Origin of the sequence: Zavarzinia marina, assembly GCF_021568905.1 — a bacterium.
In the GTDB taxonomy this organism is placed as follows: Bacteria; Pseudomonadota; Alphaproteobacteria; order Zavarziniales; family Zavarziniaceae; genus Zavarzinia; species Zavarzinia marina.
The window spans coordinates 56,813-165,079 of record NZ_JAKGSB010000006.1; the positions used below are offsets into that span (position 1 = coordinate 56,813).

Below are 108,267 nucleotides of genomic sequence, written 5' to 3' on the forward strand. Positions count from 1 at the left end.
CTTGAAGAAGGGAATGGCGAGGGCGGTCGAATGCTCCGGCGTGGTGATGGCCACGATCCAGATCACCGCACCGGCCGCGAGCGCGATTTCGAGCACCAGCTTCAGCTTGCCCGGCACGCCTTTCGGGTTGGTCTTGGTCACCTTCAGATAGTCGTCGGCGAAGCCGATCAGCCCGAAGCCGAGCGTGACCACGAGCACCGCCCAGACATAGCCCGACGACAGGTCGGCCCAGAGCAGGACGGAAATGGTGAGGGCGATCAGGATCAGGAAACCGCCCATGGTGGGGGTGCCGGCCTTGGTCAGGTGGCTCTGGGGACCGTCGCTGCGGATCGGCTGTCCCTTCTTCTGCTTGGTCTTCAGCCAGGCGATCAGACGCGGCCCCAGGATGAAGGCGACGAAGAGCGCGGTCAGGGTCGCCCCGCCGGTCCGGAAAGTGAGGTACCGGAAGAGGTTGAAGACCGCGAATTCATCGGCCAGAGGGGCCAGAAGATTGAACAGCATGACGCTTCCCGAAAGCCGTCCGCGCCTCAGTCACGCGAATCAGCAGAATCAAGCCCTAGTAGTGTATCGAGGATCGAGACCATATAACTGCCCAAAGATCCCTTCACCATCACAACATCTCCTTGACGAACGGCTTCGCGCACGATCGGTGCGAGGGCCTTCGAGTCGGATTTGTGACGGCCCTGGATTCGGGACGGCAGCGCCTCGTGGAGGGCGCGCATATGGGGCCCGCAGGTGAAGACCAGATCGACCCCGGCGGCGGCCAGATCGGGGGCCAGGCCGGCGTGCAGATCGTCCGCCCCGGGCCCCAGTTCGCGCATGTCGCCGAGGACGGCGATGCGCCGCCCGCGCGGCCCGGTTTCCGACAGGGCGAGATTGGCGAAGGCGGCCCGCATGGAGGCGGGGCTGGCGTTGTAGCTCTCGTCGATCACCAGCAGGCTGCCGCCGCCCTTAAGGGTGATGGTCAGGCGCCGGCCGCGCCCGGCGGGCGGCGTCAAGTCAGCGAGGGCGAGAGCGGCGCGCGAGATGTCCGCGCCCGAAACCTCGACCGCCGCCATCACCGCCAGCGAATTCATCGCCCAATGGCGCCCGGGCGAGCCGATCTTGTAGGTCTGGCGGCGATTGCCGATCTGGGCGTCGACGATGGTCATGTCCGGCTTCAGCACGACGTCGAGCAGGCGGACGTGGCAGCCGGCGTCGGTGCCGAAACCGGCGACCAGCAGGCCCTTGTCGCGGGCCGCCGCCGAAAGGCGCTCGAAATGGGCATTGTCGCGGTTCAGGATGGCGGCGCCGCCGGCCGGCACGCCGGCGAAGATCTCCGCCTTGGCATCCGCAATGGCTTCGACCGAGGGAAAGAATTCCATATGCGCCGGCTCGACCGTGGTCACGATCGCGACATGGGGCCGGGCGAGGCCCGACAGCGGCGTCAGTTCGCCGGCATGATTCATGCCCATCTCGAAGACGCCGTAGCGCGTTTCGGCCGGCATCCGCGCCAGGCTGAGGGGCACGCCGACGTGATTGTTGAAGCTGCCGACCGAGGCATGGGTCGGCCCGGCGGCGGAGAGTGCCACCTTCAGCGCTTCCTTGGTCCCGGTCTTGCCGACGCTGCCGGTAACCGCGATCACGACCGCGTCGGCCCGCGCCCGCGCCGCGCGCGCCAGATCCTCCAGCCCCGCCATGGTCTCCGGCACGACCACCAGGGGCGCATCCGCGTCGACGCCTTCGGGCACGCGGGCGACCAGCGCCCCCGAGGCCCCCGCCGCCAGCGCGCCGATAACATAGTCGTGACCGTCCGCCTGCGTGCCCGGCAGCGCGACGAAGAGGTCGCCTGCCGCGATCTTGCGGCTGTCGAAGACGACGTTGGTCACGGCGAAATCGGCACGCGCGGTCCCGCCGGTGGCAGCGGCGATCTCATGCGAAGTCCAGAGCGGGTGCAGGGTCATGCCGCCCCTCCCCGCAGGATCTTGAGGGCGCCGCGCACGACGGCGCGATCGTCGAAGGGCCTGGTCTCGCCCTTCACGATCTGGCCCTGTTCGTGCCCCTTGCCCGCGACGACGACGACGTCGCCCGCCGAGAGGTCCGAAAGGGCGGCGGCGATGGCGGCGGCCCGGTCGCCGATCTCGATCCCGCCCGGACAGGCGGCCAGGATCTGGGCGCGGATCAGGCGCGGATCCTCGCCGCGCGGATTGTCGTCGGTCACGATCGCGCGGTCGGCGCCGGCGGCGGCGATGCGGCCCATTTCCGGGCGCTTGCCGGGATCGCGGTCGCCGCCGCAGCCGAACACCACGATCAGGCGCCGCTCGACATGGGGGCGCAGGGCCGCCAGCACCCGTTCGAGGGCATCGGGGGTATGGGCGTAATCGACATAGACCGGCGCGCCGCTGCCATGGACCCCGGCCAGTTCCAGCCGCCCCGGCACGCCGGTCAGATGGCCGAGCGCCGCGACGGCGGCGCCGACGTCGGTGCCGGTCGTCACCAGGAGGCCGAGGGCGGCGAGCGCATTGGACGCCTGGAAATCGCCGGCCAGCGGCAGCGCCACGTCGTAGATCGTGCCGAAGACGGCGATCCGCAGCGCCTGGCCGGCCTGGGTCGGCTGGCGGCGCAGGAGGGCGATGTCCGCCCCCTCGCCCCCGACGGTGACCAGCTTCAGGCCGGCATCGAGGGCGGCGCGGGCGATCGCGTCGCCGGCCTCGCCCGCACGGTTGACGACGGCGGCGGCACCCTTCGGCAGCAATGTGTCGAACAGGCGGCGCTTGGCCGCCAGGTAGTCGGCGAAATCGCGGTGATAGTCGAGATGATCGCGGGTCAGATTGGTGAAGGCGCCGGCGGAAAGGCGGACGCCGTCCATCCGGCGCTGGGCGAGGCCGTGGCTGGAGGCTTCCATGGCGACATGGTCGATGCCGCGCCCCGCCAGATCGTCCAGCACGAGGTGCAGCGCGACCGGGTCGGGCGTGGTCGCGCCCAGCGGCTCGTCCCCCGCCGCCGTGCTGACCCCGAGGGTGCCGACGGCGGCCGAGGCGACGCCGAGATCGGTCCAGAGCTGGCGCGCGAAATTGGCGACCGAGGTCTTGCCGTTGGTACCGGTCACGGCCACCACGGTCGCGGGCTGGCGCGGGAAGACGCGCGACGCGGCAATGGCAAGCGCGTGGCGCGGATCCTCGACCGCGACCAGGGGCACGTCGGCCGAGACCTCGGTGCCGGCGGCGGCCACGACGGCGGCGGCCCCCTTGGCGATCGCGTCGGCGATATAGCGCCGGCCGTCGTCCTTCGTGCCCGTCAGGGCGAAGAACAGGCTGCCGGGCACCACCGCGCGGCTGTCCGCCGTGACGGTGGTGACGGGTGTTCCGCCCGATCCCGCTGGCAGGTCGATGCCGGGGATCAGGTCAGCGAGCGTGGTGGTCGCCATGGCGCGATCCTCAATCCTTGCCGGCGGAAGCGGCGATCAGGATGCCTTCCGCCGTCGCCGGATCCGGGCCCTGCGTGGGCAGGACGCCGAGCATGGGCGCGATCCTCTCGACGATGTTCGCGACCGCCGGCGCGGCCGTCCAGCCGCCGGTGGCATAGCCGTGGGTCTCCTTCGTGCCCTTCGGCTCGTCGATCATGACGAGCACCACGTAGCGCGGCTCGGTCATGGGAAAGCCGGCGACGAAGGACGACAGCAGCGACTTGCGGGCATAGCCGCCGTGCGCGCCGACCTTTTCCGCCGTGCCGGTCTTGCCGCCGACCCAATAGCCGGGCACATCCGCGTTCTTGCCCGTCCCCATGACGGAATTGAGGCGCATCAGGCGGCGCATGGCCGAGGACGTCTTCGAGGTGATCACCCGCTCGCCGGTCGGCGGCCGGTCGGTCTCGGCCCGAAGCAGCGTCGGCGGGAAATAGATGCCGCCGTTGATCAGCGCGGCGACGCCGGTCGAGAGATGCAGCGGCGTGACCGAGATGCCGTGGCCGAAAGCGACGGTCATCGTGTTGATCTCGCGCCAGGGATTGGGCACCTGGGGCGCGCCGGCCTCCGGCAGTTCGATCGGCAGGCGCCGCGTCATCCCGATCCGGGTCATGAATTCGCGCTGGCGCTCCGTGCCGGCGGCCAGCGCCATCTTCACCGAACCGATGTTGGACGAATAGACGAAGATTTCCGGCACCGTCAGCCAGCGCGCCTTGGCGTGGTCGTCATTGATGGTGAAGCGGCCGTAGCGGATGGGATGGGTGGCGTCGAAGCCGGACGTCAGCTTGGCGGTGCCGCTGTCGAGCGCCATCGCCGTGTTGAACGTCTTGAAGGTGGAGCCCATCTCGTAGGTGCCGAGGGTCGAGCGGTTGAAGCGGTTCTCCGGCGTCGCCTCGCGCGGGTTGTTCGGATCGAAGTCCGGCAGCGACACCATGGCCACGATCTCGCCCGTGCGCACGTCCTGGACGATGGCCGAACCGCCGATCGCGCTGAAGGTCTTCACCGCGCGGGACAATTCGTCGGTCACCGCGTGCTGCACCCGGATGTCGATCGAAAGCTTCAGGGGCATGCCGTGACGCGAGGGATCGCGCAGCAGGTCGTCGAAGCGGGATTCGATGCCCGAGATACCCTTGCTGTCGATATCCACGAAGCCGACCACATGGGCCGCCAGCCGGCCGTAGGGATAGACCCGGCGTTCCTCGCGCTGGAAGGCGAGGCCGGGCAGGCCGAGGCTGTTCACCTCGTATTCCTGGCGCGGCGTCAGGTTGCGCTTCACCCAGACGAAGGATTTGCCCGAGCGCAGCTTGGCGTCGAGTTCGCCGCGCGACAGATCGGGCAGCACGCGCATCAGCTTGGTCACCGCCTCGTCGACGTCGATCACCTTGGAGGCGTCGGCATAGAGCGAGGCGGTGGTCAGATTGGTCGCCAGGATATTGCCGTTGCGATCGACGATCGGTGCGCGTTCCACCACCGGCTCGACCACGGCCGCGCCGCGCGGCTCGTCCGGGCGGCTGAACACGCCGAGGTCGAACAGGCGCAGCGCGAGCGCGAGAAAGCAGAAGCAGAAGACGGCGCCGACGATCATCAGCCGGTTGCGGCCGGTCTCGATCGCCTGCTTGGTCTGGCCGTCCAGCATGATGGTCGGGCGCGGGCGCTGGCCCGGCGAGAAGGGCGAGCCTTCCGGGATATGCACCGCAGACAGCGGCGGCAAAGGGGTGCCGGCGTCGAAGGTCGGCTGGTAGCCGTCGGTCATCGCCCCTCTCCCGGATAGCTCGCTTCGCCGGCGGCGAAGATGCGGGCGACGCCGTCGAGCACGTCGTCGGAAGCCGAGGGCACGGTCGCCGCCACCGGCGTGGGCGCCGGGCGCGGCGCGGCGGCCGAACGGGTGGGCGCCGCCGGCGCCGGCTTGGGCGCGGCGGGTTTGGCCGGCACGGGCGTGACCACGGCGGCGCGCGGTCCCGTGGGGCGGGGCGTGGCGGGCGCCGGCGCCAGCGACGCCCAGGCGGGCTTCAGCGTCGGGACCACCGGCAGACCCGGGGTCGCGGCCAGCAGGGGCACCGGGCTGGTCGACGCATCGGGGCTGGCGTCGGGCACGCCTTCGCCTTCCGGCACGATCGGGCGCATCGGCAGGCGGTCCAGGGTGGTGATCTGGGTCGGCTTCAGGGGCTGCAGGTCGAGATAGCGCTCGGCCAGGTCCTGGATGCGCGCGGGCTGGTTCAGATAGGCCCATTCCGCCTGCAGCACCTGGATCGCCTGATGCTCGCGCGCGACGTCGCGATGGAGCGCGCGGGCTTCCTGCTCGAGTTGCCCGACCTCGTATTTCACCTGATAGAGCACGGTGGGCGCACCGATCGCCAAGGCGACGGTCGCCAGCGTCAGGAATCTGTTCATGACCGCCCCCCTTCCTCTCCGGGCCAGGCCGGCGCCGCGGTCCGCCTTGCCGCGCGCAGCCGGGCCGAACGGGCCCTGGCGTTGATCCTGATCTCCTGTTCCGTCGGCTTGGCCGCACCCCGGAACAGCAGTTCGAAGCTGGGCGCCCGTCCGCCGGCACGGACGGGCGCATGACGCGAGGGGCCGCCCGAAGTGCCGCTGCGCGCCGCGAGGAACCGCTTCACCGCGCGGTCCTCCAGGCTGTGGAAGGAGACGACCGCCAGCCGCCCGCCCGGCCGCAACAGCCGTTCGGCGGCGGCGAGACCACGGTCCAATTCGCCCAATTCGTCGTTCACGGCGATGCGCAGCGCCTGGAAGGTGCGCGTCGCGGGATGGATGCGGTCGCGCGCCGCCGCCGGTCCCATGGCCCGGGCGACGATCTCCGCCAGCGCCGCCGTCCGGGTGATCGGCCCCGCTTCCCGCGCCTTCACGATGAAGCGCGCGATCCGGCGCGAGGCGCGTTCCTCGCCGAAGTCGTAGATCAGGTCGGCCAGCGCCGCCTCTTCCGTCTCGTTGACGAGATCGGCGGCACTGCGCCCCTGCCCGCCCATGCGCATGTCGAGGGGGCCGTCCTCGCGGAAGGAAAAGCCGCGCTCCGCCTGGTCGAGTTGCATGGAGGAGACGCCGAGGTCGAGGGCGACGCCGTCCACCGCGTCGATGCCGCGTTCGGCGAGAAGCCCCTGCATGTCGCCGAAGCAGCCGTGGATCATGGCGAAGCGGCCCTCGTGCTCCGTTTCCAGCGCCTGGCCGCGCGCGACCGCCGTCGGGTCGCGGTCGATGCCGTAGACGAAGGCTTCGCCCGCCGCCAGCAGGGCACGGGTATAGCCGCCGGCGCCGAAGGTGCCGTCCACCATGGTCTCGCCCGCCCGGGGCGCCAGCACCTCCACCACCTCGCGCCCGAGGACGGAGACATGGGGGCCGTCGGTATTGATCATCCCGGTCAATGCGCACCCCCATCGCCACGGGGCGGTTTGGCCAGCGCGCGGCCGGGCCAGGCGAGGCGGGCACGGTTGTCGCGCGTGATCTGGGCCGCCTTGGCGTTCATCTCCGCGAAGGCGCCCGGTTCCCAGATGCGGAATTGCTGGCCGAGGCCGACGAAGACCAGTTCGCCCGTGATGCCGGCATGGGCCAGCAGGCCCTCGGGCAGGGTGACGCGCCCCTCGCCGTCGAGGGCGAGCTGATGGGACGAGCCGAAGATGGCGGTGGTGAAGGCTTCGCGTTCCTCGGAGAAGGGCGGCAGATCGTCGACGGCCTCGGCCAGGCGCTCGAAATACTGGGCGCCGGAGCCGTCGATGGCCGGAAAATCGAGGGACGGATAGACGAAGATGCCGTTGAAGCCCTGGGACTGCACGAGCGCGCGAAAGGGCGGCGGGACCGAGACCCGCCCCTTCTTGTCCACCCTTCCGGTGTATGTCGACGTGAACAACGCCAGCATCAACGCCCCCAGGCCACCCCGGCCGAACGCGGGATCAGGGGCAATCGCGCCTGCGGGGTGGGCATGATTGGGATATCATGGGCAAACTTGGGCCGTCAATGGACAGGCGTGGGAAATCCATGGATTCCTGCGCCATTTGAAGCCGTCTGTCGTATTCAACGCCGCCCTGTCGGTGCCAGACTGCGAAAATCATGCGCGGAGGAGGCGAATGACCGGGGCGGTGCAGCAATGGCTCGTCGGCCTGCCGACCTTCGCCGCCATCCTGGCGGTCGCCGGCGGCCTGGCCGCCGTCGCCAATGGGACCCTGTGGCTGGTCGGGCGCTGGGTTCCGGCCGAGCGTCGGCGGCGGCACAACGAAATCACGGGCATGGTGCTGGAGGCATCGGGCACGCTCTATGCCGTGCTGCTGTCCTTCGTCGCGATCGCGGTGTGGGAGGATTTCAAGCGCGCCGACGCCATCGTCCGCTCCGAAGCCAATCTGGTCGGCAATCTCTATCGCGCCACCATCGGCCTTGCGCCCGACCAGGCGGAGGACATCCGCCACAAGCTCTTCGTCTATGCCGAAATCGTCGCCGGCGACGAATGGCCCGGCATGATGCGCGGCGAAAGGGATGCCGCCGCCGGCTGGCAATTGCTGGACCGGGTCCACCTCGCCCTCGTGACGATGCGCGATGCCGCGCACGGCAGCGCCGCCGTCGAGACCGAGATTCTGGCCCGGCTGAACGATCTCTACGATGCCCGGCGCGACCGTTTCGACGCGGCGAGCGCCAGCCTGCCGCCGGTGCTGTGGTGGAACCTGATCGCGGGCGGCGTCATCGTGCTGGGGCTCTGCGTCATGCTGGGCTGCGAGAGCCGGCGCGTCCATGTCCTGCTGACCACCGCCCTTTCCGCCTCGATCGGCCTGGTGCTCGCCTTGATCGTGCTTCTGGATGCGCCGTTCCGGGGCATCAACCACGTCTCGGACGCGCCCTTCGCGGCCCTGGTCCGGACGGTCGGGGCGCACGATTTTCCGGGTGCCGACCTGCCGACCACCCCCCGCGCGGTCCCGCCGCCCCCCCATGTGACGGATTGACCGGACCGGCAAAGCCGGAAACACTCCCCCGACAAAAAGTCAGCAATGGCGAGAAATCAGAGCTGGAGAGAGACGCCCGTGGCCGAAACCGAGACGATCGACGTCACATCCCCCCTGACCCTGCCCTGCGGCCTGACCTTGAAGAACCGCCTGGCCAAGGCCGCCATGACGGAAGGTCTGGCGGACACCCGCAACCGGGTGACGCCCACCCTGGAAACCCTCTACAAGCGTTTCGCCGAGGGCGGCTGCGGCCTGCTGATCACCGGCAACATCCAGGTCCATCCCGACAATCTGGAACGCGCGGCCAATGTCGTCGTCGCGCCGGGCATGGATCAGGCGGCGCTCGACGGGTTGCGGCGCTTCGCCGAAGCCGGGCGCCGGAACGGCACCGCGCTCTGGGGCCAGATCAGCCATGCCGGGCGCCAGACCCCGATCGCGGTCAACAAGACGCCCCAGGCCCCTTCCGCCATCGCCCTGCCCCTGCCCGGCAAGCAGTTCGGCGTGCCGAAGCCGATGACCGAGGCCGAGATCCAGGACGTCGTCTCGCGCTTCGCCTTCGCCGCCCGCACCCTGAAGGAAGCGGGTTTCGACGGCGTGCAGATCCATGGCGCCCACGGCTATCTGATCAGCCAGTTCCTGTCGCCCCGCGCCAACGCGCGTACCGATGCCTGGGGCGGATCGCTGGAGAACCGCGCGCGCCTGCTGCTCGAAGTGGTGCGGGCGGTGCGGGCCGCCGTCGGTCCCGGCTTCGGCGTCGGCGTGAAGCTGAATTCCGCCGACTTCATGAAGGGCGGCTTCGGCGACGACGAGGCGGTGACCGTCGCCCGCTGGCTGGAGGCGGAAGGGATCGACCTTCTCGAAATCTCCGGCGGCTCCTACGAACGCCCGATCATGATGGGCAACGAAACCATGGCCAGCGACACCAAGGCGCGGGAGACGCGCCGCGCCTCCACCATCGCCCGCGAAGCCTATTTCATGGATTACGCCCGCACCATGCGCGCCGCGGTGAGGACGCCGCTGATGGTGACCGGCGGCTTTCGCTCCCGCGCCGCCATGGACGAGGCGCTGGCGAGCGGCGCCTGTGATCTGATCGGTCTCGCCCGGCCGCTGTGCGTGACGCCCGCCGCCCCCCTCGGCATTCTCGACGGCAGCCTGGCCCGGCTGGACGATTGGGAGAGCCGGCTGCGGGTCGGTCCGGGGCGCTGGCTCGGCCCGGCCTCGCCCCTCGATCTCGTCAAGCTGGTGAACGGCTTCGGCGCCCAGGGCTGGTTCTGCCTCCAGCTCATGGCGATCGGCGAGGGCCGGGAGCCGAACACCGGCCTCGGCGTGCTGCCCGCCTTCATCCGTTACCAGATCGGCGAAGCGCGCAGCGCCAAGACCATGCTCGGGGCCCGCAAGGCCGCCGGGGTTCAGCCGGGCGGGGTGTAGACCACTTCCGTCATCATGCCTGTCGCCATATGCGGCAGGTTGTGACAGTGGAACAGCCAGCGTCCCGCGTTGTCGGCATCGAAGGCGATGCCGACCGTGGCGCCGGCCGGCACCAGCACCGTGTCGCGCCGCGCGCCCTGGACGGCCACGCCATCGATCGAGACGACGTCGAAATGATGGCCGTGCAGGTGCATGGGATGCGCCATCATGCTGTCGTTCACGATCTCGACCAGGACCCGGCGCCCCGCCTCGACCGCGACCGGAATGCGGTCGGCCCAGCCGCGCCCGTCCATGGTCCAGGCATAGGGCATCATGGTGCCGCCGAGCACGACCCGGCGCCGGATCTCTACCGGCCGCGCCGACGTCCCGAGCGGGCGCAGCAACCGCTCCACCGACAGATCCGCCGGGGGCGCCGTCTCGCCTGCGCGCTCCGCGATCCGCGCGACGGCGGCGCCTTGTGCCGCCAGCACGATGCCGGTGCGGATGGTGTCGCCCTCGCGCTGGGCGAGGACAGGGACCGTGGCGCCGGCCGGCACCTCGATCAGCAGGTCGGCGCGCTGGCCCTGGGCCAAGGGCATGAGCTTCAGGGAGAGCGGCTGTACCGGATTGCCGTCGACCGCGACGAGGCTGGCCTCGGCACCGCCGAAGTCGAGCCAGAAGGCCGTCGCCGCCGCCCCGTTGATCAGGCGCAGGCGCACCCGCCCGCCGCGCTCGACCCGCACGACCTCGGGATCGTCGAGGGTGCGGTCATTGGCGAGGAAGGCATTGAAGTCGATGTCGTTCAGGTCCATGCCGCCCATGCCCGGCATGCCGTGGCCCATGGCGGCGTGATCCATCATGCCATGGTCCATCCCATGGCCCATCTGGGCGCCGAGGCCGGCGACGAGTGTTTCCGGATCCTCGAAGGCGAAATCATGGAGCAGGACGACGACCTCCTGCGCATCCGCCGCCTGTTCTTCCTTGCGGCGCACGATCAGGGGTGCCGCCAGCAGGCGCATCTCCTGCAGCCCCAGGTGCGAATGCATCCAATGGGTGCCGGGGCGGGCGGCGAAATCATAGTCGGCGAAACCGCCGGGCGCGATCGGGTCGACATAGAGGGTCTGGCTCACCCCGTCCTGGTCCGGCGGCGGCGTCTGGCCATGCCAATGGACGATGGTCGCTTCATCCAGGTCGTTCTTCAGGCGCAGGCGGAAGGCTTCGCCCGCGTCGAGGACGAGACCATGGCCGCCGCCCGCCCGTTCTATGCCGAAGACGCCGGCCGCCCGGCCCTTGACCTCGATGCTGCGCCGGACGACGCGAAGTTCGTGACCGGCGGCGGCCCGCGCCGCGCCGGGAATGAGGGGAAGTGCCGCCAAGGCAGCGGCGGACGCCAGCAGGTGGCGCCGCGAAATCATGGTGTTCATGGCATTCAATCCGTCTGATCGTGGGCCGGCGCGGAGCCGGATGCGGTAACGGGATCAGACGGCGGGGCGCGGCGGGCGATAGGGCGGCGCATAGCCCGCCCCATCCTTCTTCTGGGTGATCATGACGCGGAAATCGCCCGGAACCGGCCGGACCGGTTCGGGAGCGCGGAGGGCCGGAGTCGGGACGGCGGCGAACATCGGACAGGCGGCGCCGGTGCAGCAGGTGGGCACGGCCTTCACCGGCCCGTGGCCGGCCCCGTCGCAGCCGGCGGCGGCGCCCTGCGCCATCGTCGGACCGGGCGCGGGCGCCGAAATCCCCGTCGCCGGCAGGACAGCGAACACAAGGCAGGCGGCAACCGCGAGCCAGGTCGCGATCGCGCGCCAGCGGCGCATCCAGCCATGGCGATCCGGCCTCGGCCGCATCCCGAACCTCCGACGAAAGACGCCGCACATATGTGCCCTTCCGCGCCGTCTGGCAAGCGGCGTCGATTTTCCACCTCGATCGCGGCAAATGTTGATCCAGCGCAATGCCGGCGAACCCCGGCCGAGCAATTCTCTCTTTCGGAGAGGCGATACTCCTCCCTGCCTCTCCAGCCCGCGTTATCGAGGGCTCGCGACGCCGCCTTCCCCAGGGCGGCGCGAACGCACCCCGGACGGCAGCCACTCCCTTCCCCTTGTGCCGTCCGGGGGTCTTTTTTTCGCTGACAACAGGCTGAAAGTTGACGGCCGTCAATGCGCGCACCCGGGCCCGTGCCCATATATGGAGGTGACCGCGAGGCTCTGTGCCCCCAGTCGAGAACAAGGAGGACCATGACATGAAACTCCGGACTCTCATGACCCCCGGCGGCCGCGCACCGGCCGCTCACAACGACAACCCCTTCACGGCCCTGCGCCAGGAGATCGACCGACTGTTCCATGACGCGACCACGGGCCTCGGGCTTGGCGATGCCATGCCCCACATGGACGTGGTCGAGACCGATGCGAACATTACGGTGACCGCCGAACTGCCGGGCATGGAGGAGAAGGACGTCGAGGTCACGCTGGCGGACAATGTCCTGACCATCCGCGGCGAGAAGAAGGTGGAGCGCGAGGAGAAGGGCGAGACCCGCCACGTCGTCGAACGCACCACCGGCACTTTCGCCCGGACGATCGAGATGCCCGCCGGCATGGACCCGGCGGCCGTCAAGGCGACCATGGACAAGGGGGTGCTGACCGTCGTCATGCCGAAACCGGCGACGGCGGCCGAACCCCGGAAGATCGAGGTCACCCGCGTCGCCTGACAGGGGGCGCGGCTTCATCGTCCCGGCCGGGCCACCGGCCGGGACGGCTTTTCTCCCACATGGCGGAAGGAGAGGCTGCCATGGACAAATACGATCCCCTGAGAGCCTGGCTGAGGGCCGGCGGCAGCCGCCTCGTCACACTGTCCTTCGACGAGATCGACCATATGGTGCACGGCCTGCCGCGCACCGCCTTCGAGCGCGAGCAATGGTGGTCCAACGACGATGACGCCCCCGGAGACGATGCGCCCGGAGACGACGCGCCATGCCATGCCTGGCGCGATGCCGGCTATCTGGCCCATGCCGATCGTGGCCGGGGCCTGGTCGCCTTCACGCGGGCCCATCCCTGCGGCTGGTGATACGACGGCGAAAGAGGTCAGATGGCCTGTAAGCCGGGTTCTGTGACCGTGGTTGCCCACGGCCGGTGACCATTCGTCTAGGACGGCCGTTGCCGGCCGTCTCGAGCAACCGACCCGGGCGACGGACCGGAAACGGATCCCGCCGGCGATGCCGGCATGTCGCCCCTATTTGGTTTTGCTCCCGGTGGGGTTTACCCTGCCGATGCCGTTACCGGCCTCGCGGTGCGCTCTTACCGCACCCTTTCACCCTTGCCGGCCGGCCGGAACCGAGGTTCCGGCGTTCCGGCGGTCTGCTCTCTGTGGCACTGTCCCTGGGGTCGCCCCCGCCGGGCGTTACCCGGCACCGTGTTCCCGTGGAGCCCGGACTTTCCTCCCCCGCGACGCGCGCGGCGGCGGTCACCCGGCCATCTGACCGGGCAAGGCGTAGCGGTTTCCCGCGGACTGCGCAAGGGCCCGCCCTCTCACGCCGCTTCGCTTTCGGCGCGGTTCATGCTCTGGTGCTGCGGTGACCGAGATTTCTTCCATGCCGGAACGCGACAACAGAATCCACGTCAAGGCGGGCGACATCGTCATGGCCCAGGGCGAGGCGGGCCATTGCGCCTATCTGATCGAGTCCGGCCGGATCGAGATCCTGCTGACCGCGCCGACCGGCGAGCGGCAGTTCATCGGCACGCGCGGCCCCGGCACGTTGATCGGCGAGATGGCGATCATCGACGAAGGAACGCGCAGCGCGACCATCCGGGCGATCGAGGACTGCGCGCTCCTCGAAATCTCGCGGGCGGACTTCGCGCGCCGCCTCGATGGCGCCGACCCCATCCTGCAGATGGCCATGCGCACCATCCTGGCACGCTTTCGCGACCTGATGCAGCGCTCGCGCCTCATGCACGACGTGGCCCACCCGCCACTGCTGACGGTGGAGGACGTGGAGCGCGACCATGCCCATCTGCCCGGCGCGGTCGAGGCGATCACCATCGCCAACGAATTCAGGCCCGCCCTCGAAGCGGGCGAGATCACCCTGCACTACCAGCCCATCGTCGACCTGCGGGATGGCCGGCCGGCCGGCTTCGAAGCCCTGATGCGCTGGCACAGGCCCGGCCGGGGTCCGCTCTCGCCCGACATATTCATCCCGGTGCTCGAGGCCAGCGGCCAGATCGTCGCCGCCTCGGACTGGGTACTGCGCGAGGCGCTGCGCGCGCTCGGCCGGATCGAGGCGGGCAGCGGCCGGCGCGGTCTCTTCATGAGCGTGAATTTCTCGGCCCAGGATTTCACCACACCCGATTTTCCCGACCGCCTGCTCGAGGCCATCGGCGCCGCCGGCATCGCGCCGTCGCAGGTCCATCTGGAAATCACCGAACGCTTGCTGATGGCAAAGCCGGAGGATGCGCAAAAGACCCTGACGCGCTGCCGCCAGGCCGGCATGGGCGTCTCCATCGACGATTTCGGCACCGGCTATTCGTCCCTCAGCTATCTGCGGGCGTTTCCGATCGACACCTTGAAGATCGACCGTTCCTTCGTCACCGACATGACGGCGAACGACAATTCCATGGCCCTGATCAGTTCGATCGTCGCCCTTGGCAAGAACATGGGCCTGAAGCTGATCGCCGAGGGGATCGAGACGCGGGACGAGGCCGCCATGCTCCGCAACATGGGCTGCAACCTCGGCCAGGGCTATTTCTTCGCGAGGCCCATGGCGGAGGAAGCGGTCACCGCCTTCGCGGCCCAGGACCGCACGATCGCGTTCTGATCGTCATTCGAGGGCGCCGGCGCCACCGTCCACCCAAGCGCAGGCCAGCCCCACTTTCGCCGCATCGTCGACGCCGCGTTCATCGAGGTCGCGCCAGGTGAGGAAATGCAGCGCGTGGTTGACGGTCGCGACGATCGCCGGCCCCGAGCGCGCCAGCGACGACACGAGGTCCGCGCCGACGCCCGCCATGAAGGCCGCGACTTCGGCCATCGGCGCCCGAAGCGCCGGCACGTCGTCGACGTCCCGGAAGGATACGGTCCACATGCGGCGCGTCACCCCGTAGTAGGCATAGAAGGCCCCGAGCGCGGCGCGCAGCCGCTCCATTCCGCCGAGGCCGGCCCAGGTCGCCGGGTCGGGCGGCGGATGCAGACCCAGCCAATGCGCCGTGCAGGCCTGGAACACGGCCGTCTCGTCCGAGAAATGTCGGTAGACCGTAAGCCGCTGCACCCCTGCCGCCTCGGCGATGGCGCTGATCGTCGTCGCGCGGGGACCGATCGTCTCGTGCAGGCGCATGGTCGCCTCGACAATGCGCAGGCGCGTCTCCTCCTGCCCGTGCGCGCGCTTCTTCAGCTGGTATGACCGCTTCGTTCCGCTCATTCGGTAAACATGCGCGATCAATGAAAACTTGACAAGGGCCCGCCTGCCCCCTAGAAGCAATTTCGATGAACATATCTGATCACTGAAATAAGGCCAATCATGACGACAATCACCATTCCCACGCAGGGAGCCCCCCAGGCGGTGACCGAAGCCTGGACGGCCCTGCCCGCCTGGCTGCCCGTGCCGGACCTCGGGCTTCTGTCCGTGAACGCCTTCGTGCTGAGGGGGCGGGAGCCGCTTCTGGTCGACACCGGCCTCCAGGCGCTGGAGGCGGAGTTTCTCGCCGCCCTCGCCCAGGTGGTCGCACCCGAGGATTTGCGCTGGATCTGGCTGAGCCATGCCGACGCCGACCACATCGGCAACCTGCGGCCGGTGCTGGAACGGGCGCCCAGGGCACGCGTGGTCACCAATTTCCTCGGTGCAGGCAAGATGGGGATGATGGGCGGTTTCGATCTCTCGCGCGTTCATATCCTCGCCGAAGACGAGGTGTTGGAGGTCGGCGGGCGCATCCTGCGGCCGCAACGTCCGCCCTATTGCGACGCGCCCGAGTCCCTCGGCTTCCATGACGCGACCGACGGCGTCCTCTTCGCGGTGGATTGTTTCGGTGCCCTTCTCCCCACGCCCGTCGCGGACGCAGAGGCCATCCCCGAGGCCCGCCTGCGGGCGGGGATCGAGGCCTGGTCGGCGATCGACGTGCCCTGGCTCACGCGGCTGGACCGGGCATGGCTGCGCCGCGCCCTTGCCGATCTCGAACGTCTGACGCCAGCCCATGTCCTGTCCGGGCATCTGCCGCCCAGCCGCGACCTCGCGCGCCTGGCCCGCATCGTGACCGAAATCGCCCCCGTCGGCGACACGCGCCGTGTCGCCTGAAACCCAGAGGAGAGAATCGTGACCACCAACGAAATCGAACGCAACAAGGCGACCGTCGCCCGCTTCCTGGCCGGTACCCATTCGGCCGATATCGAAGCGGTGTCGGTCATCGACGAAACCGTGGTGCCGCATATTCGCTGCCACGGCTTCCCCGGCTTCCCGGGCGGAGAATTCGCCGACCGCGACAGCTACAAGGCCTTCTTCCGCGTGTTCCGCCAGTCGTTCAGCGACATGGACTTCACGACGTTGCATACGGTCGCGGCGGGCGACTACGTCTCCGCCCATTGGTCGATCGAGGCGACCCACAGCGGAAGCTTCCAGGGTATCGCGCCGGACGGCCGCCGGGTCGTCTTTGACGGCGTCGCGCTCTACCGGCTGGAGGACGGCCGCATTGCCGAAACCTGGCTGCGCATCAACGAGCCGATGCTGATCGCACAGCTCGGCGTATCGGCGGCGGCCTGACGACGCCCCGGTCCTGAAGGAGACGACGATGCGGAACAACCCGGCCCTGCTCACCGTCACCTACCAGGTGGCGGGGGCGCCCCACGCCTTCCTCGACAGGGCAGGCGAAGAGGCCGGCCGGATTGCCTCGGTGCCTGGCCTCGTCTGGAAGATCTGGGCCTTCGAGCACGAGACCGGCCTCGGCAGCAGCTGCTATCTCTTCGCCGACCGGGCGAGCGCGCGCCGCTTCGCCGATGGCCCGGCCTTGGCCGCCCTTCGCGCGCATCCTCTGATCACTCATGTCGGCTGTCGCCTCGGGGTGGTCCAGATCGCCCTGTCCGCGATCACCCGCGCCGGGCCCGTCATCAGCCTCGCGCACTGAAGCCCGTCTCGCGCAGACGGCGCGACAGGAAGGCGAGGCGCCCTCGCGTCTCGTCATCCGCCCGGCCATCCACCCGCGCGGGACGCCAGTGGCGCTGGAAGGCGGCCAACACATCCGCCAGCGTCGCCCCCTCGAAACCATAGCCGAAGGCGGCGAGATCCTCGGCGAGGCCGGCCGGATCGGCCGGCGCCGGATCGGTGCCGGCCTCCCAGAAGCCCACGCCCTCGCCCGCCAGCCACCGCCAGTCGAACAATTCGCCCGGATCGGTCTTGCGGGCCGGCGCCGAATCCGAATGACCGATGACATCGAAGGGGGCGATGGCGTGGCGCGCCAGGATGTCCCGTCCCAGCGCCGCGAGGCTGCTCATCTGCGCTGCCGGGAACGGGCGATAGCCCCACTCGTGGCCGGGGTTCACCAATTCGATGCCGATCGAGCGGGCGTTGACGTCGCCGAGCCCGCGCCACGATCCGGCGCCGGCATGCCAGGCCCGATCCGCCTCCGCCACCAGGCGGAAGACGGTGCCGTCCTCCTCGATCAGATAATGGCTGGAGACCTTGGCGGCGGCATCGCGCAGCCGCGCCAGGGCGGCGGCACCGCTGGTCATGCCGGTGTAGTGGATCATCAGGATCGAGACGGGCATGCCGTCCCGGCCGTCGAAATTGGGTGAAGGCCTTTCGATCACGTCGATCATGGCGCCGTCCCCGCGATCTTCCTCTCGCGCAGCATGATGATGGCGACGCCGGTCAGGGTCATCGCGCTGCCGACGATCATGCGCGGCGTCAGCGCGTCCCCCAGCAAGGTGACGCCGAACATGATGCCGAGCACGGGCGCCAGCAGCATCATGGGCGCCGTCAGGGTGACGGGATAGCGCTGGAGCAGGCGGTAGTTGGCGGCATGGGCGACCAGGGAGGAGCCGAGCGCGGTATAGAGCACCGCCGCCCAGCCGATCGCCGACGCCTCCGCCATCGCGGCCCCCTGTTCCGCTTCGAAGAGAAAGGACAGCAGCAGCATGGACGGCCCGGTGACCAGGCCCATCCAGGCCTGGAGGGCGAAGACCCCGACCCCGCGCAGCCGGCGCATGATGATCATCGCGACCGCCATCGAGAAGGCGGCGGAGACGCAGAGGAACAGCCCGTCGAGATAGTTGAAGACGTGAGGATCGAAGCCGATCACCGCGACGCCGGCGAAGGAGAGCACGATGCCGGCGATGCGCCGCCAGCGAATCGTCTCCTTGAGGACGGCGACGCCGAGGATGGTGACGAAGGGAATATTGAGCTGGATCGCCACCGCGGCCGAGGAAATGTCCCCCACCCGGTCGATGCCGATGAAGAGAAGGCCGAAATGCATCAGCCCGGCGGTCACCGCGACCCAGAGCACGGGGCGCCACTGATCGCGCGGCACGCGCGGGATCAACGGCGCCAGCAGGACCGCGATCAGGGAGAAGCGAAGGCCGGTGAGCAGCATGGGCGGCAATTCGTTCACGCCGAGCTTGGCCGCGACGAAATTGAAGCCCCAGACCACGTTCACCACCAGCACGAGGAAGATGTCGATGGGCGCCATGCCCCCTCGATAGCAGCGCGCCGACGGCGCCACCATTGCGCCTCTTGCATGGCCGTCGTCATCGGACCGGCAATGGCGGCTTGACCCGGCACGCTGCGGCGCGTCAAAGATGGTGCGGAGCAACGTCGCTGGAGAGCCCCATGACCAGGACTTGTCTTGTGCTGCGCCATCTCGCCTTCGAGGATCTGGGCCTGATCGAGGGCGTGCTCCTCGAGCGCGGCTTCGCGATCCGCACGCAGGAGGTCGGCGTCGACGACATCGCCGCCCTCGATCCCGCGGCCGACGATCTGGTGATCGTGCTGGGCGGCCCCCTCGCCGCCTATGAGGACGATCTCTACCCCTATCTGCGCGACGAGATCGCCTTTCTCTCCGCCCGGCTGGAAGCCGATGGGGCGATCCTCGGCATCTGCCTCGGCGCCCAGCTCCTCGCCGCCGCCGCCGGCGCCGCCGTCTATCCGGGAGCGGAGAAGGAAATCGGCTGGGCGCCGGTCACCCTGACCGCCGCCGGCCACGCCTCGCCCATCGCCGCCATCGACGGCCACGACGTGCTGCATTGGCACGGCGATACCTTCGACCTGCCGGACGGCGCCGTGCGCCTCGCCTCCACCGGGACCACGCTCAATCAGGCCTTCGGCATCGGCGACCGGGTGCTCGGCCTGCAATTCCACATCGAGGTGCTGCCCGAACGTTTCGAGACCTGGCTGATCGGCCACCGCGCCGAACTGGGCACCCTGCGCAGCCCGTCGATCGCCGGCCTTCGCGCCGATGCCGCGCGCGTCGGCGCGCGGACGGCGGCGGCCGGCCGCAGGGTGGTCACGGATGCCCTGACCCGGGCCGGGCTCGCCGCGCCTTAGTCTTTCGCAGGGCTGGACAAGCCCTCCCCGAGGGCATAGGCCAGCCGCCAGTCGCCGACTTCCATCCCGGGCGCGGCGCCCGGACATTCCCCCGAAGGCCGAGGAGTAGCGCAGTCATGGCATCTGTCCCGACGGTTCCCGCAACGTTGATCCCCGGGGACGGCATCGGCCCCGAAATCGTCGATTCCGTCACCACCGTCCTGGATGCGCTGGGCGCGCCCTTCGACTGGGACCGCCAGGCCGCCGGCATGGCCGGCATCGACGCCGCCGGCGATCCCCTGCCCCAGGCGACCCTGGACAGTATCGCGCGCACCGGCCTTGCCCTGAAGGGGCCGCTGACCACGCCGTCGGGCGGCGGCTATCGTTCCGTCAATGTGCGCCTGCGCGAAGCGTTCAAGCTCTACGCCAACGTCCGCCCCGCCCGCACCATCGTGCCCGGCGGGCGCTACGAGGACATCGACCTGGTGCTGATGCGCGAGAACCTCGAAGGTTACTACGTCGCGCACGAGCACTTCATCGGGCTCGCCGGCGATCCCCATGCCGTCGCCATCAGCCAGGGCGTCACCACCCGCGAGGGCTGCCGCCGCATCATCCGCTATGCCTTCGAATACGCCGTGAAGCACGGCCGCAAGAAGGTGACCCTGGTTCACAAGGCCAATATCCTGAAGGCCATCACCGGCCTCTTCCTCGAGGAAGGGCGCGAGATCGCCAAGGATTACGCGGGCAAGGTGGCGGTGGACGAGCGGATCGTCGATGCCTGCGCCATGCAGCTCGTCATGAACCCCTGGCAGTTCGACGTGATCGTGACCACCAATCTGTTCGGCGACATCCTGTCGGACCAGATCGCCGGCCTGGTCGGCGGCCTGGGCATGGCGCCCGGCGCCAATATCGGCGAGGACGCGGCGATCTTCGAGGCGGTCCACGGCTCGGCGCCGGACATCGCGGGCAAGGGCATCGCCAACCCCCTCGCCCTGATGCTCGCCGCCGGCCTGATGCTGGATCACATCGGCCGTCAGGACCTGTCGTCGCGCCTGAAGACCGCGATCGACCAGACCCTGAACGTCGACCAGATCCGCACCGGCGACCTGGGCGGCAAGGCCAGCACTAGGGAACTGACCGAAGCCCTGGTCAAGCGGATCGGCTGAGGTCACACGGGAGGGGCGGTACCTCGCCCCTCACCCTGAAAAGCCCTTACCCTCGTCGGCGAGCTTCCGCAGCAGGCCGGCGGCCTGCCATTGCGGCGTGCCCAATCGGGCATGGAAGGCGTCGATGCCGGCGACGACCGTACCCAGGCCCTGCTGTTCACCCCAGAACATGGGGCCGCCGCGATAGGCGGGGAAACCGTAGCCGTTCAGCCAGACCGCATCGATGTCGGAGGCGCGGGACGCGATCCCCTCCTCGAGGATGCGTGCGCCTTCGTTCACCATCATGAACATGCAGCGTTCCAGGATTTCCCGGTCCGGGACATCGCGCGTCGCGATGCCGGCCTCGGCGCGATAGGCGGCGATCAGGGCGTCGGTCTCGGCGTCCGGGATGGGCGTGCGGCTGCCCTTCTCGTAAAGATAGATGCCGGCGCCGGTCTTCTGTCCGTAGCGGCCTTTCTCCGCCAGCGCGTCGAGCCAGTTCGGCGCATCCACGTCCGGATCGTTCGCCTTCCGCCGTTCCTCGCGGATGCGCCAGCCGACGTCGAGGCCGGCGAGATCCGAGGTCGCGAAGGGCCCCATGGCGAAGCCGAACCCGGTCAGCACCTTGTCGACCTGCTGCGGCGTCGCGCCCTCGTTGACGAGGGCGATGGCCTCGCGGTTGCGGGCATGGAGGATGCGGTTGCCGACGAAGCCGTAGCAGACGCCGACCATGACCCCGACCTTGCCGATCCTCTTCGCGACATCCATCACCGTCGCCTGAACGTCGGGCGCCGTTTCCTTGCCGCGCACGTTCTCCAGCAATCTCATGACATTGGCCGGGCTGAAGAAATGCATGCCGACCACGTCCTGCGGCCGCCTGGTCGCGGCCGCGATCTCGTCGATGCTCAGCGTCGAGGTATTGGTCGCGAGCACGGCGCCCGGTTTGCAGATCGCATCCAGCTTGCCGAAGATTTCGTGCTTCACGGCCATGGATTCGAAGGCCGCCTCGATCACCAGATCGACCGTCGCCAGATCGCCATAGTCGAGACTGCCGGTGATCAGCGCCATGCGCGCCTCGACCTCCGCCGGGGTGATCCGGCCCTTGGCCGCGGTCGCCTCGTAATTGCGCCGGATGGTGGCGAGACCGCGGTCCAGCGCCGGCGCCACCGTCTCGATCAGGATGACGGGAAGTCCCGCGTTGGCGAAGCACATGGCGATGCCGCCGCCCATGGTGCCGGCACCGATGACGCCCACGCTCTCCACCGGGCGCGGTTTCACGTCGGGGCCGAGGCCCGGCACCTTGGCCGCTTCGCGCTGGGCGAAGAAGGCGTGGATCAGGCCGGCGCGCTGGGGCGAATTCAGGCAGTCGAGGAACAGGCTGCGCTCGTTGGCGATCGCCTCGTCGAACGGCAGGCGGCTGGCCGCCTCGATCGATTCGACACAGCGGAGCGGCGAATAGAGGCCGCGCGCCTTCCTGGCGACCGCCGCCTTCACACCCTCGAACAGGGCGGCATCGCCTTCGAGGGGCAGGTCGCGGGTACGGCGATGGCCGACACCCTCGGCCGCGAGGTTGCAGGCGGCGGCGACCACGTCGCCTTCCGCCACGCGGTCGACGATGCCCGCTGCCTCGGCCTTCCGGGCATCCAGGGGGCTGCCGTCGACGATGATGTCGACCGCGGCCTGGACGCCGGTCAGGCGCGGCAGGCGCACGGTGCCGCCGGCGCCGGGAATGAGGCCCAGCTTCACCTCGGGCAGGCCGACCTGGGCGAAGGGGGAGGCGACGCGATAATGACAGCCGAGCGCGAGCTCGAGACCGCCGCCCAGCGCCGTGCCGTTGATCGCCGCGATGACGGGCTTCGAGGCGTTCTCGAAAGCGGCGATGACGTCGGGCAGCGAGGGGCCCTGGGGCGGCTTGCCGAATTCGCGGATGTCGGCCCCGGCCGAGAAGGTCTTGCCGGCCCCGGTCAGCACCAGGGTTTCGACCGCGTCATCCGCCAGCGCCGCCTCGAGACAGGCTTTCAGCCCGGCCCGGACCGCCTGACCCAGCGCATTCACCGGCGGGCTGTCGATGGTGATCACCGCGACGGCGCCCTTGCGCTCCCATTTGACCGCTTCGCTCATCTCTCCTCCGCGTTTTTGCCGGCGCCGTCGTCGCGGGCCGGAGTCGCGGGGGATTGTGCGTCATTCCGAATGCGGAAACACCCCCATAGACCGCGTGCATGCGGCCAAGGAAAAACCCCGGACGGCGGGCCGTCCGGGGTTTTCAGATTGGTGCGGTCGAGAAGACTCGAACTTCCACGGGTGTTACCCCACAAGCACCTCAAGCTTGCGCGTCTACCATTCCGCCACGACCGCTCCGTGGGCAGGCGCGGGTGGTAGCAAATTCGGCAGACCGAGGCAAGGGGTTTCACCCCTTCAATCGGCCGCGCAGGAAAAACTGGCGATGCGCTCGCCGTCGATCTCGCCCACGGCATCCAGGATCGCGGCGCGGCCGTATTGGGCGCAGTGCAGCCGCGCCTCTTCGTTGGCTTCATTCAATTCGTCGATATCGTCGTCGATGGTGACGACATAGGCCTGCGGTGTCGCGGTCAGCGGCGCGGGATCGGACGCGCAGGCCGAAAGGCCCAGCAGCGACAGGGGCAGGATCGCGAGAATCGGGCGGACATGCGCCATGGCTTTCACTCCGTCGAACGAAAGCCCCCAGACGATTGCTAAACGGTGGCGGGGCCGCAGGGTTCCCGCCCCCCGATCAGATGCCCGAACCGTCCGCTTCGAAGTGGATGCCGCATTCGCGCTTCTCGCTGCCGGCCCAGCGGCCGTCACGATAGTCGCCGCCCTCGGAAACCCGGTCGGTGCAGGGCATGCAGCCGATGGAGAGATAGCCGTCCTCGACCAGCGGGTGTGCCGGCAGGTCATAGGCGGTGCGATAGGCTTCCAGCATCTCGCTGTCCCAGGAGATCAGGGGATTGACCTTCACCCTTCCGTCGGCGGCCTCGAGATTGGGCAGGGCGGCGCGTTCGGCGGTCTGGAAACGCTTGCGGCCGGTGATCCAGGCATCGAAGCCCTGAAGGGCGCGGGCCAGCGGCTCCACCTTGCGCAGGCGGCAGCAGGCATCCGGATTGTCGCGCCACAGGACCCCGTCCGGATCGCGCATGGCGACCGCCTCGGCATCGGGTTCGATGGTGCGCACGTCGGTCAGGCCGAGCAGCTTGGTCAGGCGGTCGCGATAGCGCAGCGTCTCGCCGAACAGCTTGTCGGTATCGAGGAAGATCACCGGAATGCTCGGATCGACCTTGGCGACGAGGTGGAGCAGCACGGCCGATTCCGCCCCGAAGGACGAGACCAGGGCGATGCGGCCCTTGAATTCGAGCTGGGACATGACCTTGATCAGCCCCTCGCCCTCCAGCGGGCCATAGAGGTTGCGCAGCGAAGCCGCGTGGTCGCGGGCCCATTGCCGCCGGTCGGGTGCCAGCGCGTTCATGCCAGCCATTCCTTCTCGTCCAGAAAAGCATCGGAGCGCCGCGAGACTTCCTTCGCCGGCACCCCCTGTTCACGCCAGCCCTGGCGCAAGTCCGCCAGTTCCGCCAGCCGCTCCACCCATTCGGGTCCGTAATCCGTCTCCAGCCGGCGGCGCAGGCGACGCGCCAGCGCCGGGCTCTTGCCGGCGGTGGAGACCGCGATGGTCAGATCGCCGCGCCGCACCAGGGCCGGCAGATGCACGTCGCAGAGATCGACGACATCCTCGACATTGATCAGGGCGCCCGCTTCCCGCGCCGTCCGGGCCACGCTCTCCGCCTCCACGCGGTCGAGACCGGCGATGACGACGAGACGCACCCCGGCGAGATCGGCGGCCCCCGGCAGGAAGGGCCGCAGCCTGTCACCGGCCGCCGCCGCCAGCGCCGGCCCCGCATCGAGAACATGGACCGCGACCCGAACGGCGCCCGCCTCGTCGATCAGGCGCAGGCGCTTGAGCATGATCTCTCCCCGGCCGACGACGGCGACCGGAAGACGCGACAGATCGAGCGCAATTGGCAGCATCACAACCCTCGACGGCCGAAGCGAGGCACGGCCCAAAGACTGGCCGACCCGGCGGTCCGGGCCGATTGATCGAAATCATATGGGGGAATGATCATTTTTACGCAACGAATAATCAATTGGAAATTTTGAACAGTATTTAATTGTGTTAATTGCCCTTTAAGAGCCGGCTCTCCAGAATGGGCGCAGGAGGATGCCCCATGACGGAACTCGCCTCGATCGCCGTGGCCATGAACACCAGCCAGACCAGGACCGAAGCGTCCCTGGCCATGGTCAAGCAGAACGCGGATTTTCAAAGGCTTGCGGTCGAAACCCTGTTGGAGACGATGGATGCCGTGCCGGCGGCCCCGCCGGGCATGGGCGCGCAGGTCGACGAATACGCCTGACGTCTTTTCTCGATCGTCGTGACCAGGGCATGGCGCGGCGTGCCGCCTGCCATGCCCACGATGCATAGCCTGGAACGGGCGCCCTCAGCGATCCTTGCCGAACAGCAGTTCCGTGACCGAGACGGCGATATGCTCGCCCGACAGCACCACTTCGCCGCGGGCGATGGGGCGGCCGTTGGCGAGGATGATCACCGGCTCGCTCTCCTTGGCGTCCAATTCGATCACGGCGCCGCGCCCCATCTTCAGCAATTGATGGATGGGCATGGTCGACTGGCCGAGCACGACCGATATATCAATGAAGACTTCGCCGACGGCGGACAAGGCAGCACCCTCCGAAATGTGTCCCAAGTCTCGCCCGCCAGCGTTAGCATCGGGTTAACAGGACAGCCCCCATGAACGCTCAGCCCCCCCTTTCCGACCCCACCTGCCCCACCTCCACGGCCATCGAATGGGTGGTCGAGCCCGGCCTGCTGGACTATCCGGCGGCGCTGGCCGCCATGGAGGCGCGGGTGGAGGCGATCCGGGCCGGTACCGCGCCGGAGCGGATCTGGCTGGTCGAGCATCCGCCGCTCTATACCGCCGGCACCAGCGCCGCCGCCGACGAGCTTCTGGCGCCGGACCGTTTCCCGGTCTATGACGCCGGGCGGGGCGGGCGCTTCACCTATCACGGGCCCGGCCAGCGCGTGGTCTACGTCATGCTGGACCTGACGCGCCACGGCCGCGACCTTCGGGACTTCGTCTGCAAGCTGGAGAAATGGGTGATCGCCGCCCTGGCGCGCTTCAACGTGACGGGCGAAATGCGCGACGGCCGCGTCGGCGTCTGGGTGACGCGGGGCGAGGCCCCCTTCCAGCGCGAGGACAAGATCGCCGCCATCGGTGTCCGCGTGCGGCGCTGGGTGACCTTTCACGGCCTGTCCCTGAACGTGGAGCCGGATCTGTCGCATTTCGGCGGCATCGTGCCCTGCGGCATCAGCCAGCACGGCGTGACATCGCTGGTCGACCTGGGCCTGCCGGTCACCATGGACGATGCCGACATCGCCCTGATGGATACGTTCGAGGAAATCTTCGGCCTGCCCCTGGCCCACGGCACCGAGGCGGCGGCCTGACCGATCAGTCGCGAGACGCGAGGGCGCGGGACGCGTCGGCGGTGTCGAAGCGGCTGGACGACTGCAGGCGGTCGACGATCAGATGGCTGAGGCTGACCGCCCCGCCCTCGCCGTCCACGTCGGGATCGATCAGCACGCGCAGTTTCGCCGGATCGCCACCGGCGGGCACCGGCACGATCACCGTATAGCTTTCGTAATTGCCGCTGCCGGCCTCGAAGCGGGTCCATTGCCCGGCCTTGCCGTCGACCGAAAGGGCGAGGGCGAAACGCCGCGCCGGGTTCTGGCGATCGGCACGGGCCCAGACGGTGAAGCGGGCGATATGGCCCGTCAGTTCCGCGCCCACGGCGGGCGGCACGGCGATCCAGGCGGCATCGGTATCGGTCGAATCGTCGGCAACCGTCGCCTGGCGGGTGCCGGTCAGGCGCACGGCGGTCCCCATTTCCTCCTGCACCGGCGCAAGCGCCAAGGCGGTGCGCGGGGCCAGCACCACGCGCGTGTCGCCGCCGGCCGGCTGCAGGGGCAGCACGGTCAGCCGCTCGATCCGGCCGGCCGTCACCGCGGGGGCGGTCCGGTCCGGCACCGCGCGCACCTCGGCCGCCTGCGCCGTCGCCATTCGCTCGGCGGTCATGTCGTAGCCGATGGCGCCCAGGACGGTCGCCAGGGCAAGCACACCGACGGCCCATGTCAGAAATCGGTACATCGAGGCTCCGGGGGATAAGCCAATCTGATTTCGCAACTGCGTGCGAAGTTTTCAACCCACGAAACCGCCGGGGGTTCCTTGCGCTGAGCGCGCATCTCCGCCCGCTCGGGCGCCCGATCCCGCGACGTCAGATTTCGCGGGTGACGGTCACCTTCCGGCCCCGGGTCAGATACATCATGATGCCGAGGGTCGCCGCGCCGAAGAACCAGATGGCGAAGAGCACCGAGATACCGATGCCGGCGGTGAATTTGGCGACCGCCGCTTCGGCGCCCGGGGCGGCATCGCGCGCGACCCGGCTCAGGATCGCGGTGCCGACGAAGACCCGCACCGCCATCACCGCGTTGAAGGTCCAGAACAGGACCGCCACGATCCAGCCGAAAACGCCGCGCCGGCGCTTCTCGATGGTTTCGGTCACCATGTGCTTCCCTCCCGAGATGCGGAATGCTGCCCGACCGGCGTGCCCCTGTCCACGCGCGCCGTCAGACGGTCGCTTCCTGGCGGAACCCCCGGGGCGGACGCTCCGGGTCCTCGGAAATGTCGATGCCGTCGACCCAGCCGGCCGGCGGGCCCCGGCGGCAGGCCGCCAGCAATTCGTCCAGCGCCGCCGGATCGCCATGGGCCAGGAGTTCGACCGTGCCGTCCATACGGTTGCGCACCCAGCCGTCGAGGCCGAGTCTGGTGGCGACGCCGACGGCGAAATGGCGATAGCCGACACCCTGGACCTTGCCGCGAATGACGAAACGCAGGGTCTTCATGGCATGCCTCCAAAGCAAAGGGCCCCGGCGAGGGGATCGCCGGGGCCCGTCATACGCATGATGATCGATCACTCGAATTCGAGGATGACCTGGTCGACTGAGAAGCTGTCGCCCTTCTTGCCGTTGACCTTGGCGACCTTGCCGTCGCGTTCCGCCTTGAGGACGTTTTCCATCTTCATGGCTTCGACGACCGCGAGGGTCTGTCCGGCCTTCACCTCCTCGCCTTCCTCGACGTTGATCGAGACGATGAGGCCCGGCATCGGGCAGAGCAGCAGCTTCGAGGTATCGGGCGGCAGCTTGACCGGCATCAGGGCGGCAAGCTCGGCCCCGCGCGGCGTGCGCACGGTGGCGATCACCTCGGCGCCCGAATGGAACAGGCGGAAGCCTTCGCCCTTCTTCTCGACCTGGACGATGATCGGCTTGCCGTTCACGGTGCCGCGCAGGATCTTCATGCCCGGCAGCCAGTCGGTGCGGACGGCCAGCAGGTGGTGGCCGAGGCCGACGTCATAGCCGCCGTCCACCGTCTCCACCTTCACCGAACGCTTCTCGTCGCCCACCTGGACCACATATTGGGTCTGCAGGTGACGGCCGTGGTTCTGGAGCTGGCCGGAGATTTCGATCTCTCGCTCCTGGGTCCGTCGGTGCAGCGCGACCGCCGCCGCCGTCAGATTGTCGAGAGCGAGGGCATCCAGCGTGCCGCCGGAGAAACCGTCCGGGAATTCCTCGGCGATGAAGCCCGTGGTCAGCCGGCCCGAACGGAAACGCTCGTGCCCCAGCACCGCCGAGACGAAGCTGATGTTGTGGCTGATGCCGCGGATGTAGAAGGCATCCAGCGCGGCGCGCTGGGCGTCGATCGCCTGTCCGCGCGTCGGTGCGTGGGTGCACAGCTTGGCGATCATCGGATCGTAGAACATCGAGATCTCGGCGCCGGCGAAGACGCCGGTGTCGTTGCGGACCACGGCGCCATTGCCGTCCGGACCTTCGGCCGGCGGCTCGTAATGGGTGAGCCGGCCGATCGAGGGCAGGAAGCCACGCGTCGGATCCTCGGCATAGACGCGGGATTCGATGGCCCAGCCGTTGATGCCGACGTCCTCCTGCTTGATCGACAGGGTCTCGCCATAGGCGACGCGGATCATCTGCTCGACCAGGTCGATGCCGGTGATCAGTTCGGTGACCGGATGTTCCACCTGCAGACGGGTGTTCATCTCGAGGAAGTAGAAGTTGCGGTCGCCGTCGACGATGAATTCGACCGTGCCGGCGCTGTCGTAGTTCACTTCCTTGGCCAGGGCGACCGACTGTTCGCCCATGGCCTTGCGGGTCGCCTCGTCCAGGAAGGGGCTCGGCGCCTCTTCGATCACCTTCTGGTTACGGCGCTGGATCGAGCATTCGCGCTCGTTCACATAGATCACGTTGCCGTGCTTGTCGCCCAGCACCTGGATCTCGATGTGACGCGGCGAGGTCACGAACTTCTCGATGAAGACGCGATCGTCGGCGAAGGAGGAACGCGCCTCGTTGGTCGCGGACTGGAAGCCCTCGCGGGTCTCCTCCTCGTTCCAGGCGATGCGCATGCCCTTGCCGCCGCCGCCGGCCGACGCCTTGATCATCACCGGGAAGCCGATGTCCTTGGCGATCTTCACCGCCTCGTCGGTGTCCTTGATGACGCCGAGATAGCCGGGGACCGTGTTCACGCCCGCGGCCGCCGCCAGCTTCTTCGATTCGATCTTGTCGCCCATGGCGCCGATGGCATGGACGTTCGGGCCGATGAACTTGATGCCGTGCTTGTCGAGTTCGGCGCAGAAGTCCGCCTTTTCCGACAGGAAGCCGTAGCCGGGATGAACGGCTTCGGCACCGGTGTCGAGGCAGGCCTTCACGATGCGGTCGATGATCAGATAGGACTCGGCCGCCGGCGGCGCGCCGACATGGACCGCCTCGTCCGCCATTTCGACGTGCAGGGCGTCGGCATCGGCATCCGAATAGACGGCAACGGTCTTGATGCCCATCTTGCGGGCGGTCTTGATGACGCGGCAGGCGATTTCGCCACGGTTCGCGATCAGGATCTTCTTGAACATGTCGTAACCCACCAGCCGATCAGAGCGGAATATTGTCGTGCTTCTTCGCCGGCACCTGGATCTCCTTGTTCCGGAGCATCGCGAAGGCGCGGCAGACACGGCGGCGGGTCGAATGCGGCATGATCACCTCGTCGATGAAGCCGCGGTTCGCCGCCTTGAACGGGCTGGCGAAATTGGCCGCGTATTCGGCGGTCCGGGCCGCGATCTTCTCGGTGTCGCCGATCTCGTTGCGGAAGATGATCTCGACCGCGCCCTTGGCGCCCATGACCGCGATTTCGGCGGTCGGCCAGGCGTAGTTGACGTCGCCGCGCAGGTGCTTGGAGCTCATGACGTCATAGGCGCCGCCATAGGCCTTGCGGGTGATCACGGTCACCTTCGGCACCGTCGCCTCGGCATAGGCGAACAGCAGCTTGGCGCCGTGCTTGATGATGCCGCCGTATTCCTGGGCCGTGCCCGGCAGGAAGCCCGGGACGTCCACGAAAGTCAGGATCGGAATGTTGAAGGCGTCGCAGAAGCGGACGAAGCGCGCCGCCTTCCGCGACGAATCGATATCCAGGCAGCCGGCCAGCACCATCGGCTGGTTGGCGACGATGCCGACGGTCGAGCCTTCGAGACGGGCGAAGCCGGTGATGATGTTCTTGGCGTAACCCGGCTGGATCTCGAAGAAGTCGCCCTCGTCGACCATCTTCAGGATCAGTTCCTTCATGTCGTAGGGCTTGTTCGGGTTGGCCGGGACCAGGGTGTCCAGGCTCGCCTCGGTGCGCTCCACGTCGTCGTAGAAGGGACGGGTCGGCGGATCTTCCTTGTTCGAGAGCGGCAGGAAGTCGAACAGGCGCCGGGTCTCGTAGAGCGCTTCGACGTCGTTCTCGAAGGCATTGTCCGCGACGGAGGACTTGGTGGTGTGGGTGACCGCGCCGCCCAGTTCCTCCTGGGTCACGATCTCCTGGGTCACGGTCTTCACGACGTCGGGACCGGTGACGAACATGTAGGAGCTGTCCTTCACCATGAAGATGAAGTCGGTCATGGCCGGGGAATAGACCGCGCCGCCGGCACAGGGCCCCATGATCACCGAAATCTGCGGGATGACGCCCGAGGCATCGACATTGCGCAGGAAGACGTCCGCATAGCCGCCCAGCGAGGCGACGCCTTCCTGGATGCGGGCGCCGCCGCTGTCGTTGAGGCCGATGACGGGGGCGCCCACCTTCATCGCCATGTCCATGACCTTGCAGATCTTCTCGGCATGGGATTCGGAAAGCGAGCCGCCGAACACCGTGAAGTCCTGGGAGAAGACGAAGACCTGGCGGCCGTTGATGGTGCCCCAGCCGGTTACCACGCCGTCGCCGGCGACCTTCTGTTCCGCCATGCCGAAGTCGGCGCAGCGGTGCTCGACGAACATGTCGTATTCTTCGAAGGAACCGGCGTCGAGCAGCAGTTCGATGCGCTCGCGTGCGGTCAGTTTGCCTTTGGAATGCTGAGCGTCGATACGCTTCTGCCCACCGCCGAGGCGGGCCTCTTCACGCTTCTTTTCGAGCTGGCGGAGAATATGGTGCATCAGTTCCCCCTAATGCCGCGCCGTTTGGGGACGGCTGCGGTGCGGCAGCACGATTGGCGCATGCCGCGGATGCGAAAGACCCGGGTCTCGTATCACCAAACCGACGCATGTTCCAGTACGACGGACGGGGGGAGCCCGGAGTGGGTCTTTTTTGTGACCTCCCCCCTTTCCCGCCCCCCTTCCCCGGCGGCATCCCCCCGCCGTCAGGCGCGGAGCAGGCCGAGGAAGCGGTGTGCGTGGCCGAGATCGGCGCGCTGGCGGGCGGCGCGGTCGGCCGCTTCCGCGTCCTCGCCCCATTGCTCGATCTGATAGTCGTCGTCGATGCGGCTGGCCTTCCAGGCATCCTCCAGCGCCATTTCCCCTTCCGCCACGGCGAGCGCCAGGACGAGGGAGCCGAGAATGCCGACCATCGTATGCAGGGCGGCGAGATCGGCGTCGCTGCGATGATCGAGGACGGCGGCCATGCGGGGCACCACCGTCTCGGGCTGGGCGACCGGCATCAGGCCGGCGGTCACAGCCAGTTCGGTATCGAAGCGCCGGCGCACCCAGTCGATCCAGGGATCCCAGGCTTCGGCCTGGCGCGCGATCAGGTCGTCGGGCTCGGTCGCGCGATAGCAGACGAGGTCGGTGCCGGCCCAATTGGCCATTTCGGCGACCACCTCGGCGCGGAGATCCGCCACCCGGTCGAGGGCCGTATTGGCGAAGCGGGTGAGCGCCAGGGTCTCCGGCTTGAAATCCACCGGCTGGGCGTTCCATTCCGCCGCCAGGGCTTCGGCGAGGGCCCGCGTCGGCACCGTCAAGGGCCGCTTGGCCGGGGTGCGCATGGGCCTGCCGTCCAGGGTGACGGTGAAGCCGTCCCCGGCCTCGGCCGGGGCGGCGGTCTTCCAGAAACGCTTCATTCGTCCAGTTCCGCGAAGGCATCGTCCCCGGCCGTCGCGTCGAAACCGAGGAGCTTGAAACTTTCGGCCATATGGCCCGGCAGCGGTGCCGTCACCCGCAGCCGCCCGCCGTCGGGGTGGGCGATGTCGAGGCTCCGGGCATGGAGGTGCAGCTTGCGGCTGACGCCCCCGGTCAGGAAGGCTTCGGCGCCGCCGTATTTGCCGTCGCCCACGATGGGCGTGCCGAGGAAGGCGGCATGGGCGCGCAATTGGTGGGTCCGCCCGGTCTGCGGCCGCATGGCGAGCCAGGCGACGCGCCCGCCCGCCTGTTCCACGACCGTATAGAAGGTGACGGCGCGCTTCGCCTCGTCGTCGTCCTCCGGCCTGGTGATGGCACGCATCTTCTCGTGGCCGGCCGGGCCTTCCTTGGCCAGCGCGACGTTGATCCTGCCGCGCATCGGCTTGGGCAGGCCGGCGACCAGGGCCCAATAGGTCTTGGCGGCATCGCGCGCCTTGAACGCCTTGGCCAAGCTGGCCGCCGCCGCCCGGTCCCGCGCCAGGACGAGGACGCCGGAGGTATCCTTGTCCAGGCGATGCACCAGCTTCGGGCGTTCCGCCGAACCGAAGCGCAGACCATCGAGGGCGGCGTCGAGATGGGCGTCGGACAGGCCGCTGCCGCCCTGGACCGCGAGACCCGGCGGCTTGTTGACAACGATCACCCGCTCGTCGCGATGGATGATCGCCTTCTTCAGGGCCTCGGCGATTTCGGCGAGCTTGCCGGTCAGGGGCTTCGGCCCGTCCGACGCGGGGGCGGGCCGGGGCGCCTCGCCCAGCGGCGGCACGCGCACCTCGTCCCCGGTCGAAAGCCGGTCGGATGCCTTCACCCGGCCACCGTTGACCCGCACCTGGCCGGTGCGCAGCAGTTTTTCCAGGCGGCCGTGGCCCAGGTCCGGATAGTGGCGCTTGAACCAGCGGTCCAGGCGCATGTCGGCATCCGCCGCCTCGACCTGACACAGGGTGACCGATTTCATGATGCCATGACCTGCCGTCCGATATAGAAGCCGAGCACGACGCCCGCCAGCCCGAGCACCACGGAGCCGACGACATAGAGCAGGGCGAGCCCCCCCTCGCCCCGGTCCCAGAGCGCCAGCGCATCGAGGGAGTAGGCCGAGAAGGTGGTGAAACCGCCGAGCAGCCCGGTCATCAGGAACAGGCGCAGGGGATCGTTGCCGCCCCGCGTCACCATCACGGCGCCGAGCACGCCCATGACCGCACTGCCGATCAGATTGACCGCCATGGTGCCGGCCGGAAAGCCCGACCCGACCATGGATTGCGCCAGGCGCACCACCGCGAGGCGGAGCGCGGAGCCGACCGCGCCACCGAGTGCCACCATGGCATAGGCTTGAAGCATGCCCGCCTCCCCTCAACGCCTTACCCACAAGGCCGCGCACGCTATCCGCCAGCGGCCATTCCGGCAAGCAGGATAGATCAGGCGGCCAGGGCGCGGAAGCCGGCCGCCGCGACGATACCGATGACGATCACCGCCGTCAGCGGCAGGCGCCAGGCGGCGAGCAGCACGGCGGCCCCGGCCAGCGTCTCGGCCCAGCCGGTGGCGAGCAGGGTCGGCGCCACGATCGCCGCCAGCACCGCGACCGGCATCGCCTCCAGCCCGGCGGCAAGCCGCCCGCGCCATTCGATGCCCGCCGGCAGCAGCAGGCCGACGAGCCGGCAGGCGACCGTCGCCGCCATCATGGCGAGAATGGCGAGCAGCGTATCGGGATCGACGCTCATGATGCCGCCCTCGGCCCGAAGGCGGCGGCCAGAATGCCGGCGAGGGCACCCGCCATGATCGACCAGGCCCCGGGCCAGACCAGATGGACGAGGACGGCGGTGCCGCTGCTCGCCAGTAGGGTCAGGGCGAAGCCGGGCCGGGCGCGATAGGTGAAGATCAGGAAGACGAAGATGGCGATGAAGGTGAAGTCGAGACCGAAGGCCTTCGGGTCGGGCAGCATTCTGCCGAGCACGGCCCCCGCCAGCGTCCCCGCCACCCAGGACGGATAGAAGAAGGCGACCAGCCCCGCGTAGAAGGCCGGCGTCAGGGGCCGGCCCCGGCCCCGCGCCTCGGCGAAGGCCCAGATCTCGTCGACCATGAAGAACAATGCGACCGGCCGCGCCCAGCGCGGAAAGCGCCCCAGCCGGCGCATCAGGGAAACGCTCATCAGGCCGTGACGCATGTTGACGACGAGCGCCGTCAGACCCAGCGTCAGCCAGGGCGCCGGCAGGGTCCAGCCGTCGAGCGCGACGAATTGCGACGCCCCGGCGAAGACCAGCGCCGACATCAGCCCGCTTTCCGCGATCGACAATCCCCTGTCCACCGCCAGCGCCCCGATCAGCACGGCGAAGGGCACGGCGGCGGCGATCGCCGGCAGGGTGGCGAGGACGCCGTCGCGAAATTCGGTGAGGGTGGAATCGGCTGTGGGAAAGGACGTTTCTGACATGCGGCACCGGGCGTGATCGGGCGCGCAGTATGCCGCCCCGTCCCACCCCGGTCTTGGACGAAAATCACAGTCCCCCTTCCCCCAATCGTCATCCCGGCGAAGGCCGGGATCTCGTGACCAGAATGCGCTTTTGCCTTGGGGGAGGTCCCGGCCTTCGCCGGGACGACGGGAAAGGGGCGTCAGTTCGCGTAGAGCCGGCCATAGGCGCCGGGCGCGATGCCGACGCGGGCCTTGAAGGCGCGGTTGAGATGGCTCTGGTCGCAGAAGCCGCAGGCGGCGGCGACTTCGGCCGGGGCCCCGCCCGCCGCCAGCAGGCGCCGCGCCGCGCGGACACGGCGATCGTTCAGCCAGGCATGGGGCGTCAGGCCGGTCGCCCGGCGCATGGCCCGGATCAGCCGCGCCCGGGGCAGGCCGGCGATGCGCGACAGGGTGGCGAGGTCCGGCGCCTCGGCATAATGCGCGTCGAGGAAATCCGTGACGCGGGTAACCGCCACCGTCTCCTGCCCCGCCGGCCGCGCGAGACCGGCACGAAGCGCCCCGTCGACGCCGTGGCGCGCCATCACGGTGGCGAGGACGGCGAACATCCCCTCTTCCGCGGCCAGGGGATCGGCGCCCGCCTCCGCCGCGCGATGAACCTGGGCAAGGCGCGCCGCCAATGCCGGATCATGCACCAGGAAGGCACCGAAGCGGGGCGCCGCACCGGCCCGCTCGGCCACGTCCCCCGCGATCGCCGCCAGGAGCGCGGGTGCCGGATAGGCGATCCGATAGGCATAGCCGCCCGGCCCCGGCGCACCGTCGTGGACCGTGCCGGGCTCGATCAGGAAGAGATCGCCCGGCCCGGCGAAACCCCGGTCGATCCCGATCGAGAACCGTTCCTGCCCCGCGATGACGGTGCCGATGACATATTCGTCGTGGGTGTGGGGCGCATAGGCATAGGTATGGAACCGTGCCGCCAGGCATTCCACCGCGAGCGCCGGCGCGGCGCGGAAGAAGCGTGCCGTCTCCCCGCCCGCGAGCGGCCGGTCGAGCCTGTCGTGGTCCGCCGCCGTCATCACTCCCCGCGCTGGCGCTTGCGCCGGAGGTCGGCCCAGTGATCCAGGCGGCGGCGGATTTCGTGCTCGAAGCCCTTGCCCTTGGGGTTGTAGAAATTCTGGCGATCCATCGCCTCGGGGAAATAGTCCTGGCCGGAGAAATCGTCGGGCGCGTCGTGGTCGTAGGCATAGCCGTCGCCATAGCCGAGATCCTTCATCAGCCGGGTCGGGGCGTTCAGGATGTGCTTGGGCGGCATCAGGCTGCCGGTCTCCTTGGCGGCGCGGCGCGCGGCGCCGTAAGCCGTGTAGGCGGCATTCGACTTGGGCGCGGTCGCCAGATAGATGACGGCATTGGCGATGGCGAGCTCGCCCTCGGGACTGCCCAGGAAGTCGTAGGCATCCTTGGCCGCATTGGCGACCACCAGGGCCTGGGGATCGGCGATGCCGATGTCCTCCACGGCGAAGCGGACCAGGCGGCGCGCGATATAGAGCGGTGTTTCGCCCCCCGCCAGCATGCGCGTGAACCAATAGAGCGCCGCATCGACGTCGGAGCCGCGCATCGACTTGTGGAGCGCCGAAATCAGGTTGTAGTGGCCTTCCTGGGCCTTGTCGTAGAGGGGCGCGCGGCGCTGCACGATCTCCGTCAGGCCCTCGATATCCACCGGTTCCGCCTCGGGCCCGAGATCGAGCAGTTCCTCGGCGAGGTTGAGGAGATAGCGGCCGTCGCCGTCCGCCATGTCGAGCAGGGCCGCGCGCGCCTCGGGCTTCAGGGGCAGGGCATGGCCCGATAGCACCTCGGCGCGCTGGAGGAGCTGTTCCAGCGCATCCCCCTCCAGCCGGTTGAGGACGAGGACCTGGGCGCGGGAGAGCAGCGCGGCGTTCAGTTCGAACGAGGGGTTCTCGGTCGTCGCCCCGACCAGGACCACGGTGCCGTCCTCGACATAGGGCAGGAAACCATCCTGCTGGGCGCGGTTGAAGCGGTGGATCTCGTCGACGAAGAGCAGCGTGCGCCGCCCCATGCGCCGTCGCTGGCGCGATGCCTCGAAAACCTTCTTCAGGTCGGCGACGCCCGAGAAGATGGCCGATATCTGTTCGAAGTCATAGCCCGCCGCCTTGGCCAGCAGGCGGGCGATGGTGGTCTTGCCGGTTCCCGGCGGGCCCCAGAGGATGAGGGACGACAGGCGTCCCGCCTTGATCATGCGCCCGATCGGACTGTCCGCCGCGACGATGTGATCCTGGCCCACCACATCCTCCAGCCTTGCCGGCCGCAGCCGGTCGGCCAGCGGGCGCGAGGCGTCGTCCGCCGGCGCCGCATCGGGCGCCGGCGGCGATTTGGGACCGAGTCCCGCCGCTTCGAACAGATCGCTCATGCCGACAGGTTACTCATCGCGGCAGAATGGTCGAGATCTCCCGTCCGCCGCGCTCGATGGTCAGGCGCCAGGCGCGGGACGGCGCCTCGATCGCGGCGGCCAGTTCCTTGGTGCTGGCAACCTTGGTGCCGTTCACTTCGAGCACGCGGTCGCCGACCTTGAAGCCGACCCGGTCGGCGGGCGTGCCGCCCTCGATCTCGGCGATGACGACGCCCTTGTCGCCGGTGTCGCGGCCCATCTCTTCCGCGACGGCCGGCGAGAGGTTGAGCACGGTCGCGCCGGAGAAGGGATTGCGGCCACTCATCACCCGCTTGTCGCGCGCCGGCTTCTCGGGCGGGGCTTCCAGGGGGATCGTGACCGCCACCGCCTCCCCCTTCCGCCACAGGCCCAGCTTCAGCTTGCCGCCGACGTCATGGGTGGCGAGGCGGAAGGACAGGGCGTCCTCGTCGCCGACCGGATGGCCGTCGACCGACAGGATGACGTCGCCCACCTTCACGCCGCCGCGCGCCGCCGGCCCGTCGGCGACGATGCTGTTGACCAGCACCCCGCGCGGCCGGTCGAGGCCGAGGCTGGAGGCGAGGTCGGAGGTCAGCGGCTGGCCGCTGGCGCCGAGCCAGGGGCGGACGATGCGCCCGCCGCTCTTCGCCGCCGCGATCACGCTGCGCACCATCGACGACGGAATGGCGAACCCGATGCCGAGCGAGCCGCCGTCGCGCGAATAGATCGACGAATTGATGCCGACCAGACGGCCCTTCAGATCGATCAGGGCGCCGCCCGAATTGCCGGGGTTGATGGCGGCATCGGTCTGGATGAAGAAGCGGTAGTCGGAGACGCCGACCTTGGTGCGCGCCACGGCCGAGACGATGCCCTGGGTCACGGTCTGGCCGACACCGAAGGGATTGCCGATGGCGAGCACGATGTCGCCCACTTCGACCGCGTCGGAATCGGCGAGGTTCAGGGTCGGCAGGCTTTCGCCGCCGGCATCGAACTTCAGGACGGCGAGATCGGTACGGGGATCGGCGATCTGCAGCTTCGCCTCGAATTCGCGGCCGTCCGAAAGCGCCACCGTGATTTCGTCGGCGCCCTCGATCACGTGGTTGTTGGTGACGATGGTGCCGTCGCTGCCGAGGATGACGCCGGAACCGAGGGAACGCTCGACGCGCTCGCGCGGCATGCCGCGCATCTGATCGCCGAAGAAGCGCCGGAAGAAGGGATCGTCCATCATCGGGTTGCGCACGGCGACGCGCTTGCGGGTGTAGATGTTGACGACCGCCGGAGTCGCCGCCTTCACCACGGGGGCGAAGCTGAGCAGGACCTGGGCCTGCGATTCGGGCACGGCCCGCGTTTCATCGGCGTGGGCAAGGACGGGCAACGACAGGGCGGGCACCAGGACGGCGGCGGCCAGACGGACGGCAGCCGCCGTGTTCAGCAATCTCTTCACCGGATCTTCCTCTGAACGAATGAAGGGCCCCAAAGAAAAGGGGCAGTCCCGAAGGACTGCCCCGATCTTACCACCGAATGTGGCGGAACGCGGACCGTGGCCCGGTTCTCACTCCTCGTCGGCGTCGATTTCCTGGACCGGGCCCGAATCCAGGCCCTTGGCCGAGACGTCGCGGTCGACCAACTCGATCACCGCCATGGCGGCGGCGTCGCCGCGGCGGAAGCCCGCCTTCAGCACGCGGGTGTAACCGCCGGCGCGGTTGGCGTAGCGCGGACCGACGACGTCGAACAGCTTGCCGACGATCGCCTCGTCATAGAGCTGCGACAGGGCGATGCGACGCGCGGTCAGGTCGCCCTTCTTGCCGAGGGTGATGAGCTTTTCCACGTAGGGCCGCAGCGCCTTGGCGCGGGGCAGCGTGGTGGTGATCTGTTCGTGCTTCAGCAGCGACGCGGCCATGTTGGCGAACACGGCGCGGCGGTGCGAAGCATCCATGCCGAGCTTCACTCGGGCAACGCGGTGGCGCATGGGTTACTCCCGTTCCTAATCCAGTGAGGCGGCTTCCGCCCGGCCTCAGAAATGATTCTCTTCGAGGCGCTTGGCGAGCTCCTCGATGTTCTCCGGCGGCCAGTCGGGCACTTCCATGCCGAGGTGCAGGCCCATCTGCGCCAGAACTTCCTTGATCTCGTTCAGCGACTTGCGGCCGAAGTTCGGGGTGCGGAGCATTTCCGCCTCGGACTTCTGGATCAGGTCGCCGATGTAGACGATGTTGTCGTTCTTCAGGCAATTCGCCGAGCGGACCGAAAGCTCCAGCTCGTCGACCTTGCGCAGCAGATTGCGGTTGAACTTCGGCTCCAGCGGGGCGGCCTCGCGCACTTCCTGGCGCGGCTCCTCGAAGGAGATGAAGCGCTGGAGCTGGTCCTGGATGATGCGCGCGGCGATCGCGACGGCGCGATCCGGCTCGATCGACCCGTTGGTCTCGACCTGCATGACCAGCTTGTCCAACTCGAGGTTCTGGCCCTCGCGGGTGTTCTCCACGCGATAGGCGACCTTCTTCACCGGGGAATAGAGGCTGTCGACCGGGATCAGGCCGATCGGGGCGTCTTCCGGACGGTTGCGGTCGGCCGGGACATAACCCTTGCCGTTCTGCACCGTGAATTCCATGTGGACCTTGGCGCCGTCATCGAGGCTGCACAGCACGAGGTCGGGGTTCAGGATCTCGATGTCGGACGGCACCGTGATCTGGCCGGCCGTCACCTCGCCCGGGCCCTGGGCCTTCAGGGTCATGCGACGCGGGCCCTCGGCATGCATGCGAAGGGCGATCTGCTTGATGTTCAGGATGATGTCGGTCACGTCCTCGCGGACACCGGCGATCGAGGAGAACTCGTGCAGCACGCCGTCGATCTTCACGGCGGTGACGGCGGCACCCTGCAGCGAGGACAGCAGCACGCGGCGCAGCGCGTTGCCGAGCGTCAGGCCGAAGCCGCGCTCCAGCGGCTGGGCCACGACCGTCGCGAACCGGCGCGGGTCGTCACCGGGCACGACCTCGATCTCGGCCTTCTTGAGATTCTTCCAATTGTCCTGGATCACGACTTCGACCTCATCCTAAACCGTCAACACGCAGGCCCAATTCATCCGGATCATCTGCGGGACGGGCGATATGGGGAGTCCGGTACACCGGCGATCCCGGCCAGGCCGGGACCGTAAACCTGAGGCGGGCGATCGCTCGTCCGCCCCGAATAATCAGACGCGACGACGCTTCGGCGGGCGGCAGCCGTTGTGCGGGATCGGGGTCACGTCGCGGATCGACGTGATCTGGAAACCGACCGCCTGCAGCGCGCGCAGCGCCGACTCGCGGCCCGAACCCGGACCCGTCACCTCGACCTCGAGGACGCGCACGCCGTGCTCCTGGGCCTTGCGGCCGGCGTCTTCGGCGGCGACCTGCGCGGCATAGGGAGTCGACTTGCGGCTGCCCTTGAAGCCCATGGTGCCGGCCGAGGACCAGGAAATGGCATTGCCCTGGGCGTCGGTGATGGTGATCATCGTGTTGTTGAAGCTGGCATTCACATGCGCGACGCCCGAGGTGATGTTCTTGCGCTCGCGACGCTTCACCCGTGCCTTTTCAACGGCCATCTCTCACTACCTTCCAAAGAACGCGCTGCGCGTCCGCTGAACCCGATCGGGCTCGACTTTCGAAAGAGGTCGGGCGCGGACGCGCGCCCTCGCCCTGATTACTTCTTCTTGCCGGCGATCGGCTTCGCGGGGCCCTTGCGGGTCCGCGCATTGGTGTGGGTGCGCTGGCCACGCACCGGCAGGCCGCGACGGTGGCGCAGACCGCGATAGCAGCCGAGGTCCATCAGCCGCTTGATGTTCATCGCGACTTCGCGGCGAAGGTCACCTTCCACCATGTAGTCGCGGTCGATCACTTCGCGGATCTGGCTGACTTCGGCTTCGGAAAGCTGGTTCACCCGCTTGCCGTCCTCGATGCCGACCTTGGCGACGATTTCCTTGGCCTTGAACAGACCGATACCATGAATGTAGGTCAACGCGATCTCGACCCGCTTGTTGGTCGGAATGTTGACACCTGCGATACGAGCCACCGCTAACCTCTTCGTGACGTTCTGTTCGTCTTTACCAAAACCTAGCCCTTCGCCGCCGCGCCGCGTCCTTCCTGCGGAACAGGTCCCCGGGGATTGTCCCCTTGGACGAACCGTCCTCTTGCACAAAGGGTCTGCGCGCCGCAGAGCTGGCCCTGCCGACGAGAAGGGCGGATTATATGAGTCGGCAGGTCCATGTCAATCGTATTGGGCGCTCCTGGCGCGCCCATCACATGCTTCCCGTTCAGGCGGTCGCGAATCCGAGCACCGCCTCGATCTGGCGGGTCACCTCGTCGATCGCCGCCATGCCGTCCACGGTGCCGAGCACGCCCTTGCTCTCGTAATAGGGCAGCAGGGGGGCGGTCTGGGCGTGGAACGCTTCGAGGCGGCTGCGCACCGTCTCGGCGTTGTCGTCGGCCCGGCGCTTGAATTCGGTCGAACCGCAGATGTCGCAGACGCCCGCGACCTTCGGCTGATGGAATTTGTCGTGATAGCCGGCATTGCACTTGGCGCAGGTGTAGCGGCCCGAGACGCGCTCCACCAGGATCTCGTCGTCGACCTGCATGTCGATGACGTGATGCAGCTTCATGCCCCGTTCCGCCAGCATGGTGTCCAGCGCCTCGGCCTGCGCGACGGTGCGCGGGAAGCCGTCCAGGATGAAGCCGTTCTTGCAGTCGTCCTGGGCGATGCGGTCGGCGATGATGCCGACGACGATGTCGTCGGAGACGAGACCGCCCGCCGCCATCACCTCTTTCGCCCGCTTGCCCACTTCGGTGCCGGCGGCGACAGCGGCGCGCAGCATGTCGCCGGTTGAAAGCTGCACGAGACCGTGCGCACGCTCGAGACGCTGTGCCTGGGTGCCCTTACCGGCGCCCGGCGGTCCGAGAAGGATGAGATTCATTTCCCCCTGCCCTTCAGTTTCGACTTGCGGATCAGGCCCTCGTATTGATGCGCAAGCAGATGACTTTGAATCTGGGCGACCGTGTCCATGGTCACGCTCACCACGATCAGCAACGAGGTACCGCCGAAGTAGAACGGCACCGAATATTGGGTGATGAGGATTTCCGGCAGGATACAGACCGCCGAAAGATAGGCGGCCCCCACCACCGTCAGCCGCGTCAGAATATGGTCCAGATGGTCCGCCGTGCGCTTGCCCGGCTTGATACCCGGAATGAAGCCACCGTATTTCCGCAGATTCTCGGCCGTTTCCGTCGGATTGAAGACGATCGCGGTGTAGAAGAAGCAGAAGAACACGATGCCCGCTATATAAAGCGCCATATAGAGCGGTTGGCCATGCGCCAAAAGTCGGGTGACCGTCTGCAGCCACTCGGGCCCGCCGGTGCCGGCGAAATTGGCCACCGTCACCGGCAGCAGCAGCAGCGACGAGGCGAAGATCGGCGGGATGACGCCGGCCGTGTTGAGCTTCAGCGGCATGTGCGAGCTCTCGCCGCCGAACATCTTGTTGCCCACCTGGCGCTTCGGATATTGCACCAGCACCCGGCGCTGGGCCCGCTCGAAGAACACGATGAAGGCGACGACCGCGACCACCAGCACCAGAATGGCGATGATCACGAAGGCCGACAGGGCGCCCGTGCGGCCCAGTTCCAGGGTCCGGATCAGCGCCGTCGGCAGCGCCGCGACGATGCCGGCGAAGATGATCAGCGAAATGCCGTTGCCGACCCCGCGCGCGGTGATCTGTTCGCCCAGCCACATCAGGAAGACGGTGCCGCCGGTCAGCGTGATCACCGCCTCGAGCCGGAAGCCGAGGCCGGGGTCGATGACCGCCCCCATGCCATTGGCGCTCATGCCCTCGAGACCGACGGCGATGCCGTAGGCCTGGACCACCGCCAGCCCGACGGTACCATAGCGGGTGTACTGGTTGAGCTTCTTGCGGCCCGACTCGCCTTCCTTCTTCAGCGCCTCGAGCGAGGGCGAGATGGAGGACAGGAGCTGCACGATGATCGATGCCGTGATGTACGGCATGATGTTCAGGGCGAAGATCGTCATCCGCCCCAGGGCACCGCCGGCGAAGACGTCGAACATGCCCAGAATGCCGCCCTGGTTCTGCGCGAAGATCGCGGAGAGCGCGGCGGGGTCGACGCCCGGAATGGGAATATAGGTGCCGAGGCGGTAGATGATCAGGGCGCCGAGCGTGAACCAGATACGGCGCTTGAGTTCCGTGGCCTTGGAAAACGAGCTCCAGGAAAGATTCGCTGCGAGCTGTTCGGCGGCGGATGCCATCGCGATCCTCCTCGGGGCTTGGCGGCCGGATCAGGTGGCCCGCCCCACGCACATTGGACGAGAACTCGTAAAAACAAGTCCGAAAGACGCGAAAATCCGCGCGCCGGCCAGGACCGCCTCAGCGGCCCGCCGACGCGCGGACTCGACCTATGTCAGCCGCGGGCCGCTTCGCGCGCTTCGCGCTTGGCGATCTGGGCCTTGCGGCGTTCGGCCTTCTTGCCTTCCTTGCGCGGCACTTCGCGCTTCGGAATGATGTTCACCGTGCCGCCAGCGGCCTGGACCGCCTCGACCGCCTTGGCCGAAGCCGCGTCGACCTCGAAGGTCAGCGCCACCTTGATCTCGCCGTCGGCGAGCAGGCGCACCGGGAAGCCACGACGCAGGCCGAGAACACCGGTCTCGGACAGCACCGCCGGGGTGACGGTGGCACCGGCCTGGATCCGGCCGGCGTCGACCGCCGCCTGGATCTTGCCGAGGTTCACCGGCAGATAGGCGACGCGGAACAGGTTCTTGAACCCGCCCTTCGGCAGCCGGCGGTGGATCGGCATCTGGCCGCCTTCGAAGCCCTTGATGGCGACGCCGGAGCGTGCCTTCTGGCCCTTCACGCCGGCGCCCGAGGTCTTGCCCTTGCCGGAACCGATACCGCGGCCGACGCGCATGCGCGACGGACGCGAACCGGGATTGTCGGCGATTTCTGTCAGTTTCATTTCGACATCCTCACGCTGGTGCGGTTTCGGGCCGGCTTATTCAGCCGGCTCGACCTTCACGAGGTGTTTCACCTTCTCGATCATGCCACGCACGGCCGGGGTATCCTCGACCACGCTGACACGGTGCAGCTTGTTCAGGCCGAGCCCGACCAGGTGAGCTTCCTGCACCTTGGGGCGACGCAGCGGGCTGCGCACCTGGGTCAGTTTCACTTTCGCGCTCATGATCCGATCACTCCGCCGTGGCTTCCGCCGCCTCGGTCTCGGCCTCGGCCTTGCGGCCCTGGCCCATGAGATCCGAGACGCGCTTGCCGCGCTTCGCCGCCACCGAACGGGGCGACAGGCTCTTCTCCAGCGCGTCGAACGTGGCGCGGACCATGTTGTGCGGGTTCGAGGAACCCAGCGACTTGGTCACCACGTCATGGACGCCCAGGGTTTCGAAGACCGCGCGCATCGGGCCGCCGGCGATGATGCCGGTACCCGGAGGGGCCGCGCGCAGCACCACGCGACCGGCGCCGTGACGGCCCTCGATGTCGTGATGCAGGGTGCGGCCTTCGCGCAGGTGGACGCGGATCAGCTTGCGCTTAGCCGCCTCGGTCGCCTTGCGGATGGCTTCCGGCACCTCGCGGGCCTTGCCGTGGCCGAAGCCGACCCGGCCCTTGCGGTCGCCGACGACCACCAGGGCCGCGAAACCGAAACGCCGACCGCCCTTCACCACCTTGGCGACGCGGTTGATGTGGACCAGCTTGTCGACCAGTTCGTCCTGCTGGCGTTCGCCGTCGTGTTGACGTGCCATTTCTACGTCCTTTCCAGCAGGCTCAGAACTCGAGACCGCCCTCTCGGGCGGCATCGGCGAGCGCCTTCACGCGACCATGATAGAGGTAGCCGCCACGGTCGAAGACGACCGCGCCGACACCGGCTTCCTTGGCGCGCTTGGCGACGAGGAGGCCGACGGCCTTCGCCGCCTCCATGTCCGCGCCGGTCTTGAGCGTGCCCTTCAGCTCCTTGTCGATCGTCGACGCCGCGGCGACCGTGCGGCCGCTCACGTCGTCGATGACCTGGGCATAGATGTGCTGCGACGAACGGAAGACGCTGAGGCGCGGCCGACCATTCGCGAGTTTGCGCAGGCGGATGCGGGTCCGCTCCCTGCGACGTTCGAAGGTGTCCTTGATCGCCATGTTCGTTACTTCTTCTTGCCTTCCTTGCGGAAGATCCGCTCGGTCGAATACTTGATGCCCTTGCCCTTGTACGGCTCCGGCCGGCGCCAATCGCGAATGTCCGCCGCGAACTGACCGACGTGCTGGGGATTGATCCCCGAGACCGCGATCATCGTGGGCTTCTCGCACTTGACGTCGATGCCTTCGGGAATGGGCATCACGACATCGTGGGAATAGCCGAGGTTGAGCTGCAGGTTCCGGCCCTGGACCGCGGCGCGGTAACCCACGCCGTTGATCTCCAGGTCCTTGCGGAAGCCTTCGGTCACACCCTTCACCATGTTGGCGACCAGGGTGCGGGCCATGCCCCAACGCTCACGCGCACGCTTTTCCTTCGAGCGCGGCGTCAGCGAAACGGCATTGCCGTCCAGCTTCACCTCGATCTCGTCGACGATACGGTGCTCGAGCTGGCCCTTCGGCCCCTTGACCGTGATGTCCTGGCCCTCGACGGTGACGTTCACGCCGGCGGGAAAGACCACCGGCTTCTTGCCGATACGCGACATGTTCCTGCCCTCCTTGCCGAGATCAGAACACGCGGCACAGCACTTCACCGCCAACATTGGCGGCACGTGCTGCGGCGTCGGACATCACGCCACGCGGCGTCGACAGGATCTGGATGCCGAGACCGTTGCGGTAGGTCGGCAGATCCCTGATCGACGAATAGACGCGGCGACCGGGACGGGACACGCGATCGATCACCTGGATGACCGGCAGGCCCTCATGATACTTCAGCTCGATCTCGATCTCCGCCGAACCATTGTCGGCGGTCGCCGCCGTATAGCCACGGATGTAGCCTTCGGACGCCAGGACATCGAGAACGCGCGCGCGCAGTTTCGACGCGGGGGAACGCACAGTCGCCTTGCCGGCGGACTGACCGTTACGGATACGCGTCAGCATATCGCCGAGCGGATCGCTCAGTGCCATCGCGGTTCTCCTTACCAGCTCGACTTGACCATGCCGGGAATCTGGCCGGACGAGGCCAGTTCACGCAGGGCAACACGGGAAAGCTTCAGCTTGCGATAGTTGCCGCGGGGACGACCCGAGACCTCGCAGCGCAGGCGGACGCGAACCTTCGCGCCGTTGCGCGGCATTTCCGCAAGCTTCAGGGTGGCGGCGAAGCGCTCTTCGTCGGTGATCGACTGATCCATGACGATGGCCTTCAGCCGGGCGCGCTTGGCGGCGTGCTGAGCGGCCAGCTTGGCGCGGCGCTTGTTCTTTTCGACGGCACTCGTCTTTGCCATGTGCCTATCCTCAGTTGGCGAACGGCAGGTCGAAGGCCGCGAGGAGCGCCTTGGCTTCCTCGTCCTTCTCCGCCGTCGTGCAGATGACGATGTCCATACCGCGAACGGTGTCGACCTTGTCGTAGTTGATCTCGGGGAAGATGATCTGCTCCTTCAGGCCCATGGCGTAGTTGCCACGGCCGTCGAAGCTCTTCCCGTTGAGACCACGGAAGTCGCGAACGCGCGGCAGCGCGATCGTCACCAGGCGATCCAGGAATTCATACATGCGGTCGGCGCGCAGCGTGACCTTCACGCCGACGGGAGCACCTTCACGCAGCTTGAAGCCCGCGATCGCCTTGGAGGCCTTGGTGATCACCGGCTTCTGACCCGCGATCGCGGTCATGTTCTCGACCGCGCCCTGGATCTTCTTGCCGTCGGTCGCGGCTTCGCCGACGCCCATGTTGATCACGATCTTCTCGAGGCGCGGCACCTGCATCGGGTTCTTGTACGAGAACTGCTCGAGCAGCTTGGCGCGGATGACCTCGTTGTACTGCCGCTTCAGGCGCGGCTCGATACGGGTGTCAGACATCGATCACATCTCCCGAACGCTTGGCCACGCGGACCTTGCGGCCGTCCTCGAGCGTCTTGAAGCCGATGCGCGAGGGCTGGCCGTCGCGCGGATCTTCGATCGCGAGGTTGGACACATGGATCGGCGCTTCCTTCTCGACGATCCCGCCCTGGGTGGTCTGGGTCTGCCGGGTGTGGCGCTTCACGACATTGACGCCCGCGACGACGGCGCGCGCCTCGGCGGGCAGGACGCGCACGACTTCACCGTGCTTGCCCTTGTCCTTGCCGGTCAGCACGACGACCTTGTCGCCCTTGCGGATGCGCAGCTTCTGATGATCCGGATGGGCAGACATCACAGCACCTCCGGCGCGAGGGAAATGATCTTCATGTGGTTGCGGCCACGCAGCTCGCGCACCACCGGCCCGAAGATACGGGTGCCGATCGGCTCGTTCTGCTTGTTGATCAGGACCGCCGCGTTGTGGTCGAAACGGATGGCCGTCCCGTCCGCGCGGCGGACTTCCTTGGCCGTCCGCACGACGACGGCGCGATGAACGTCGCCCTTCTTCACGCGGCCGCGGGGAATCGCCTCCTTGACGGAGACGACGATGATGTCACCGACGCTGGCATAGCGGCGTCCCGCGCCGCCCAGCACCTTGATGCACATCACCCGACGCGCGCCCGAATTGTCGGCCACGTCCAGGTTCGTCTGCATCTGGATCATGTTTCGCTACTCCTAAGTACCCGGCGTCAGGCCTGGGTAATGGGCTGCCCGTCCGCGCCCACGGCGCCGATGACCACCCAGGTCTTCAGCTTCGAGAGCGGACGGCATTCTTCGATGTTCACGATGTCACCGACCTTGTACTGGTTGGTTTCATCGTGTGCGTGGTACTTCTTCGACCGACGCACAACTTTCTTCATGACCGGGTGCATCACGCGGCGCTCGACCTTGACCACGACGGTCTTGTCGGTCTTGTCGCTGACGACGACGCCCTGCATCACTCGCTTCGGCATCTGGTTTCTCCCAAAGACGCGTTCCTCGGCCCGATCAGGCCGAGGCAGCCGCCTTTTCCTTCAGAACGGTCAGGATCTTCGCGATCTCGCGACGCACGGCCCCCTGCCGGGCCGTATTCTCAAGCTGGCCGGTCGCCTTCTGAAAGCGCAGGTTGAACTGCTCCTTCTTCAGGACCGTCAGACGGTCAGTCAACTCGTCGGTCGTCTTGAGGCGCAGATCTGTAGCCTTGACGCTCGCCATTTTCAAGCTCCCTCACCAAGCCGGGTGACGAATTTCGTCGCGATCGGCAGTTTGGCGGCGCCGCGGGCGAAAGCCTCGCGCGCCAGGTCCACCGGCACACCGTCCATCTCGAACATGATGCGACCGGGCTTCACGCGGCAGACCCAGAGCTCGGGCGAACCCTTGCCCTTACCCATGCGGACTTCGGTCGGCTTCTTCGAAACCGGCACGTCCGGGAAGATGCGGATCCAGACGCGACCCTGACGCTTGATGTGGCGGGTGATCGCGCGGCGGCAGGCTTCGATCTGGCGCGCCGTGATGCGCTCCGGCTCCAGGGCCTTCAGGCCGAAGGCGCCGAAGTTGAGCGCGGTGCCGCCCTTGGCATTGCCGTGGATCCGGCCCTTGAAGGCCTTGCGGAACTTAGTACGCTTCGGTTGCAGCATGGCGAATTACTCCGCGTCGGGCTCGGCCTGCGCCGGCTGGCCGCGGCCGCGATCGCCCCGGCGGTCACGCCGGTCGCGATGCTCGCGCGGCTCGCGCTCGGGGCGGGCCTGATTGGCTTGCTCGGCCAGGCGCTTGTCCTGGGCCATCGGGTCGTGGGCCATGATCTCGCCCTTGAACACCCAGACCTTCACGCCGCAGGTGCCCATGGCGGTATGCGCCGTGCCGAGACCGAAATCGATGTCCGCGCGAAGCGTGTGCAGGGGCACGCGGCCCTCGCGGTACCATTCGATGCGGGCGATTTCGGCACCGCCGAGACGGCCGCCGCAGTTGATGCGGATGCCGCCGGCGCCGAGGCGCATGGCCGACTGCACCGAGCGCTTCATGGCGCGGCGGAAGGCCACGCGGCGCTCGAGCTGCTGGGCGATGTTCTCGGCGATCAGCTTGGCGTCGATCTCGGGCTTGCGGATCTCGACGATGTTCAGGCTGACCTCGGACTTGGTCATCTTGGCGAGTTCGGCGCGCAGCTTCTCGATGTCCGCGCCCTTCTTGCCGATGACCACGCCCGGACGGGCGGTATGGATGGTCACGCGGCACTTCTTGGCCGGACGCTCGATCACGACGCGGGCGATGCCAGCCGAGGAGAGCTTCTTCTCGAGGAACTTGCGGATCTTCAGGTCTTCATGGAGAAGCCCGGCGAAGTCCTTCTTGCTCGCGTACCAGCGGGAATCCCAGGTGCGGTTGATCCCGAGGCGCAGGCCGATCGGATTGACTTTCTGACCCATCGCCTTACTCCTCCGCCGCCTCGGCGCGTTCACGCACGACGACGGTGATGTTCGAGAATTCCTTGACGACGCCCGCCGCGCGGCCACGGGCGCGCGCATGGAAGCGGCGCATGGCCAGCGAACGACCGACGGTCGCCTGCGACACCACCAGGCTGTCGATGTCCAGCTGGTGGTTGTTCTCGGCGTTGGCGATCGCGCTCTCGAGCACCTTCTTCACGTCGCGCGCGATGTGCTTCTTCGAGAAGGTCAGCTCGGCCAGCGCGGTCGAGACCGCCTTGCCGCGGATCTGCTGCGCGACGAGGTTCAGCTTGCGGGTCGACGAACGCAGGTTGTTGCCGATCGCCATCGCCTCGTTCTCGGCCACCCGGCGAGGGTTCTTGGACTGGGACATCCTTACTTCCTCTTCGCCTTCTTGTCGGCGGCGTGGCCATAGTAGGTCCGCGTCGGCGCGAATTCGCCGAGCTTGTGACCGACCATGTCCTCGTTCACCAGCACGGGGATGAACTTGTGGCCGTTGTAGACGCCGAACGTCAGCCCCAGGAACTGGGGCAGAATGGTCGAGCGGCGCGACCAGGTCTTGATGACTTCCTTGCGGCCCGAGGTGCGAGTGGCTTCTGCCTTCTTCAGCAGATAACCGTCGACGAACGGACCTTTCCAAACTGAGCGAGTCACGGCGGTCTCCGTTACTTCTTCTTGGCGTGACGCGAGCGCAGGATGAAGGCGTCGGACCGCTTGTTGTTGCGGGTCCGCTTGCCCTTCGTCGGCTTGCCCCAAGGCGTCACGGGATGGCGACCGCCGGAGGTCCGGCCTTCACCACCACCATGCGGGTGATCGATCGGGTTCATCGCGACACCGCGAACCGACGGGCGGATGCCCATCCAGCGCGCGCGGCCGGCCTTGCCGATCTTGGTGTTCTGGTTGTCGGGGTTCGAGACGGCACCGACCGAGGCGAGGCATTCGCCGCGAATCATGCGCTGCTCGGTCGACGACAGCCGAACGATGACATAGGCGCCGTCGCGACCCACGATCTGGGCGTAGGTCCCGGCGGAGCGGGCGATGGCGCCGCCCTTGCCGATCTTCATCTCCACATTGTGGACGATGGTGCCGATCGGCAGGTTCTTCAGGGGCGCGGCATTGCCCGGCTTCACGTCCACACGCTCGCCCGAGACGACGGTATCGCCCACGGCCAGGCGCTGCGGCGCCAGGATGTAGGAGAGTTCGCCGTCCTCATAGCGGATGAGGGCGATGAAGGCGGTGCGGTTCGGATCATATTCGATCCGTTCCACCGTCGCCGGCACGTCGAACTTGCGGCGCTTGAAGTCCACCAGGCGGTAGGCCTTCTTGTGACCGCCACCGACGCGGCGCATGGTGATGCGGCCGTGGTTGTTGCGGCCGGCGTTCTTCGTCAGGCCTTCGGTCAGGGTCTTGACCGGCTTGCCCTTGTAGAGGCCGGAGCGGTCGATCAGCACCGTGCCGCGGAGCGACGGGGTGATCGAGCGGAAAGTCTTCAACGCCATGGCTTAGATCCCGGTCGTCACGTCGATCGACTGGCCCTCGGCCAGGGTCACGACGGCCTTCTTGACATCCGACCGCTTGCCGATGCGACCACGGAAACGCTTGGTCTTGCCTTCGGTGCGGATGGTGTTGACGGCGGTCACCTTCACCTGGAACAGCTTCTCGACGGCGGCACGGATTTCCGGCTTGGTCGCGGTCAGCGGCACCTTGAAGACAACCTGGTTATGCTCCGACGCGGCGGTGGACTTTTCAGTGATCACCGGCGACAGGATGATGTCGTAATGGTTCAGCTCGCTCATTTCAGGCGGGCCTCCAGGCTTTCGACCGCCGCCTTGGTCAGCACCAGCTTCTCACGACGCAGGATGTCGTAGACGTTGGCGCCGATCGTGGGCAGCACGTCGACATGCGGAATGTTGCGGGCGGCGCGGGCGAAGCCCTCGTTCAGCTCGGCGTCGACCACCAGGACCGAATTCCAGCCGAGGGTCGCGAACTTCGCCTTCAGGGCGGCGGTCTTGCCGTCCTCGAAAGCGGCGTTCTCGAGAACGATCAGCTGACCGGCCTGAGCCTTCGCCGAAAGCGCGTTGCGCAGCGCGAGCTTGCGCACCTTCTTCGGCAGGTCGAAGCCATGATCGCGCACCACTGGCCCCATGGGCTTGAAGCCGCCGCGGAACTGGGTGGCCTTCTTCGAGCCGTGACGGGCATGGCCCGTCCCCTTCTGGCGGTACATCTTCTTGGTGGTCGCGGTGATCTCGCCCTTGGTCTTCACGCGGTGCGTGCCGGCCTGGCGCTTCGCCAACTGCCACAGCACCATGCGGTGCAGGATGTCGGCGCGCGGCTCCAGACCGAAGACCTCGTCGGCGAGGTCGATCGAACCGGCGACGGTCGCGTCGAGGGTCGTAATGTCGGCCTTCATCTATCAGCCCTCCGTCGACGCGGGCGCTTCTTCAGCGACCGGCGCCTTCTTCACCGCACCCGGCAGGGGCAGCTCGCCGTGCTTCGCCTTCACGGCGTCGCGCACGAGCACATAGGAGCCCTTGGCACCCGGGACGGCACCCTTGACCAGGATGAGGCCCCGGCCTTCATCCACCTTGGCCACTTCGAGGTTCTGCACGGTCACGCGCTCGGCACCCAGGTGGCCGGCCATCTTCTTGCCCTTGAACACCTTGCCGGGGTCCTGGCGCTGGCCGGTCGAACCGTGGGAGCGATGCGAGATCGAGACGCCGTGGGTGGCGCGCAGGCCGCCGAAGTTCCAGCGCTTCATGACGCCCTGGAACCCCTTGCCCTTGCTCTCGCCGGTCACGTCGATCTTCTGGCCGGGCACGAAATGCTCGGCCGAAAGCTCGTCGCCGACGTTCAGCATGGCGTCTTCCGTCACGCGGAATTCGACCAGCTTCATCTTCGGCGCGACGTTGGCCTTCGCATAATGGCCACGCATCGGCTTCGACACGTTCTTGACCTTGGCCGTGCCCGAGCCGAGCTGAACGGCGGTGTAGCCGTCGTTCTCGACCGTGCGGGTGGCGACGACCTGCAGGCTGTCGATCTGCAGCACCGTCACCGGCACATGGGCGCCGTCGGCCGCAAAGAGCCGCGTCATCCCGATTTTCTTGGCGATCACACCGGAACGCATGGCATCACCCTCAGAGCTTGATCTCGACGTCGACGCCGGCGGCGAGGTCGAGCTTCATCAGCGCGTCCACCGTCTGGGGCGTCGGGTCGACGATGTCGAGGAGACGCTTGTGAGTCCGAATCTCGAACTGCTCGCGGCTCTTCTTGTCGATGTGCGGCGAACGCAGCACCGTGAATTTTTCGATCCGGGTCGGCAGCGGGATCGGTCCCCGAACCCGCGCACCGGTCCGCTTCGCCGTATTGACGATCTCGCTGGTCGACTGGTCGAGCACGCGATGATCGAACGCCTTCAGGCGGATGCGGATATTCTGGCTGTCCATCTCAACAATCCTCGAACGCGCGCCCGGCCTTACTTGTCGATTCCGGCGACGACGCCGGCACCGACGGTGCGGCCGCCCTCGCGGATCGCGAAGCGAAGACCTTCGTCCATCGCGATCGGGGCGATCAGCTCGACCGTCATCGCGACATTGTCACCCGGCATCACCATCTCGACGCCGTCCGGCAGCGTCACGATGCCGGTCACGTCCGTCGTCCGGAAATAGAACTGCGGACGGTAGTTGGTGAAGAACGGGGTGTGGCGCCCGCCCTCTTCCTTCGTCAGGATGTAGGCTTCGGCCTTGAACTTCGTGTGCGGCGTGATCGAGCCCGGCTTCGCCAGAACCTGACCGCGCTCCACGTCGTCGCGACCAACGCCGCGCAGCAGCGCGCCGATGTTGTCGCCCGCCTCGCCCTGGTCCAGCAGCTTGCGGAACATCTCGACGCCGGTCACCGTCGTCTTCTTCGTCGCGCGAAGACCGACAATCTCGATTTCCTCGCCGACCTTCACGATGCCGCGCTCGACACGGCCGGTCACGACGGTGCCGCGGCCCGAGATCGAGAACACGTCCTCGATCGGCATCAGGAACGGACGGTCCTTCGGACGCTCCGGCTGCGGGATGTAGTCGTCAACCGCCGCCATCAGCTCCAGAACCGCGTCATGACCCAGCTTCTTGTCCGAGTCGTTCAGCGCGCACAGCGCCGAGCCCCGGATCACCGGAATGTCGTCGCCCGGGAAGTCGTAGGACGACAGCAGCTCGCGAACCTCGAGCTCCACAAGGTCCAGCAGCTCCTCGTCGTCGACCATGTCGCACTTGTTCAGGAACACCACCAGCGACGGCACGCCCACCTGGCGCGCCAGCAGAATGTGCTCGCGGGTCTGCGGCATCGGGCCGTCGGCAGCCGACACGACCAGGATCGCGCCGTCCATCTGCGCCGCACCCGTGATCATGTTCTTCACATAGTCGGCGTGGCCCGGGCAGTCGACGTGCGCGTAGTGCCGGTTCGCCGTCTCGTATTCGACGTGCGCCGTCGAGATCGTGATGCCCCGCGCGCGCTCCTCCGGCGCCTTGTCGATCATGTCATAGGCCGTGAACGACGCACCGCCCGTCTCCGCCAGGACCTTGGTGATCGCCGCCGTCAGCGACGTCTTGCCATGGTCGACGTGACCGATCGTACCGATGTTGCAATGCGGCTTGTCCCGCTTGAAACTTTCCTTGGCCATTCTAGGCTCTCCGTAACGTTATCGGTTGCGAACTCAGGCGTACTTCGCGCGGACTTCGTCCGCGACGGCCTGAGGCACCGGCTCGTAATGAGCGAAAACCATGGAATAATTCGCACGACCCTGGGTCATGGAACGCAGCGTGTTGATGTAGCCGAACATGTTCGCGAGCGGCACGAGGGCGTTGATCTCCGTGGCATTGCCGGGAGCCGCTTCCGTGCCCTGGATCTGGCCGCGACGGGAGTTCAGATCACCGATGACCGAGCCGACATATTCGTCGGGCGTGGTCACGCCGACCTTCATCACCGGCTCGAGCAGCTTCGGACCCGCCTTCTCCATGCCTTCCTTGAAGGCGGCACGGGCGGCGATTTCGAAGGCGAGAACCGAGGAGTCGACGTCATGGTAGGCGCCGTCGATCAGGGTGGCCTTGAAGTCGATCATCGGGAAGCCGGCGATCACGCCATTGTCCGCGACCGAGTCGATGCCCTTCTGGACGCCGGGGATGTATTCCTTCGGCACCGAACCGCCGACGATCGCGCTCTCGAACGCACGGCCCTTGCCGGCTTCCTGCGGCTCGAACACGATCTTGACGCGGGCAAACTGGCCCGTGCCGCCGGTCTGCTTCTTGTGGGTGTAATCCACTTCGGCACGCTTGGTGATCGTCTCGCGGTAGGCGACCTGCGGCGCGCCGATGGCGGCTTCCACCTTGTAGGTGCGCTTCAGGATGTCGACCTTGATGTCGAGATGCAGCTCGCCCATGCCCTTCAGGATGGTCTGGCCCGACTCGTTGTCGGTCGAGACGCGGAACGAGGGATCCTCGGCGGCCAGCTTGCTGAGCGCGATGCCCAGCTTTTCCTGGTCGGCCTTGGACTTCGGCTCGATCGAGATCTCGATGACCGGCTCCGGGAATTCCATCTTCTCGAGGATGACCGGGCTCGACGGATCGCACAGGGTGTCACCGGTGCGGGTTTCCTTCAGGCCGGCCAGCGCGACGATGTCGCCGGCATAGGCTTCCTTCACGTCCTCGCGGCTGTTCGCGTGCATCTGCAGCATGCGGCCGACGCGCTCGCGCTTGTCCTTGGTCGAATTGAGGACCGAGGTGCCCGACTCGAGCTTGCCCGAATAGACGCGGCAGAAGGTGATGGTGCCGACGAAGGGGTCGTCCATGATCTTGAACGCGAGGACCGAGGTCGGCTCGTCGTCCGAGGAATGGCGCAGGACTTCCTCTTCCGTCTTCACGTCGATGCCGCGGATCGCGGGCACGTCGAGCGGCGACGGCATGTAGTCGACGACGGCGTCGAGCAGGGGCTGCACACCCTTGTTCTTGAAGGCGGAACCGTTCAGCACCGGCACGAAGGCGAGCGAGATCGTGCCCTTGCGGATGCAGGCCTTCAGGGTCGCCTCGTCCGGCTCGTTGCCTTCGAGATAGGCTTCCATGGCCGCGTCGTCCATTTCGACGGCGGTCTCGACCAGGGTCTGGCGATATTCGGCGGCCTTCTCGGCGTATTCGGCCGGAATGTCGACGATGTCGAACTTCGCGCCCAGCGACTCGTCCTGCCAGATGATCGCCTTCATCTTCACAATGTCGATGACGCCGGCGTATTCGGACTCGGAGCCGACCGGGATCGACAGCACGAGCGGACGCGCGCCCAGGCGATCGACGATCATGTCGACGCAGCGGTAGAAGTTGGCGCCGGTGCGGTCCATCTTGTTGACGAAGCACATGCGCGGCACGTGGTACTTGTCGGCCTGGCGCCACACGGTCTCGGACTGCGGCTCGACACCGGCGACGCTGTCGAACACGGCCACGGCACCGTCGAGCACACGCAGCGAACGCTCCACCTCGATGGTGAAGTCGACGTGGCCCGGGGTGTCGATGATGTTCACCCGGTGGTCGTTCCAGAAGCAGGTCGTCGCGGCGGACGTGATGGTGATGCCGCGCTCCTGCTCCTGCTCCATCCAGTCCATGGTGGCGGCGCCGTCATGGACTTCGCCGATCTTATGGGAACGGCCGGTGTAGTAGAGGATGCGCTCGGTCGTGGTGGTCTTGCCGGCATCGATGTGGGCCATGATGCCGATATTGCGGTACCGATCCAGCGGCGTAGTGCGAGGCATGATACGCTCCCGTTACCAGCGATAGTGCGAGAAGGCCTTGTTGGCCTCCGCCATGCGGTGGGTGTCTTCGCGCTTCTTCACGGCCGTGCCGCGGTTGTTCACCGCATCCATGAGTTCGCCCGACAGGCGCTCGGTCATGGTGTTCTCGGAACGCTTGCGCGCCGAGGCGATGAGCCAGCGGATGGCCAGGGCCTGGCTGCGGTCGTGGCGGACTTCCACCGGAACCTGGTAGGTCGCGCCGCCGACGCGGCGGCTGCGGACCTCGATCGCCGGGCGGACGTTCGCCAGGGCGTCGTGGAACACGCGGATCGGGTCCTGACCCATCTTCGACTGGATACGGTCGAAGGCGCCGTAGACGATGGTCTCGGCGGCGGACTTCTTGCCGTCGTACATCAGGCTGTTCATGAACTTGGTCACGACGATGTCGCCGAACTTCGGATCGGGCAGGACTTCGCGCTTCTCGGCACTGTGGCGGCGAGACATGTGGCCTCTCCTTACTTGGGACGCTTCGCGCCGTACTTCGAACGGCGCTGCTTGCGGTTCTTCACGCCCTGCGTATCGAGGACGCCGCGGATGATGTGGTAGCGCACACCCGGCAAGTCCTTGACGCGGCCGCCACGGATCAGGACCACGGAGTGCTCCTGAAGATTGTGGCCTTCGCCGGGGATGTAGGAGGTCACTTCGAAACCGTTGACCAGACGCACGCGCGCGACCTTGCGAAGCGCCGAGTTCGGCTTCTTCGGGGTCGTGGTGTAGACGCGGGTGCAGACACCGCGCTTCTGGGGGTTGCCGGTGATGGCCGGAACCTTGTTGCGAAACGCCGGCTTCTGACGCGGCTTACGGAGCAACTGATTGATGGTCGGCATCAGTCCCTGCCTTCTCTTCCCTCGTTCGGGTCACGCAAGCTCCGCCAGAAGTGTCAAAGAGCGGTCTTACGCAACAAAGCCGGCCATGCAGTACCTTATTCGGCACTGCCGCCGACCAAATCTCGTGGCCCTCTACCGCGCCGAAGCGCCGTATCGGGCCGATGTCCGGTTACTCGTACTCGTCGACGCCGCGTTTAGGTTGAACCCCTACCACCGCCGTCCGAGTGGAGGCGCGAACATATGGGGGGCCTTACGAGTCGTCAAGCGGAAAGCTGCGGCGGCGGAAACATGACCCATGCGGCAGCCGCAGGCCTGTCCTTCTTACGCCGGTCAGGGCCGAAAGGCCAGGAGCACGGCGCCACCCGCGACCATCGCGACCCCCAGCCAATTGACCGCCGACAGCCGCTCGCCGAGGAAGATGGCGGCGAAGACGGCGACGAAGACGATGCTGAGCTTGTCGACCGGCGCCACCCGGGCGGCATCGCCGAGTTTCAGCGCCCTGAAATAGCAGAGCCACGACGCCCCCGTGGCCGCCCCCGACAGCACGAGGAACAGCCAACTCCGCCCCGGCACGCCGGCGGGCGACTGCCAGTGGCCGGAAGCCCAGAGGATGCCGGCGGTGAAGCAGAGGATGACGACGGTGCGCACGAAGGTCGCGAAATCGGGATCGACCTCGGCCACGCCGATCTTGGCGAGGATCGCCGTCAGGGCCGCGAAGCCGGCCGCCAGCAGGGCCCAGAACAGCCAGCCGGACGGCCAGGCGGACAGCAGGTCGCGCATTGCCCCTTCTCCCCTCTCAGGCGGGACCCGGCACCGGCGCCGCGACGACGCCGGCCGCCTCGAGCGCGGCGGCGGCGCGAAGAACGAGATCCTCGCGCCAGGGCGCGGCGATGAGTTGGACGCCGATGGGCAGCCCGCCGGGTGCCGCGGCCGGCACCGGCACGGCGCAGACCGGCAGGCCGATCGCGGAGATCGGCTGGGTGAAGAGGCCGAACATGGGGCGCAGCGGCACGGTCTTGCCGCGCAGGTCCATGGTCTTCTGGCCGACCTTCGGCGCGCACATGGGGGTGGCGGGCGCGATCAGCAGGTCGAATTCCTCGAACAGGGCCGCCGCCCGGCCGGCGTACCAGCGCCGCACCTGATGGGCCCGGACCGACCAGGCGGCGGGCAGCAGGGCGCCGGCGAGGAAACGGTCCCGCGTCTCGGGATCGAAGTCCGCCGCCCTGGCGCGCAGCCGGCCCAGGTGAAAGGCGGCGCTTTCCGTATTGGTGATGATGAAGGCCGCGGCCCTGCCTTCCGCCGCCCCCTCCAGTTCGACGGTCGCGCGGGCGCCCAAGGCCCCGGCCACCAGACCGACGGCGCGCGCCGCCTCGGGCATGCCTTCGGTATCGAAGTGACCGCCGAGCACGGCGACCTGCAACCCGCCGATGCCGGCATCCAGGATCGGCGAGACGGCTTCGACCGGCCGCTTCACGCAGGCGTGGTCCTCCGCGTCGTGCCCCTGCATCAGGTCGTAGGCGAGAGCGAGGTCGGCCGTGCAGCGGGCGAAGGGCCCCAGATGGTCGAGACTGTCGCAGAAGGGAAAGCTGCGGCTGCGCGGCAGGCGGCCATAGGTCGGCTTCAGGCCGAAGATGCCGCACAGCGACGACGGCACCCGGATCGAGCCGTTGGTGTCGGAGCCGAGCGAGATCGGCGCCAGCCCGCCCCCGGTGGCGGCACCGCAGCCGGACGAGGAGCCGCCGGCCATATGGTCCGGGTCGTGGGGGTTGCGGCAGGCGCCGTCGTGAAAATTCTCGCCCGTGAAGTCATAGGCGTATTCGCCCATGTTCAGGCCGCCCAGGATGACCGCGTCCGCCGCCAGCAGGCGTTCCACCAGCACGGCGTCGCGCCGTGCCGGGTTGCGCTCGCGGTTGATCAGGCTGCCGGCCCGCGTCGGCAGGTCCTCGAGATCGAACAGATTCTTCACCGCGAAGGGCACGCCGGCCAGCGGCCCCAGGCGCTCGCCCCTGGCGTGGCGATCGTCGATCGCCTGGGCGATGGCGAGTGCCCGTTCGGCGGTGACGTCGGTATAGGCGTTCAGAGTGGGATCGACGGTCGCGATCCGGTCGAGAAAGAGGCGCGTGACCGCGACGGCGGTGGTGCGCCCGTCGCGGACGGCGGATGCGATCTCATGGGCCGGGGCGAAGGGATCGACGCTCATGCCCCCTCTCCCTTGGGTGCCACCGGCTCGAAGGTGCCGTCGAGGTCCAGGGTATCGGCCGGCACCGGCGCCGCTTCGACCAGGGCCGCCATGTCGGCGGCGAGCTTCAGGAACTGGAGAACGCCGGGGCGCTGCGACGGGGTGATGGTCAGGCCGAGAAGGGCGGCATTGGCGTCTAGACAGGCTTCGGGATCGAAATCGGCAGGCATGAGCACCTCGAACGGACGGCGACAGGCAGGCAGGCCATGGGCAGAGCATACAGTGAAAAAGGTGCCGCCCCGAGACGCTTCTCGGCGGGCCGGGAAGCGTCTCGGGGCGGTGTGGCGCCGGGATCCCGCGGGAGACCCCGAAAGCGGCCTTGTGGTGCGAGCCCTATTCCGCGGGTTCGGGGACCGGGTGATTGTGCCCGCCCCCGACGTTGACGGCCGACGGCACGACCCGGCGCGAGGCGAGCGCCAGGAAGGCGGCGACCAGGACATAGCCGGCGACCACCGTCGGGCTTTCGCCGATGCCGATCGAATGGCTGTGCATGAAGCCGAAGAAGGTCAGCGCCGCCGCCGCCAGGGCGAAGATGCTGGCCTTCATGAACTGGCGTTCGATGATGAAGACGGCGATGGCGCCGAGCATCAGCCCGCCCAGGATGGCGCCGCCGCCGAGCACTTCGAGCCCGTGGTAGAGCACGCCGTTCATGCCGAGCTTGTCGATGCCGACGGCCGCCGCCGAGGTGCCGGCGGCGCCGAGGGCGCCGTCGATCTGAACCTTGGCCCAATCCGCCAGATGGGGCGTCAGCGCCAGCACGATGGCGGGGGCATGGCGATGCGGGGTCTCCTGGAAGGCCTGGGAGCCGATGAGCATGCCGATATAGAGAAGGATGGGCGAGATCGCCACGACCGGCACCAGGGCCAGCAGCACGGCGATGATGCCGAACCACGACAGCACGATGACCATGGCGCCGACGGCCGCCGAATAGCCGATGCGCCCGCCCATGGCCTTCCAGCCCGGATGGCCGATATAGACCGCGTTGATGAAGGGATTGCCCATCAGGCAGCCGATCAGGGAGACGACGCCGTCCGCCGTCAGCACCCGCGTGGTCGGATAGGCGTCGCCCGCGACTTCCGCCGATTCCACATTGTCCATGGCCTCGACAAGGTCGTAGATGCCGAAGGGAATGGCGGTGACCAGGATGATGCCGAGGAAGTTGAAGCCGTGGAAGACATGGTCGAAGGCCGGGATCGGGATCGAGAAACCGAAGGACGAGAAGGCCTCGCCCAGCCCCGCGACCGACATGCCGCCGAAATCGAAGCCGAACAGGGTGGAGCCCCAGGCGATGACCATGCCGGCGGCGATGGCGACCAGACCGGCCGGAATGCCCTTCGGATATTTCAGCCCGCCGAACCAGGCCATGAGGATGACGCAGAAACAGGCGAGCCCGATCACCGGCGTCATGAACATCTCCAGCGCCGGCTTCATCGAGATGAAGGTGACCGAGACGCCGGCCAGCGTGCCGAGGAGGGCGGCGCGCGGCGTGATGCGCCGGATATAGGGCGCGACGAAGCCGCCGACCATCAGCACGAAGCTCTGGATGAAGACCCAGGTCAGGCCCGCTTCCCAGCCCATGATCGGATCGCCGGTCGAAAGCGAGATCGGCAGCATGATGACGAAGGTGACGACGAACATATGCGGCACGGAAATGCCGGACGGCAGGGCGCAGACGTCGGTGCGCCCGGTCTTCAGCGCCAGCCGATAGGCGAGAAATGCGTAATATCCGGTCGACAGGCACATCATCAGGCCCATGGCGGGCAGGATGCGGCCGAAGACGATGTCGTCCGGCATCTTGAGGACGAAGCGCAACAGGCCGGTCAGCACCAGCATGTTGACGAGGATGTTGGTGCCGAACCCGAAGAAGGCGTTGAAGTCGCCCGGTGTCCAGATTTTCGGCTTGGTAAGCGCCGTCATGATCCCACCCCCTGCACTATTCCGCCGCTTCTGCGGCGGATGCCTCGAGCGCCGAAACGACCCTGGCCGCATCGGTCACCCACCCAAAGATGCCGCCTTGCGCCTTCACCATGCGCAGCGCGACGTCGTGAAATTCGGGAAAATAGGAACCGCAGGCGTCGCCCACGGCAATGCAGCGATAGCCGCGGTCGTTGCCCTCGCGGATCGTCGTGTGGACGCAGACCTCGGTGGTGACGCCGCAGACCAGCAGCGTGTCGATCGCCTTGTTGGCGAGGACGAGCCCGAGGTCGGTGGCGAAGAAGGCCCCCTTGCCCGGCTTGTCGATCACCACCTCGCCCTCGATCGGATAGAGTTCGGGGATGATGTCCTGGCCCGGTTCGCCCCGGATCAGGATCCGGCCCATGGGCCCCGGCGCGCCGATCCTGTGGGTCGGGCTGCCCCGGTTCACCTTGGCCGGCGGCGCGTCGGAAAGATCGGGGCGATGGCCCTCGCGGGTGTGGACGACCAGCATGCCGGCACGGCGCGCCGCCGCCAGCAGGGCCTTGGCCGGCGGGATCGCCTTCGCCAGCAGGGAGACGTCGTTGCCCAGCGTCTCGCCGAAACCGCCAGGTTCGAGAAAGTCGCGCTGCATGTCGATGATGACCAGCGCCGTCTTCTCGACCGACGCGCTGATCTTCCCCGGCTCTGCATCGATGATCATCGTCGTCATGCCCAGCCTCCTTTGTTGTCTTGTATGCAATGCAAGAGGCGGACCAAGCCCCACCGCACCTGCGAATGCGGCGTAGCCGTCTGTTTTCAAAGGGTATTTGGAGAGGTCGTGAAGTGATTAAACTGTATGCGAGGCATTGTTGATGCTCAAAAAAACAGCATGTATACAATTTATAATCAGTGACGCCGCAAAATGGCCCGTTTGCGCAGGAGAGCAGGATGAGTGAGACGCCCCTTCCCGGCCCGGTCCCGGGCTTCGCCGTCGACGATCCGGCGACCGTCGCCGAAATCACGGCGGCCTTCGAGGCCTACGAGCGGGCGCTGATGGCGAACGACGTCGCGGCACTCGGCTATTTCTTCTGGTCCGATCCCCGGGTGCTGCGCTACGGCCCGACCGAGAACCTCTATGGCCCGGAAGCGATCGCGAACTATCGCGCGGCGCGCGACGTGACCGACATGGCCCGGCGCCTGGAAAACACCCGCATCCACGCCTTCGGTCCCGATTTCGGGGTGGCCAATACCGAATATGTCCGCCTGAAGTCCGGCAAGCGCGGCCGCCAGACCCAGGTCTGGGCCCGCCTCGCCGACGGCTGGCGCATCGTCTCGGCCCACGTCAGCCTTTTGCCCTGAAACCCAAGAGGGAACGCAAAAGGGCGGAACCTCGCGGCTCCGCCCTTCTTTCGCGCCGGAACGCGGTCAGCCGCAGGAATAGAGACCGCCGGCCTTGTTGATGATGCCGTTGTATTCCTTGAAGATGCCGACGACCTTGGCCTTCAGCTCGCTCTCGGCCGCGATCTCGTCCCAGAACTTCAGGGCGGCCTGCTCCACCTGGCCCCATTCGCCGGCGGGAATGGTGCGCAGCTTCAGCTTGTCGCCGGTGGCGCGCAGCTTCGCCTCGCCGCCCCAGTACCACTGGTTGCGATAGGTGTGGCTGGCCTCGACGCAGGCCATGTAGAGCTCCTTCAGGTGCTCCGGCAGCTCCATCCACTTCTTCTCGTTGGCATACCAGGAACCGATCCAGGCGCCGGAGATATTGTTGGTCAGGAAGTGGTCGGTGACGTCGGCCCAGCCCACCGTGTAATCCTCGGTGATGCCCGACCAGGACATGCCGTCCAATTCGCCCGTCTGCACCGCGACCTGCACGTCCTCATAGGGCAGCGTCACCGGCACCACGCCGAACTGGGCGAGGAAACGGCCGGCGGTCGGGAAAGTGTAGAGGCGCAGCCCCTCCAGATCGGCGAGCGACTTCACTTCCTTCTTGGTGTTGAAGTTGCACGGATCCTGCCCCGCGGCCGAAAGCCAGACCACGCCGCCCGCCTTCTTGTAGGCGTCGCGCCAGATGTCGGCCAGGCCGTATTGCTGGAACAGGGTCGGCACGTCGAGAGCGTGCTTGGTGGCGAAGGGGAAGTAACCGCCGAAGACCGAAACCTCGACCGGCGCCGACATGCTGTCATCGTCGGAATGGACGGCGTCGATGGTGCCGTTCTGGAGCGCGCGGAACAGCTCGCCCGTCGGCACCAGCTGGTCGGCGTAATAGACCTCGATCTCCATCTCGCCGTTGGCCGCCTTGTTGAAGGCGTCGACGAAGGGCTTGGTCACGAACTGGCCGAGGACGGAACCGGCATAGGTCTGCAGGCGCCACTTGATGGGTTCCGCCGCCTTGACGTAGGGCGCGCCGATCGTGGTGGCCGCCGCCGTGGCGACGGCACCGGTGCCCGCCTTCTTCATGAAATCGCGCCGGCTGGTGCTCTTGGGCGCCGTCAGGTCCTTGATCTTCTTCGTCATCATCTGCCTCCACAATGAACGCTGGTCTCAGCCGTAGAAGTAATCGGGCAGCCAGGTGGCTATCCCCGGGAAAGCGCCGATGATGATGAGCGTGAAGATCATCAGCGCGACGAAAGGCACGATGGAGCGATAGATGTCCGGCAGCGTGATCTCGGGCGGCGCCATCGATCGCATCAGGAAGAGGTTGTAGCCGAAGGGCGGCGTCAGATAGGCGACCTGGCAGGTGATGGTGTAGAGCACGCCGTACCAGATCAGGTTGAAGTCCAGTTCCGCCGCCAGCGGGATGAACAGCGGCGCCACGATCACCAGCATCGCCGTATCGTCGAGGAAGACGCCGAGGATGAGGAAGGTGAGCTGCATCAGGATCAGCACCGTCCAGCGGTCGAGGCCGAGGTCGGCGAGGAAGAGCTGCTCGATCGACTTCACCGCGCCCAGCCCGTCGAACACCGCGCCGAAGCAGAGCGCCGCCAGGATGATCCACATGAACATGCAGGAGATCGCCAGCGTCTTCCGCGTCGTGTCGTGCAGCACCTTCCAGGTCATGCGCCCGCGCGCGATGGCGGCGACGATGGAGGCGGTGGCGCCGACGGCCGAGCTTTCGACCAGGCTGGTGACGCCGGTCAGGAACAGCCCGGTCATGGAGACGAAGATCGCGAGCGGAATGATGCCGGCGCGCAGCAGGGCGAACTTGTCGGACCAGGAATAGCTGGCGCGCTCCTCCTTCGACAGCGGCGGACCGAGATGCGGCTGAAACCCGTTCCGTATCACGATGTAGAGGATGAACAGCGCCGCCATCAGGAGGCCGGGAAAGACGCCGGCCATCCACAGATGCCCGACCGGCTGGCGCGCGATCATGCCGTAGAGCACGAGGACGACCGAGGGCGGCACCAGGATGCCGAGGGTCGAGCCCGCCTGGATGACGCCGGTCACCATGATCTTGTCATAGCCCCGGCGCAGCAGTTCCGGCATGGCGATGGTGGCGCCGACCGCCATGCCGGCGACCGAAAGCCCGTTGATCGCCGAGATGATGACCATCAGCAGGATGGTGCCGATGGCGAGCCCGCCCCGGACCGGCCCCATCCAGACGTGGAACATGCGGTAGAGATCGTCGGCGATCCGCGATTCCGCCAGCATGTAACCCATGAAGACGAAGAGCGGCAGGGTCAGCAGCGGATACCACTTCATCAGCTTCATGGCGGCGGAGAAGCTCATCTGCGCCGAACCGTCGCCCCACAGCAGCAGGGCGGAGGCGGCGCCGACGAAACCGATGACCGCGAACACCCGCTGCCCCGTGAGCAGCAGGACCATCATGCTGGAGAACATGAGGAGGGCGATGAGATCGTAGCTCACGAGACGGCCTCGCCCTTGATCACCGCCCAATCCTTGAACAGGATCGCGACCGACTGCAGGAGGGCGAGGCCGATGCCGATGCACATGACCACCTTCACCGGGGCGACATAGGGCCGCCAGGCGGAGAAGCTGCGCTCGCCGGTCTCGAAGGCATAGACCGTACTGTCGATGGCGCCATAGAACAGCAGGCAGATGAAGAACAGCATGGCGAGGTCGGTGAAGATGTTGACCTTGGCCTTGCGCGTCACGGTCCAGCCGCCATAGAGCAGGTCCATGCGCACATGTTCCTCATGTTTCAGCGACCAGGCCCCGCCCAGCAGGTAATAGGCGACCATGACGAACTGGCCCAATTCCACGCCCCAATTGATGGGCAGGAAAAACACCTTCATGATCGACGAATAAAGCAAAAGAAAAAGCAGCGCGAATACGAGGTACATCGCGACGAGGCCAGTGTAATGACTGACCGTATCCATCACTCTTATATAGGTCTTAATCGCTTTCGGCATACGCCCACCCCCGAAACACCATTAAGCCGATCCCGATCAAAGCCTATCTCAGGCCAATGCGGCCCGATACCTAATTTTTAGGCAATCAGGCGGCGCTGAAGCCGTTGTCGACGAAAATTTGTGCACCATTGACGAAGCTCGCCTCGTCGGAGGCGAGGAAGAGGGCCGCCCTGGCGACTTCCTCCGGCTCGCCGATGCGGCCCTGCTGGGCCGCCAGCGCTTCGTCCGAAACGTCGACGCCCAGCGCCTGGAGATCCTTCACCTCGCGAAGGCCGTGGGGTGTCCGGATGAAGCCGGGGCAGACGGCGTTGCAGCGGATGTTGCGGTCGCGGAATTCAACCGCTATGGCGCGGGCGAACATGTGGCACGCGCCCTTGGTGGTGTCGTAGAGCACTTCCATGGGCGTGGCATAGACCGCCGAAATGGAGGACGTGCAGACGATCGAGCCGCCGCCCGCCGCGATCATCCCGGGCAGCACCGCCCGGGTCATCAGGAACATGGAGCGCACGTTGACGGCGTGCAGCCAGTCCCATTCCGAGACCGTGATGTCGAGGAAGGGTTTGATGACGATGGTGCCGGCGTGATTGAACAGGGTGGTGACGGGACCGAGCGCCTCGGTCGCCCTGGTGACGGCGGCCTGGACCTGGGCTTCGTCCGACACGTCGGCGGCGAAGGCTTCGGCCGTGCCGCCGGCGGCGCGGATCGTCTCGACCGTCTCCCGCGCGGCGGCTTCGTTGATGTCGACGATGGCGACCCTGGCCCCTTCCGCCGCGAAGAGTATGGAAGCGGCGCCGCCCATGCCGGTCGCCCCGCCGGAAATGATCGCCACCTTGCCGTCCAGACGCCCCGCCATCGCACATACTCCACAACCGGCCCGCGGCCGTTTGCCGGGCCGCAAATTTGTTTCCTGTGGCGATATGGTGGTTGCTGCGCCCGCGTTGCGTACATATCCCCAAAGGGATAGTTTTTGGGCACTTCAAGGCCCGGCAGCGCGAGGGAGACGCAATCTTGGGCATGGCCCAGTGGCATGACCGCACACCGATACTGGTTTCCCTGATCGGCCGGCCGGATTTCGGCCCGGCGCTGGACCTTGCCCTGTCCCAGGTCGCGGCTTTCGACCTGACCTGTGTCTTCGCCTATCCGGGGGAGGAACGGCCACTTCTGCTCCACGACGGGCTGCGCGGCGTTTCCTCCCCGGCCATCATGGCGAATTACCTTAACGGCACCTATCTGCTGGACGCGGTCTATGCCGCCTGCCGCCGCCCCGTGCCGGACGGCCTGTATCGCCTGCGCGAACTGGCGCCGGACGATTTCTTCGAGGGCGACTATTTCAAGTCACCGGCCGTCCATCCCTGCATTTCGATGGAGACGGGGACCCTGGCGGAAGAGATCGTCTTCATCGCCGCCCTCTCGCCCTCGACCCGCCTCGCCTATTCGCTGATGCGCCAGAACGGCCGCGAGACATTCACCGAGACGGAGATGGAGGCGCTGCGCACCGCCGCCCCCATGGTCACGGCCCTGCTCGCCCAGCACTGGCGCAGCCATGTCCCGGCCGACGGCGCGGTGGACGGCGCCCTCCTCGAACGCGCCTTCTCGAGCTTCCGGCCCGGCACCCTGACGGCTCGGGAACAGACCATCGTCAGCCTGGTGCTGCGCGGCCATTCCTCCCTCTCCATCGCCCGCCTGCTCGATATCGCCGAAGGCACGGTGAAGAACCACCGCAAGCACATCCACGCCAAACTCGGCATCTCCAGCCAGACCGAACTCTTCAACCTGTTCATCGGCCATCTGATCGGGGAGGCGTAGAGCCGGCATTCCAACGTCTTCATTTTTGATTATAATGAAGACGCATATCTTGGAGGATGGCCCGTGTCCCGCACCACGACGATGACCGTCCGCGTCAGCGGCGCCCTCAGCGAATTTGTCGCCTCGAATGTCGGCGAGGACGGCAGCTATGAAAACGTCAGCGAATATATTCGCGACCTCATTCGCCGCGACAAGGAACGGGTGGAGCGTGAAGCCTTCGACCGCCTGAAGGCCGAACTGACGCGAGCTTTCGCCGCGCCCGAGACATCCTACCGGCCGATCACCGCCGCCGAAATCGTCGCCCGCAACGAAGACTGAGCGGCCCATGGCCACGGTCCGCGTCCAGGAATCCGCCACGTTCCGGCTCGACGAGATTTATCGCTATACCCGCGACCGCTGGGGCCGCGATCAAGCCGCCGCCTATATCACCGGCCTCTTCGCCAGCTTCGACATGATCGAGCGCCGGGGCGTGACCTCCCGCCCCATCCCCGCCGAATTCGGCCTCGACGGTTACGTTTATCGTTACCAGCGCCACTTTGTCTATTGGCGCCGGCTCTCTGACGGCGACATCGGTATCGTCACCATCCTGCACGAGCGCATGCATCAGATCGACCGCTTCCGCGACGATTTCGTGTGACGGAACTTGCCCCCATTATCATCCTGACCCGGGCCGAAACCTTTCACGAGCGGGCGCCTTTTCCGGATGAAAGCGTCGGGGCGGCCCGTCCTTTGGCAAAAGAAAAGGCCCGGGACGTCACCGTCCCGGGCCTTGTCGTTCGTGCCGTCACACCGCTCAGGCGGCGTCGGGGTTGTCCTCGACAGCCGGCATGTCGCCGCGTTCGAGGGCCGCCAGTTCCTTGTCGCGGTCGTGGGCGACTTCCTTCAGGCGGTTCATCATGGCGCCGGTACCCGCCGGGATCAGGCGGCCGACGATGACGTTCTCCTTCAGGCCGACCAGGCTGTCGACCTTGCCGGCGGTCGCCGCTTCGGTCAGCACGCGCGTGGTTTCCTGGAAGGACGCCGCAGAGATGAAGGAGCGGGTCTGCAGCGAGGCCTTGGTGATGCCCTGCAGAACCGGGCTGCCGGTCGCGGGGCGCAGGCCCAGCTTGATCGTCCTTGCGTTCTCTTCCTCGAACTCGACGCGGTCCACCTGCTCGCCCTGGAGGAAGGTGGTGGCGCCCGAGTCCTCGATCTCGACCTTCTGCAGCATCTGGCGAACGATCACCTCGATGTGCTTGTCGTTGATCTTCACGCCCTGGAGCCGGTAGACGTCCTGGATCTCGTTGACGAGATAGCGGGCGAGCGCCTCGACGCCCATGACCTTCAGGATGTCGTGCGGCGCCGGATTGCCGTCGAGGAGATAGTCACCCTTCTGGATGATGTCGCCTTCCTGGACCGTGATGTGCTTGCCCTTCGGGATCAGATATTCCTGGGCATCGGCATCGTCGCCTTCCAGCGGCTGCAGGATCAGGCGGCGCTTGTTCTTGTAGTCCTTGCCGAATTCGACACGGCCCGAACGCTCGGCGATAATCGCGTGATCCTTCGGCCGGCGCGCCTCGAACAATTCGGCGACGCGCGGCAGACCGCCGGTGATGTCGCGGGTCTTGGCCGATTCCAGCGGGATACGGGCCAGCACGTCGCCGGCGTTGATCTTGCCGCCGTCCTCGACCGAGAGGATGGAGCCGGCGGCCAGGAAGTAGCGCACTTCCGTGCCGTTCGGCTGCAGGACCGGGTTGCCGGCCTCGTCGCGCAGACCGATGCGGGGACGCAGGTCGCCCGCCTTCGGCTGGCCACGCCAGTCGACCACTTCCTTCGAGGCGATACCCGTCGCCTCGTCCATCACCTCGCGCATCGACACGCCTTCGACGAGGTCCATATAGGCCGCGTAACCTTCGCGTTCCGAGATGATCGGCAGGGTCCGGGGATCCCATTCGACCAGCTTGGTGCCCTTGGTCACGGTCTGGCCGTCGTCGACGAAGAGACGCGCGCCATAGGAGACGCGGTGACGCGCCCGCTCGCGGCCGTTGTTGTCGATCAGGATGAGTTCGCAGTTGCGGCTCATCACGATCATGCGGCCCGAGCCGTCGATGACGATCTGGCGGTTGTTGATCTTCAGCGTACCGTCGATCGTCGCCTCGAGGCTGTTCTTTTCCGAGAACTGCGCCGCGCCGCCGATGTGGAAGGTGCGCATGGTGAGCTGGGTGCCCGGCTCGCCGATCGACTGCGCCGCGATGACGCCCACGGCCTCGCCCATGTTGACGTTGGTGCCACGCGCCAGATCACGGCCATAGCACTTGGCGCAGGCGCCGCCGTCGGCCTCGCAGGTCAGGACCGAACGGATCAGCACCGACTGCACGCCGGCCGCGTTGATACGCTCGACGTCGTCCTCGACGATCATCTCGCCGGCGGCGACCAGCAGGGCCTGCGACGAGGGATCGACCACGTCGACGGCCGCAGTACGGCCGAGGATACGGTCGCCCAGGGGCTCGATGACGTCGCCGCCCTCGACCACTTCGGAGACGGTCAGGCCGTTCGAGGTGCCGCAGTCGTCGATGACGATGATGCAGTCCTGGGCCACGTCGACCAGGCGACGGGTCAGGTAACCCGAGTTCGCCGTCTTCAGGGCGGTGTCGGCCAGACCCTTGCGGGCGCCGTGGGTCGAGTTGAAGTACTCGAGCACGGAGAGGCCTTCCTTGAAGTTCGAGATGATCGGCGTCTCGATGATCTCGCCCGACGGCTTGGCCATCAGGCCGCGCATGCCGGCGAGCTGCTTCATCTGGGCCGCCGAACCGCGGGCACCGGAATGGGCCATCATGTAGATCGAGTTGATCGGCGTGGCGCGGCCGGTCTCCTCGTCGATCACGACCGAGGAGATTTCCTTCATCATCTCGTCCGCGACCTTGTCGGTGCACTGGGCCCAGGCGTCGATGACCTTGTTGTACTTCTCGCCCTGGGTGATCAGGCCGTCGAGATACTGCTGCTCGTATTCCTTGGCCTGCTCCTTGGTCGCGGCGACCAGGGCTTCCTTGGCGTGCGGCACGACCATGTCGTCCTTGCCGAAGGAAATGCCGGCCCGGCACGCACGGTTGAAGCCCAGCGCCATCAGGCGGTCGGCGAAGATCACCGTCTCCTTCTGGCCGCAATGGCGGTAGACCGTGTCGATGACCGTCGAGATGTCCTTCTTGGTCAACAGCTTGTTGATCATGGCGAAGGGCACGAAGGGATGGCGCGGCAGGATCTCGGACAGCAGCATGCGACCCGGCGTGGTCTCGACGCGGACCACGATCGGATTGCCTTCGCCGTCGACCGTGTGCAGGCGCGCGCGGATCTTCGAATGCAGGGTGACCGCCTTGGTATCGAGGGCCGCCTGGATCTCGTTGATGTTGGCGAACGCCATGCCCTCGCCCGGTTCGTTCGGGCGGTCCATGGTCAGATAGTAGATGCCGAGCACGATGTCCTGCGACGGCACGATGATCGGCTTGCCGTTCGCCGGGCTCAGGATGTTGTTGGTCGACATCATGAGGACGCGGGCTTCGAGCTGGGCTTCCAGCGACAGCGGCACATGGACCGCCATCTGGTCACCGTCGAAGTCGGCGTTGAAGGCGGCGCAGACCAGCGGGTGGAGCTGGATCGCCTTGCCCTCGATCAGGGTCGGCTCGAACGCCTGGATGCCAAGACGGTGCAGCGTCGGCGCACGGTTCAGCATGACCGGATGCTCGCGGATCACCTCTTCCAGGATGTCCCAGACTTCCGGACGCTCCTTCTCGACCATCTTCTTCGCCATCTTGATCGTCGTGGCGATGCCCTTCAGGTCGAGCTTGGCATAGATGAACGGCTTGAACAGTTCGAGCGCCATCTTCTTCGGCAGGCCGCACTGATGGAGCTTCAGCTCCGGACCCACCACGATGACCGAACGGCCCGAATAGTCGACGCGCTTGCCGAGGAGGTTCTGGCGGAACCGGCCCTGCTTGCCCTTCAGCATGTCGGAGATCGACTTGAGGGGCCGCTTGTTGGCGCCCGTGATGACGCGGCCGCGACGGCCGTTGTCGAACAGGGCGTCGACCGCCTCCTGCAGCATGCGCTTCTCGTTGCGGACGATGATGTCCGGCGCGCGCAGCTCGATGAGGCGCTTCAGGCGGTTGTTGCGGTTGATGACGCGGCGATAGAGATCGTTCAGATCCGAGGTCGCGAAACGGCCGCCGTCGAGGGGGACGAGCGGGCGCAGTTCCGGCGGAATCACCGGCACGACGGTCAGGATCATCCATTCCGGGCGGTTGCCGGACTCGATGAAGGACTCGATCAGCTTCAGGCGCTTCACGATCTTCTTCGGCTTCGCCTCCGAGGTCGTGGTGGCCAGTTCCTGGCGCAGCTCATCGCGCTCGGTCTCGAGGTCCAGACGCTCCAGCATCTTGCGGATCGCCTCGGCACCGATGCCGGCCTCGAAGCTGTCCTCGCCGTATTCGTCCTGGGCGCGCAGATAATCGTCCTCGTTGAGGAGCTGGTTGCGCTTCAGGGCGGTCAGGCCCGGCTCGGTGACGACATAGTTCTCGAAGTAGAGAATGCGCTCCAGATCCTTCAGCGTCATGTCGAGCAGAAGGCCGATGCGGGACGGCAGCGACTTCAGGAACCAGATGTGCGCGACCGGCGAGGCCAGTTCGATATGGCCCATGCGCTCGCGGCGCACCTTCGAGAGCGTGACTTCGACGCCGCACTTCTCGCAGGTGATGCCGCGATACTTCATGCGCTTGTACTTGCCGCACAGGCACTCGTAGTCCTTGATCGGCCCGAAGATCTTGGCGCAGAACAGGCCGTCCCGCTCCGGCTTGAAGGTGCGGTAGTTGATCGTCTCGGGCTTCTTGATCTCGCCGTGCGACCAGGCGCGGATCTTCTCGGGGCTGGCGATCGAGATCTTGATCTGATCGAAGGCCTGGGTACCGGGAGTTTGCCCGAAAAGGGCCATGACCTCTTGGTTCATCACTTTGCTCCCTCAGGCGCCGCGGGCGTCCCCGCGCGCTCGGTTGCGAAAATCATCATCGTCGAATGCGGCATGAACATGGACGTCGCGCGGATCACGCGACGTCCTTGCCGCCCATGTCGACGTTCAGGCCCAGCGACCGCATTTCCATGACGAGAACGTTGAACGATTCCGGAATACCGGCCTCGAAATTGTCCTCGCCGCGCACGATCGCCTCATAGACCTTGGTACGGCCAGCGACGTCGTCCGACTTCACGGTCAGCATCTCCTGGAGGGTATAGGCGGCGCCGTAAGCCTGCAGCGCCCAGACCTCCATTTCACCGAAGCGCTGGCCGCCGAACTGGGCCTTGCCGCCCAGCGGCTGCTGGGTGACGAGGCTGTAGGGACCGATCGACCTGGCGTGGATCTTGTCGTCCACCAGGTGATGCAGCTTCAGCATATAGATGTAGCCGACCGTGACCTTGCGGTCGAAGGCTTCGCCCGTGCGGCCGTCGATCAGGGTGCTCTGGCCCGAGGTGGCGAAGCCCGCCCGCTCCAGATAATCCTCGATGTCGGCCGGCTGGGCACCGTCGAACACAGGGGTCGCCATGGGCACGCCGCGGCGCAGGTTCTCGGCCATCTCGAGGAGTTCGCGATCCTCGAGCGGTTCGATCTTCTGCGCGTATTCGGCGGGCGAATAGACGTTCGCCAGCTTCTCGCGCAGTGCCGCCACCTGTTCGGCGCCGCGACGGATCTTGTCCGCCGCCTCGCCGATCTGGCGGCCGATGCCGGCCGCGGCCCAGCCCAGATGGGTCTCCAGGATCTGGCCGACGTTCATGCGCGACGGCACGCCCAGCGGGTTCAGCACGATGTCGACGTTGGTGCCGTCCTCGAGATAGGGCATGTCCTCGCGCGGCATGATGCGCGAGATGACGCCCTTGTTGCCGTGGCGGCCCGCCATCTTGTCGCCGGGCTGGAGCTTGCGCTTCACCGCGACGAAGACCTTGACCATCTTCATCACGCCGGGCTGCAGCTCGTCGCCGCGCTGAAGTTTCTCGACCTTGTCCTCGAAGCGCTTCTGCAGGCGATCCTTGGCGTCGTCGAAGTGATGCTTCAGGGCCTCGATGTCGAGGTTGGCCTGCTCGTCGCCCTTGAGCGCGATCTGCCACCACTGGCCCTTGGTCAGCTCGCCGAGGCTCGCCTCGTCGACCGTGGTGCCGGCGCGCATGCCCTTCGGGCCGGACGCGACCAGCTTGCCCATCAGGTTCGCCTTCAGGCGGCCGTAGACGTTGCGCTCCAGGATCGCGAGTTCGTCGTCGCGGTCCTTGGCCAGCGTCTCGATCTGCTCGCGCTCGATCGCCAGCGCACGCTCGTCCTTGTCGACGCCGTGGCGGTTGAAGACGCGGACCTCGACCACCGTGCCGGCCACGCCCGGCGGCAGGCGCAGCGAGGTATCGCGCACGTCCGACGCCTTTTCGCCGAAGATGGCACGCAGCAGCTTCTCTTCCGGCGTCATCGGGCTTTCGCCCTTCGGCGTCACCTTGCCGACCAGGATGTCGCCCGGCTTCACCTCGGCGCCGATGTAGACGATGCCCGCCTCGTCGAGGTTCTTCAGGCCTTCTTCACCGATGTTCGGGATGTCGCGGGTGATTTCCTCGGGCCCGAGCTTGGTGTCGCGGGCCATCACCTCGAATTCCTCGATGTGGATCGAGGTGAAGACGTCCTCCGACACGATCCGCTCCGAGATCAGGATCGAATCCTCGAAGTTGTAGCCGTTCCACGGCATGAACGCGACGAGCACGTTCCGGCCGAGCGCCAGTTCGCCCAGTTCGGTCGAGGGGCCGTCGGCGATGATGTCGCCCTGGGCCACGCGGTCGCCCACCTTCACAAGCGGACGCTGGGTGATGCAGGTGTTCTGGTTGGAACGCTGGAACTTCGACAGACGGTAGATGTCGACGCCCGAGGCCGCCGGATCCGTCTCCTCGGTGGCACGCACGACGATGCGGGTACCGTCGATCTGGTCCACCACGCCCGACCGGCGCGCGACGATGGTGACGCCGGAATCCCGGGCCACCGTCGCTTCCATGCCGGTGCCGACCAGCGGCGCTTCCGCCTTGATCAGGGGCACGGCCTGGCGCTGCATGTTCGAGCCCATGAGGGCGCGGTTGGCGTCGTCGTTCTCGAGGAACGGGATGAGCGCCGCGGCGACCGAGACCAGCTGCTTCGGCGACACGTCCATCAGCTGGATGGTCGAGGGCAGGCGCATCTCGAACTCGCCCGCCTCGCGGCAGGACACCATGTCGGCGACGAAGCGGCGGTCCTCGTCCAGCTCCGCGTTGGCCTGGGCGATGACGTATTTGCCCTCTTCCATGGCCGAGAGATAGACGACCTCATTGGTCACCTGCCCGTCCACCACCTTGCGATAGGGAGTCTCGATGAAACCGTACTGGTTCACGCGGGCATAGGTCGCGAGCGAGTTGATCAGGCCGATGTTCGGGCCTTCCGGCGTCTCGATCGGGCAGATGCGGCCGTAGTGGGTCGGGTGCACGTCGCGCACCTCGAAGCCCGCGCGCTCGCGGGTCAGACCGCCCGGGCCGAGGGCCGAGAGACGGCGCTTGTGCGTGATCTCGGACAGCGGGTTGGTCTGGTCCATGAACTGCGAGAGCTGGGACGAGCCGAAGAACTCGCGCACCGCCGCCGCCGCCGGCTTCGCATTGATCAGGTCGTGCGGCATCACGGTCGCGATCTCGACCGAGGACATGCGCTCGCGGATCGCCCGCTCCATGCGAAGGAGACCGATGCGGTACTGGTTCTCCATCAGCTCGCCGACCGAGCGGACGCGACGGTTGCCCAGGTGATCGATGTCGTCGATCTCGCCCCGGCCGTCCTTCAGTTCGACCAGGGTCTTGATGACGGCCAGGATGTCTTCCTTGCGCAGCGTGCGCTGGGTGTCCGGCGTCTCGAGGCTGAGGCGCGAATTCATCTTCACGCGACCGACGGCCGAGAGGTCGTAACGCTCCTCGTCGAACAGCAGGCCCTCGAACAGCGCGGAGGCGGTCTCGAGGGTCGGCGGCTCGCCCGGGCGCATGACGCGGTAGATCTCGATCAGCGCCTGTTCGTAGGCCTGGCTCTTGTCCGCCATCATGGTGTTGCGGATATAGGGGCCGACCGTGACGTGATCGATGTCGAGCGCGGCGAATTCCTCGACGCCCGCCTCGTCCAGCACCTTGACGCTGGCTTCGGTCAGTTCCTCGCCGGCCTCGATCAGGATCTCGCCGGTCTCTTCGTTGATCATGTCGTTGGCGGCATAGCGCCCGACCAGATCGCTCGACTGGACGAAGAGTTCCTCGACGCCTTCCTCGGCCAGCTTCTTGGCCATGCGCGGCGTCACCTTGGTGCCGGCGGCGACCACGACCTTGCCGGTCTTGGCGTCGATCAGATCGACCAGCGGCTTCACGCCGCGCAGACGCTCCGGCTCGAACGGGGTGCGCCACTGGCCCTGGCCGGCGGTGCCCGAACGGCGGAACAGGATGCTGCGATAGAAGTGGTTCAGGATCTCTTCCGCGGTCAGGCCCAGGGCGAACAGCAGCGTCGTCACCGGCAGCTTGCGGCGACGGTCGATGCGCACATGGACGATGTCCTTGGCGTCGAATTCGAAGTCGAGCCAGGAACCGCGATAGGGGATCACGCGGGCGGCGAAGAGATACTTGCCGCTGGAATGGGTCTTGCCCCGGTCATGGTCGAAGAAGACGCCGGGCGAACGGTGCATCTGGGAGACGATGACGCGCTCGGTGCCATTGACCACGAAGGTGCCGTTGGCCGTCATCAGGGGCATGTCGCCCATGTAGACGTCCTGTTCCTTGATATCGAGGACGGACTTGGCGCCGGTGTCCTCGTCGGTTTCGAAGACGATGAGGCGCAGCGTCACCTTCAGCGGAGCCGCGAAGGTCATGCCGCGCTGCTGGCATTCGTCGACGTCGTATTTCGGATGCTCGAATTCGTATTTCACGAACTCGAGATGAGCGTTCTCGGAAAAGTCCTTGATCGGGAAGACCGACTTGAACACGCCCTGGATGCCGGTGTCGGTGCGGTTTTCGGCAGCGACATCCATCTGCAGGAACTGATCGTAGCTCGACTTCTGAACCTCGATCAGGTTCGGCATGGTCGTCACTTCGGGAATACGTCCGAAGCTCTTACGGACCCGCTTGCGGCCAGTGAACGAAATCGCCATGGGACCCTCGCGACAACATCTCTCTGCGCTTCATTCGATCGGATGCGGAACGGCGCGCAGTCCTCGTTCCAACATCGCCCATCCGGGCCGGCCCTTCGACGGAAGGGAAGGAACCGGGGACGGGCGAACCCGCCCCCGATCCGAATTCGGCGAAAGCCGAATTACTTGACGGTGACCTTGGCGCCAGCCGACTCGATCTGTTCCTTGATCTTGTTGGCTTCGTCCTTGGACACGCCGGCCTTGACTTCCTTCGGCGCGGCTTCGACCAGGTCCTTGGCTTCCTTGAGGCCGAGACCGGTGACGGCGCGGACTTCCTTGATCACGTTGATCTTCTTGTCGCCGGCGGCTTCGAGGATCACGGTGAACTCGGTCTGCTCTTCGGCAGCGGGGGCAGCAGCGGCGGCACCACCGCCAGCGGCGGCAACGGCGACCGGAGCGGCGGCGGAAACGCCCCACTTGTCTTCGAGCATCTTCGACAGTTCGGCGGCTTCGAGAACGGTCAGCGCCGAGAGTTCTTCAACGATACGGGCCAGATCAGCCATTTTGATACGTCCTTACTTGAGACTGGATTGGGTTGGTACGGAGGCTCACGCCGCCTGCTCTTCGTCCTTCTTGGCATAGGCCGCCAGCACCCGGGCGACCTGACCGCCGGGCGCCTGCAGCACCGAAGCGATCCGAGACGCGGGGGTCTGGAGCATGCCAAGCAGCTTGCCACGCAGTTCGTCCAGCGACGGCAGGGTCGCGAGGGCTTCGATACCCCCGACGTCCAGCGCCTGGCCGCCCATGACCGCGCCCTGAAGAACGTATTTCTTGTTCTTCTTGGCGTATTCGACCGCGACCTTGGCCGCGGCGACGGGATCGGTCGAATAGGCGATCGCGGTCGGACCCTTCATGAGATCCGACAGGCCTTCGAACTTCGTGTCCTTGAGAGCAAGCTTGGTGAGCCGGTTCTTGGAAACCTTGAAGCTGGCACCGGCAGCACGCATCTGGCGACGGAGATCGGTGATCTCCGAAACCGTCAGCCCGCTGTAGTGACCGACAACCACCAGCGACGTCTCGTTGAAGACGTCCGAGAGGTTCTCGACCAGCTCCTTCTTTGCGGCTCTGTCCACCTTGTTACTCCCGAGTTGCCCGATGGCGCGACCTGCGCCGCCGGGCCGTTTCTGCCAGAACCGAGGGGCATGCCCCGCGATCCGTGACACCTGTCCCAGGAAAGACCCAATCGCAGTCCCCGACGCATGGCCGGGGCCGAATTCTGTCTACTCCCGTCTATGCTGGCGAATTTTAAGCACCCAGGGCAGGAACCCGGGGCGCGCCGGCAGTCTCGGACAGGGCGACGATCCGTTGCCGGACCGCCCCTTCCCGGAAAGAATGCGAGCATTCTCGCCGGGAAACCTCGAAAGTCCCCCGGCCCTGCGGCCGGGAGACCCTCGAATTCACATTGGGTGAAGCGTCAGGAAACGACCGACGACACTTCGACCCGGATGCCGGGGCCCATGGAGGAGGACACGGCCACCTTCTTCAGGTAGGTGCCCTTGGCGCCCGTCGGCTTCGCGCGCGACACCGCGTCGACGAAAGCCTTGATGTTCTCTTCCAGCGCTTCCGGCGAGAAGCTCGCCTTGCCGACGCCGGCCTGCATGACGCCGGCCTTCTCGACGCGGAACTGGACCTGACCGCCCTTGGCCGCCTTGATCGCCTCGGCGACATTGGCGGTCACGGTGCCGAGCTTCGGGTTCGGCATCAGGCCGCGCGGGCCGAGCACCTTGCCGAGCTTGCCGACCACCACCATCATGTCGGGGGTGGCGATGCAGCGGTCGAAGTTGATGTTGCCGGCCTGGATCTCGGCCGCGAGGTCGTCCGCGCCGACGAGATCGGCACCGGCGGCCTTGGCCGCATCGGCCTTGTCGCCCTTGGCGAAGACGGCGACGCGCACGGTCTTGCCCGTGCCGTGCGGCAGGGTGACGGCGCCGCGCACCATCTGGTCGGCGTGACGCGGATCGACGCCCAGGTTCAGCGCGACCTCGATGGTCTCGTCGAACTTCGCGGTGGCGCGTTCCTTGATCAGCTGGACCGCATCGGCGAGCGGGTAGTTCTTGTTGCGGTCGATACCTTCCGCGGCCTTCTTCAGGCGCTTACCGACGAAAGCCATCCGATTACTCCTTCACCTGGAGGCCCATCGACCGGGCGGAGCCGGCGATCTGGCGCGCGACGGCGTCGACGTCGTTGGAATTCGAGTCCTGGATCTTGATGGCGGCGATCTCGTTGATCTGCGCCATGGTGATCGAACCCACGGTGCCGCGACCCGGGGTGGTGGAACCCTTGTTCAGGTTCACCGCCTTCTTCAGGAAGTAGGTCACCGGCGGCGTCTTGGTCACGAAGGAGAACGACTTGTCCGAATAGACGGTGATCACCACCGGCACCGGAATGCCCTTCTCCATGCTGGCCGTCGCCGCGTTGAACTCCTTGCAGAAGCCCATGATGTTGACGCCGCGCTGACCGAGCGCGGGGCCGATGGGCGGCGAAGGGTTGGCGGCGCCAGCCTTCACCTGCAACTTGATATAACCATCAATCTTCTTCGCCATAACATCCCTCCTGGCCGACCTTCACGCGAAGGCGGCCGGTTGTTCCGGGAGGTCGTGGGTACGGCCCCTGGTGGACTTTTCCAGGATGGCCTCCCTCACCGGCCCCGCGACCGCCATCGGGCGGACCGGAGCCCCTCGCCTATTCCCCTCAGATCTTCTCGACCTGAGAGAATTCCAGTTCGACCGGGGTCGCCCGGCCGAAGATCGAAACCGCGACCTTGAGGCGCGAACGCTCCAGGTCGACATCCTCCACCACGCCGTTGAACGAGGTGAAGGGGCCGTCGGCCACGCGCACCTGCTCGCCGATCTCGAAGGTGATGGTGCTCTTCGGCCGCTCGATGCCCTCCTGCACCTGATGCAGGATGCGCTGAGCCTCGGCCTCGGAGATCGGGGTCGGCTTGCCGGCCGGCCCCAGGAAACCCGTCACCTTCGCGGTGTTCTTGATCAGGTGATAGCCCTGATCGCTCATCTCCATCTTCACCAGGACATAGCCGGGGAAGAACTTGCGCTCGGCCGAGACCTTCTGGCCCCGGCGCACTTCGACCACCTCTTCGGTCGGGACCAGCACCTCGAGGATCTGGTCCTCCATGCCGTGCTGCTCGACCTGCTCGCGGATCGAGCCCGCGACCTTCTTCTCGAAGCCCGAATAGGCGTGAACGATGTACCACCGTGCCGTCATGGCCTTACGCTCCAAAGCCGAGGACGAATTCGACCGCCTTGGAAAGGCCGATGTCGACCACCAGGAAGAACAGCGACGCCACCACCACCATGATGAAGACCATCAGGGTCGTGATGCCGGTCTCCTTGCGCGTCGGCCAGGTCACCTTGGAGACTTCCTGGCGGACCTGCCGGGCAAATTCGATCGGACTCGGCTTGCTCATGCCCTGTCACTCATCCTTGTGCGGCCAACGGCCTTCAGCGGACGTCCCGGCCCGGCATCGGCGCCCGCCCCCTCGCGGGGCCGAAGTACCGACAACGAGCCGAGGGCCGGGACGCGGTCGCCCGCGTCCGGCCCTGGTCCCATTCCTATCTACCGACCGTTCGCCACCCTCGAGAAGTGGCAGGAGTGGAGGGGCTCGAACCCCCAGCCCCCGGTTTTGGAGACCGGTGCTCTACCAATTGAGCTACACTCCTGTAGCCCCGGCCGGGTACCAATCAATACCTTACTTGTCGATTCCGGCGACGACGCCGGCACCGACGGTGCGGCCGCCCTCGCGGATCGCGAAGCGAAGACCTTCGTCCATCGCGATCGGGGCGATCAGCTCGACCGTCATCGCGACATTGTCACCCGGCATCACCATCTCGACGCCGTCCGGCAGCGTCACGATGCCGGTCACGTCCGTCGTCCGGAAATAGAACTGCGGACGGTAGTTGGTGAAGAACGGGGTGTGGCGCCCGCCCTCTTCCTTCGTCAGGATGTAGGCTTCGGCCTTGAACTTCGTGTGCGGCGTGATCGAGCCCGGCTTCGCCAGAACCTGACCGCGCTCCACGTCGTCGCGACCAACGCCGCGCAGCAGCGCGCCGATGTTGTCGCCCGCCTCGCCCTGGTCCAGCAGCTTGCGGAACATCTCGACGCCGGTCACCGTCGTCTTCTTCGTCGCGCGAAGACCGACAATCTCGATTTCCTCGCCGACCTTCACGATGCCGCGCTCGACACGGCCGGTCACGACGGTGCCGCGGCCCGAGATCGAGAACACGTCCTCGATCGGCATCAGGAACGGACGGTCCTTCGGACGCTCCGGCTGCGGGATGTAGTCGTCAACCGCCGCCATCAGCTCCAGAACCGCGTCATGACCCAGCTTCTTGTCCGAGTCGTTCAGCGCGCACAGCGCCGAGCCCCGGATCACCGGAATGTCGTCGCCCGGGAAGTCGTAGGACGACAGCAGCTCGCGAACCTCGAGCTCCACAAGGTCCAGCAGCTCCTCGTCGTCGACCATGTCGCACTTGTTCAGGAACACCACCAGCGACGGCACGCCCACCTGGCGCGCCAGCAGAATGTGCTCGCGGGTCTGCGGCATCGGGCCGTCGGCAGCCGACACGACCAGGATCGCGCCGTCCATCTGCGCCGCACCCGTGATCATGTTCTTCACATAGTCGGCGTGGCCCGGGCAGTCGACGTGCGCGTAGTGCCGGTTCGCCGTCTCGTATTCGACGTGCGCCGTCGAGATCGTGATGCCCCGCGCGCGCTCCTCCGGCGCCTTGTCGATCATGTCATAGGCCGTGAACGACGCACCGCCCGTCTCCGCCAGGACCTTGGTGATCGCCGCCGTCAGCGACGTCTTGCCATGGTCGACGTGACCGATCGTACCGATGTTGCAATGCGGCTTGTCCCGCTTGAAACTTTCCTTGGCCATTTCTGCAGTCCGTCTAAAACATCGACCCAAGATGAAGGGACAGACGGCTTTCGCCGCTGTCCTGAAACTCTCTCAATGCCGGCCGCGGCCGGCGATTTCCTTCCGAGCTTGGAGCGGGTGATGGGAATCGAACCCACACAACCAGCTTGGAAGGCTGGGGCTCTACCATTGAGCTACACCCGCGCGCCAGACAATTCAGCAAGCCACCCGCTTTCGCGTTCCGCCCGTCCGTCGCCGCCGGTCCGCCGCCCTTGCCCGCCCCAGACCCTTAAGTCGATGGTGGAGGGGGTTGGATTCGAACCAACGTAGACATTCGTCGGCAGATTTACAGTCTGCTGCCATTGACCGCTCGGCCACCCCTCCACTCGGGGCTGACGTTCAGGGCGACCTGCCCGCCAGAGCGCCGCACTATGGTCATTTGGCGCGTGCTGTCAATCGGAAACAGAGAAGATTCGAAGGCCCGCGCGAAGGGCGCGGAAAGCGTCGGCCACGGCGGGGGCCCGACAGGCGCCATATGGGGATGCTCGGCCCCGATTCCCAGGGGGGCGGCCCGGCCGGCGACAAAGATCTTGCGCCGATTCCATCTTTCGTCATTAATAACTGAACAGTCAGTTACTAGAAACCATACCCCATGGCCGATCATCCCGACACCGCCGAGGCTTCGCCGCCGCCGCCCGGATCCGGTTCCGAATCCGGTTCCGGACCGCGCTGGCGCCGGCGCAAGGACGCGCGCCCTTCCGAACTGCTGGATGCCGCCCTCGCCGTCTTCATCGAGAAGGGCTTCGCCGCCGCGCGGACGGAGGACATCGCGCGCGCCGCCGGCGTCACCAAGGGCACGGTCTATCTCTATTTCCCGTCGAAACAGGCGATCTTCGAGGCGGTGGTCCGCCGTACCGTGTTCGCCCGGCTGGACCGCGTGCAGAGCCTCTTTTCCGGCCACAGGGGCCCGGTCGCCCCCGTGCTGCGCCGGGTGATCGAGGAATTGGGCACGGAGGTCGCGACCACCGACCTCGCCGCCGTCGCCAAGCTGGTGATCGCCGAGGCCGGCAATTTCCCCGACATCGCGCGCTTCTACCGCAAGGAGGTGATCGCCCGGGGCGAGACCCTGTTCGGCCATGTCTACGGCCTTGGCCGGGCGGCGGGCGAATTTCCCGATCTGCCGGTCGAGACCGTGACCAAGCTGATCATGGGCCCCGTGCTGATCGCCGCCATCTGGCGCACCACCTTCGCCCCGGTGGACGACCGGCCCTTCGATCCCGCCGCCCTGATCCGTGCCCATGCCCGGGTCCTGACCGCCGGCCTCGGTGCTCTCGCCCTGGAGGAAAGACCTTGATCCGCCCTCTCGCCACCGCCCTTCTCGCCCTTGCCCTCGCCGCCCCCCTCGCCGCCTGCGACGACGGCCCGCCGACGACGGTCCAGGGCTATGCCGAAGGCGATTTCGTCGATGTCGCGGCCAACGAGGGCGGGCGCCTGACCGCGCGCCTGGTCGAGGCCGGCGACCGGGTGGCAGCGGGCCAGCCCCTGTTCACCCTGGACGACACGGCCGCGAAGGCCGAGCGCGAACGCGCCGCCGCCAGCCTCGCGGAGGCCCGCGCCCGCCTCGCCGATATCGAGAAGGGCGCGCGCCCCGCCGATCTCGCCGTCCTCGACGCCAATGTCGCCGAAGCCGAGGCCGCCCTCGACAACGCGAGGACCGAACTGGCCCGCACCCGTCGGCTCGAAGTGAGGGCGACCGCCAGCCGCCAGGCCCTGGACCGGGCGGAAACCGCCGCCGCCCAGGCCGAAGCCCGCCTCGCCGCCGCCAGGGCCCAGCGCGCCGCCGCCGCGCTCCCCGCCCGCGACGACCAGTTGAGCGCGGCCACCGCCGCCGTCCGCGCCGCCGAGGCCGCTCTCGCCCAAGCCGACTGGCGCCTCGCCGAACGCCGGGTGGCGGCACCAGCCGCCGGGGTCGTCAGCGAAGTGATCCGCGATCCGGGCGAGGTGGTGGCCGCCGGCGCCCCGGTGCTGACCCTGCTGCCGCCCGACGGCATCAAGATCCGCTTCTTCCTGCCCGAGCCGATGCTGCCCCGGATCGCGCTCGGCGCGACGGTGCGCCTGTCGTGCGACGGCTGCGCCGACGATCTTTCCGCCCGCGTCACCTATATCGCGCCGAAGGAGGAATTCACGCCGCCGACGGTCTATACGATCGAGAACCGGCGCACCTTCGTCTTCATGGTCGAGGCGCGGCAGGCGAGCGGCGCGGCGCTCCGCCCCGGCCAGCCCCTGAGCGTCGATCTGGGGGGTATCAATCTGGAGCCCGCGCCGTGAACGGCGAACTCGCGATCGACGTCACCGGCCTGACCAAGAGCTTCGGCGGCCGCAATGTGGTCGACGACGTCTCGGTCCGGGTCCGGCGCGGCGAGATCATGGGTTTCCTCGGCCCGAACGGCAGCGGCAAGACCACCACCATCCGCCTCCTCTGCGGCCTTCTGGTGCCGGATGCCGGCGAAGGCACCTGCCTCGGCCACGACGTGCTCCGCGAAGGCGAGGCGATCCGCCGCCAGGTCGGCTACATGACCCAGAAGTTCAGTTTCTACGAAGACCTGACGATCGAGGAAAATCTCGCCTTCGTCGCCCGCGTCTTCGAGCTGGACGACCGGCGCGGCCGGGTCGAACGCACGTTGGAACGTCTCGGCCTCGGGAACAGGCGGCGCCAGCTCGCGGGGACACTGTCGGGCGGCTGGAAACAGCGCCTGGCGCTCGCCGCCTGCATCATGCACGAGCCCCGCCTGCTGCTGCTCGACGAACCGACGGCGGGTGTCGACCCCAAGGCCCGGCGCGATTTCTGGGACGAGATCCACGAACTGGCCGAGGACGGCATGACCGTCCTCGTCTCCACCCACTATATGGACGAGGCGGAACGCTGCCACCGCATCGCCTATCTCGCCTACGGCCAGAAGCTGACCGAGGGCACGGTGGACGAGGTGGTGGCGGGCGCCGGCCTGTCCACCTTCACCGTCGACACGCCGGGCGCCGCCGCCCTCTCGCGGCGCCTGCAGGGCCGGCCCGGCGTCGATCTGGTCGCCCCCTTCGGCAATGTCCTGCACATCTCCGGCCGCGACGGCGCGGCGCTCAGGGCGACCCTGGCGGCGGCCGCGGCGGAAGGCCCGGCCTTCGACTTCATCGCCGACCGGCCGACGCTCGAGGATGTGTTCATCCTGCTGATGAACCAGTCGACGGATAATTTCGCATGAGCGCGCACACCGGCCGCTTCCGCCTCTCCCTCGCCCGGCTCTGGGCCATGGTGGTGAAGGAATTCATCCAGATGCGGCGCGACCGCCTGACCTTCGCGCTGCTGGTCGGCATTCCCATCATCCAGCTCACCCTGTTCGGCTTCGCCATCAACAATGATCCCAAGGGCCTGCCGACCATCGTCCATGTCGCCGACGCCGGCCCCCACGGCCGCAGCGTTCTCAGCGCGCTGCGCAATTCCGGCTATTTCCGCCCGACCGAGGAGGCGGTCTCGCGGGCCGAGATAGACCGCGCCCTGGAACTGGGTCGGGTGCAATTCGCCGTCACCATTCCGGCCGGATTCGAGCGCGCGCTGCGCCGGGGCGAACATCCCCAGATCCTGATCGAGGCGGACGCCAGCGACCCCGCCGCCACCGGCAATGCCATCGCCGCCCTGTCGCGGGTGATGACCAATGCCCTGGTTCACGACCGGGGCGACGTGACGCCGGCCGCGCCGCCGCCCTTCGACATCGCCGTGCACCGCCGCTTCAACCCGGAGGGCATCACCCAATACAACATCGTGCCCGGCCTGATCGGCGTCATCCTGACGATGACCATGGTCATCGTCACGGCCATGGCCATGACCCGCGAGCGCGAGCGCGGCACCATGGAGAATCTGCTGGCCATGCCGGTCCGCCCGATCGAGGTCATGCTGGGCAAGATCGTGCCGCCCATCGGCATGGGCGCCATTCAGGTCGCCGTCGTGCTGCTGGCCGCCCGCGCCCTGTTCGACGTGCCCATGACCGGCTCCTTCCCCGCCCTGATGATCGCCGTCATGCTGTTCATCGCCGCCAATCTCTGCGTCGGCTTCACCTTCTCCACCGTCGCCCGCAACCAGTTGCAGGCGATGCAGATGTCCTTCTTCTTCTTTCTCCCGTCGATCCTGCTGTCGGGTTTCATGTTCCCCTTCCGGGGCATGCCGGTCTGGGCCCAGACCATCGGCGAATGCCTGCCGCTGACCCATTTCCTGCGGGTCGTGCGGGGTGTCATGCTGCGCGGCAACGGCTTTGGCGAAGTGGCGGCCAATGCCTGGCCGCTGGTGGTGATCCTGGTGGTGGTCACCTTCGTCGCGCTGCGGCGCTACAAGCGCACGCTCGACTGATTGGCTTGGACGCGCGGGCGCTCTATAACCTCGGCCATGGACAAGCGAAAATCCGGCGGTCGCGGCCCCGCCCCAAAGCAAGGCGCCCCTTCTCGCCCGGCCGGTGGCCGGGGCAGCCGTCCCGCCGGCGGCAAGCCCAACGCGGGCAGGCGCCCCGAGGCGAAGCCGGAAGCGCGCCCGCCGCGCGAGGGCGGGCTGTGGCTCTACGGCCAGCATCCGGTCGTCGCCGCGCTCGAGAATGCGGCGCGGCGCTGTCACCGGCTGGTCGCGGTCGCGACCGACATGGAGGATCTGCCGCCCCCGGTCCGCCGCGCCGTCGAGGCCCGGGGCCTTCCCGTCGAATTCGCCGAGCGCGACGTGCTGGAGCGGATCCTGCCGCCCGCCTCGGTCCATCAGGGTCTCGCCCTCAAGGTCGAGCCGCTGGAGGAACTGGCGCTGGACGAAGCCTGCGCACGGGACGACGGCGAACGGGCCGTGGTGGTCGTGCTCGACCAGGTGACCGATCCCCACAACGTCGGCGCCATTCTCCGCTCCGCCGCCGCCTTCGGGGCCCGCGCCGTCGTCGTCACCGACCGCCATGCCCCCGGTGCAACCGCCGTGATGGCGAAATCCGCCTCGGGCGCGCTGGACGTCATTCCGCTGGTCCGCGTCGTCAACCTCGCCCGCGCCCTCGACGATCTCGGGGCCATGGGTTACTGGCGGATCGCCCTCGATGCCGACGCCCCCGCGACCCTGGCCGCGACCGATACCACCGGCGCCGTCGCCATCGTCCTCGGCGCCGAAGGGGTGGGGCTGCGCCGCCTGACGCGGGAGCGTTGCGACGCCGTCGCCAAACTGCCGATCCGGGGCATGGAATCGCTGAACGTGTCGAACGCGGCGGCGGTCGCCCTCTATGAATTGATCCGCGACGCCTGACGAAGAAGAACCGGGGGGAAGAGACATGGCCTGGACGATCAACGACGTGCCCGATCAGAGCGGCCGGACGGCCGTCGTCACCGGCGCCAATTCGGGCCTCGGCTATCACACCGCCAATGTCCTGGCGGCGCGCGGCGCCCGCGTGATCCTGGCCTGCCGCGACGGCGCCAAGGCCGAGCCGGCGGTCGACGCCATCCGCGCCAATCACCCGGGCGCCCAGGCCGAATTCCGCCATCTCGACCTCGCCGACCTGCAATCGGTGGAGAGTTTCGCCACGGCGCTGGCGGCCGACCTCGAAAGCCTCGACCTGCTCGTCAACAATGCGGGCGTGATGGCCCTGCCGCTCACGCGGACGCGGGACGGCTTCGAGATGCAGGTGGGCACCAACCACCTCGGCCATTTCGCCCTGACCGGCCGCCTGCTGCCGCTCCTCGCAAGGACGCCGGGGGCCCGTGTCGTCACCGTCGCCAGCCTCGCCCACAAGATGGGCCTGATCGACGCCGAGGATCTGAATTGGGAGAAACGGCGCTACGACAAGTGGCAGGCCTACGGCCAGGCCAAGCTCGCCAATCTGGTCTTCGCCCATGAATTGGACCGGCGCCTGAAGGCGGCGGACAGCGCGCCGATCTCGGTCGCCGCCCATCCGGGCTTCGCCGCCACCAACCTCCTGATGGCCGGCCCGCGCATGGAGAATTCGCGTCTCGGCAAAATGGCCATGGCGGCGGGCGGTGCCTTCTTCGCCCAATCGGCCGATCGGGGCGCCATCCCGATCCTGCATGCGGCGACGGCCCCCGGGGTCGACGCCGGCTCCTACTGGGGGCCCGACGGCATGGGTGAACTCTGGGGCCGGGTGCCGAAACCGGCCCGCGCCCTGCAGAAGGCCCGCAATCCCGAGACCGGGCGCAAGCTCTGGGCTCTCTCGGAACGGCTGACCGGCGTCCAATACCTCGACTGATCGCCCCCCGGTTCCGCAACCGGCGCCATCGCTCCCGCCCCGCCGGCGGCGGGCGGCGGCGCTCCGCGCCCTGCCCCCGCACCTTGACCATATGTGCAAAGTGTCATATGAAACTTGCGGGGAGATCAGACAATGGCGCTGCGTGACGCAATTCTCGTCAGCCTCGGCGACGGACCGATGTCCGGCTACGACCTCGCGAAGCATTTCGACGAGACCATCGGCTTCTTCTGGCGCGCCACCCATTCCCAGATCTATCGCGAACTCGCCAAGCTGAAGGATCGCGGCCTCGTCACCAGCGAGCACGTGCCACAATCCGGGCGGCCGAACCGCATCCTCTATTCCGTCACCGACAAGGGCCGCGAGGCGCTGCTGGAATGGTCGCGCCAGCCGGCGGCGGCGGACCCCGTGAAGGATGACTTCCTGGTCCGCCTCTACGGTCTCGAGCACATGGACATGGATGCCCTGCTGGAGCATCTGAACCAGCGCCTCGAAGGCCATCGGGAACGCCTGGCGAAATTCAGCCGGATCGCGGCCGAGGCGAGGCCCCGGACCCTCGGCGAACTCGGCCGGCTGCGCGGTCTCGAGATCGGGCTGCGCTACGAGCGCGAATGGGCGCAATGGTGCGAGGAGACCTTGCAGGCCCTCTCGCCCGAGAACATCGCGCGGTTCGACACGGTCGTCCCGCTCGACAATAAGAAAGGGAGGCCCAAACAATGACGGCAACGACCAAGCCGCACGACATCGTCGTCCGCAGGATACCCTTCGCCTTCGACGAGCGCATCGACCCGGTCTGGAACCCCGCGAAGCCGGAATGGAGCCATATGGTCAACGGTGCCTCGCTGACCATGCCCTATCTCGAACCCTTTCTGATCCGGACGGCCCGCGAGGCGATGGCGCAGGTCGAAGACCCCGGCCTGAAGGAAGACATCCGCGGCTTCATCGCCCAGGAAGGCCAGCACTATCAGAACCACCGACGCTACAACGAGCTTCTGAAGGCCAAGGGCTATCCCGAACTGGCGGACGTCGAAGCGGAAATGGAAGCCGATTTCGCCCGCATCCAGGAAAAGCCGCTGCGCTGGCGGGTCGCCTATACGGCCGGCTTCGAGACCATGACCATGGGCATCACGGAATGGCTGATCACCAACCGCCGGGACCTGTTCGGCGGCGCCGACCCTGCCGTGACCTCCTTCGTGCTGTGGCACATGGTGGAGGAGACCGAGCACAAGACCGTCGCCTTCGATCTCTACAAGGCGCTCTACGACGATTACTGGCCGCGTGTCTGGGGCATCGTCTGCGGCAGCCTGCATGTCATGAAATACAGCCGCAAAGCCTATGTCCTCATGCTGAAGAAGGACGGGCGCTGGCGCGACTGGCGCAGCCGGCTGCGCACCATGCGCATGGGCGCCGCCTTCCTGATCAACGTCGGCCGGCTGCTCGTCGGCTCGATGCGGCCGGGCCATCACCCGGACCGGGTGTCCGATCCCGACTGGGTCCGCCAGTGGACGGAGGCCTATGCCGGCCTGCCGGCCCAGCACATCCCGCTTCTGGATACGGCCGATCCCGACATACCCGCACGCTTCGCCTGAAGAAAAGCGCCGACGACGAGGGAAGGAAGACATGAACGACCAACAGAACATCAAGGCGGTCCAGCGGATGCTGATCGGCCACGGCGCCCTGCTGATCTTCGCCGCCGGCGTGATCGGCTTCGGCTTCCTGTTCTTCCTGATGGGCAAGATCGCGCTCTGGCCCATTCCGTGGGAAGTCGACTATCAGATGCCCGGCACCTATGACGCCTGGCGCATGGCCCATATGGAAGGCATCGCCAACGGCCTCCTGCTGTGGCTGACCTGCGCCGTCCTGCCCCTGCTGCCGTTCGGCGCGAAGGGCCGGCGCCGGATCGCCCTTGCCATGATCGTCATCGCCTGGACCATCGTCGTCGCCTCGGCGCTGGATCCCCTGTTCCCCGAAAGCCGGGGCCTACAGTTCGGCGGGCCCCTGACCAACCAGTTCGCCTTCTTCCTGTTCTATGTCGGCGTGCTGGGCGCCATGATCGTCCCCGCCCTCATCGCCTACCGCTGCCTGCGCCCCGCCGCCCGGACGGCCGAGGAAACGGCGGAAGTTCGCCATTGACTGGTTCGACGCGGGCGGCGACATATACGCCCTATTCCAGCCATCCCGATGGCATGCCCTTGTAGCTCAGCGGTAGAGCAGCGGTTTTGTAAACCGAAGGTCGCGGGTTCAATCCCTGCCGGGGGCACCAATCCCTTTGCCGCCCCTGCCGAATGCCGCACAACGGTGCGACGAAACGCCGGGTGGCCGCTCGCCGTTTCGCCGAAGCGCGATGAGGAAAAATGATCCGCATTCGCGGATTGGCGAGTTTTGACAATTGCCAAGCCGGGTTCAGGTTGTACCCTCGGCACGCCGCGTCTGGCACGCGGGCGAATCTGGCCAAAGGAAGCTGGCCGAAGGAATCTGGCACGTCAGCGAAGGGGAGTCGCTCCATGTCGTCTTATCCGATCGAGAAGATCGAGGGCATCGGCCCTGTGTTCGGTGCCAAGCTGAAGGAAGCCGGGATCGACACCACCGGCGATCTGCTGGCAGCGGCGGCCAGCCCCGCCGGGCGCAGCGCGCTGGCCGAAAAGACCGGTCTGACCACCAAGCAGATCCTGGAATGGGCCAACCGCTCCGACCTGATGCGGATCAAGGGCGTGGGCGAGGAATATGGCGACCTTCTGGAAGCCTCCGGCGTCGACACCGTGAAGGAACTGAAGCACCGCGTGCCGGCCAACCTGCACAAGAAGATGGCCGAGGTGAACGAGGCCAAGAATCTGGTGCGTCGCCTGCCGAGCGAATCCGAAGTAGCCAATTGGGTCGAACAGGCCAAGGACCTGCCCCCCACCCTGACCTATTGAGCGACACGACGTCCTGACGGCGTCGCCGCCATGACCGGCCATCGGGGAAGCCGCCGCGGGCGTGGGCTCGCGGCTCTTCTACTGTCCGCCGCCGTCGCCTGCGCGCCCAACCTGCCGGCGCTTTCGGGTATCGGCGCGGCCGTCTCGGGCGCCGTCGTCACCGTCGCCGCATTGGCCCCCGCGCCGGCCGAGGCGCGCAGTTCGTCGAGCGGGGGCTACAGCCGGCCCGGCGGCGGCGGCGCCACGCGCACCCCGTCCTTCGGCGGCGGCGGGTCGAGCGGCGGCTATGCCAGGCCCGGCGGCGGATCATCGGGCGGCGGCCTGTTCGACGGCTGGTCGTCCGGCAGCGGCTCCGACCGCGATGCCTCGCGCGGGCAGTCGCGCAGCGCCCTCGACGATTTCCTGGCCCCGCCGCGCACGCCGTCGACGCGGGATTCCGGCGGCACGACGACGCGGCGCCCCAGCACGACCGGCACCGGCACGACCCGCAACCGCGATTACGACTATGGCTATGACGGCTATGGTTCGCGCGACTATCGGACGCCCAGCACCGTCGGACGCTCGCGCTACGGCGTCTTCGATGCAGTGATGCTGTGGTATCTGCTGGATACGCTGAACGATCGCGGCCACGCCGATTTCTTCCGCGACAACCGCGACGACGCCGGCTATCGCGCCTGGCGCGCCGATGCCGAACGCGCCGCCGCCCGCGATCCCGAGATGCGGGGGAAGCTCGCCGCCCTCGACCGCGAACTGGCGGCGGGGCGCGGCGATCCCGCCAATGCCGGACGAATCCCGGCGGATCTGGCGCGCGACCAGGGCACGCCCGGAGGCGGTTCCCTCGGCCTCGTCATCGCTCTGCTGATCCTCGGTATCGTCGTCTTCATGGCCTGGAACGCGATGCGCAAACGATCCTCCAGGGGCGCCCCCCCGCCCCGCACCGTCGGCGGCGACGGCAGCGCGCTGGGGACCGCCACGGCGATCCTGCGCAACAAGATGTCCGGCGCCGTCTATCGGCCCGATCTGTTCCGCGTCGGCATGCCCATGGTGCTGGACCCGACCGCCTTCGTGCTGGCGGAGGGCGCCACCAAGGTGACGGCGCCCAAGGCGCTCTCCGACAATGGCACCATCGGCGTCGACGCCGTCGGCACGCTGACCGATACGGCCGGCACCTATCACCGGCTCTATCTCGAGGACGAGGCGTCCTTCTTCCAGATTGTCGTCGACGGCGAGGGCAATCCGGCCGAATGCCGCTACTTCAAGCGGATCGACGAGGTGCAGCCGGCCGACCGCGAGGAATGGGCGTTCTGGCTGGACAAGCAGGAAGGCATGATCGGCTGGCCGGAATTCGAGACCAAGGACGGCCAGCGCTACGACCGCGTCTGGTCCCCGGGCAAGAGCCACATCCAGCCGCGCCAGTTCACCGAACGGATCGAGCAACTGCGCGGCGAGAGCGAGCGCCATCAGGCCGCCATGCTCTATGGCCGTCGCACCGGCGCCAAGGCACCGGCGCCCGAGATCGAATATCTGCTGGTGACGGCGGTCCAGACCAAGACCCAGGCCTTCGTCGAGCTTCACGCCGGCATCGACTTCAACCCCGCGGCGCTCACCCTGAGTTGAGCGCCGCACAACGGACGAGACCATGCAGGTGACCTTCGACCAGATCCTCGCCACCCTGGGCACCGGCCTGCCCGTGCTGCTCAGCCAGTTGGGCGCCACCATCATCCTGCTGGCGATCGGCATCGCCATCTATCAGGCGATCACGCCCTTCAACGAGCGGCGCCTGATCGCCGAGGGCAATATCGCCGCCGGCATCGTGCTTTCGGGCTCGATCCTGGCGCTGGCGATCCCGCTGGCCGCGACCCTCGCGACCTCCAGCCTGCTCGTCGACATCGTCGTCTGGGGCATCGTCGCCCTGGCGATCCAGCTCGTCACCTTCGTCGTCGTCGCGCTCCTGTTCCGGGGCCTGAAGGCGGGGGTGGAGGCGGGCAATGTCGCCGCCGGCCTCGGCCTCGCGGCGGCGCAGATCGCCGTCGCCCTCCTGAATGCCGGCGCCATGGCCGGCTGAGACCCTTTCCGTTTCCCTGACCCTTCCACGCAGTGAGGAAGCCATGTTCACCTTCATCAAGAATCTGATCGGCGTGAAGACCGACCAGGCGGTCCAGTCCGGGGTCGAGGCCCTGGTGCGCTGGGACCCGCAGGCCGCGACCGAGGCCGAGCTCCGCACCATGGAGCAGCACCTCGACGAATTGGGCACGGAAGTCGCTCGCGCCCGCCTCGCCCTCGGCAAGGAGAAGAAGGAAGCGGACGCGATCAAGGCGCTGTCCGAACAGCGCCTCGCCGCCGCCGAGAGCCTGCAGGCCCAGGCCGCCGCCGCCAATGACCCGGACCGCAAGGCCGATCTCGAAAAGAGCCTGGCCCGCCTCCTCGGCCTGCTCGAGGAAATGGCGCCCGATATCGACCGCGAGGTCGGCGACGCCGAGGACGCCCAGGCCTTCCTGACCCAGCTCGAGGATGCCTATGCCAGCGCCGGCACCAAGCTGAAGGAAGCCCGCAGCCAGCTCGAGCGCGCGGAGCGCCAGATGGTCCGCGCCGAACAGCAGCGCGATATGGCCGAGCGTCAGGCCGATGCCGCCAAGCGTGCCGCCGGCCTCGCCAGCACCACGTCCGGCCTCAACGTCGCCCTGAAGGCGATGCAGGATTCGGCGGAGAAGGATCTGGTGGCGGCCGAGGCGGCCAATGCCAAGGCGAGCCTGCTGAAGCCGACCAAGCCCGAGGAAGACGACGCCAATATCGCCGCCGCGCTGGCCGAGGCCGCCGGCCCGAAGCCGACAACCGTCACCGACCGCCTGGCCGCCATCAAGGCGAAGCTGGCCAAGTGATCACGCCTGCCGCGTGATTGCTTTTGCCGCGTGATGCTTTCGGGCGCCCCCTTCTCGGCCAGGCCGCGGGGGGCGCCCGATTTCATTTCACCGCCGAACTGCCCTCGTTGGTGAAGGGGCGCTGGGTCGCCGAGGGCGGCACCACTTCCGGCGGATACTGGGTGAAGAAATCCTGCACCGGATCGGTCTGGATCGGAACGCCGTCCTCGGGCGCCGCGGGCCGCGTGATGGTGATGCCGCCGGGCGGCGGCGCCGACAGCAGCGGGGGACGGTCGGGGTCGTCCGGCCCCTGGGCCTGCTGGGCGCCGACCATGGCGGGCGTCAGCAACGGCAGGGCGACGACGAGGGCGAGGCCTCGCTTGGCTAAAAACCGGCGCGCGATCATGACGCTGCTCCTTGCGCGACTCGGACGGGGGGCGGTCCGGCGCGCGGAATCGAGAATGTCCTTCGAAGGTAAGAGCGCCCCGACGCGGGGGCAAGAGGCGTCAGGAAGCGTTCACCCCGCCGCCAGCACTCGCGCCAGCCGGTTGTGACGCTCGATCACCAGGGGCAGGTCCAGGGTCGCGACACGGCCGTCGCGGACCACGACGCGGCCGTCGATCACCGACAATGCCACCCGTTCCGGTGCGCAGAAGACCAGCGCCGCGACCGGATCATGCCCCGCCCCGGCGAAGCCGACGGCCGAGAGATCGAAAGCGACGAAATCCGCCGACATGCCGGGGGCGAGCGCGCCGATGTCGTCCCGCCCCAGCACCCGCGCGCCGCCAAGCGTGGCGATTTCGAGCGCCTCCCTGGCGGTCATGGCGTCGGGCCCGAAGCCGACGCGCTGCAGGAGGAGCGCCTGACGCACCTCGCCGATCATGTTGCCGCCGTCGTTGGAGGCGGAACCGTCGACCCCCAGGGCGACGGGCACGCCCCGGTCGCGCATGCGCCGCACCGGCGCGATGCCGGAGGCGAGGCGCATGTTGGAACAGGGGCAATGGGCGACGCCGGTCCCCGTGCGGGCGAAGAGATCGATCCCCGCCTCGTCGATCTGGACGCAATGGGCGTGCCAGACGTCGGGCCCGACCCAGCCCAGGTCCTCGGCATATTCGGCCGGCGTCATGCCGAAGGTTTCGCGGCTGTAGGCGATGTCGTTTGCATTCTCTGCCAGATGGGTGTGCAGCGACACGCCGTAAGCCCGTGCCAGCGTTGCCGCCTCGCGCATCAGGTCGCGGCTGACGGAAAAGGGCGAACAGGGGGCGACGGCGATGCGCAGCATCGAATGGCGCGCGGGATCGTGGAAGGTTTCGATCAGACGCCTTGCATCGGCGAGGATCGCGTCCTCCCCCTCCACGACACTGTCGGGCGGCAGGCCGCCCTTGGAGGCGCCGACGCTCATGGCGCCCCGGCAGGCATGGAAGCGCATGCCGACGTCGCGTGCCGCCGCGATGGCATCGTCCAGCCGGCAGCCGTTCGGATAGATGTAGAGGTGATCGCTGGAAGTGGTGCAGCCCGACAGCAGCAGTTCCGCCATGGCGAGCCGTGTCGAGACGTCGATCATCTCCGGCGTCAGCCGGGCCCAGAGGGGATAGAGGCTGGACAGCCAGGTGAACAATTCGCCGTCCTGGGCGCCGGGCACCACGCGGGTCAGGCTCTGATACATGTGGTGATGGGTATTGATCAGGCCGGGTACGACGATGTGACCGGCAAGGTCGATCACCTCGTCCGCCGTTGCCGGCAGGTCGGCCGCGGGACCGACGGCGATGATGCGGTTGTCTTCGACATAGAGACCGCCGCCCGCGATCTCGCGCCGCTCCGCGTCCATGGTGACGACGACGGTGGCATTCCTGATCAGCTTCGTCCTCGCCACGTGACCTCACCATGAAAATCGTCAGCACCGCCGGAATGCGCTATTCTGCCACCATCTTCAGGAGCCTAGCCATGCCCGGGTTGCGTTCCCGCCCGACGAATACCGTTGCCGCCCTACTTCTCGCCCTCGCCGTGCCGGGTGCCGCCGCGGCCGAGACGCTGGCGCTGGCCGAGGGCGACTACCGCGAAGCCTTCGCCGGATTGGCGCCGGTCTCGGGCCGGCTCCTGACCGGGCTTTCCTTCGCCGCCGCCGGCACCTTCGAGACCGGTTCCGTGCGCCTCGGCCTGGGCGCGGCGCGGACGTCGGAATTCGTCTGCGTCCGGGTGCAGAGCCAGGACGGCCTCTATTGGTCGGAAAACGTCTATCGCCTGCCGCCTCAGGGGGAGGCCGCGCCGGGGCTGGAGATCAAGACCGGCTATGCCCGCGAACTGGCGCGTTACGGTGTCGGCCAGATCGGCATCCGCGCCCTGACCGGCCGCGACTGCGCCGCCGCCGAAGGCGCGCTGGTGCCGGCGCTGCCGGCCACCCAGGTGGATTTCGCCCGCCTGACGTTCCAGCTCAATGCCAGCGGGCGGCGCCCGTCGGCCCGCCTGTTCGACGGTGCCGGCGCCGAAGTCGCCGCCGCCGCCTGCGCGCCGGCCGAGGACGGCGCCGCCGTCGCCTTCAACTACGCCTGCGAGATCGCGCTGCCGGCCGAACTCGCCGACGGCGCCTATCGCCTGGAGGTCACGCTGCGCGGCATGACCGGGGCCCGCACGGTCGAACGCTTCGACGTGCTGGTGCGGCGGAACGCGGTGCATGGCGGCTGAACCCGGCGCGTTTCCGGCCCGCGCCCGGCGCTTCCTGGGCCGGCGCCTTCGCCCCGTTCTGGGCTGGCTGGCGCCGCGCTTCTGGCCGGTGGCGGCGATCGCCGTCGGGCTTGCCTATGTCGTGCTCTCCATCACCCTGCCGCCGCCCGCCACCGTCAGCGTGATCGAGGCCGAGAGCGAGAGCCTGCGCTTCGACGTCATGAACCCGGACCTCGCCGCCTTCCGCCTGGGCGGCATGCGCCTGATCGACCCGGATTCGGACGACGACCCCGCCTGCATCCAGGGCCTGCTGGTCCCCGCGCTGGATGCCCGCGTCACCTATCGCCTGGAGGAGATCGGCCTCGTCGTCGGCGTGCGCGGCACGGGGCCCTTGGCCGGACGGATCGAGCGCGACGGCCCGCCCCTCCCCCTGCCGGCCGAAGCCTGGCTGGTGCCCGATGCCGATTGCCCGGGCCGCTTTCCCCGGCGCCTGCCGGTGGTCGGCCCGACCGTGCTGGGGGAGGAACTGCGGCCGGAGGTGCTGGACCCGTCGGGCGGGGCGCGGCCCCTCGTCTCCGGCACCATCGCCGTCTATGGCCGCGCCGTCGAGGTCGACATCGGCATCTATCGGGCGGAAGCGACGCTCTATCCCGTTTCCGAGATCGAACTGCCCGGCGGTTCCCGCCTGTTCGCCGGGCCGGCGGACGGCCGGCCGGCACCCTGGCACGGTTTCGTGACCCCCGGCGCCTGCGATCCGGACGGGGCCTGCGCGGCTTTCGCGGTCCAGGTCTCGACCGGGGCGACCACCCTGCACCTCGTCCGTCCGGGGGTCGAGGTGAAGCCCGAGGTCATCGCCATCTCCACCTTCGCGCGCCTGTTCTCCGATCCCTCGATCGTCTTTCTCTGGGTTCTCGTCGGCGTGCTTTCCCTGATCATCCAGACCATGGGCGGCGCCAGCGACCTTTTCGGCAAGCTGCGACGTGACGACGATGCCCCGATCGCATGACCGCCTGATCCCCTTGCTGCTGGCCGTTCTGCTGGCCGCCGTGCCGGCCAGGGCCGAAGTGGTGCGCGTCGAATCCCCGGACGGCGCCTTCGGCCAGGGCTGGATGTATGTCGCCCGCGACGGCACCTGCCGCGTCGCCATGCCGGCCCATGTCGTGCCGGCGGGCGGCCGGGGTCTCGCGGGGGACGGGGCCGGGCGCCAATACGAATTGACCGCGCCCTATCGCCCGGATCCGGAGACAGACCTCGCCCTGATGACGGTGCCGGTGCCGCGCGGCACGATCTGCACCCCGTCGCGTCTCGGCGCCTCGGATCTGGAGCGGCGCATCGCCACGCTGCGCGACGCGCAGCTGGTCAGTCTCGACACAGCCGAGAAGCGGACCATGGCCGTCGAACTGGTGGCCGCCACGGTCGATGCCGGCGCCGGCACCGTCCTCGCCTTTCGGCCGCGCAACCCGGCCGACCGTTTCCGCCAAGGCATGAGCGGCAGCACGATCCTGGCGCAGGACGGCACCATGATCGCCATGCTGACCGACGTCGATCCCGCCAGCGGCATCGGCATCGCACTGCGCTTCGACGTCATCCGCCGCCTCGCGGAACGCGCCCCCGCCACCGATGCCGCCGATCTGCCGGGGATCGCCATGGTCATCGAAAAAGGCGCGGCCGCCGATCCGGGGGCGCCCCCGTCCCTGCTGCTCGAAGGCGCGGCCTGGCGCGGCACGCCCGTGGACGGGCGCCTGTCCCTGGTCGTCGCGCTGGAGACGGAAAGGGTCGTCACCGGCCTTGCGCTGACGGCGACATGCGGGACCGACGGTGTCCGCCATATCGCCGCCTCGGTCCGGCGCGCGCCGGACAATCCGTTCTCGGTGGAAACGCCCTGTTCCCTCGATCCGGCGGCGGCGGGCGCGGCCATCACCTGTCCCCTGCCGCCCCGAAGGGCGCGCCAGATCCGTCTCACGCTATGGACGGGGGACGAAACGCTCTGTCTGGCCGATCTCGGCCTGTCGCTGTCTCAGTAGAACTTGCGCGTCACATCCGCCGTTACGGCATTGCCGCCGTCGATGCACATGATGGTGCCCGTGAGGTCCAGCGCCTCGCCGACGCGGAGCGAGGTGCGGCAGTTGGCGAAATTGTGCCAATAGGTCTGGAACGAGACCGTCGTGCCGGTGACCTGACCGTCCATCGGGTCGCCATGGGCCTGGAAGCGGATCTTGAAGGCGCCGGTGCCGACATCGAAATCGCTGACCTGGAAATTCAGCCCGGTCTGCTGCAACTGGGTCAGGATCGGCTTGGCCTTGGCGTCGTCGCCACCGGTGACGCGCGCATTGGCGAGGTCGAGGGAGAAGGTCTGGAGCCCGCTGAAGAACATCCGGGCCGCCAGCGCCTGAAGATCGGGATCGGCGATGCCGATCGCCTGGCGCAGCGCCATGCTGCGGAGCAGCGCATCCTCGCTGGTCGAAACCTCCTCGAGGGTGATCAGGCGGACCAGGGGATCCGGATCGTTCAGCCCGTCCCGCACCTTTTCGAGCGCCGCGCGACGTTCGGCCACATCGGCGCGAACGGTGCCGACGGAAACCGCCATCGCGGCCGCCGCCACCGCCATCACCGCCACGATCTTCACCGGAAAACGCCACAGCCCCCGCATCTGAACCCCCGGATTTCCTGCCGTCCGGCGACACTATGGCGGCAAGACCGGGGCCGCACAACCGCTTAGGGCCGCCGCCGGCCCGGCCCGGACGGCGGCGCGGGTGTCATTCGACTTTGGTCAAAATCATGCGAAAACGCGCCTGAGCCATGCAATTCCGCAAGGTGCCAATGTGAATTACCGGCGTTAACTATCCACCGTCGCGTACCGGCGGAGAAAGATATGAGCCAAGAACGCATCCGGTTGGCCAGCCTGAAGGACAAGGTGGTTTCGGCCGACGAGGCCGCGAGCCTGATCGAGGACGGCATGATCGTCGGCATGAGCGGGTTCACCCGCGCGGGCGAGGCCAAGGCGGTGCCCATGGCCCTGGCGGAGCGGGCCAAGCGCGCGCCGATGAAGATCACGCTGATGACCGGCGCCTCCCTCGGCAATGATCTCGACAAGACCTTCGCCGAGGCGCATCTCCTCTCGCGCCGCCTGCCGTTCCAGGCCGATCCCGCCATGCGCAAGGCGATCAACGCGGGCGAGGTGATGTTCATCGACCAGCACCTGTCCGAGACCGTCGAGATGCTGCGCTCGAACCAACTCGGCCCGATCGACTATGCGATCGTCGAGGCGATCGCCATCACCGAGGACGGCGGCATCGTCCCCACCACCTCGGTCGGCAATTCGGCGACCTTCGCCATCCTGGCGAAGAAGGTGATCGTGGAGATCAACGTCAACCAGACCCTGGACCTCGAGGGGATCCACGACATCTACATCCCCACGCGGCGCCCCTACCGCCAGCCGATTCCGGTGATGCGCCCGGACGACCGGCGCGGCACGCCCCATATCCCGATCCCGCCGGAGAAGATCGCGGCGATCGTCATGACCGGCAAGAAGGACTCGACCTCCAACATCCTGCCGCCGGATGCCGAGACCAAGGCGATCGCCGACCATCTGATCCGTTTCTTCGAGGGCGAGGTGGCCAAGGGTCGCCTGACCCATGCCCTGCAGCCCCTGCAATGCGGCATCGGCACCATCGCCAACGCCGTGCTCCACGGCTTCATCGACAGCCCCTTCAAGGATCTGACGATGTATTCCGAGGTTCTGCAGGACAGCACCTTCCAGCTCATCGATTCGGGCAAGATGCTCTTCGCCTCCGGCGCTTCCATGACCCTGTCCCATGCGATGGAAGCCAAGGTCCTGCCCAACCTGGCCCGCTACCGCGACAAGCTGATCCTGCGCCCGCAGGAAATCTCCAACCACCCCGAGGTCATCCGCCGGCTCGGCATCATCGCCATCAACACCGCGCTGGAATTCGACATCTACGGCAACGTCAATTCGACCCATGTGAACGCGACCCACATGATGAACGGCGTCGGCGGCTCGGGCGATTTCGCGCGCAATGCCTATCTCTCGATCTTCGTCACCAAGTCGATCGCCAAGCATGGCGACATTTCCTCGGTCGTGCCCTTCGTCACCCATGTCGATCATTGCGAACACGACGTCGACATCCTGGTGACCGAACAGGGCCTCGCGGATCTCCGTGGCCTGGCGCCGCGCGAGCGGGCGCAGGTGATCATCGACAATTGCACCCACCCGGACTACCGCCCGGCCCTTCAAGCCTATTTCGACGCGGCGAAGAAACGCGGCGGACAGACACCCCATATCCTGGAACAGGTCTTTTCCTGGCATATCGCCTTCCGCGAGACGGGTTCGATGAAGGCGGCGTTCCAGGCGGGTTGAAGCGGCTTTCGCGGGTGTCCTAAGGTACGCGCCCGCGAGAGACGAGACCGCCCCCATGCCACGCCTCACGATTCTGCCGCCCACCGCCGCCTTGGTGCTGCTGCTGTCGGCCTGCATGCCGATCGAGCGCCAGGATGCCGCCACCCTGCCGGCCCCGAGCACCGCCATCGGCGGGACCGGCGTGCTCGCGGTCCAGGTCGGCCCCGACGGGCCGGGGACGGCGCAGGCCTTCCGCGACGGCGTCGCCGCCTATTTCGCCGTGCACGGCAAGGGCTGGCGTATCGCCGATGCAGCCACGGCCGGCCGGTCCGACCGCACGCTTGCCTGCACCGCCGCCCCGGCCAGCGAAGACTTCTGCGCCGATGTCGTGACCCGCTGCACGCTGTCGGCCGGCAGCCGGGTGCTGAGCCGGATCGAGCGCCGGCACGAGGATCTGAACTGCTGGAACGACGGCGACATGGAGAGCATCCAGGCCGACGCCTTCAACCACGGTCTCGACATCGCGGCCGCCGTGGCCGAGGGCATGGCGGCCCCGCCGGAAACCGCGAGCCGGCCGGCGCCGGCGGCCTCACCTGTCCCCGCAAGCGCGGACGACGCACGTCGGCGCGGTCTGGAGGAAGCCCTGGCGAGCCGCAGTCAGGACCGCCTGCTGCGCTTCGCGCTCGACAATTTCGGCACGCCGGAGGCGGAGCGCGCCCTGCGCATCGTGCTGCAATGGCGCCAGCAGGACCGGGCGGCGGCACCACCCGCCCGCGCCCCGACAGGCCCGGCGGCCGGGATCCTGCCGGCCACCCCCGCCACGACCCTGACCTGCATCGATCGCGAAGGCCGGATGTGCGGCGACTACAGCTTCGCCGATGCCGAACGCCGGGCGGAATTCGCCGGCAAATGCGAGGCGCTGGGATCACGCGTGATGGCCGGCGGCTCCTGCCCCCGGCCCGCCAATACCGTCGGCTGCCGCCAGCGCGCCGAGGGATCCGAGGTCGTCACCTGGGCCTATGACGCGCCGGCCAGCGAAGCCGCCGCCGCCTGCGAGGCCGAGGGCGGCAGCGTCGTCAGGCCATAGGCCGCGCCGGCCTCAATAGCTGCCGATATCCACGCGCCCTTCGGCCAGGACTTCCTGGGTCGGGCCGATCGCCTTCACGACGGCGAAATAATCGTGGTCCCGACCGCCGGAGCACGGCGGCAGATAGCCGGGGCGCGCGAAATCGCCGGTCGCCCGGTTCTTGGCGGCGATGCGGACGCCAGGCGGCATCTGATCGGTCTCGCCCGGCACGGCGGGGAGATAGGCTTCGCCCGGGCCGACCTCGAAGTCGATCTTGCCATGGCCGCCGTCGTAGGAGAGCGGCTGGAAATCCTCGTCGTTGAATTCGACGATGACCCGCAGCGTGCCGATGGGCAGGCCCGAGACCTTCAGCGGCGGGGTCATCGGCGCCACGGCGCCGAACTTGGTGCATTGCTGACCGTCCGGAATGGCGCCACCGGTCCACGCGGGATCCGACAGGGTCACGATCAGTTCCCCCGTGGCGGGCTGTGCCGCCGGCGCCGTTCCCGCGTCGGTGACGGCGGCTTCCGGTTCCAGCGGCATCTCACAGCCGGCCAGCAGCAGAAAACCGGCCATGGCGGCCCCCATGCGCCAGTTCACGCGATCGATCATGGAAGAACCTCCCCGATTTCCCGTCGATGACGGGGGCATGTTGGCCCGGCGGGCGCGGCAGGTCCACCCGCATTTGCCGCCCCGCGTCAGATCTCGGAAATCGGGAACAGGGCCCCCGGGCGTTTGACCTCGATCTCGACGAAGGCCATGGGCGCGTCGCCGCCGTTCATCACGTCGTGACGCACGCCGGCGGGGCGGCGATAGCTGTCGCCGGCCTTTCGCGCGACATCGGTCACCCTCTCGCCGTCATGGACCCGCATCACGCCGTCGGTCAGCATGACGACGAAATAGGGCCAGCCGTGCTCGTGCCAGCCGGTGATCGCGCCGGGCCCGAAGTCCCACCGCGTGATGCGCACGTCGGCGTCGTCCGCCTGCACGGTCGGCACCGCCGGAATATCGCATGTGAACGCCATGACGATTCCCTTCAGGCGAGGCCGGTGATGGCGTCGTTCAGGACGTTCATCAGGCCGTCGATGTCCTCCGTCTCCGAAATGAAGGGGGGCGCGAGCTGGATCGTGTCGCCGCCGTAGCGGACGTAATAGCCCGCCTCCCAGCATTTCATCGAGATCCGATAGGGCCGGAGCGCGGGCTCGCCCGGCGCCGCCTCGATCTGCAGGGCACCGGCGAGACCGAAGTTGCGGATGTCGGTGACGTATTTCAGGCCCTTCAGGCCATGGATCGCCTCCTCGAAATAGGCCGCGAGCTGGCGCGCGCGTTCGGGGATGCGGTCCTTCTCGAACACCTCGAGCGCGGCGAGGCCGGCGGCGCAGGCGACCGGATGGCCGGAATAGGTGTAACCATGAGGGAATTCGACCAGATAGTCGGGGCCGCCCGCCGCCATGAAGGTGTCGTAGATCGCCTTGCCGGCGATCACGGCGCCCATGGGCACGGTGCCGTTGGTCAGGCCCTTGGCGACGGTCATGATGTCCGGCGTCACACCGAAGGCATCGGCGCCGAAATTATAGCCGGTGCGCCCGAAGCCGGTGATGACCTCGTCGAAGATCAGCAGGATGCCGTGCTTGTCGCAGAGCGCCCGCAGGCGTTCCAGATAGCCCTTGGGCGGCACCACCACGCCGGCCGAGCCGGAAAACGGTTCGACGATCACGGCGGCGATGTTGGAGGCGTCGTGCAGGGCGACGATCTCTTCCAGCGCGTCGGCGAGCGGGACGCCGCCGGTCTCCGGCATGCCCTTCGAGAAGGCGTTTTCCGCCAGCAGCGTATGGGGCAGATGGTCGGTGTCGAGGAGCGTGCCATAGAGCTTGCGGTTGGCGCCGATGCCCCCCAGGCTCATGCCGCCGAAATTGACGCCGTGATAGCCCTTGGCGCGGCCGATCAGCTTGGTCTTGGTGGGCTGGCCCTTCAGGCGCCAATAGGCCCGCGCCATCTTCAGCGCGGTATCGGCGGATTCGGAACCGGAGCCGGTGAAGAAGACATAGTCGAGGCCCTGGGGCGTCAGGCTGGCGACCTTGTTGGCCAGCTTGAAGGCGGCTGGATGGCTGAACTGGAAGCCCGGCGCATAGTCGAGTTCGGCGATCTGGCGCGCCACCGCGTCGACGATTTCCTGCCGCCGATGGCCCGAACCCGTGCACCAGAGGCCGGAGAGACTGTCGTAGATCCGCCGCCCCTTGGCATCGGTGTAGTGACAGCCTTCCGCCGCCACGATCATGCGCGGATTGTCCTTGAACTCGCGGTTGGCGGTATAGGGCATCCAATAGGCTTCGAGATCGTCGCGGGACAGGCCCGCGGCGGCGGCCGGATCGAACAGGGTCATGACGCGCTCCATGAAGGTTGCCGCCAGCATGCGCCCTGATTTACTTCCCTAAAATCCCAATGTATTTTCATTCAGTTCAATGATTGTTGACCTATGGCACGCAAACCCGCCGCCACCGTCGGCGACATCGAAATCCGGCTGTTGCGGATCTTCCATACGGTGGTCGAATGCGGCGGCTTCACCGCGGCGGAAGCGGCCCTGAACATCGGTCGCGCCGCCATTTCGATGCATATGGCCGACCTCGAGAAACGGCTCGGGCTCCGGCTGTGCCGGCGCGGCCGGGCCGGTTTCGCCCTGACGGACGAGGGCCGGCAGGTCCATGACGCCTGTCTTCCCCTCTTCGCCGCGCTGGAGAATTTCCAGGGCGAGGTGAACACGATGCACGCGCGCCTGCGCGGCAGTCTCGACATCGGCATCATCGACAATCTGGTGACCATGCCCCGGATGCAGGTGACCGACGCGCTTTCGGCCCTGAAGGACGTGGGGCCCGACGTCCGGGTGAACATCCGCATGATCCCGCCGACGGAGGTCGAGATCGGCGTCCTCGACGGGCGTCTCCACGTCGGGATCGCGCCGGCGCTGCGCAACCTGCCGGGTCTCGACTATCGCCCGCTCTATGACGAGGAGTCGCAACTCTATTGCGCCGCCGGGCATCCGCTGTTCGAGGTGGCGGAGACGGGTATCCGCGACGAGATGATCGCGGAGGCGGAGGCAGTGGCGCCGACCTACGGCCAGAGCCTGGAAGTGCGCGCCCTGCACCGCCCGCTGCGCACCACGGCGACGGCGAATGACCGCGAGGGCGTCGCCTTCCTGATCCTGACCGGGCGCTACATCGGCTATCTGCCGACCCATTACGCCGCCCTCTGGGTCGACCAGGGGCGGCTGCGTGCCCTTCGCCCCGGGGATTATCACTATGTCACCGAATTCCGCGTGGTCACGAGGAAGGGCGGACGCCCCAATCTGATCCTGCAGACCTATCTGGATCTGCTTGAAAGCTGACGTCTCGCCCCCCATCTTGGGAGCGAGCGATCCCGGCCCGATGCCGGACGCCCGATGGAGATTTCATGCTGGAGCTTGTTGCTGGTCGCTGAAGCCTCGCGCCGATCGCGAGGGTCTTCGCCCGCCGGAAGGATCGCGAGGGATTGATCCCGCGCGCCGGCGGTCTGTCGCGACCCCGTTGCAACGAGTTTCCCATGAACATCTCGAAGGGCGAGCAGCGCACGCTGCACGCACTGGCCCAGGGCGGCCATATCCGTCATACCCGCGACGGCGACCGGATCGTCGCCATCGAATGCATCACCCGCGAAGGCCATCGCCTGGTCGATTGCACCATGGACGTCTTCCGCCGGCTGCGGCAGCGACGGCTGATCCGATCCGCCGGCGGCAGGCCCTATCGCATCTCGCAGAAGGGTCTTGCCGCCGTGCGCGCCCAGTTCGACAACCGCTAGGGCATCACGCGAACAGGGCCGCCAGGCGGTCCGGATCGATGGCGGGGACCATGCGGCCCAGACGGCCGGTCATGGTCTCCGCCGCCACCATGGCATTGACCACCGCTTCCTCGACGCATTCGACCGCCGCCATGTAGAAACCGTCGAGATCGTCGTTGGCGATCGCATCCAGATGCATCAGCGCCGGCTCCGGCAGGGGACCGGGGTCGTTGGCCGTCGTAAAGGCGATGAAGATGTCGCCCGACGAATTGCCGGACGGCGTGCCGTGGCGCCCGATGCCGATGGCGGCACGGCGCGCGATCCGTTCCAGCTGGCCGGGCAGCAACGGCGCATCCGTCGCCAGCACGACGATGATGGAGCCCGTCTCCTTGCGAAAGATCGCCGGCGGCAGCATGGCCTCGCCCACGCGCCGGCCGCAGATCTCCAGCCAGGGACCGCGCCCGTGGTTGGCCTGCACCAGGCAGCCCATGGTGTAATCCCCCGCGCGCACCGGGACGCGGCGCGACGCCGTGCCCGTGCCGCCCTTCCATTCATAGGCGATCATGCCGGTGCCGCCGCCGACATTGCCCTCCGCCACCGGGCCCGACGCCGCCGCCTCGATCGCGGCGATGGCATCCCCCTCGGTCACATGGAGGTCGTGGATCTCGTTCAGGAAACCGTCATAGGTCTCGCCGACCACCGGCAGCAGCCAGAGATCCTCCACCGCGTCGCGAAAACGCCCGATCATCCAGCGGTTGACCGCGTGGTGGACGATGCCGAGGGAGGCGGTGTTGGTGATCATGATCGGGCCCGAGGCCCAGCCGCCGTCGCGCACCCAATGCGCCCCCGTCATCTCGCCGTTGCCGTTCATCGAAAAGACGCCGGACCAGACCGGATGCAGCAGATCGTCCGCCGGCCGGGGCAGGATGGCGGTGACGCCCGTGCGCACCGGCCGTTCCGCCCCGATCAATGTAGTAAAGCCCACGGTTACGCCCGGCACGTCGGTGATCGCGTTCAGGGGGCCGGGCGCACCCCGAAACGGCAGGCCGAGGCCCCGGCCGCGCCGTCGTCCGTTGGGGGCATGAAGGATCGGATCGCGCTGGGTCACGGGGTCTTTCCGTCGGGAGCGGCCCTGCCGCGCGCGACATAGTCGCCGAGCGCCCGGGCGAGAAAATCGAAGACCGCCTGGATGCGGCGGCTGGCCCGCAGGTCTTCGTGGCGGACCAGCCAGACCGGGAGCATGGGACGGAACAGGTCCGGCAACAAGGGCACCAGATCCGGATCTTCCGCCGCCAGCGCATGCTGGCAGACGCCGATGCCGATCCCGGCACGGATCGCCGCCATCTGCGCCACCTGGCTGTCGACCCGGAGCACGAAGCGAAAGCCCGAAAGATCCGCCGCCCCCGCCAGACCGCGAAGGGCCGCCATGTCCCGATCCGGTCCGATGACGCCCTGTTCCGCGATTTCGGCCAGGGAGGTCGGCGTGCCGGCGAAATTCAGATAGTCCCGGGTCGCATAGAAGCCGAGGCCGACCTCGCCGATGAATTTCGCCACCAATGCTCCCTGGCTGGGCCGGACCATGCGCACCGCGATGTCGGCTTCCTGGCGCAGCAGATCGGCGGACAGGTTGGACGGCGCCAGTTCCACCACGATCCCCGGCAGGGCCCGGCGCATGTCCGCCAGGATGCGCGGCAGCACGAGCCCGCCGACCACGTCGCTGGCGGAAATCCGCACATGGCCGGACAATTCCCCCGCCCCGCCCGACGCCGTCCGTTCGAGGGCCGCCGCCGCCAGCGCCATCGCCTCCGCATGGGGGCGAAGCGCCAAAGCCGTCTCGGTCGGGGTCAGGCCGCGCGGGGAGCGCGTGAACAGGGGCACGCCCAGCGCCGCCTCCAGCGCGGCGATGTGATGCCCGACCGTCGGCTGGGTCAGGCCGAGACGGCGCGCCGCCGCCGACAGGCTGCCCCCGTCGAGCACGGCGCGCAGGCTTCGGTAGTGGTCCCAGCCCGGATCAGTCATAAATTTACTTATATCTGATGTTTCATCTCATGCAATTTTCAATGATACGGCGGCACGCCATCCTCCCGCCGTCACAGAAGGAGGATGACGATGGAACGGACGAGACGGGCCCTGATTCTGGGGGCCACGGGCGGCGTGGGCGGGGAGACCGCGAAAGCCCTGGCCCGGCGGGGCTGGCACCTGCGCGCCCTGACCCGACGCGACGGCGATCTGCCCGACCTCGGCGCCGTCGACTGGCGCCGGGGCGATGCCATGAACCCGGCCGACGTGATCGCGGCGGCGGAAGGCTGCGACGTGATCCTGCATGCCGTGAACCCGCCCGGTTATCGTGACTGGGCCGGCCGCGTGCTGCCCATGCTGGACGCGACGCTGGCCGCCGCCGCGCGCCACGGCGCCCGCATCGCCCTGCCCGGCACGATCTACAACTACGGCCCTGACCATCCGCTCCTGACCGAGGACACGCCGCAGCATCCCGTCTCGGTGAAGGGCGCGATCCGGGTCGAGATGGAACGCCGACTCGCCGCCTCGGGCCTGCCGGTGCTGATCCTGCGCGCGGGCGATTTCTTCGGCCCCCATGCCGGCAATTCCTGGTTCGGCGAGAGCATGGTGAAGCCGGGCCGTCCGCTGTCGTCCATCACCTATCCGGGCGAGCCGGAGGTGGGCCATGCCTGGGCCTATCTGCCCGACGTCGGCGAGACCTTCGCCCGCCTGCTGGCGCGCGAAGCCGACCTGCCGCGCGTGGCCCGCTTCCATTTCGCCGGCCATTGGTGCGACCGGGGCATCGACTTCGCCGAGGCGGTGCGCGATGCCGCCGGCCGGCCCGACGCGGCGATCCGGCGCATGCCCTGGTGGGCGCTCCGCCTCGCCGCCCCCGCCGTGCCCCTGTTCCGCGAAATCCTGGAGATGCGCTATCTGTGGCGCTGTCCCCTGCGCCTCGACAATCGCCGTCTGGTCGATTTCCTGGGCGAGGAACCGCATACGTCCCTGCCTACGGCCCTTCGCGACAGTCTCGCGGCGC

At 67.5% G+C, this 108,267-nt stretch carries 124 protein-coding genes, 5 tRNA genes and 1 other RNA gene (2 of these 130 only partly in view); 38 read left to right on the plus strand and 92 right to left on the minus strand.

Annotated features, from left to right (window positions below; genetic code table 11):
• The 7 genes in view from mraY to L2U69_RS15605 are tightly spaced (at most 26 nt apart) and all read right to left on the minus strand, a layout consistent with a single transcriptional unit that may run on beyond the window.
• On the minus strand, positions 1-501 hold the 5' portion of the coding sequence (gene mraY / locus L2U69_RS15575) for a phospho-N-acetylmuramoyl-pentapeptide-transferase (RefSeq protein WP_236108055.1). The gene continues 585 nt to the left of window position 1, outside the view; the window shows 501 of its 1,086 coding nt (coding positions 1-501); its start codon is at positions 499-501; the stop codon falls past the left edge of the window.
• Positions 502-527: 26 nt separating this feature from the next.
• The gene (locus L2U69_RS15580) at positions 528-1,943 is read right to left on the minus strand and encodes a UDP-N-acetylmuramoylalanyl-D-glutamyl-2,6-diaminopimelate--D-alanyl-D-alanine ligase (protein ID WP_236108056.1); all 1,416 of its coding nucleotides are present in this window, start codon (positions 1,941-1,943) and stop codon (positions 528-530) included.
• Positions 1,940-3,406: a UDP-N-acetylmuramoyl-L-alanyl-D-glutamate--2,6-diaminopimelate ligase gene (locus tag L2U69_RS15585; RefSeq protein ID WP_236108057.1), complete on the minus strand. Its 1,467-nt coding sequence runs from the start codon at positions 3,404-3,406 to the stop codon at positions 1,940-1,942. The genes L2U69_RS15580 and L2U69_RS15585 overlap by 4 nt, the downstream gene beginning before the upstream one ends.
• A gap of 10 nt (positions 3,407-3,416) precedes the next feature.
• Complete coding sequence (locus tag L2U69_RS15590; protein WP_236108058.1) at positions 3,417-5,195, minus strand: peptidoglycan D,D-transpeptidase FtsI family protein; 1,779 nt, start codon at positions 5,193-5,195, stop codon at positions 3,417-3,419.
• A complete protein-coding gene (ftsL, locus tag L2U69_RS15595; protein WP_236108059.1) occupies positions 5,192-5,833 on the minus strand; it encodes a cell division protein FtsL in 642 nt (213 codons plus the stop codon). The genes L2U69_RS15590 and ftsL overlap by 4 nt, the downstream gene beginning before the upstream one ends.
• Positions 5,830-6,804, minus strand: a complete 975-nt coding sequence (gene rsmH / locus L2U69_RS15600; RefSeq protein WP_408065823.1) for a 16S rRNA (cytosine(1402)-N(4))-methyltransferase RsmH — start codon at positions 6,802-6,804, stop codon at positions 5,830-5,832. Before rsmH ends, ftsL begins: the two co-directional genes overlap by 4 nt.
• Before the next feature lie 8 nt (positions 6,805-6,812).
• On the minus strand, positions 6,813-7,307 hold the full coding sequence (locus L2U69_RS15605) for a division/cell wall cluster transcriptional repressor MraZ (RefSeq protein WP_236108060.1): 495 nt from the start codon (positions 7,305-7,307) through the stop codon (positions 6,813-6,815).
• A 208-nt stretch (positions 7,308-7,515) separates the two neighbouring features.
• On the opposite strand from L2U69_RS15605, the gene L2U69_RS15610 reads away from it, so the two are divergent.
• Together L2U69_RS15610 and L2U69_RS15615 are read left to right on the plus strand one after the other, a co-directional pair.
• Positions 7,516-8,379 (plus strand): bestrophin-like domain, encoded by an 864-nt coding sequence (locus L2U69_RS15610; protein WP_236108061.1) that lies wholly within the window; start codon positions 7,516-7,518, stop codon positions 8,377-8,379.
• A gap of 78 nt (positions 8,380-8,457) precedes the next feature.
• Entirely contained in the window at positions 8,458-9,807 is a 1,350-nt protein-coding gene (locus L2U69_RS15615; protein ID WP_236108062.1) for an NADH:flavin oxidoreductase/NADH oxidase family protein, read from the plus strand.
• Here L2U69_RS15615 and L2U69_RS15620 read toward each other — a convergent pair.
• Both L2U69_RS15620 and L2U69_RS15625 read right to left on the minus strand, forming a co-directional pair.
• A complete protein-coding gene (locus L2U69_RS15620) occupies positions 9,789-11,210 on the minus strand; it encodes a multicopper oxidase family protein (RefSeq protein WP_236108063.1) in 1,422 nt (473 codons plus the stop codon). The two genes, L2U69_RS15615 and L2U69_RS15620, sit on opposite strands and share 19 nt — an antisense overlap.
• Before the next feature lie 54 nt (positions 11,211-11,264).
• The gene (locus L2U69_RS15625) at positions 11,265-11,633 is read right to left on the minus strand and encodes a hypothetical protein (RefSeq protein WP_236108064.1); all 369 of its coding nucleotides are present in this window, start codon (positions 11,631-11,633) and stop codon (positions 11,265-11,267) included.
• A gap of 392 nt (positions 11,634-12,025) precedes the next feature.
• Between L2U69_RS15625 and L2U69_RS15630 the strand changes: the two genes are divergently transcribed.
• Together L2U69_RS15630 and L2U69_RS15635 are read left to right on the plus strand one after the other, a co-directional pair.
• Complete coding sequence (locus L2U69_RS15630) at positions 12,026-12,490, plus strand: Hsp20/alpha crystallin family protein (RefSeq protein ID WP_236108065.1); 465 nt, start codon at positions 12,026-12,028, stop codon at positions 12,488-12,490.
• A gap of 80 nt (positions 12,491-12,570) precedes the next feature.
• Positions 12,571-12,846 carry a DUF7662 domain-containing protein gene (locus tag L2U69_RS15635; protein WP_236108066.1) on the plus strand — a complete coding sequence of 92 codons (276 nt, stop codon included), beginning with the start codon at positions 12,571-12,573 and terminating at the stop codon, positions 12,844-12,846.
• Positions 12,847-12,859: 13 nt separating this feature from the next.
• Here L2U69_RS15635 and rnpB read toward each other — a convergent pair.
• Positions 12,860-13,258, minus strand: an RNA gene (rnpB, locus tag L2U69_RS15640) — RNase P RNA component class A.
• 111 nt (positions 13,259-13,369) lie between these two features.
• On the opposite strand from rnpB, the gene L2U69_RS15645 reads away from it, so the two are divergent.
• Positions 13,370-14,590, plus strand: a complete 1,221-nt coding sequence (locus tag L2U69_RS15645; protein WP_236108067.1) for an EAL domain-containing protein — start codon at positions 13,370-13,372, stop codon at positions 14,588-14,590.
• 3 nt (positions 14,591-14,593) lie between these two features.
• Here the strand turns inward: L2U69_RS15645 and L2U69_RS15650 are convergent, their stop codons facing one another.
• Positions 14,594-15,187, minus strand: a complete 594-nt coding sequence (locus L2U69_RS15650) for a TetR/AcrR family transcriptional regulator (protein ID WP_236108068.1) — start codon at positions 15,185-15,187, stop codon at positions 14,594-14,596.
• Positions 15,188-15,286: 99 nt separating this feature from the next.
• Here L2U69_RS15650 and L2U69_RS15655 point away from each other — a divergent pair, with 99 nt between their 5' ends.
• Genes L2U69_RS15655 through L2U69_RS15665 form a run of 3 tightly spaced genes read left to right on the plus strand, consistent with a single transcriptional unit; the run spans position 15,287 to position 16,880 of the window.
• Positions 15,287-16,057, plus strand: coding sequence for an MBL fold metallo-hydrolase (locus L2U69_RS15655; protein ID WP_236108069.1), 771 nt, complete (start codon positions 15,287-15,289; stop codon positions 16,055-16,057).
• Positions 16,058-16,075: 18 nt separating this feature from the next.
• Positions 16,076-16,519: an ester cyclase gene (locus L2U69_RS15660; RefSeq protein WP_236108070.1), complete on the plus strand. Its 444-nt coding sequence runs from the start codon at positions 16,076-16,078 to the stop codon at positions 16,517-16,519.
• A 28-nt stretch (positions 16,520-16,547) separates the two neighbouring features.
• Positions 16,548-16,880: a YdhR family protein gene (locus L2U69_RS15665; RefSeq protein ID WP_236108071.1), complete on the plus strand. Its 333-nt coding sequence runs from the start codon at positions 16,548-16,550 to the stop codon at positions 16,878-16,880.
• Here L2U69_RS15665 and L2U69_RS15670 read toward each other — a convergent pair.
• Both L2U69_RS15670 and L2U69_RS15675 read right to left on the minus strand, forming a co-directional pair.
• Positions 16,864-17,571, minus strand: coding sequence for an N-acetylmuramoyl-L-alanine amidase (locus L2U69_RS15670; protein WP_236108072.1), 708 nt, complete (start codon positions 17,569-17,571; stop codon positions 16,864-16,866). The genes L2U69_RS15665 and L2U69_RS15670 overlap by 17 nt on opposite strands.
• Positions 17,568-18,440 (minus strand): DMT family transporter, encoded by an 873-nt coding sequence (locus L2U69_RS15675; RefSeq protein ID WP_236108073.1) that lies wholly within the window; start codon positions 18,438-18,440, stop codon positions 17,568-17,570. Before L2U69_RS15675 ends, L2U69_RS15670 begins: the two co-directional genes overlap by 4 nt.
• Before the next feature lie 140 nt (positions 18,441-18,580).
• Between L2U69_RS15675 and L2U69_RS15680 the strand changes: the two genes are divergently transcribed.
• The gene (locus L2U69_RS15680; RefSeq protein WP_236108074.1) at positions 18,581-19,294 is read left to right on the plus strand and encodes a glutamine amidotransferase; all 714 of its coding nucleotides are present in this window, start codon (positions 18,581-18,583) and stop codon (positions 19,292-19,294) included.
• Between the two features lie 116 nt (positions 19,295-19,410).
• Positions 19,411-20,439, plus strand: coding sequence for an isocitrate/isopropylmalate dehydrogenase family protein (locus L2U69_RS15685; protein WP_236108075.1), 1,029 nt, complete (start codon positions 19,411-19,413; stop codon positions 20,437-20,439).
• A 30-nt stretch (positions 20,440-20,469) separates the two neighbouring features.
• On the opposite strand, the gene L2U69_RS15690 is transcribed toward L2U69_RS15685, so the two are convergent.
• The 5 genes from L2U69_RS15690 to L2U69_RS15710 form a co-directional block, all read right to left on the minus strand.
• Positions 20,470-22,539, minus strand: coding sequence for a 3-hydroxyacyl-CoA dehydrogenase NAD-binding domain-containing protein (locus L2U69_RS15690; RefSeq protein WP_236108076.1), 2,070 nt, complete (start codon positions 22,537-22,539; stop codon positions 20,470-20,472).
• Between the two features lie 148 nt (positions 22,540-22,687).
• Positions 22,688-22,773 (minus strand) — tRNA-Leu (locus tag L2U69_RS15695).
• Between the two features lie 60 nt (positions 22,774-22,833).
• Positions 22,834-23,091, minus strand: a complete 258-nt coding sequence (locus L2U69_RS15700) for a hypothetical protein (RefSeq protein WP_236108077.1) — start codon at positions 23,089-23,091, stop codon at positions 22,834-22,836.
• 76 nt (positions 23,092-23,167) lie between these two features.
• Positions 23,168-23,908 carry a phosphoadenylyl-sulfate reductase gene (locus tag L2U69_RS15705; RefSeq protein WP_329605416.1) on the minus strand — a complete coding sequence of 247 codons (741 nt, stop codon included), beginning with the start codon at positions 23,906-23,908 and terminating at the stop codon, positions 23,168-23,170.
• A complete protein-coding gene (locus L2U69_RS15710) occupies positions 23,896-24,456 on the minus strand; it encodes a precorrin-2 dehydrogenase/sirohydrochlorin ferrochelatase family protein (RefSeq protein ID WP_236108078.1) in 561 nt (186 codons plus the stop codon). Before L2U69_RS15710 ends, L2U69_RS15705 begins: the two co-directional genes overlap by 13 nt.
• Before the next feature lie 197 nt (positions 24,457-24,653).
• Between L2U69_RS15710 and L2U69_RS15715 the strand changes: the two genes are divergently transcribed.
• Positions 24,654-24,839, plus strand: coding sequence for a putative motility protein (locus L2U69_RS15715; protein WP_236108079.1), 186 nt, complete (start codon positions 24,654-24,656; stop codon positions 24,837-24,839).
• 84 nt (positions 24,840-24,923) lie between these two features.
• On the opposite strand, the gene L2U69_RS15720 is transcribed toward L2U69_RS15715, so the two are convergent.
• Positions 24,924-25,160: a FliM/FliN family flagellar motor switch protein gene (locus L2U69_RS15720; RefSeq protein WP_236108080.1), complete on the minus strand. Its 237-nt coding sequence runs from the start codon at positions 25,158-25,160 to the stop codon at positions 24,924-24,926.
• A 71-nt stretch (positions 25,161-25,231) separates the two neighbouring features.
• Here L2U69_RS15720 and lipB point away from each other — a divergent pair, with 71 nt between their 5' ends.
• Entirely contained in the window at positions 25,232-25,945 is a 714-nt protein-coding gene (gene lipB / locus L2U69_RS15725) for a lipoyl(octanoyl) transferase LipB (protein ID WP_236108081.1), read from the plus strand.
• Between the two features lie 4 nt (positions 25,946-25,949).
• Here the strand turns inward: lipB and L2U69_RS15730 are convergent, their stop codons facing one another.
• From L2U69_RS15730 to L2U69_RS15970, 49 genes are all read right to left on the minus strand, one after another.
• Entirely contained in the window at positions 25,950-26,645 is a 696-nt protein-coding gene (locus L2U69_RS15730; protein WP_236108082.1) for a hypothetical protein, read from the minus strand.
• A 127-nt stretch (positions 26,646-26,772) separates the two neighbouring features.
• Positions 26,773-27,063, minus strand: coding sequence for a hypothetical protein (locus L2U69_RS15735; RefSeq protein WP_236108083.1), 291 nt, complete (start codon positions 27,061-27,063; stop codon positions 26,773-26,775).
• A 61-nt stretch (positions 27,064-27,124) separates the two neighbouring features.
• A complete protein-coding gene (locus L2U69_RS15740; protein ID WP_236108084.1) occupies positions 27,125-27,400 on the minus strand; it encodes an acylphosphatase in 276 nt (91 codons plus the stop codon).
• Between the two features lie 68 nt (positions 27,401-27,468).
• Complete coding sequence (locus tag L2U69_RS15745) at positions 27,469-29,469, minus strand: acetyl-CoA carboxylase biotin carboxylase subunit (protein WP_236108085.1); 2,001 nt, start codon at positions 29,467-29,469, stop codon at positions 27,469-27,471.
• Between the two features lie 19 nt (positions 29,470-29,488).
• A complete protein-coding gene (locus tag L2U69_RS15750) occupies positions 29,489-31,021 on the minus strand; it encodes an acyl-CoA carboxylase subunit beta (protein WP_236108086.1) in 1,533 nt (510 codons plus the stop codon).
• Positions 31,022-31,224: 203 nt separating this feature from the next.
• Positions 31,225-31,920, minus strand: a complete 696-nt coding sequence (locus L2U69_RS15755; protein WP_236108087.1) for an ATP12 family chaperone protein — start codon at positions 31,918-31,920, stop codon at positions 31,225-31,227.
• Positions 31,917-32,930, minus strand: coding sequence for an RluA family pseudouridine synthase (locus tag L2U69_RS15760; RefSeq protein ID WP_236108088.1), 1,014 nt, complete (start codon positions 32,928-32,930; stop codon positions 31,917-31,919). Before L2U69_RS15760 ends, L2U69_RS15755 begins: the two co-directional genes overlap by 4 nt.
• Positions 32,927-33,310 carry a fluoride efflux transporter CrcB gene (crcB, locus tag L2U69_RS15765; protein WP_236108089.1) on the minus strand — a complete coding sequence of 128 codons (384 nt, stop codon included), beginning with the start codon at positions 33,308-33,310 and terminating at the stop codon, positions 32,927-32,929. The genes L2U69_RS15760 and crcB overlap by 4 nt, the downstream gene beginning before the upstream one ends.
• A 77-nt stretch (positions 33,311-33,387) precedes the next feature.
• A complete protein-coding gene (locus L2U69_RS15770; protein WP_236108090.1) occupies positions 33,388-33,690 on the minus strand; it encodes an AzlD family protein in 303 nt (100 codons plus the stop codon).
• Positions 33,687-34,397, minus strand: a complete 711-nt coding sequence (locus L2U69_RS15775; protein ID WP_236108091.1) for an AzlC family ABC transporter permease — start codon at positions 34,395-34,397, stop codon at positions 33,687-33,689. Before L2U69_RS15775 ends, L2U69_RS15770 begins: the two co-directional genes overlap by 4 nt.
• 179 nt (positions 34,398-34,576) lie before the next feature.
• Entirely contained in the window at positions 34,577-35,449 is an 873-nt protein-coding gene (locus L2U69_RS15780; protein ID WP_236108092.1) for an AraC family transcriptional regulator, read from the minus strand.
• On the minus strand, positions 35,449-36,798 hold the full coding sequence (locus tag L2U69_RS15785; protein ID WP_236108093.1) for a replication-associated recombination protein A: 1,350 nt from the start codon (positions 36,796-36,798) through the stop codon (positions 35,449-35,451). The genes L2U69_RS15780 and L2U69_RS15785 overlap by 1 nt, the downstream gene beginning before the upstream one ends.
• A gap of 13 nt (positions 36,799-36,811) precedes the next feature.
• Positions 36,812-38,239, minus strand: coding sequence for a DegQ family serine endoprotease (locus L2U69_RS15790; RefSeq protein WP_236108094.1), 1,428 nt, complete (start codon positions 38,237-38,239; stop codon positions 36,812-36,814).
• A 108-nt stretch (positions 38,240-38,347) separates the two neighbouring features.
• On the minus strand, positions 38,348-38,764 hold the full coding sequence (rplQ, locus tag L2U69_RS15795; RefSeq protein ID WP_236108095.1) for a 50S ribosomal protein L17: 417 nt from the start codon (positions 38,762-38,764) through the stop codon (positions 38,348-38,350).
• A 45-nt stretch (positions 38,765-38,809) separates the two neighbouring features.
• Positions 38,810-39,826, minus strand: a complete 1,017-nt coding sequence (locus tag L2U69_RS15800; RefSeq protein WP_236108096.1) for a DNA-directed RNA polymerase subunit alpha — start codon at positions 39,824-39,826, stop codon at positions 38,810-38,812.
• 153 nt (positions 39,827-39,979) lie between these two features.
• A complete protein-coding gene (gene rpsK / locus L2U69_RS15805) occupies positions 39,980-40,369 on the minus strand; it encodes a 30S ribosomal protein S11 (protein ID WP_236108097.1) in 390 nt (129 codons plus the stop codon).
• Between the two features lie 98 nt (positions 40,370-40,467).
• On the minus strand, positions 40,468-40,836 hold the full coding sequence (gene rpsM, locus L2U69_RS15810; protein WP_236108098.1) for a 30S ribosomal protein S13: 369 nt from the start codon (positions 40,834-40,836) through the stop codon (positions 40,468-40,470).
• Between the two features lie 241 nt (positions 40,837-41,077).
• Entirely contained in the window at positions 41,078-41,734 is a 657-nt protein-coding gene (locus L2U69_RS15815) for an adenylate kinase (protein ID WP_236108099.1), read from the minus strand.
• Positions 41,731-43,074 carry a preprotein translocase subunit SecY gene (gene secY / locus L2U69_RS15820; protein WP_236108100.1) on the minus strand — a complete coding sequence of 448 codons (1,344 nt, stop codon included), beginning with the start codon at positions 43,072-43,074 and terminating at the stop codon, positions 41,731-41,733. Before secY ends, L2U69_RS15815 begins: the two co-directional genes overlap by 4 nt.
• A 152-nt stretch (positions 43,075-43,226) precedes the next feature.
• On the minus strand, positions 43,227-43,778 hold the full coding sequence (rplO, locus tag L2U69_RS15825) for a 50S ribosomal protein L15 (RefSeq protein ID WP_408065821.1): 552 nt from the start codon (positions 43,776-43,778) through the stop codon (positions 43,227-43,229).
• 36 nt (positions 43,779-43,814) lie between these two features.
• Entirely contained in the window at positions 43,815-44,000 is a 186-nt protein-coding gene (gene rpmD, locus L2U69_RS15830; protein ID WP_236108101.1) for a 50S ribosomal protein L30, read from the minus strand.
• A gap of 7 nt (positions 44,001-44,007) precedes the next feature.
• The gene (gene rpsE / locus L2U69_RS15835) at positions 44,008-44,571 is read right to left on the minus strand and encodes a 30S ribosomal protein S5 (RefSeq protein ID WP_236108102.1); all 564 of its coding nucleotides are present in this window, start codon (positions 44,569-44,571) and stop codon (positions 44,008-44,010) included.
• 22 nt (positions 44,572-44,593) lie between these two features.
• Positions 44,594-44,953: a 50S ribosomal protein L18 gene (gene rplR / locus L2U69_RS15840; RefSeq protein WP_236108103.1), complete on the minus strand. Its 360-nt coding sequence runs from the start codon at positions 44,951-44,953 to the stop codon at positions 44,594-44,596.
• 5 nt (positions 44,954-44,958) lie between these two features.
• Positions 44,959-45,492 carry a 50S ribosomal protein L6 gene (gene rplF / locus L2U69_RS15845; protein WP_236108104.1) on the minus strand — a complete coding sequence of 178 codons (534 nt, stop codon included), beginning with the start codon at positions 45,490-45,492 and terminating at the stop codon, positions 44,959-44,961.
• 22 nt (positions 45,493-45,514) lie between these two features.
• Entirely contained in the window at positions 45,515-45,913 is a 399-nt protein-coding gene (rpsH, locus tag L2U69_RS15850) for a 30S ribosomal protein S8 (RefSeq protein WP_236108105.1), read from the minus strand.
• An 11-nt stretch (positions 45,914-45,924) separates the two neighbouring features.
• Positions 45,925-46,230, minus strand: a complete 306-nt coding sequence (gene rpsN, locus L2U69_RS15855) for a 30S ribosomal protein S14 (protein ID WP_236108106.1) — start codon at positions 46,228-46,230, stop codon at positions 45,925-45,927.
• A gap of 10 nt (positions 46,231-46,240) precedes the next feature.
• Positions 46,241-46,798 carry a 50S ribosomal protein L5 gene (rplE, locus tag L2U69_RS15860; protein WP_236108107.1) on the minus strand — a complete coding sequence of 186 codons (558 nt, stop codon included), beginning with the start codon at positions 46,796-46,798 and terminating at the stop codon, positions 46,241-46,243.
• Positions 46,791-47,129 carry a 50S ribosomal protein L24 gene (rplX, locus tag L2U69_RS15865; RefSeq protein ID WP_236108108.1) on the minus strand — a complete coding sequence of 113 codons (339 nt, stop codon included), beginning with the start codon at positions 47,127-47,129 and terminating at the stop codon, positions 46,791-46,793. The genes rplE and rplX overlap by 8 nt, the downstream gene beginning before the upstream one ends.
• Positions 47,129-47,497, minus strand: coding sequence for a 50S ribosomal protein L14 (rplN, locus tag L2U69_RS15870; protein WP_236108109.1), 369 nt, complete (start codon positions 47,495-47,497; stop codon positions 47,129-47,131). Before rplN ends, rplX begins: the two co-directional genes overlap by 1 nt.
• 26 nt (positions 47,498-47,523) lie before the next feature.
• Complete coding sequence (gene rpsQ / locus L2U69_RS15875; RefSeq protein WP_236108110.1) at positions 47,524-47,787, minus strand: 30S ribosomal protein S17; 264 nt, start codon at positions 47,785-47,787, stop codon at positions 47,524-47,526.
• A 34-nt stretch (positions 47,788-47,821) separates the two neighbouring features.
• Positions 47,822-48,028: a 50S ribosomal protein L29 gene (gene rpmC / locus L2U69_RS15880; RefSeq protein ID WP_236108111.1), complete on the minus strand. Its 207-nt coding sequence runs from the start codon at positions 48,026-48,028 to the stop codon at positions 47,822-47,824.
• A 2-nt stretch (positions 48,029-48,030) separates the two neighbouring features.
• The gene (rplP, locus tag L2U69_RS15885) at positions 48,031-48,450 is read right to left on the minus strand and encodes a 50S ribosomal protein L16 (RefSeq protein WP_236108112.1); all 420 of its coding nucleotides are present in this window, start codon (positions 48,448-48,450) and stop codon (positions 48,031-48,033) included.
• 6 nt (positions 48,451-48,456) lie between these two features.
• The gene (gene rpsC / locus L2U69_RS15890; RefSeq protein WP_236108113.1) at positions 48,457-49,233 is read right to left on the minus strand and encodes a 30S ribosomal protein S3; all 777 of its coding nucleotides are present in this window, start codon (positions 49,231-49,233) and stop codon (positions 48,457-48,459) included.
• A gap of 4 nt (positions 49,234-49,237) precedes the next feature.
• Positions 49,238-49,624, minus strand: coding sequence for a 50S ribosomal protein L22 (gene rplV, locus L2U69_RS15895; protein WP_236108114.1), 387 nt, complete (start codon positions 49,622-49,624; stop codon positions 49,238-49,240).
• Positions 49,625-49,626: 2 nt separating this feature from the next.
• Positions 49,627-49,905: a 30S ribosomal protein S19 gene (gene rpsS, locus L2U69_RS15900; RefSeq protein ID WP_236108115.1), complete on the minus strand. Its 279-nt coding sequence runs from the start codon at positions 49,903-49,905 to the stop codon at positions 49,627-49,629.
• Positions 49,906-49,916: 11 nt separating this feature from the next.
• Positions 49,917-50,750 carry a 50S ribosomal protein L2 gene (gene rplB / locus L2U69_RS15905; RefSeq protein WP_236108116.1) on the minus strand — a complete coding sequence of 278 codons (834 nt, stop codon included), beginning with the start codon at positions 50,748-50,750 and terminating at the stop codon, positions 49,917-49,919.
• Between the two features lie 3 nt (positions 50,751-50,753).
• Complete coding sequence (locus tag L2U69_RS15910; RefSeq protein WP_236108117.1) at positions 50,754-51,047, minus strand: 50S ribosomal protein L23; 294 nt, start codon at positions 51,045-51,047, stop codon at positions 50,754-50,756.
• Positions 51,044-51,661 carry a 50S ribosomal protein L4 gene (gene rplD, locus L2U69_RS15915; protein ID WP_236108118.1) on the minus strand — a complete coding sequence of 206 codons (618 nt, stop codon included), beginning with the start codon at positions 51,659-51,661 and terminating at the stop codon, positions 51,044-51,046. The genes L2U69_RS15910 and rplD overlap by 4 nt, the downstream gene beginning before the upstream one ends.
• A gap of 3 nt (positions 51,662-51,664) precedes the next feature.
• On the minus strand, positions 51,665-52,375 hold the full coding sequence (gene rplC, locus L2U69_RS15920) for a 50S ribosomal protein L3 (RefSeq protein ID WP_236108119.1): 711 nt from the start codon (positions 52,373-52,375) through the stop codon (positions 51,665-51,667).
• A gap of 10 nt (positions 52,376-52,385) precedes the next feature.
• The gene (gene rpsJ, locus L2U69_RS15925; RefSeq protein WP_236108120.1) at positions 52,386-52,694 is read right to left on the minus strand and encodes a 30S ribosomal protein S10; all 309 of its coding nucleotides are present in this window, start codon (positions 52,692-52,694) and stop codon (positions 52,386-52,388) included.
• A 29-nt stretch (positions 52,695-52,723) separates the two neighbouring features.
• Positions 52,724-53,914 (minus strand): elongation factor Tu, encoded by a 1,191-nt coding sequence (gene tuf, locus L2U69_RS15930; protein ID WP_236108121.1) that lies wholly within the window; start codon positions 53,912-53,914, stop codon positions 52,724-52,726.
• Positions 53,915-53,947: 33 nt separating this feature from the next.
• The gene (gene fusA / locus L2U69_RS15935) at positions 53,948-56,026 is read right to left on the minus strand and encodes an elongation factor G (RefSeq protein WP_236108122.1); all 2,079 of its coding nucleotides are present in this window, start codon (positions 56,024-56,026) and stop codon (positions 53,948-53,950) included.
• Positions 56,027-56,038: 12 nt separating this feature from the next.
• A complete protein-coding gene (gene rpsG / locus L2U69_RS15940) occupies positions 56,039-56,509 on the minus strand; it encodes a 30S ribosomal protein S7 (RefSeq protein ID WP_236108123.1) in 471 nt (156 codons plus the stop codon).
• Between the two features lie 11 nt (positions 56,510-56,520).
• Entirely contained in the window at positions 56,521-56,892 is a 372-nt protein-coding gene (gene rpsL / locus L2U69_RS15945) for a 30S ribosomal protein S12 (protein WP_109922754.1), read from the minus strand.
• Between the two features lie 330 nt (positions 56,893-57,222).
• Entirely contained in the window at positions 57,223-57,672 is a 450-nt protein-coding gene (locus tag L2U69_RS15950; protein WP_236108124.1) for an EamA family transporter, read from the minus strand.
• 16 nt (positions 57,673-57,688) lie between these two features.
• Positions 57,689-59,092: an AtzE family amidohydrolase gene (locus L2U69_RS15955; RefSeq protein WP_236108125.1), complete on the minus strand. Its 1,404-nt coding sequence runs from the start codon at positions 59,090-59,092 to the stop codon at positions 57,689-57,691.
• Entirely contained in the window at positions 59,089-59,301 is a 213-nt protein-coding gene (locus L2U69_RS15960) for a DUF4089 domain-containing protein (RefSeq protein ID WP_236108126.1), read from the minus strand. The genes L2U69_RS15955 and L2U69_RS15960 overlap by 4 nt, the downstream gene beginning before the upstream one ends.
• A gap of 163 nt (positions 59,302-59,464) precedes the next feature.
• A complete protein-coding gene (locus L2U69_RS15965; protein ID WP_236108127.1) occupies positions 59,465-61,048 on the minus strand; it encodes a hypothetical protein in 1,584 nt (527 codons plus the stop codon).
• Positions 61,049-61,064: 16 nt separating this feature from the next.
• Positions 61,065-61,757 carry a cysteine hydrolase family protein gene (locus L2U69_RS15970; RefSeq protein WP_236108128.1) on the minus strand — a complete coding sequence of 231 codons (693 nt, stop codon included), beginning with the start codon at positions 61,755-61,757 and terminating at the stop codon, positions 61,065-61,067.
• A 218-nt stretch (positions 61,758-61,975) separates the two neighbouring features.
• Between L2U69_RS15970 and hpxZ the strand changes: the two genes are divergently transcribed.
• A complete protein-coding gene (hpxZ, locus tag L2U69_RS15975) occupies positions 61,976-62,386 on the plus strand; it encodes an oxalurate catabolism protein HpxZ (RefSeq protein WP_236108129.1) in 411 nt (136 codons plus the stop codon).
• A gap of 66 nt (positions 62,387-62,452) precedes the next feature.
• Here the strand turns inward: hpxZ and L2U69_RS15980 are convergent, their stop codons facing one another.
• The 4 genes from L2U69_RS15980 to L2U69_RS15995 form a co-directional block, all read right to left on the minus strand.
• Positions 62,453-63,541 (minus strand): TRAP transporter substrate-binding protein, encoded by a 1,089-nt coding sequence (locus L2U69_RS15980; protein WP_236108130.1) that lies wholly within the window; start codon positions 63,539-63,541, stop codon positions 62,453-62,455.
• A gap of 27 nt (positions 63,542-63,568) precedes the next feature.
• Positions 63,569-64,891, minus strand: coding sequence for a TRAP transporter large permease (locus L2U69_RS15985; RefSeq protein ID WP_236108131.1), 1,323 nt, complete (start codon positions 64,889-64,891; stop codon positions 63,569-63,571).
• On the minus strand, positions 64,888-65,397 hold the full coding sequence (locus L2U69_RS15990; RefSeq protein WP_329605417.1) for a TRAP transporter small permease subunit: 510 nt from the start codon (positions 65,395-65,397) through the stop codon (positions 64,888-64,890). Before L2U69_RS15990 ends, L2U69_RS15985 begins: the two co-directional genes overlap by 4 nt.
• Before the next feature lie 85 nt (positions 65,398-65,482).
• Positions 65,483-66,250, minus strand: coding sequence for an SDR family NAD(P)-dependent oxidoreductase (locus L2U69_RS15995; protein ID WP_236108133.1), 768 nt, complete (start codon positions 66,248-66,250; stop codon positions 65,483-65,485).
• A 161-nt stretch (positions 66,251-66,411) separates the two neighbouring features.
• Here L2U69_RS15995 and L2U69_RS16000 point away from each other — a divergent pair, with 161 nt between their 5' ends.
• The 3 genes from L2U69_RS16000 to L2U69_RS16010 all read left to right on the plus strand — a co-directional run bounded on the left by L2U69_RS16000 (position 66,412) and on the right by L2U69_RS16010 (position 67,840).
• On the plus strand, positions 66,412-67,203 hold the full coding sequence (locus L2U69_RS16000) for a helix-turn-helix transcriptional regulator (protein WP_236108134.1): 792 nt from the start codon (positions 66,412-66,414) through the stop codon (positions 67,201-67,203).
• Positions 67,204-67,266: 63 nt separating this feature from the next.
• Positions 67,267-67,521 (plus strand): ribbon-helix-helix domain-containing protein, encoded by a 255-nt coding sequence (locus L2U69_RS16005; protein ID WP_236108135.1) that lies wholly within the window; start codon positions 67,267-67,269, stop codon positions 67,519-67,521.
• Between the two features lie 7 nt (positions 67,522-67,528).
• Positions 67,529-67,840 carry a type II toxin-antitoxin system RelE/ParE family toxin gene (locus L2U69_RS16010; protein ID WP_236108136.1) on the plus strand — a complete coding sequence of 104 codons (312 nt, stop codon included), beginning with the start codon at positions 67,529-67,531 and terminating at the stop codon, positions 67,838-67,840.
• Between the two features lie 156 nt (positions 67,841-67,996).
• Here the strand turns inward: L2U69_RS16010 and rpoC are convergent, their stop codons facing one another.
• The 12 genes from rpoC to L2U69_RS16070 all read right to left on the minus strand — a co-directional run bounded on the left by rpoC (position 67,997) and on the right by L2U69_RS16070 (position 81,687).
• Positions 67,997-72,178, minus strand: coding sequence for a DNA-directed RNA polymerase subunit beta' (gene rpoC, locus L2U69_RS16015; RefSeq protein ID WP_236108137.1), 4,182 nt, complete (start codon positions 72,176-72,178; stop codon positions 67,997-67,999).
• A 94-nt stretch (positions 72,179-72,272) separates the two neighbouring features.
• Positions 72,273-76,388: a DNA-directed RNA polymerase subunit beta gene (rpoB, locus tag L2U69_RS16020; protein ID WP_236108138.1), complete on the minus strand. Its 4,116-nt coding sequence runs from the start codon at positions 76,386-76,388 to the stop codon at positions 72,273-72,275.
• Between the two features lie 161 nt (positions 76,389-76,549).
• Complete coding sequence (gene rplL / locus L2U69_RS16025; protein WP_236108139.1) at positions 76,550-76,930, minus strand: 50S ribosomal protein L7/L12; 381 nt, start codon at positions 76,928-76,930, stop codon at positions 76,550-76,552.
• A gap of 45 nt (positions 76,931-76,975) precedes the next feature.
• A complete protein-coding gene (rplJ, locus tag L2U69_RS16030) occupies positions 76,976-77,500 on the minus strand; it encodes a 50S ribosomal protein L10 (RefSeq protein ID WP_329605418.1) in 525 nt (174 codons plus the stop codon).
• A gap of 341 nt (positions 77,501-77,841) precedes the next feature.
• Positions 77,842-78,537, minus strand: a complete 696-nt coding sequence (rplA, locus tag L2U69_RS16035) for a 50S ribosomal protein L1 (RefSeq protein ID WP_236108140.1) — start codon at positions 78,535-78,537, stop codon at positions 77,842-77,844.
• Positions 78,538-78,541: 4 nt separating this feature from the next.
• A complete protein-coding gene (gene rplK, locus L2U69_RS16040) occupies positions 78,542-78,970 on the minus strand; it encodes a 50S ribosomal protein L11 (protein WP_236108141.1) in 429 nt (142 codons plus the stop codon).
• Between the two features lie 148 nt (positions 78,971-79,118).
• Positions 79,119-79,649 carry a transcription termination/antitermination protein NusG gene (nusG, locus tag L2U69_RS16045; protein ID WP_236108142.1) on the minus strand — a complete coding sequence of 177 codons (531 nt, stop codon included), beginning with the start codon at positions 79,647-79,649 and terminating at the stop codon, positions 79,119-79,121.
• Between the two features lie 4 nt (positions 79,650-79,653).
• On the minus strand, positions 79,654-79,851 hold the full coding sequence (gene secE / locus L2U69_RS16050; RefSeq protein ID WP_236108143.1) for a preprotein translocase subunit SecE: 198 nt from the start codon (positions 79,849-79,851) through the stop codon (positions 79,654-79,656).
• Between the two features lie 177 nt (positions 79,852-80,028).
• Positions 80,029-80,104, minus strand: a tRNA-Trp gene (locus L2U69_RS16055).
• A 29-nt stretch (positions 80,105-80,133) separates the two neighbouring features.
• Positions 80,134-81,324: an elongation factor Tu gene (gene tuf, locus L2U69_RS16060; RefSeq protein ID WP_236108121.1), complete on the minus strand. Its 1,191-nt coding sequence runs from the start codon at positions 81,322-81,324 to the stop codon at positions 80,134-80,136.
• A gap of 109 nt (positions 81,325-81,433) precedes the next feature.
• A tRNA-Gly gene (locus L2U69_RS16065) sits at positions 81,434-81,507 on the minus strand.
• A 94-nt stretch (positions 81,508-81,601) separates the two neighbouring features.
• Positions 81,602-81,687: transfer RNA gene (locus L2U69_RS16070), tRNA-Tyr, on the minus strand.
• A gap of 268 nt (positions 81,688-81,955) precedes the next feature.
• On the opposite strand from L2U69_RS16070, the gene L2U69_RS16075 reads away from it, so the two are divergent.
• From L2U69_RS16075 to L2U69_RS16140, 14 genes are all read left to right on the plus strand, one after another.
• Positions 81,956-82,657: a TetR/AcrR family transcriptional regulator gene (locus tag L2U69_RS16075; protein WP_236108144.1), complete on the plus strand. Its 702-nt coding sequence runs from the start codon at positions 81,956-81,958 to the stop codon at positions 82,655-82,657.
• Complete coding sequence (locus L2U69_RS16080; RefSeq protein ID WP_236108145.1) at positions 82,654-83,631, plus strand: HlyD family secretion protein; 978 nt, start codon at positions 82,654-82,656, stop codon at positions 83,629-83,631. The genes L2U69_RS16075 and L2U69_RS16080 overlap by 4 nt, the downstream gene beginning before the upstream one ends.
• Positions 83,628-84,557 carry an ABC transporter ATP-binding protein gene (locus L2U69_RS16085; protein ID WP_236108146.1) on the plus strand — a complete coding sequence of 310 codons (930 nt, stop codon included), beginning with the start codon at positions 83,628-83,630 and terminating at the stop codon, positions 84,555-84,557. Before L2U69_RS16080 ends, L2U69_RS16085 begins: the two co-directional genes overlap by 4 nt.
• The gene (locus tag L2U69_RS16090) at positions 84,554-85,696 is read left to right on the plus strand and encodes an ABC transporter permease (protein WP_236108147.1); all 1,143 of its coding nucleotides are present in this window, start codon (positions 84,554-84,556) and stop codon (positions 85,694-85,696) included. Before L2U69_RS16085 ends, L2U69_RS16090 begins: the two co-directional genes overlap by 4 nt.
• A gap of 36 nt (positions 85,697-85,732) precedes the next feature.
• Positions 85,733-86,611, plus strand: coding sequence for a 23S rRNA (guanosine(2251)-2'-O)-methyltransferase RlmB (rlmB, locus tag L2U69_RS16095; protein WP_236108148.1), 879 nt, complete (start codon positions 85,733-85,735; stop codon positions 86,609-86,611).
• A gap of 25 nt (positions 86,612-86,636) precedes the next feature.
• A complete protein-coding gene (locus tag L2U69_RS16100; RefSeq protein ID WP_236108149.1) occupies positions 86,637-87,566 on the plus strand; it encodes an oxidoreductase in 930 nt (309 codons plus the stop codon).
• A gap of 132 nt (positions 87,567-87,698) precedes the next feature.
• Positions 87,699-88,283 (plus strand): PadR family transcriptional regulator, encoded by a 585-nt coding sequence (locus tag L2U69_RS16105; protein ID WP_236108150.1) that lies wholly within the window; start codon positions 87,699-87,701, stop codon positions 88,281-88,283.
• The gene (locus L2U69_RS16110) at positions 88,280-89,152 is read left to right on the plus strand and encodes a metal-dependent hydrolase (protein ID WP_236108151.1); all 873 of its coding nucleotides are present in this window, start codon (positions 88,280-88,282) and stop codon (positions 89,150-89,152) included. Before L2U69_RS16105 ends, L2U69_RS16110 begins: the two co-directional genes overlap by 4 nt.
• A gap of 31 nt (positions 89,153-89,183) precedes the next feature.
• Entirely contained in the window at positions 89,184-89,696 is a 513-nt protein-coding gene (locus L2U69_RS16115) for a hypothetical protein (RefSeq protein ID WP_236108152.1), read from the plus strand.
• Between the two features lie 55 nt (positions 89,697-89,751).
• Positions 89,752-89,826, plus strand: a tRNA-Thr gene (locus L2U69_RS16120).
• A gap of 241 nt (positions 89,827-90,067) precedes the next feature.
• Positions 90,068-90,478 carry a DUF4332 domain-containing protein gene (locus L2U69_RS16125; protein ID WP_236108153.1) on the plus strand — a complete coding sequence of 137 codons (411 nt, stop codon included), beginning with the start codon at positions 90,068-90,070 and terminating at the stop codon, positions 90,476-90,478.
• Between the two features lie 30 nt (positions 90,479-90,508).
• A complete protein-coding gene (locus L2U69_RS16130) occupies positions 90,509-92,095 on the plus strand; it encodes a DUF2491 family protein (RefSeq protein ID WP_236108154.1) in 1,587 nt (528 codons plus the stop codon).
• Between the two features lie 22 nt (positions 92,096-92,117).
• Positions 92,118-92,543: a DUF350 domain-containing protein gene (locus L2U69_RS16135; RefSeq protein ID WP_236108155.1), complete on the plus strand. Its 426-nt coding sequence runs from the start codon at positions 92,118-92,120 to the stop codon at positions 92,541-92,543.
• Between the two features lie 43 nt (positions 92,544-92,586).
• Positions 92,587-93,357 carry a hypothetical protein gene (locus L2U69_RS16140; protein WP_236108156.1) on the plus strand — a complete coding sequence of 257 codons (771 nt, stop codon included), beginning with the start codon at positions 92,587-92,589 and terminating at the stop codon, positions 93,355-93,357.
• An 82-nt stretch (positions 93,358-93,439) separates the two neighbouring features.
• Here L2U69_RS16140 and L2U69_RS16145 read toward each other — a convergent pair whose 3' ends face one another.
• Together L2U69_RS16145 and L2U69_RS16150 are read right to left on the minus strand one after the other, a co-directional pair.
• Positions 93,440-93,742, minus strand: coding sequence for a hypothetical protein (locus L2U69_RS16145; RefSeq protein WP_236108157.1), 303 nt, complete (start codon positions 93,740-93,742; stop codon positions 93,440-93,442).
• Between the two features lie 111 nt (positions 93,743-93,853).
• Positions 93,854-95,209 carry an 8-oxoguanine deaminase gene (locus L2U69_RS16150; protein WP_329605419.1) on the minus strand — a complete coding sequence of 452 codons (1,356 nt, stop codon included), beginning with the start codon at positions 95,207-95,209 and terminating at the stop codon, positions 93,854-93,856.
• 71 nt (positions 95,210-95,280) lie between these two features.
• Between L2U69_RS16150 and L2U69_RS16155 the strand changes: the two genes are divergently transcribed.
• Genes L2U69_RS16155 through L2U69_RS16165 form a run of 3 tightly spaced genes read left to right on the plus strand, consistent with a single transcriptional unit; the run spans position 95,281 to position 98,021 of the window.
• On the plus strand, positions 95,281-96,018 hold the full coding sequence (locus tag L2U69_RS16155; protein ID WP_236108158.1) for a hypothetical protein: 738 nt from the start codon (positions 95,281-95,283) through the stop codon (positions 96,016-96,018).
• Positions 96,008-97,003, plus strand: coding sequence for a hypothetical protein (locus L2U69_RS16160; RefSeq protein ID WP_236108159.1), 996 nt, complete (start codon positions 96,008-96,010; stop codon positions 97,001-97,003). Before L2U69_RS16155 ends, L2U69_RS16160 begins: the two co-directional genes overlap by 11 nt.
• Complete coding sequence (locus tag L2U69_RS16165) at positions 96,987-98,021, plus strand: hypothetical protein (protein ID WP_236108160.1); 1,035 nt, start codon at positions 96,987-96,989, stop codon at positions 98,019-98,021. Before L2U69_RS16160 ends, L2U69_RS16165 begins: the two co-directional genes overlap by 17 nt.
• Here the strand turns inward: L2U69_RS16165 and L2U69_RS16170 are convergent.
• The gene (locus tag L2U69_RS16170; protein WP_236108161.1) at positions 98,015-98,647 is read right to left on the minus strand and encodes a hypothetical protein; all 633 of its coding nucleotides are present in this window, start codon (positions 98,645-98,647) and stop codon (positions 98,015-98,017) included. The two genes, L2U69_RS16165 and L2U69_RS16170, sit on opposite strands and share 7 nt — an antisense overlap.
• A gap of 222 nt (positions 98,648-98,869) precedes the next feature.
• Between L2U69_RS16170 and L2U69_RS16175 the strand changes: the two genes are divergently transcribed.
• Both L2U69_RS16175 and L2U69_RS16180 read left to right on the plus strand, forming a co-directional pair.
• Positions 98,870-100,375: an acetyl-CoA hydrolase/transferase family protein gene (locus L2U69_RS16175; RefSeq protein ID WP_236108162.1), complete on the plus strand. Its 1,506-nt coding sequence runs from the start codon at positions 98,870-98,872 to the stop codon at positions 100,373-100,375.
• Positions 100,376-100,430: 55 nt separating this feature from the next.
• A complete protein-coding gene (locus tag L2U69_RS16180; protein WP_236108163.1) occupies positions 100,431-101,441 on the plus strand; it encodes a hypothetical protein in 1,011 nt (336 codons plus the stop codon).
• Positions 101,442-101,453: 12 nt separating this feature from the next.
• On the opposite strand, the gene L2U69_RS16185 is transcribed toward L2U69_RS16180, so the two are convergent.
• The 3 genes from L2U69_RS16185 to L2U69_RS16195 all read right to left on the minus strand — a co-directional run bounded on the left by L2U69_RS16185 (position 101,454) and on the right by L2U69_RS16195 (position 103,803).
• Positions 101,454-102,032, minus strand: a complete 579-nt coding sequence (locus tag L2U69_RS16185) for a YbhB/YbcL family Raf kinase inhibitor-like protein (RefSeq protein WP_236108164.1) — start codon at positions 102,030-102,032, stop codon at positions 101,454-101,456.
• An 86-nt stretch (positions 102,033-102,118) separates the two neighbouring features.
• On the minus strand, positions 102,119-102,445 hold the full coding sequence (locus tag L2U69_RS16190; RefSeq protein ID WP_236108165.1) for a cupin domain-containing protein: 327 nt from the start codon (positions 102,443-102,445) through the stop codon (positions 102,119-102,121).
• Positions 102,446-102,456: 11 nt separating this feature from the next.
• Positions 102,457-103,803 (minus strand): aspartate aminotransferase family protein, encoded by a 1,347-nt coding sequence (locus L2U69_RS16195; protein ID WP_236108258.1) that lies wholly within the window; start codon positions 103,801-103,803, stop codon positions 102,457-102,459.
• 93 nt (positions 103,804-103,896) lie between these two features.
• Between L2U69_RS16195 and L2U69_RS16200 the strand changes: the two genes are divergently transcribed.
• Both L2U69_RS16200 and L2U69_RS16205 read left to right on the plus strand, forming a co-directional pair.
• Positions 103,897-104,802 (plus strand): LysR family transcriptional regulator, encoded by a 906-nt coding sequence (locus L2U69_RS16200; RefSeq protein WP_236108166.1) that lies wholly within the window; start codon positions 103,897-103,899, stop codon positions 104,800-104,802.
• A 194-nt stretch (positions 104,803-104,996) separates the two neighbouring features.
• Positions 104,997-105,251, plus strand: a complete 255-nt coding sequence (locus L2U69_RS16205) for a YjhX family toxin (RefSeq protein ID WP_236108167.1) — start codon at positions 104,997-104,999, stop codon at positions 105,249-105,251.
• Between the two features lie 4 nt (positions 105,252-105,255).
• Here L2U69_RS16205 and L2U69_RS16210 read toward each other — a convergent pair whose 3' ends face one another.
• Positions 105,256-106,338, minus strand: coding sequence for a DmpA family aminopeptidase (locus tag L2U69_RS16210; protein WP_236108168.1), 1,083 nt, complete (start codon positions 106,336-106,338; stop codon positions 105,256-105,258).
• Positions 106,335-107,249 carry a LysR family transcriptional regulator gene (locus tag L2U69_RS16215; RefSeq protein ID WP_236108169.1) on the minus strand — a complete coding sequence of 305 codons (915 nt, stop codon included), beginning with the start codon at positions 107,247-107,249 and terminating at the stop codon, positions 106,335-106,337. The genes L2U69_RS16210 and L2U69_RS16215 overlap by 4 nt, the downstream gene beginning before the upstream one ends.
• Before the next feature lie 90 nt (positions 107,250-107,339).
• On the opposite strand from L2U69_RS16215, the gene L2U69_RS16220 reads away from it, so the two are divergent.
• A protein-coding gene (locus tag L2U69_RS16220; RefSeq protein ID WP_236108170.1) for an NAD(P)H-binding protein crosses the window boundary here: on the plus strand, positions 107,340-108,267 show its 5' portion. 59 nt of this gene lie beyond the right edge of the window; 928 of the gene's 987 nt are visible here — the first part of the coding sequence; its start codon is at positions 107,340-107,342; its stop codon lies beyond the right edge, outside the window.

Bases quoted from the DNA above. Each gene is read 5' to 3' on its own strand.
- L2U69_RS15585 (WP_236108057.1), bottom strand. From the start codon at position 3,406: ATGGCGACCACCACGCTCGCTGACCTGATCCCCGGCATCGACCTGCCA.
- L2U69_RS16185 (WP_236108164.1), bottom strand. From the start codon at position 102,032: ATGATCGATCGCGTGAACTGGCGCATGGGGGCCGCCATGGCCGGTTTT.
- rplK (WP_236108141.1), bottom strand. From the start codon at position 78,970: ATGGCGAAGAAGATTGATGGTTATATCAAGTTGCAGGTGAAGGCTGGC.
- rpoC (WP_236108137.1), bottom strand. From the start codon at position 72,178: ATGAACCAAGAGGTCATGGCCCTTTTCGGGCAAACTCCCGGTACCCAG.
- rpsK (WP_236108097.1), bottom strand. From the start codon at position 40,369: ATGGCCGTTGAAAAGGCACGGGTGAAGCGTCGCGAGCGCAAGAACATC.
- rplB (WP_236108116.1), bottom strand. From the start codon at position 50,750: ATGGCGTTGAAGACTTTCCGCTCGATCACCCCGTCGCTCCGCGGCACG.
- rplR (WP_236108103.1), bottom strand. From the start codon at position 44,953: ATGGCGATCAAGGACACCTTCGAACGTCGCAGGGAGCGGACCCGCATC.
- L2U69_RS15815 (WP_236108099.1), bottom strand. From the start codon at position 41,734: ATGAATCTCATCCTTCTCGGACCGCCGGGCGCCGGTAAGGGCACCCAG.
- L2U69_RS15650 (WP_236108068.1), bottom strand. From the start codon at position 15,187: ATGAGCGGAACGAAGCGGTCATACCAGCTGAAGAAGCGCGCGCACGGG.
- rplL (WP_236108139.1), bottom strand. From the start codon at position 76,930: ATGGCTGATCTGGCCCGTATCGTTGAAGAACTCTCGGCGCTGACCGTT.
- L2U69_RS15735 (WP_236108083.1), bottom strand. From the start codon at position 27,063: ATGGTGACCGAAACCATCGAGAAGCGCCGGCGCGGCGTTTTCGGCTGG.
- L2U69_RS15750 (WP_236108086.1), bottom strand. From the start codon at position 31,021: ATGCACCATATTCTCCGCCAGCTCGAAAAGAAGCGTGAAGAGGCCCGC.
- rplP (WP_236108112.1), bottom strand. From the start codon at position 48,450: ATGCTGCAACCGAAGCGTACTAAGTTCCGCAAGGCCTTCAAGGGCCGG.
- L2U69_RS15590 (WP_236108058.1), bottom strand. From the start codon at position 5,195: ATGACCGACGGCTACCAGCCGACCTTCGACGCCGGCACCCCTTTGCCG.
- rpoB (WP_236108138.1), bottom strand. From the start codon at position 76,388: ATGGCGATTTCGTTCACTGGCCGCAAGCGGGTCCGTAAGAGCTTCGGA.
- L2U69_RS15770 (WP_236108090.1), bottom strand. From the start codon at position 33,690: ATGAGCGTCGATCCCGATACGCTGCTCGCCATTCTCGCCATGATGGCG.
- L2U69_RS16115 (WP_236108152.1), top strand. From the start codon at position 89,184: ATGAACGACCAACAGAACATCAAGGCGGTCCAGCGGATGCTGATCGGC.
- L2U69_RS15645 (WP_236108067.1), top strand. From the start codon at position 13,370: ATGCCGGAACGCGACAACAGAATCCACGTCAAGGCGGGCGACATCGTC.
- rpsG (WP_236108123.1), bottom strand. From the start codon at position 56,509: ATGTCTCGCCGCCACAGTGCCGAGAAGCGCGAAGTCCTGCCCGATCCG.
- L2U69_RS15960 (WP_236108126.1), bottom strand. From the start codon at position 59,301: ATGCCTGCCGATTTCGATCCCGAAGCCTGTCTAGACGCCAATGCCGCC.
- rplQ (WP_236108095.1), bottom strand. From the start codon at position 38,764: ATGCGCCACCGCGTTGCCCGAGTGAAGCTCGGCATGGATGCTTCGCAC.
- L2U69_RS15680 (WP_236108074.1), top strand. From the start codon at position 18,581: ATGACCAGGACTTGTCTTGTGCTGCGCCATCTCGCCTTCGAGGATCTG.
- L2U69_RS15620 (WP_236108063.1), bottom strand. From the start codon at position 11,210: ATGAACACCATGATTTCGCGGCGCCACCTGCTGGCGTCCGCCGCTGCC.
- L2U69_RS16145 (WP_236108157.1), bottom strand. From the start codon at position 93,742: ATGATCGCGCGCCGGTTTTTAGCCAAGCGAGGCCTCGCCCTCGTCGTC.
- L2U69_RS15625 (WP_236108064.1), bottom strand. From the start codon at position 11,633: ATGCGGCCGAGGCCGGATCGCCATGGCTGGATGCGCCGCTGGCGCGCG.
- L2U69_RS16175 (WP_236108162.1), top strand. From the start codon at position 98,870: ATGAGCCAAGAACGCATCCGGTTGGCCAGCCTGAAGGACAAGGTGGTT.
- tuf (WP_236108121.1), bottom strand. From the start codon at position 81,324: ATGGCCAAGGAAAGTTTCAAGCGGGACAAGCCGCATTGCAACATCGGT.
- hpxZ (WP_236108129.1), top strand. From the start codon at position 61,976: ATGAGTGAGACGCCCCTTCCCGGCCCGGTCCCGGGCTTCGCCGTCGAC.
- ftsL (WP_236108059.1), bottom strand. From the start codon at position 5,833: ATGAACAGATTCCTGACGCTGGCGACCGTCGCCTTGGCGATCGGTGCG.
- L2U69_RS15995 (WP_236108133.1), bottom strand. From the start codon at position 66,250: ATGGCGGGGCGTCTGGACGGCAAGGTGGCGATCATTTCCGGCGGGGCG.
- secY (WP_236108100.1), bottom strand. From the start codon at position 43,074: ATGGCATCCGCCGCCGAACAGCTCGCAGCGAATCTTTCCTGGAGCTCG.
- L2U69_RS16165 (WP_236108160.1), top strand. From the start codon at position 96,987: ATGCCCCGATCGCATGACCGCCTGATCCCCTTGCTGCTGGCCGTTCTG.
- crcB (WP_236108089.1), bottom strand. From the start codon at position 33,310: ATGCTTCAAGCCTATGCCATGGTGGCACTCGGTGGCGCGGTCGGCTCC.
- L2U69_RS16155 (WP_236108158.1), top strand. From the start codon at position 95,281: ATGCCCGGGTTGCGTTCCCGCCCGACGAATACCGTTGCCGCCCTACTT.
- L2U69_RS16135 (WP_236108155.1), top strand. From the start codon at position 92,118: ATGCAGGTGACCTTCGACCAGATCCTCGCCACCCTGGGCACCGGCCTG.
- L2U69_RS16195 (WP_236108258.1), bottom strand. From the start codon at position 103,803: ATGACCCTGTTCGATCCGGCCGCCGCCGCGGGCCTGTCCCGCGACGAT.
- L2U69_RS16205 (WP_236108167.1), top strand. From the start codon at position 104,997: ATGAACATCTCGAAGGGCGAGCAGCGCACGCTGCACGCACTGGCCCAG.
- L2U69_RS15710 (WP_236108078.1), bottom strand. From the start codon at position 24,456: ATGCTGCCAATTGCGCTCGATCTGTCGCGTCTTCCGGTCGCCGTCGTC.
- L2U69_RS15665 (WP_236108071.1), top strand. From the start codon at position 16,548: ATGCGGAACAACCCGGCCCTGCTCACCGTCACCTACCAGGTGGCGGGG.
- L2U69_RS16180 (WP_236108163.1), top strand. From the start codon at position 100,431: ATGCCACGCCTCACGATTCTGCCGCCCACCGCCGCCTTGGTGCTGCTG.
- rplV (WP_236108114.1), bottom strand. From the start codon at position 49,624: ATGTCCCAGTCCAAGAACCCTCGCCGGGTGGCCGAGAACGAGGCGATG.
- rplF (WP_236108104.1), bottom strand. From the start codon at position 45,492: ATGTCGCGTATCGGCAAGAAGCCGGTGGTCTTTCCCGCCGGCGTGAAC.
- secE (WP_236108143.1), bottom strand. From the start codon at position 79,851: ATGAGCAAGCCGAGTCCGATCGAATTTGCCCGGCAGGTCCGCCAGGAA.
- L2U69_RS15965 (WP_236108127.1), bottom strand. From the start codon at position 61,048: ATGACGGCGCTTACCAAGCCGAAAATCTGGACACCGGGCGACTTCAAC.
- L2U69_RS16215 (WP_236108169.1), bottom strand. From the start codon at position 107,249: ATGACTGATCCGGGCTGGGACCACTACCGAAGCCTGCGCGCCGTGCTC.
- L2U69_RS15785 (WP_236108093.1), bottom strand. From the start codon at position 36,798: ATGAGCGATCTGTTCGAAGCGGCGGGACTCGGTCCCAAATCGCCGCCG.
- rplO (WP_408065821.1), bottom strand. From the start codon at position 43,778: ATGAAACTGACAGAAATCGCCGACAATCCCGGTTCGCGTCCGTCGCGC.
- rpsQ (WP_236108110.1), bottom strand. From the start codon at position 47,787: ATGCCGAAGCGAGTGATGCAGGGCGTCGTCGTCAGCGACAAGACCGAC.
- L2U69_RS15760 (WP_236108088.1), bottom strand. From the start codon at position 32,930: ATGAAATCGGTCACCCTGTGTCAGGTCGAGGCGGCGGATGCCGACATG.
- L2U69_RS15950 (WP_236108124.1), bottom strand. From the start codon at position 57,672: ATGCGCGACCTGCTGTCCGCCTGGCCGTCCGGCTGGCTGTTCTGGGCC.
- L2U69_RS15970 (WP_236108128.1), bottom strand. From the start codon at position 61,757: ATGACGACGATGATCATCGATGCAGAGCCGGGGAAGATCAGCGCGTCG.
- L2U69_RS15910 (WP_236108117.1), bottom strand. From the start codon at position 51,047: ATGAGCGAGCTGAACCATTACGACATCATCCTGTCGCCGGTGATCACT.
- rplA (WP_236108140.1), bottom strand. From the start codon at position 78,537: ATGGCTTTCGTCGGTAAGCGCCTGAAGAAGGCCGCGGAAGGTATCGAC.
- rpsE (WP_236108102.1), bottom strand. From the start codon at position 44,571: ATGGCACGTCAACACGACGGCGAACGCCAGCAGGACGAACTGGTCGAC.
- L2U69_RS15605 (WP_236108060.1), bottom strand. From the start codon at position 7,307: ATGCTGGCGTTGTTCACGTCGACATACACCGGAAGGGTGGACAAGAAG.
- L2U69_RS16105 (WP_236108150.1), top strand. From the start codon at position 87,699: ATGGCGCTGCGTGACGCAATTCTCGTCAGCCTCGGCGACGGACCGATG.
- rplC (WP_236108119.1), bottom strand. From the start codon at position 52,375: ATGCGTTCCGGTGTGATCGCCAAGAAAATCGGGATGACGCGGCTCTTT.
- L2U69_RS16090 (WP_236108147.1), top strand. From the start codon at position 84,554: ATGAGCGCGCACACCGGCCGCTTCCGCCTCTCCCTCGCCCGGCTCTGG.
- L2U69_RS16010 (WP_236108136.1), top strand. From the start codon at position 67,529: ATGGCCACGGTCCGCGTCCAGGAATCCGCCACGTTCCGGCTCGACGAG.
- rpsC (WP_236108113.1), bottom strand. From the start codon at position 49,233: ATGGGTCAGAAAGTCAATCCGATCGGCCTGCGCCTCGGGATCAACCGC.
- rlmB (WP_236108148.1), top strand. From the start codon at position 85,733: ATGGACAAGCGAAAATCCGGCGGTCGCGGCCCCGCCCCAAAGCAAGGC.
- L2U69_RS16130 (WP_236108154.1), top strand. From the start codon at position 90,509: ATGACCGGCCATCGGGGAAGCCGCCGCGGGCGTGGGCTCGCGGCTCTT.
- rpsL (WP_109922754.1), bottom strand. From the start codon at position 56,892: ATGCCGACCATCAATCAGTTGCTCCGTAAGCCGCGTCAGAAGCCGGCG.
- L2U69_RS15745 (WP_236108085.1), bottom strand. From the start codon at position 29,469: ATGTTCAAGAAGATCCTGATCGCGAACCGTGGCGAAATCGCCTGCCGC.
- nusG (WP_236108142.1), bottom strand. From the start codon at position 79,649: ATGACGGCACGGTGGTACATCGTTCACGCCTATTCGGGCTTCGAGAAG.
- L2U69_RS15740 (WP_236108084.1), bottom strand. From the start codon at position 27,400: ATGAAGACCCTGCGTTTCGTCATTCGCGGCAAGGTCCAGGGTGTCGGC.
- L2U69_RS16125 (WP_236108153.1), top strand. From the start codon at position 90,068: ATGTCGTCTTATCCGATCGAGAAGATCGAGGGCATCGGCCCTGTGTTC.
- rplX (WP_236108108.1), bottom strand. From the start codon at position 47,129: ATGTCTGCCCATCCGGATCATCAGAAGCTGCGCATCCGCAAGGGCGAC.
- L2U69_RS15655 (WP_236108069.1), top strand. From the start codon at position 15,287: ATGACGACAATCACCATTCCCACGCAGGGAGCCCCCCAGGCGGTGACC.
- rpmD (WP_236108101.1), bottom strand. From the start codon at position 44,000: ATGAGCGCGAAAGTGAAACTGACCCAGGTGCGCAGCCCGCTGCGTCGC.
- L2U69_RS15755 (WP_236108087.1), bottom strand. From the start codon at position 31,920: ATGAAGCGTTTCTGGAAGACCGCCGCCCCGGCCGAGGCCGGGGACGGC.
- L2U69_RS15730 (WP_236108082.1), bottom strand. From the start codon at position 26,645: ATGTACCGATTTCTGACATGGGCCGTCGGTGTGCTTGCCCTGGCGACC.
- L2U69_RS15675 (WP_236108073.1), bottom strand. From the start codon at position 18,440: ATGGCGCCCATCGACATCTTCCTCGTGCTGGTGGTGAACGTGGTCTGG.
- rpsH (WP_236108105.1), bottom strand. From the start codon at position 45,913: ATGGCACTGAGCGATCCGCTCGGCGATATGCTGACGCGTATCCGTAAC.
- L2U69_RS15610 (WP_236108061.1), top strand. From the start codon at position 7,516: ATGACCGGGGCGGTGCAGCAATGGCTCGTCGGCCTGCCGACCTTCGCC.
- L2U69_RS15705 (WP_329605416.1), bottom strand. From the start codon at position 23,908: ATGGCTGGCATGAACGCGCTGGCACCCGACCGGCGGCAATGGGCCCGC.
- L2U69_RS15635 (WP_236108066.1), top strand. From the start codon at position 12,571: ATGGACAAATACGATCCCCTGAGAGCCTGGCTGAGGGCCGGCGGCAGC.
- rpsJ (WP_236108120.1), bottom strand. From the start codon at position 52,694: ATGGACAGCCAGAATATCCGCATCCGCCTGAAGGCGTTCGATCATCGC.
- fusA (WP_236108122.1), bottom strand. From the start codon at position 56,026: ATGCCTCGCACTACGCCGCTGGATCGGTACCGCAATATCGGCATCATG.
- L2U69_RS15690 (WP_236108076.1), bottom strand. From the start codon at position 22,539: ATGAGCGAAGCGGTCAAATGGGAGCGCAAGGGCGCCGTCGCGGTGATC.
- rplN (WP_236108109.1), bottom strand. From the start codon at position 47,497: ATGATCCAGATGCAGACGAACCTGGACGTGGCCGACAATTCGGGCGCG.
- L2U69_RS16075 (WP_236108144.1), top strand. From the start codon at position 81,956: ATGGCCGATCATCCCGACACCGCCGAGGCTTCGCCGCCGCCGCCCGGA.
- L2U69_RS16140 (WP_236108156.1), top strand. From the start codon at position 92,587: ATGTTCACCTTCATCAAGAATCTGATCGGCGTGAAGACCGACCAGGCG.
- L2U69_RS15700 (WP_236108077.1), bottom strand. From the start codon at position 23,091: ATGGCGCATGTCCGCCCGATTCTCGCGATCCTGCCCCTGTCGCTGCTG.
- L2U69_RS16100 (WP_236108149.1), top strand. From the start codon at position 86,637: ATGGCCTGGACGATCAACGACGTGCCCGATCAGAGCGGCCGGACGGCC.
- L2U69_RS16200 (WP_236108166.1), top strand. From the start codon at position 103,897: ATGGCACGCAAACCCGCCGCCACCGTCGGCGACATCGAAATCCGGCTG.
- rpsN (WP_236108106.1), bottom strand. From the start codon at position 46,230: ATGGCAAAGACGAGTGCCGTCGAAAAGAACAAGCGCCGCGCCAAGCTG.
- L2U69_RS15685 (WP_236108075.1), top strand. From the start codon at position 19,411: ATGGCATCTGTCCCGACGGTTCCCGCAACGTTGATCCCCGGGGACGGC.
- rplE (WP_236108107.1), bottom strand. From the start codon at position 46,798: ATGTCTGACACCCGTATCGAGCCGCGCCTGAAGCGGCAGTACAACGAG.
- L2U69_RS15580 (WP_236108056.1), bottom strand. From the start codon at position 1,943: ATGACCCTGCACCCGCTCTGGACTTCGCATGAGATCGCCGCTGCCACC.
- L2U69_RS16160 (WP_236108159.1), top strand. From the start codon at position 96,008: ATGGCGGCTGAACCCGGCGCGTTTCCGGCCCGCGCCCGGCGCTTCCTG.
- tuf (WP_236108121.1), bottom strand. From the start codon at position 53,914: ATGGCCAAGGAAAGTTTCAAGCGGGACAAGCCGCATTGCAACATCGGT.
- L2U69_RS16000 (WP_236108134.1), top strand. From the start codon at position 66,412: ATGGCCCAGTGGCATGACCGCACACCGATACTGGTTTCCCTGATCGGC.
- L2U69_RS15715 (WP_236108079.1), top strand. From the start codon at position 24,654: ATGACGGAACTCGCCTCGATCGCCGTGGCCATGAACACCAGCCAGACC.
- L2U69_RS16110 (WP_236108151.1), top strand. From the start codon at position 88,280: ATGACGGCAACGACCAAGCCGCACGACATCGTCGTCCGCAGGATACCC.
- rplD (WP_236108118.1), bottom strand. From the start codon at position 51,661: ATGAAGGCCGACATTACGACCCTCGACGCGACCGTCGCCGGTTCGATC.
- L2U69_RS15780 (WP_236108092.1), bottom strand. From the start codon at position 35,449: ATGACGGCGGCGGACCACGACAGGCTCGACCGGCCGCTCGCGGGCGGG.
- L2U69_RS15980 (WP_236108130.1), bottom strand. From the start codon at position 63,541: ATGACGAAGAAGATCAAGGACCTGACGGCGCCCAAGAGCACCAGCCGG.
- L2U69_RS15630 (WP_236108065.1), top strand. From the start codon at position 12,026: ATGAAACTCCGGACTCTCATGACCCCCGGCGGCCGCGCACCGGCCGCT.
- L2U69_RS15670 (WP_236108072.1), bottom strand. From the start codon at position 17,571: ATGATCGACGTGATCGAAAGGCCTTCACCCAATTTCGACGGCCGGGAC.
- L2U69_RS16190 (WP_236108165.1), bottom strand. From the start codon at position 102,445: ATGGCGTTCACATGCGATATTCCGGCGGTGCCGACCGTGCAGGCGGAC.
- L2U69_RS15955 (WP_236108125.1), bottom strand. From the start codon at position 59,092: ATGAGCGTCGATCCCTTCGCCCCGGCCCATGAGATCGCATCCGCCGTC.
- L2U69_RS15990 (WP_329605417.1), bottom strand. From the start codon at position 65,397: ATGCCGAAAGCGATTAAGACCTATATAAGAGTGATGGATACGGTCAGT.
- L2U69_RS16170 (WP_236108161.1), bottom strand. From the start codon at position 98,647: ATGCGGGGGCTGTGGCGTTTTCCGGTGAAGATCGTGGCGGTGATGGCG.
- lipB (WP_236108081.1), top strand. From the start codon at position 25,232: ATGAACGCTCAGCCCCCCCTTTCCGACCCCACCTGCCCCACCTCCACG.
- L2U69_RS15775 (WP_236108091.1), bottom strand. From the start codon at position 34,397: ATGTCAGAAACGTCCTTTCCCACAGCCGATTCCACCCTCACCGAATTT.
- rpmC (WP_236108111.1), bottom strand. From the start codon at position 48,028: ATGGCGAGCGTCAAGGCTACAGATCTGCGCCTCAAGACGACCGACGAG.